At 67.0% G+C, this 113,381-nt stretch carries 107 protein-coding genes, 3 tRNA genes and 2 pseudogenes (1 of these 112 running past the window's edge); 57 read left to right on the top strand and 55 right to left on the bottom strand.

Annotated features, from left to right (window positions below; all coding sequences use genetic code 11):
• A protein-coding gene (locus EV640_RS05175) for a mannose-1-phosphate guanylyltransferase (RefSeq protein WP_243832238.1) crosses the window boundary here: on the bottom strand, positions 1–581 show its 5' portion. It extends 550 nt beyond the left edge of the window; only the first 581 of its 1,131 coding nucleotides appear in the window; its start codon is at positions 579–581; its stop codon lies beyond the left edge, outside the window.
• 442 nt (positions 582–1,023) lie between these two features.
• Between EV640_RS05175 and sdhC the strand changes: the two genes are divergently transcribed.
• From sdhC to EV640_RS05145, 6 genes are all read left to right on the top strand, one after another.
• Complete coding sequence (gene sdhC / locus EV640_RS05170) at positions 1,024–1,410, top strand: succinate dehydrogenase, cytochrome b556 subunit (protein WP_084479674.1); 387 nt, start codon at positions 1,024–1,026, stop codon at positions 1,408–1,410.
• A 2-nt stretch (positions 1,411–1,412) separates the two neighbouring features.
• A complete protein-coding gene (locus tag EV640_RS05165) occupies positions 1,413–1,919 on the top strand; it encodes a succinate dehydrogenase hydrophobic membrane anchor subunit (RefSeq protein WP_051501354.1) in 507 nt (168 codons plus the stop codon).
• A 76-nt stretch (positions 1,920–1,995) separates the two neighbouring features.
• Complete coding sequence (gene sdhA / locus EV640_RS05160) at positions 1,996–3,783, top strand: succinate dehydrogenase flavoprotein subunit (RefSeq protein WP_036476791.1); 1,788 nt, start codon at positions 1,996–1,998, stop codon at positions 3,781–3,783.
• The gene (locus EV640_RS05155) at positions 3,783–4,571 is read left to right on the top strand and encodes a succinate dehydrogenase iron-sulfur subunit (protein ID WP_133725999.1); all 789 of its coding nucleotides are present in this window, start codon (positions 3,783–3,785) and stop codon (positions 4,569–4,571) included. Before sdhA ends, EV640_RS05155 begins: the two co-directional genes overlap by 1 nt.
• Positions 4,572–4,737: 166 nt before the next feature.
• A complete protein-coding gene (locus tag EV640_RS05150; protein ID WP_133725998.1) occupies positions 4,738–5,373 on the top strand; it encodes a hypothetical protein in 636 nt (211 codons plus the stop codon).
• Between the two features lie 40 nt (positions 5,374–5,413).
• The gene (locus tag EV640_RS05145; protein ID WP_133725997.1) at positions 5,414–5,668 is read left to right on the top strand and encodes a hypothetical protein; all 255 of its coding nucleotides are present in this window, start codon (positions 5,414–5,416) and stop codon (positions 5,666–5,668) included.
• Positions 5,669–5,696: 28 nt separating this feature from the next.
• On the opposite strand, the gene EV640_RS05140 is transcribed toward EV640_RS05145, so the two are convergent.
• The 4 genes from EV640_RS05140 to EV640_RS05125 all read right to left on the bottom strand — a co-directional run bounded on the left by EV640_RS05140 (position 5,697) and on the right by EV640_RS05125 (position 9,514).
• Complete coding sequence (locus EV640_RS05140) at positions 5,697–6,806, bottom strand: YihY/virulence factor BrkB family protein (protein WP_036476785.1); 1,110 nt, start codon at positions 6,804–6,806, stop codon at positions 5,697–5,699.
• A 31-nt stretch (positions 6,807–6,837) separates the two neighbouring features.
• Positions 6,838–7,884, bottom strand: a complete 1,047-nt coding sequence (gene trpS / locus EV640_RS05135) for a tryptophan--tRNA ligase (protein ID WP_051501352.1) — start codon at positions 7,882–7,884, stop codon at positions 6,838–6,840.
• A gap of 35 nt (positions 7,885–7,919) precedes the next feature.
• Entirely contained in the window at positions 7,920–8,762 is an 843-nt protein-coding gene (locus tag EV640_RS05130) for an exodeoxyribonuclease III (protein ID WP_036476928.1), read from the bottom strand.
• A 116-nt stretch (positions 8,763–8,878) separates the two neighbouring features.
• Entirely contained in the window at positions 8,879–9,514 is a 636-nt protein-coding gene (locus EV640_RS05125) for a hypothetical protein (RefSeq protein ID WP_200869331.1), read from the bottom strand.
• Between the two features lie 165 nt (positions 9,515–9,679).
• Between EV640_RS05125 and EV640_RS05120 the strand changes: the two genes are divergently transcribed.
• Positions 9,680–10,021 (top strand): hypothetical protein, encoded by a 342-nt coding sequence (locus EV640_RS05120; protein ID WP_133725995.1) that lies wholly within the window; start codon positions 9,680–9,682, stop codon positions 10,019–10,021.
• On the opposite strand, the gene EV640_RS05115 is transcribed toward EV640_RS05120, so the two are convergent.
• The 4 genes from EV640_RS05115 to EV640_RS05100 all read right to left on the bottom strand — a co-directional run bounded on the left by EV640_RS05115 (position 10,005) and on the right by EV640_RS05100 (position 14,409).
• Positions 10,005–11,498: an MFS transporter gene (locus EV640_RS05115; protein WP_133725994.1), complete on the bottom strand. Its 1,494-nt coding sequence runs from the start codon at positions 11,496–11,498 to the stop codon at positions 10,005–10,007. The genes EV640_RS05120 and EV640_RS05115 overlap by 17 nt on opposite strands.
• A 196-nt stretch (positions 11,499–11,694) precedes the next feature.
• Positions 11,695–12,351, bottom strand: a complete 657-nt coding sequence (locus tag EV640_RS05110) for a hypothetical protein (protein ID WP_133725993.1) — start codon at positions 12,349–12,351, stop codon at positions 11,695–11,697.
• A 58-nt stretch (positions 12,352–12,409) separates the two neighbouring features.
• Complete coding sequence (locus tag EV640_RS05105) at positions 12,410–13,705, bottom strand: ABC transporter permease (RefSeq protein WP_133725992.1); 1,296 nt, start codon at positions 13,703–13,705, stop codon at positions 12,410–12,412.
• Positions 13,702–14,409, bottom strand: a complete 708-nt coding sequence (locus EV640_RS05100) for an ABC transporter ATP-binding protein (RefSeq protein ID WP_036476763.1) — start codon at positions 14,407–14,409, stop codon at positions 13,702–13,704. Before EV640_RS05100 ends, EV640_RS05105 begins: the two co-directional genes overlap by 4 nt.
• Before the next feature lie 207 nt (positions 14,410–14,616).
• Here EV640_RS05100 and EV640_RS05095 point away from each other — a divergent pair, with 207 nt between their 5' ends.
• From EV640_RS05095 to EV640_RS05050, 11 genes and pseudogenes are all read left to right on the top strand, one after another.
• Positions 14,617–15,621, top strand: coding sequence for an ABC transporter ATP-binding protein (locus tag EV640_RS05095; RefSeq protein WP_133725991.1), 1,005 nt, complete (start codon positions 14,617–14,619; stop codon positions 15,619–15,621).
• Entirely contained in the window at positions 15,611–17,422 is a 1,812-nt protein-coding gene (locus EV640_RS05090; RefSeq protein WP_243832237.1) for an ABC transporter permease, read from the top strand. The genes EV640_RS05095 and EV640_RS05090 overlap by 11 nt, the downstream gene beginning before the upstream one ends.
• A gap of 217 nt (positions 17,423–17,639) precedes the next feature.
• Positions 17,640–18,425: an ATP-binding cassette domain-containing protein gene (locus EV640_RS05085; RefSeq protein WP_166645874.1), complete on the top strand. Its 786-nt coding sequence runs from the start codon at positions 17,640–17,642 to the stop codon at positions 18,423–18,425.
• Positions 18,422–19,267, top strand: coding sequence for an ATP-binding cassette domain-containing protein (locus EV640_RS05080; protein ID WP_235181082.1), 846 nt, complete (start codon positions 18,422–18,424; stop codon positions 19,265–19,267). Before EV640_RS05085 ends, EV640_RS05080 begins: the two co-directional genes overlap by 4 nt.
• Positions 19,264–19,887, top strand: a pseudogene (locus EV640_RS14030) (MFS transporter); the annotation flags it as partial. The gene EV640_RS05080 and the pseudogene EV640_RS14030, both read left to right, overlap by 4 nt.
• 111 nt (positions 19,888–19,998) lie before the next feature.
• The gene (locus tag EV640_RS13830) at positions 19,999–20,625 is read left to right on the top strand and encodes an MFS transporter (RefSeq protein WP_243832236.1); all 627 of its coding nucleotides are present in this window, start codon (positions 19,999–20,001) and stop codon (positions 20,623–20,625) included.
• Positions 20,626–20,674: 49 nt separating this feature from the next.
• A complete protein-coding gene (locus EV640_RS05070) occupies positions 20,675–22,192 on the top strand; it encodes an ABC transporter substrate-binding protein (RefSeq protein ID WP_243832235.1) in 1,518 nt (505 codons plus the stop codon).
• Positions 22,193–22,271: 79 nt separating this feature from the next.
• The gene (locus EV640_RS05065) at positions 22,272–24,005 is read left to right on the top strand and encodes an ABC transporter permease subunit (RefSeq protein WP_341802706.1); all 1,734 of its coding nucleotides are present in this window, start codon (positions 22,272–22,274) and stop codon (positions 24,003–24,005) included.
• 226 nt (positions 24,006–24,231) lie between these two features.
• Complete coding sequence (locus tag EV640_RS05060) at positions 24,232–25,281, top strand: ABC transporter permease (protein ID WP_084479669.1); 1,050 nt, start codon at positions 24,232–24,234, stop codon at positions 25,279–25,281.
• Positions 25,278–26,051 carry an ABC transporter permease gene (locus EV640_RS05055; protein ID WP_133725987.1) on the top strand — a complete coding sequence of 258 codons (774 nt, stop codon included), beginning with the start codon at positions 25,278–25,280 and terminating at the stop codon, positions 26,049–26,051. The genes EV640_RS05060 and EV640_RS05055 overlap by 4 nt, the downstream gene beginning before the upstream one ends.
• A gap of 202 nt (positions 26,052–26,253) precedes the next feature.
• Positions 26,254–27,051, top strand: coding sequence for an ABC transporter ATP-binding protein (locus tag EV640_RS05050; RefSeq protein ID WP_051501370.1), 798 nt, complete (start codon positions 26,254–26,256; stop codon positions 27,049–27,051).
• A gap of 39 nt (positions 27,052–27,090) precedes the next feature.
• On the opposite strand, the gene EV640_RS05045 is transcribed toward EV640_RS05050, so the two are convergent.
• On the bottom strand, positions 27,091–27,591 hold the full coding sequence (locus tag EV640_RS05045; protein WP_133725986.1) for a MarR family winged helix-turn-helix transcriptional regulator: 501 nt from the start codon (positions 27,589–27,591) through the stop codon (positions 27,091–27,093).
• Between the two features lie 131 nt (positions 27,592–27,722).
• Between EV640_RS05045 and EV640_RS05040 the strand changes: the two genes are divergently transcribed.
• From EV640_RS05040 to EV640_RS05010, 7 genes are all read left to right on the top strand, one after another.
• Positions 27,723–28,646: an SDR family NAD(P)-dependent oxidoreductase gene (locus EV640_RS05040; protein WP_133725985.1), complete on the top strand. Its 924-nt coding sequence runs from the start codon at positions 27,723–27,725 to the stop codon at positions 28,644–28,646.
• Between the two features lie 71 nt (positions 28,647–28,717).
• Entirely contained in the window at positions 28,718–29,620 is a 903-nt protein-coding gene (locus EV640_RS05035; protein WP_133725984.1) for an amidohydrolase family protein, read from the top strand.
• A 22-nt stretch (positions 29,621–29,642) separates the two neighbouring features.
• Positions 29,643–30,839 carry an acyl-CoA dehydrogenase family protein gene (locus EV640_RS05030; protein ID WP_133726080.1) on the top strand — a complete coding sequence of 399 codons (1,197 nt, stop codon included), beginning with the start codon at positions 29,643–29,645 and terminating at the stop codon, positions 30,837–30,839.
• 138 nt (positions 30,840–30,977) lie between these two features.
• Positions 30,978–31,451 (top strand): MaoC family dehydratase, encoded by a 474-nt coding sequence (locus EV640_RS05025; RefSeq protein WP_036476758.1) that lies wholly within the window; start codon positions 30,978–30,980, stop codon positions 31,449–31,451.
• Positions 31,452–31,548: 97 nt separating this feature from the next.
• Positions 31,549–32,556: an ABC transporter substrate-binding protein gene (locus EV640_RS05020; protein WP_133725983.1), complete on the top strand. Its 1,008-nt coding sequence runs from the start codon at positions 31,549–31,551 to the stop codon at positions 32,554–32,556.
• 159 nt (positions 32,557–32,715) lie between these two features.
• Entirely contained in the window at positions 32,716–33,720 is a 1,005-nt protein-coding gene (locus tag EV640_RS05015; RefSeq protein ID WP_133725982.1) for an ABC transporter substrate-binding protein, read from the top strand.
• Positions 33,717–35,273: an acyl-CoA synthetase gene (locus EV640_RS05010; protein WP_133725981.1), complete on the top strand. Its 1,557-nt coding sequence runs from the start codon at positions 33,717–33,719 to the stop codon at positions 35,271–35,273. Before EV640_RS05015 ends, EV640_RS05010 begins: the two co-directional genes overlap by 4 nt.
• On the opposite strand, the gene EV640_RS05005 is transcribed toward EV640_RS05010, so the two are convergent.
• Entirely contained in the window at positions 35,270–35,863 is a 594-nt protein-coding gene (locus tag EV640_RS05005; RefSeq protein ID WP_133725980.1) for a PadR family transcriptional regulator, read from the bottom strand. The genes EV640_RS05010 and EV640_RS05005 overlap by 4 nt on opposite strands.
• A 157-nt stretch (positions 35,864–36,020) precedes the next feature.
• Between EV640_RS05005 and EV640_RS05000 the strand changes: the two genes are divergently transcribed.
• Together EV640_RS05000 and EV640_RS04995 are read left to right on the top strand one after the other, a co-directional pair.
• Positions 36,021–37,139, top strand: coding sequence for an aromatic ring-hydroxylating dioxygenase subunit alpha (locus EV640_RS05000; protein ID WP_133725979.1), 1,119 nt, complete (start codon positions 36,021–36,023; stop codon positions 37,137–37,139).
• A 6-nt stretch (positions 37,140–37,145) separates the two neighbouring features.
• Positions 37,146–38,180 carry a PDR/VanB family oxidoreductase gene (locus EV640_RS04995; RefSeq protein ID WP_208292187.1) on the top strand — a complete coding sequence of 345 codons (1,035 nt, stop codon included), beginning with the start codon at positions 37,146–37,148 and terminating at the stop codon, positions 38,178–38,180.
• A 106-nt stretch (positions 38,181–38,286) separates the two neighbouring features.
• Here the strand turns inward: EV640_RS04995 and EV640_RS04990 are convergent, their stop codons facing one another.
• From EV640_RS04990 to glyA, 4 genes are all read right to left on the bottom strand, one after another.
• Entirely contained in the window at positions 38,287–38,634 is a 348-nt protein-coding gene (locus tag EV640_RS04990; protein WP_133725977.1) for a TfoX/Sxy family protein, read from the bottom strand.
• Between the two features lie 195 nt (positions 38,635–38,829).
• Positions 38,830–39,852: an LLM class flavin-dependent oxidoreductase gene (locus EV640_RS04985; protein ID WP_133725976.1), complete on the bottom strand. Its 1,023-nt coding sequence runs from the start codon at positions 39,850–39,852 to the stop codon at positions 38,830–38,832.
• A gap of 64 nt (positions 39,853–39,916) precedes the next feature.
• Positions 39,917–40,846, bottom strand: a complete 930-nt coding sequence (locus EV640_RS04980; RefSeq protein ID WP_133725975.1) for a bifunctional methylenetetrahydrofolate dehydrogenase/methenyltetrahydrofolate cyclohydrolase — start codon at positions 40,844–40,846, stop codon at positions 39,917–39,919.
• Positions 40,847–40,854: 8 nt separating this feature from the next.
• Positions 40,855–42,132, bottom strand: a complete 1,278-nt coding sequence (glyA, locus tag EV640_RS04975) for a serine hydroxymethyltransferase (protein WP_133725974.1) — start codon at positions 42,130–42,132, stop codon at positions 40,855–40,857.
• 185 nt (positions 42,133–42,317) lie between these two features.
• On the opposite strand from glyA, the gene EV640_RS04970 reads away from it, so the two are divergent.
• Complete coding sequence (locus tag EV640_RS04970) at positions 42,318–42,782, top strand: Fur family transcriptional regulator (RefSeq protein ID WP_133725973.1); 465 nt, start codon at positions 42,318–42,320, stop codon at positions 42,780–42,782.
• Positions 42,783–42,938: 156 nt separating this feature from the next.
• Here EV640_RS04970 and EV640_RS04965 read toward each other — a convergent pair whose 3' ends face one another.
• From EV640_RS04965 to EV640_RS04910, 12 genes are all read right to left on the bottom strand, one after another.
• Positions 42,939–43,142, bottom strand: coding sequence for a hypothetical protein (locus tag EV640_RS04965; protein WP_133725972.1), 204 nt, complete (start codon positions 43,140–43,142; stop codon positions 42,939–42,941).
• 271 nt (positions 43,143–43,413) lie between these two features.
• On the bottom strand, positions 43,414–44,346 hold the full coding sequence (locus EV640_RS04960; RefSeq protein ID WP_133725971.1) for a hypothetical protein: 933 nt from the start codon (positions 44,344–44,346) through the stop codon (positions 43,414–43,416).
• A gap of 93 nt (positions 44,347–44,439) precedes the next feature.
• Complete coding sequence (locus EV640_RS04955) at positions 44,440–45,285, bottom strand: hypothetical protein (RefSeq protein WP_133725970.1); 846 nt, start codon at positions 45,283–45,285, stop codon at positions 44,440–44,442.
• A gap of 109 nt (positions 45,286–45,394) precedes the next feature.
• The gene (locus EV640_RS04950; RefSeq protein WP_133725969.1) at positions 45,395–47,086 is read right to left on the bottom strand and encodes an alpha-amylase family protein; all 1,692 of its coding nucleotides are present in this window, start codon (positions 47,084–47,086) and stop codon (positions 45,395–45,397) included.
• Entirely contained in the window at positions 47,086–48,051 is a 966-nt protein-coding gene (locus tag EV640_RS04945) for a TIGR03885 family FMN-dependent LLM class oxidoreductase (RefSeq protein WP_133725968.1), read from the bottom strand. Before EV640_RS04945 ends, EV640_RS04950 begins: the two co-directional genes overlap by 1 nt.
• A gap of 112 nt (positions 48,052–48,163) precedes the next feature.
• The gene (locus EV640_RS04940) at positions 48,164–48,697 is read right to left on the bottom strand and encodes a gamma carbonic anhydrase family protein (protein ID WP_036476726.1); all 534 of its coding nucleotides are present in this window, start codon (positions 48,695–48,697) and stop codon (positions 48,164–48,166) included.
• A gap of 70 nt (positions 48,698–48,767) precedes the next feature.
• Positions 48,768–49,682, bottom strand: a complete 915-nt coding sequence (locus EV640_RS04935) for an NAD(P)-dependent oxidoreductase (protein WP_133725967.1) — start codon at positions 49,680–49,682, stop codon at positions 48,768–48,770.
• Between the two features lies 1 nt (position 49,683).
• Positions 49,684–51,909 (bottom strand): NADP-dependent isocitrate dehydrogenase, encoded by a 2,226-nt coding sequence (locus tag EV640_RS04930; RefSeq protein WP_133725966.1) that lies wholly within the window; start codon positions 51,907–51,909, stop codon positions 49,684–49,686.
• A 75-nt stretch (positions 51,910–51,984) separates the two neighbouring features.
• Positions 51,985–53,319 carry a magnesium transporter gene (gene mgtE / locus EV640_RS04925; protein WP_133725965.1) on the bottom strand — a complete coding sequence of 445 codons (1,335 nt, stop codon included), beginning with the start codon at positions 53,317–53,319 and terminating at the stop codon, positions 51,985–51,987.
• Between the two features lie 147 nt (positions 53,320–53,466).
• Positions 53,467–55,158: a bifunctional phosphoribosylaminoimidazolecarboxamide formyltransferase/IMP cyclohydrolase gene (gene purH / locus EV640_RS04920; protein ID WP_084479664.1), complete on the bottom strand. Its 1,692-nt coding sequence runs from the start codon at positions 55,156–55,158 to the stop codon at positions 53,467–53,469.
• Between the two features lie 56 nt (positions 55,159–55,214).
• Positions 55,215–55,895: a response regulator transcription factor gene (locus EV640_RS04915; RefSeq protein WP_036476722.1), complete on the bottom strand. Its 681-nt coding sequence runs from the start codon at positions 55,893–55,895 to the stop codon at positions 55,215–55,217.
• Positions 55,892–57,157, bottom strand: coding sequence for a sensor histidine kinase (locus EV640_RS04910; RefSeq protein ID WP_084479663.1), 1,266 nt, complete (start codon positions 57,155–57,157; stop codon positions 55,892–55,894). Before EV640_RS04910 ends, EV640_RS04915 begins: the two co-directional genes overlap by 4 nt.
• A gap of 170 nt (positions 57,158–57,327) precedes the next feature.
• Here EV640_RS04910 and phoU point away from each other — a divergent pair, with 170 nt between their 5' ends.
• Positions 57,328–57,981, top strand: a complete 654-nt coding sequence (phoU, locus tag EV640_RS04905; protein ID WP_036476883.1) for a phosphate signaling complex protein PhoU — start codon at positions 57,328–57,330, stop codon at positions 57,979–57,981.
• 73 nt (positions 57,982–58,054) lie between these two features.
• Here the strand turns inward: phoU and EV640_RS04900 are convergent, their stop codons facing one another.
• From EV640_RS04900 to EV640_RS04890, 3 genes are all read right to left on the bottom strand, one after another.
• On the bottom strand, positions 58,055–58,801 hold the full coding sequence (locus tag EV640_RS04900) for a phosphoglyceromutase (protein ID WP_036476719.1): 747 nt from the start codon (positions 58,799–58,801) through the stop codon (positions 58,055–58,057).
• A gap of 113 nt (positions 58,802–58,914) precedes the next feature.
• The gene (locus tag EV640_RS04895) at positions 58,915–59,226 is read right to left on the bottom strand and encodes a DUF2516 family protein (protein ID WP_051501343.1); all 312 of its coding nucleotides are present in this window, start codon (positions 59,224–59,226) and stop codon (positions 58,915–58,917) included.
• A gap of 9 nt (positions 59,227–59,235) precedes the next feature.
• The gene (locus EV640_RS04890; RefSeq protein WP_243832234.1) at positions 59,236–60,597 is read right to left on the bottom strand and encodes a trans-sulfuration enzyme family protein; all 1,362 of its coding nucleotides are present in this window, start codon (positions 60,595–60,597) and stop codon (positions 59,236–59,238) included.
• A gap of 128 nt (positions 60,598–60,725) precedes the next feature.
• On the opposite strand from EV640_RS04890, the gene tmk reads away from it, so the two are divergent.
• The 5 genes from tmk (at position 60,726) to EV640_RS04865 (ending at position 65,402) form a co-directional block, all read left to right on the top strand.
• Positions 60,726–61,379, top strand: a complete 654-nt coding sequence (gene tmk, locus EV640_RS04885) for a dTMP kinase (RefSeq protein ID WP_036476714.1) — start codon at positions 60,726–60,728, stop codon at positions 61,377–61,379.
• Entirely contained in the window at positions 61,376–62,533 is a 1,158-nt protein-coding gene (locus EV640_RS04880; RefSeq protein ID WP_036476712.1) for a DNA polymerase III subunit delta', read from the top strand. The genes tmk and EV640_RS04880 overlap by 4 nt, the downstream gene beginning before the upstream one ends.
• A complete protein-coding gene (locus EV640_RS04875; RefSeq protein ID WP_036476709.1) occupies positions 62,526–64,109 on the top strand; it encodes an alpha/beta hydrolase in 1,584 nt (527 codons plus the stop codon). Before EV640_RS04880 ends, EV640_RS04875 begins: the two co-directional genes overlap by 8 nt.
• Before the next feature lie 119 nt (positions 64,110–64,228).
• Positions 64,229–65,263: a universal stress protein gene (locus tag EV640_RS04870; RefSeq protein ID WP_051501342.1), complete on the top strand. Its 1,035-nt coding sequence runs from the start codon at positions 64,229–64,231 to the stop codon at positions 65,261–65,263.
• Between the two features lie 66 nt (positions 65,264–65,329).
• Positions 65,330–65,402: transfer RNA gene (locus EV640_RS04865), tRNA-Thr, on the top strand.
• A 112-nt stretch (positions 65,403–65,514) separates the two neighbouring features.
• On the opposite strand, the gene EV640_RS04860 is transcribed toward EV640_RS04865, so the two are convergent.
• Entirely contained in the window at positions 65,515–66,294 is a 780-nt protein-coding gene (locus EV640_RS04860; protein WP_036473812.1) for a cyclase family protein, read from the bottom strand.
• Positions 66,295–66,344: 50 nt separating this feature from the next.
• The gene (locus EV640_RS04855) at positions 66,345–67,985 is read right to left on the bottom strand and encodes a thiamine pyrophosphate-binding protein (RefSeq protein WP_133725964.1); all 1,641 of its coding nucleotides are present in this window, start codon (positions 67,983–67,985) and stop codon (positions 66,345–66,347) included.
• A 133-nt stretch (positions 67,986–68,118) separates the two neighbouring features.
• Between EV640_RS04855 and EV640_RS04850 the strand changes: the two genes are divergently transcribed.
• Entirely contained in the window at positions 68,119–68,715 is a 597-nt protein-coding gene (locus tag EV640_RS04850; protein WP_133725963.1) for a putative glycolipid-binding domain-containing protein, read from the top strand.
• Positions 68,716–68,718: 3 nt separating this feature from the next.
• Here EV640_RS04850 and EV640_RS04845 read toward each other — a convergent pair whose 3' ends face one another.
• A complete protein-coding gene (locus tag EV640_RS04845) occupies positions 68,719–70,047 on the bottom strand; it encodes an NAD(P)-binding domain-containing protein (protein ID WP_036473811.1) in 1,329 nt (442 codons plus the stop codon).
• 108 nt (positions 70,048–70,155) lie between these two features.
• Between EV640_RS04845 and EV640_RS04840 the strand changes: the two genes are divergently transcribed.
• Entirely contained in the window at positions 70,156–71,283 is a 1,128-nt protein-coding gene (locus EV640_RS04840) for an ArsO family NAD(P)H-dependent flavin-containing monooxygenase (protein ID WP_243832233.1), read from the top strand.
• A gap of 17 nt (positions 71,284–71,300) precedes the next feature.
• On the opposite strand, the gene EV640_RS04835 is transcribed toward EV640_RS04840, so the two are convergent.
• Entirely contained in the window at positions 71,301–71,891 is a 591-nt protein-coding gene (locus tag EV640_RS04835) for a pentapeptide repeat-containing protein (protein WP_051500851.1), read from the bottom strand.
• 140 nt (positions 71,892–72,031) lie between these two features.
• On the opposite strand from EV640_RS04835, the gene EV640_RS04830 reads away from it, so the two are divergent.
• On the top strand, positions 72,032–72,478 hold the full coding sequence (locus EV640_RS04830) for an NUDIX hydrolase (protein ID WP_036473807.1): 447 nt from the start codon (positions 72,032–72,034) through the stop codon (positions 72,476–72,478).
• A gap of 37 nt (positions 72,479–72,515) precedes the next feature.
• Here the strand turns inward: EV640_RS04830 and EV640_RS04825 are convergent, their stop codons facing one another.
• Both EV640_RS04825 and EV640_RS04820 read right to left on the bottom strand, forming a co-directional pair.
• A complete protein-coding gene (locus EV640_RS04825; protein ID WP_341802705.1) occupies positions 72,516–72,944 on the bottom strand; it encodes a hypothetical protein in 429 nt (142 codons plus the stop codon).
• Between the two features lie 119 nt (positions 72,945–73,063).
• A complete protein-coding gene (locus EV640_RS04820) occupies positions 73,064–74,053 on the bottom strand; it encodes an NAD(P)H-quinone oxidoreductase (protein WP_133725961.1) in 990 nt (329 codons plus the stop codon).
• Between the two features lie 102 nt (positions 74,054–74,155).
• Here EV640_RS04820 and EV640_RS04815 point away from each other — a divergent pair.
• From EV640_RS04815 to EV640_RS04800, 4 genes are all read left to right on the top strand, one after another.
• A tRNA-Ser gene (locus tag EV640_RS04815) sits at positions 74,156–74,243 on the top strand.
• A gap of 127 nt (positions 74,244–74,370) precedes the next feature.
• The gene (locus EV640_RS04810) at positions 74,371–75,612 is read left to right on the top strand and encodes an MFS transporter (RefSeq protein WP_133725960.1); all 1,242 of its coding nucleotides are present in this window, start codon (positions 74,371–74,373) and stop codon (positions 75,610–75,612) included.
• 101 nt (positions 75,613–75,713) lie between these two features.
• Positions 75,714–76,037 (top strand): hypothetical protein, encoded by a 324-nt coding sequence (locus EV640_RS04805; protein ID WP_133725959.1) that lies wholly within the window; start codon positions 75,714–75,716, stop codon positions 76,035–76,037.
• Between the two features lie 31 nt (positions 76,038–76,068).
• Positions 76,069–76,272 carry a hypervirulence associated TUDOR domain-containing protein gene (locus EV640_RS04800; protein WP_133725958.1) on the top strand — a complete coding sequence of 68 codons (204 nt, stop codon included), beginning with the start codon at positions 76,069–76,071 and terminating at the stop codon, positions 76,270–76,272.
• 19 nt (positions 76,273–76,291) lie between these two features.
• Here EV640_RS04800 and EV640_RS04795 read toward each other — a convergent pair whose 3' ends face one another.
• Positions 76,292–77,698, bottom strand: a complete 1,407-nt coding sequence (locus EV640_RS04795) for an MDR family MFS transporter (RefSeq protein ID WP_133725957.1) — start codon at positions 77,696–77,698, stop codon at positions 76,292–76,294.
• 174 nt (positions 77,699–77,872) lie between these two features.
• Between EV640_RS04795 and EV640_RS04790 the strand changes: the two genes are divergently transcribed.
• Positions 77,873–78,478, top strand: a complete 606-nt coding sequence (locus tag EV640_RS04790; RefSeq protein ID WP_133725956.1) for a TetR family transcriptional regulator — start codon at positions 77,873–77,875, stop codon at positions 78,476–78,478.
• A 59-nt stretch (positions 78,479–78,537) separates the two neighbouring features.
• Here EV640_RS04790 and EV640_RS04785 read toward each other — a convergent pair whose 3' ends face one another.
• The 3 genes from EV640_RS04785 to EV640_RS04775 all read right to left on the bottom strand — a co-directional run bounded on the left by EV640_RS04785 (position 78,538) and on the right by EV640_RS04775 (position 81,730).
• Positions 78,538–79,347 (bottom strand): DNA-formamidopyrimidine glycosylase family protein, encoded by an 810-nt coding sequence (locus tag EV640_RS04785; protein ID WP_133725955.1) that lies wholly within the window; start codon positions 79,345–79,347, stop codon positions 78,538–78,540.
• A 1-nt stretch (position 79,348) separates the two neighbouring features.
• Positions 79,349–80,710, bottom strand: a complete 1,362-nt coding sequence (locus EV640_RS04780; RefSeq protein WP_243832232.1) for a hypothetical protein — start codon at positions 80,708–80,710, stop codon at positions 79,349–79,351.
• A gap of 117 nt (positions 80,711–80,827) precedes the next feature.
• The gene (locus EV640_RS04775) at positions 80,828–81,730 is read right to left on the bottom strand and encodes a hypothetical protein (RefSeq protein ID WP_133725954.1); all 903 of its coding nucleotides are present in this window, start codon (positions 81,728–81,730) and stop codon (positions 80,828–80,830) included.
• Between the two features lie 67 nt (positions 81,731–81,797).
• On the opposite strand from EV640_RS04775, the gene EV640_RS04770 reads away from it, so the two are divergent.
• Positions 81,798–83,201, top strand: a complete 1,404-nt coding sequence (locus EV640_RS04770) for a phosphomannomutase/phosphoglucomutase (protein WP_243832231.1) — start codon at positions 81,798–81,800, stop codon at positions 83,199–83,201.
• 69 nt (positions 83,202–83,270) lie between these two features.
• On the opposite strand, the gene EV640_RS04765 is transcribed toward EV640_RS04770, so the two are convergent.
• The 4 genes from EV640_RS04765 to EV640_RS04750 form a co-directional block, all read right to left on the bottom strand.
• On the bottom strand, positions 83,271–85,397 hold the full coding sequence (locus EV640_RS04765) for an iron ABC transporter permease (protein WP_243832230.1): 2,127 nt from the start codon (positions 85,395–85,397) through the stop codon (positions 83,271–83,273).
• Positions 85,397–86,401: an ABC transporter substrate-binding protein gene (locus EV640_RS04760; protein ID WP_133725952.1), complete on the bottom strand. Its 1,005-nt coding sequence runs from the start codon at positions 86,399–86,401 to the stop codon at positions 85,397–85,399. The genes EV640_RS04765 and EV640_RS04760 overlap by 1 nt, the downstream gene beginning before the upstream one ends.
• Positions 86,402–86,547: 146 nt before the next feature.
• Entirely contained in the window at positions 86,548–87,396 is an 849-nt protein-coding gene (locus EV640_RS04755; protein WP_235180928.1) for an ABC transporter ATP-binding protein, read from the bottom strand.
• A gap of 44 nt (positions 87,397–87,440) precedes the next feature.
• Positions 87,441–88,400 (bottom strand): SDR family NAD(P)-dependent oxidoreductase, encoded by a 960-nt coding sequence (locus tag EV640_RS04750; protein WP_036473796.1) that lies wholly within the window; start codon positions 88,398–88,400, stop codon positions 87,441–87,443.
• 61 nt (positions 88,401–88,461) lie between these two features.
• Between EV640_RS04750 and EV640_RS04745 the strand changes: the two genes are divergently transcribed.
• Complete coding sequence (locus EV640_RS04745; RefSeq protein ID WP_208292186.1) at positions 88,462–90,180, top strand: flavin monoamine oxidase family protein; 1,719 nt, start codon at positions 88,462–88,464, stop codon at positions 90,178–90,180.
• Positions 90,181–90,263: 83 nt separating this feature from the next.
• Here EV640_RS04745 and EV640_RS04740 read toward each other — a convergent pair whose 3' ends face one another.
• Together EV640_RS04740 and EV640_RS04735 are read right to left on the bottom strand one after the other, a co-directional pair.
• Complete coding sequence (locus tag EV640_RS04740; RefSeq protein ID WP_036473794.1) at positions 90,264–91,055, bottom strand: carbon-nitrogen hydrolase family protein; 792 nt, start codon at positions 91,053–91,055, stop codon at positions 90,264–90,266.
• A gap of 90 nt (positions 91,056–91,145) precedes the next feature.
• Positions 91,146–92,765 carry an SLC13 family permease gene (locus tag EV640_RS04735; RefSeq protein WP_036473792.1) on the bottom strand — a complete coding sequence of 540 codons (1,620 nt, stop codon included), beginning with the start codon at positions 92,763–92,765 and terminating at the stop codon, positions 91,146–91,148.
• Between the two features lie 265 nt (positions 92,766–93,030).
• On the opposite strand from EV640_RS04735, the gene EV640_RS04730 reads away from it, so the two are divergent.
• Both EV640_RS04730 and speB read left to right on the top strand, forming a co-directional pair.
• Positions 93,031–94,644 (top strand): BCCT family transporter, encoded by a 1,614-nt coding sequence (locus EV640_RS04730; protein WP_133726076.1) that lies wholly within the window; start codon positions 93,031–93,033, stop codon positions 94,642–94,644.
• A gap of 39 nt (positions 94,645–94,683) precedes the next feature.
• Positions 94,684–95,682, top strand: a complete 999-nt coding sequence (speB, locus tag EV640_RS04725; RefSeq protein ID WP_133725951.1) for an agmatinase — start codon at positions 94,684–94,686, stop codon at positions 95,680–95,682.
• A 63-nt stretch (positions 95,683–95,745) separates the two neighbouring features.
• Here the strand turns inward: speB and EV640_RS04720 are convergent, their stop codons facing one another.
• A complete protein-coding gene (locus EV640_RS04720; protein ID WP_051500844.1) occupies positions 95,746–97,620 on the bottom strand; it encodes a phosphoenolpyruvate carboxykinase (GTP) in 1,875 nt (624 codons plus the stop codon).
• A 329-nt stretch (positions 97,621–97,949) separates the two neighbouring features.
• On the opposite strand from EV640_RS04720, the gene EV640_RS04715 reads away from it, so the two are divergent.
• The 4 genes from EV640_RS04715 to EV640_RS04700 all read left to right on the top strand — a co-directional run bounded on the left by EV640_RS04715 (position 97,950) and on the right by EV640_RS04700 (position 101,262).
• Positions 97,950–98,026 (top strand) — tRNA-Arg (locus EV640_RS04715).
• Positions 98,027–98,200: 174 nt separating this feature from the next.
• Positions 98,201–98,974 (top strand): hypothetical protein, encoded by a 774-nt coding sequence (locus tag EV640_RS04710; RefSeq protein WP_133725950.1) that lies wholly within the window; start codon positions 98,201–98,203, stop codon positions 98,972–98,974.
• A 79-nt stretch (positions 98,975–99,053) separates the two neighbouring features.
• Positions 99,054–100,253 (top strand): DUF4389 domain-containing protein, encoded by a 1,200-nt coding sequence (locus tag EV640_RS04705; RefSeq protein ID WP_133725949.1) that lies wholly within the window; start codon positions 99,054–99,056, stop codon positions 100,251–100,253.
• A gap of 7 nt (positions 100,254–100,260) precedes the next feature.
• Positions 100,261–101,262: a zinc-dependent alcohol dehydrogenase family protein gene (locus tag EV640_RS04700; protein WP_133725948.1), complete on the top strand. Its 1,002-nt coding sequence runs from the start codon at positions 100,261–100,263 to the stop codon at positions 101,260–101,262.
• Positions 101,263–101,272: 10 nt separating this feature from the next.
• On the opposite strand, the gene EV640_RS04695 is transcribed toward EV640_RS04700, so the two are convergent.
• Positions 101,273–102,337, bottom strand: a complete 1,065-nt coding sequence (locus EV640_RS04695; protein ID WP_133725947.1) for a universal stress protein — start codon at positions 102,335–102,337, stop codon at positions 101,273–101,275.
• A gap of 233 nt (positions 102,338–102,570) precedes the next feature.
• On the opposite strand from EV640_RS04695, the gene EV640_RS04690 reads away from it, so the two are divergent.
• Genes EV640_RS04690 through EV640_RS04675 form a run of 4 tightly spaced genes read left to right on the top strand, consistent with a single transcriptional unit; the run spans position 102,571 to position 106,740 of the window.
• Positions 102,571–103,368: a DeoR/GlpR family DNA-binding transcription regulator gene (locus EV640_RS04690; RefSeq protein ID WP_133725946.1), complete on the top strand. Its 798-nt coding sequence runs from the start codon at positions 102,571–102,573 to the stop codon at positions 103,366–103,368.
• The gene (locus EV640_RS04685) at positions 103,365–104,420 is read left to right on the top strand and encodes a 1-phosphofructokinase family hexose kinase (RefSeq protein WP_133725945.1); all 1,056 of its coding nucleotides are present in this window, start codon (positions 103,365–103,367) and stop codon (positions 104,418–104,420) included. Before EV640_RS04690 ends, EV640_RS04685 begins: the two co-directional genes overlap by 4 nt.
• Entirely contained in the window at positions 104,417–106,477 is a 2,061-nt protein-coding gene (locus EV640_RS04680; RefSeq protein ID WP_133725944.1) for a PTS fructose transporter subunit IIABC, read from the top strand. The genes EV640_RS04685 and EV640_RS04680 overlap by 4 nt, the downstream gene beginning before the upstream one ends.
• Positions 106,474–106,740 (top strand): HPr family phosphocarrier protein, encoded by a 267-nt coding sequence (locus EV640_RS04675; protein WP_133725943.1) that lies wholly within the window; start codon positions 106,474–106,476, stop codon positions 106,738–106,740. The genes EV640_RS04680 and EV640_RS04675 overlap by 4 nt, the downstream gene beginning before the upstream one ends.
• A 337-nt stretch (positions 106,741–107,077) precedes the next feature.
• Here EV640_RS04675 and EV640_RS04670 read toward each other — a convergent pair whose 3' ends face one another.
• From EV640_RS04670 to EV640_RS04645, 6 genes are all read right to left on the bottom strand, one after another.
• Positions 107,078–107,596 carry a GNAT family N-acetyltransferase gene (locus tag EV640_RS04670; protein WP_133725942.1) on the bottom strand — a complete coding sequence of 173 codons (519 nt, stop codon included), beginning with the start codon at positions 107,594–107,596 and terminating at the stop codon, positions 107,078–107,080.
• A gap of 276 nt (positions 107,597–107,872) precedes the next feature.
• Positions 107,873–108,073, bottom strand: a complete 201-nt coding sequence (locus EV640_RS04665; RefSeq protein ID WP_133725941.1) for a helix-turn-helix transcriptional regulator — start codon at positions 108,071–108,073, stop codon at positions 107,873–107,875.
• Position 108,074: 1 nt separating this feature from the next.
• A complete protein-coding gene (locus tag EV640_RS04660; RefSeq protein WP_133725940.1) occupies positions 108,075–108,542 on the bottom strand; it encodes a hypothetical protein in 468 nt (155 codons plus the stop codon).
• 221 nt (positions 108,543–108,763) lie between these two features.
• Entirely contained in the window at positions 108,764–108,967 is a 204-nt protein-coding gene (locus EV640_RS04655; protein WP_133725939.1) for a hypothetical protein, read from the bottom strand.
• Positions 108,968–109,343: 376 nt separating this feature from the next.
• Positions 109,344–109,571 carry a helix-turn-helix domain-containing protein gene (locus tag EV640_RS04650; protein ID WP_036473770.1) on the bottom strand — a complete coding sequence of 76 codons (228 nt, stop codon included), beginning with the start codon at positions 109,569–109,571 and terminating at the stop codon, positions 109,344–109,346.
• The gene (locus EV640_RS04645; protein ID WP_133725938.1) at positions 109,571–110,047 is read right to left on the bottom strand and encodes a DUF2975 domain-containing protein; all 477 of its coding nucleotides are present in this window, start codon (positions 110,045–110,047) and stop codon (positions 109,571–109,573) included. The genes EV640_RS04650 and EV640_RS04645 overlap by 1 nt, the downstream gene beginning before the upstream one ends.
• A gap of 128 nt (positions 110,048–110,175) precedes the next feature.
• Here EV640_RS04645 and EV640_RS04640 point away from each other — a divergent pair, with 128 nt between their 5' ends.
• From EV640_RS04640 to EV640_RS04630, 3 genes are all read left to right on the top strand, one after another.
• Positions 110,176–110,661, top strand: a complete 486-nt coding sequence (locus EV640_RS04640) for a hypothetical protein (RefSeq protein ID WP_133725937.1) — start codon at positions 110,176–110,178, stop codon at positions 110,659–110,661.
• Between the two features lie 406 nt (positions 110,662–111,067).
• Complete coding sequence (locus EV640_RS04635; protein ID WP_424991611.1) at positions 111,068–112,375, top strand: TrkH family potassium uptake protein; 1,308 nt, start codon at positions 111,068–111,070, stop codon at positions 112,373–112,375.
• On the top strand, positions 112,341–113,066 hold the full coding sequence (locus tag EV640_RS04630; RefSeq protein ID WP_133725936.1) for a potassium channel family protein: 726 nt from the start codon (positions 112,341–112,343) through the stop codon (positions 113,064–113,066). Before EV640_RS04635 ends, EV640_RS04630 begins: the two co-directional genes overlap by 35 nt.
• Before the next feature lie 123 nt (positions 113,067–113,189).
• On the opposite strand, the pseudogene EV640_RS04625 reads toward EV640_RS04630, so the two are convergent.
• Positions 113,190–113,381: pseudogene (locus EV640_RS04625) on the bottom strand (potassium transporter TrkG); the annotation flags it as partial.

Genomic DNA, 113,381 nt, shown 5'->3' with positions numbered 1-113,381 from the left:
TCCTGGCCCGGCTTCTCGACGAACTCTGCAACCTCCCGCGCATTCGGGGCGCCCTCGATCGGTGCGCCATCGACCTGCAGCGGAGCGCCGCGGCGGATGTAGCCGAAGCCCATGGAGGGGTGGGTCGGCGCGATCCCGATGGTGACGATCTTGCCGGTCGCGGCCGTGGCCACGGCCTCGCGCACCGCCTGCTGGAAGATCTCCACCGGGGCGATGACCTGGTCCGCAGCGAAGGAGCCCATGATGATCTCGGGGTCACGTCGGTGCAGGATGGCTGCGGCCAGGCCGATGGCGGCCGCTGAATCCTTGGGCTCGGACTCCAGCACGAGGTCGCTCGCATCGAGCTCGGGGATCTGAACCCGCACAGCCTCGCGGTGGGACTCGCCGGTGACCACCATCACGCGTCGGCCGGTCAGCGGGGCGAGCCGCTCGTAGGTGCCGCGGATCAGGGTGGTGCCGGAGCCGGTGAGGTCGTGGAGGAATTTGGGGGCGCTGGCTCGGGAGAGCGGCCAGAGCCGCGTGCCCACCCCGCCGGCGGGGATCACGGTATAGAACTTGTCCAAGGCTGCCTGAGAAGTCACTTCACCAGGGTAGACCCATCCGCCACCGGGCTCGATCAGCCGCGCAGCGCGCGCGGCGCAGGGCCCGCCCAGCGGCGCAGGGTTCAGGCCAGCGGCGCAGGCTCCGCAGGCCTCTCCAGGAGGGCAGCAGAGTCCGCTCCGGGGGACCGGCCGGGCCATTTCGGAATTGCGTCCCCACATTGCGACTTTTCTACACGCTGTAGAAGTCATTTGGTGCGGACTGTCATTTCGCCTCCGAGCCTGGATCAGGTCTCTGCTCGGCGGCGCAACAATGCCTCCCGGCAGGCACCACGAGCCGCATCGGCCCCCGCGGTGCTCTAGTCTGGTAACTGACAACAGACTCGCGCCGGCGTCACGGATTCCGCACCGCCGCAGCGAAGTAGAAACGTACGTAACTGTGCGGCGCGGAACGCCATGCAACGATGCAGGGAGGTAACAACAGGTGACGCAGACAAAAGGCACCCTCTATAAGGGCCGGGAAGGTATGTGGTCCTGGGTAGGACACCGAATCACGGGTGTCGGGATCTTCTTCTTCCTCCTGGTCCACGTACTCGACACATCTCTCGTGCGTGTCTCGCCAGAGGCCTATGACGCGGTGATCGGCGCGTATAAGAACCCGATCATGATCGTCGGTGAGATCGGCCTGGTCGGTGCGATCGTCTTCCACGCATTCAACGGACTGCGGATCATCCTGGTGGACTTCTGGTCCCAGGGCACCCGCTACCACCGTCAGATGCTGTGGACCGTGATGGGCCTCTGGGTCATCACCATGATCGGCTTCACCGTCCGCCACTTGATGCTGTTCCTTGACGGCTGGGGAGGGTTCTGAAAATGACCACCACAAAATCTGACGCCCTCCTGCCCGCCCAGGGCATCGAGGCCCCCCGCTCCGGGCGGATCGATCCCAAGTACCTGCGCAGCGGCTCCTCGAAGTCCGGCAGCTTCGAGATGGCGGCCTGGGTCTTCATGCGCGTCTCCGGCGCCGCCCTGGTGGTCCTGATCTTCGTTCACCTCACGGTGAACCTGCTGGTCGGCGAGGGCATCCACCAGATCGACTTCGGCTTCGTGGCCGGCAAGTGGGCGAACCCGGTCTGGCAGTTCTGGGACCTGGCGATGCTCTGGCTGGCGATGCTGCACGGCGGCAACGGCATGCGCACGATCATCAACGACTACGCGGAGAAGGACTCCACGCGGATGTGGCTGAAGTCCATCCTGTATCTCTCGGTGATCGTGATCATCGTGCTCGGCACCATGGTCATCTTCACCTTCGAGCCCTGCCTGCTCGACAGCTCCGGCCAGCTGCTCGAGTCCTCCCCCTCCTTCTGCCAGAACGTCTGATGCACCCCGGGGATGACCCGGTGCGCACATCTGCGCGTTCTCATGCTTCCGAACAAGAAAAGAGAGCCACAAGCTGATGCAGGTTCACAAGTACGACGTCGTCATCGTCGGCGCGGGCGGCGCGGGAATGCGCGCGGCCATCGAGTCCGGCCAGCGCGCACACACCGCGGTGCTGACCAAGCTCTACCCCACCCGGTCCCACACCGGCGCGGCCCAGGGCGGCATGTGCGCCGCACTGGCCAACGTCGAAGAGGACAACTGGGAGTGGCACACCTTTGACACGGTCAAGGGCGGGGACTACCTGGTGGACCAGGACGCAGCTGAGGTCATGGCCAAGGAGGCCATCGACGCCGTGCTGGACCTGGAGAAGATGGGTCTGCCCTTCAACCGCACCCCCGAGGGCAAGATCGACCAGCGTCGCTTCGGCGGGCACACTCGCGATCACGGCAAGGCCGCCGTGCGCCGCGCCTGCTACGCCGCTGACCGCACCGGTCACATGATCCTGCAGACGCTGTATCAGAACTGCGTGAAGCACAACGTCGAGTTCTACAACGAGTACTACGTGCTGGATCTGCTCACCGTGGACGAAGAGGTGACCCGTGAAGACGGCACCACCTACATGCAGAAGAAGACCGCCGGCGTCGTCTCCTATGACCTGGCCAACGGCGAGATCCACGTCTTCCAGGCCAAGTCCGTGGTCTTCGCCACCGGCGGTCTGGGCAAGATCTTCAAGACCACCTCCAACGCACACACCCTGACCGCCGACGGCATGGCGCTGGCCTACCGGGCCGGCATCCCGCTGGAGGACATGGAGTTCGTGCAGTTCCACCCCACCGGTCTGGCGGGTCTGGGGATCCTGCTCTCCGAGGCCGCTCGCGGCGAGGGCGCGATCCTGCGCAACTCCGAGGGCGAACGCTTCATGGAGCGCTATGCCCCCACGATCAAGGACCTCGCCCCGCGTGACATCGTCGCCCGGTCGATGGCCAACGAGGTCCGTGAGGGCCGTGGCGCGGGTCCGAACAAGGACTATGTGCTGCTGGACCTGACCCACCTGGAGCCCGCGCACATCGATGCGAAGCTTCCCGATATCACCGAGTTCGCCCGCACCTACCTCGGTGTGGAGCCCTACACCGAGCCGGTGCCGGTGTTCCCGACCTGTCACTACGCCATGGGCGGGGTGCCGACCAACGTCAATGCCGAGGTCCTGCAGGACAACGACACCGTCGTTCCTGGTCTCTACGCCGCCGGAGAGGTCGCCTGCGTCTCGGTGCACGGCTCCAACCGCTTGGGCACCAACTCTCTGCTGGACATCAACGTGTTCGGCAAGCGCGCCGGCCTGGCCGCCGCCGAATATGCCGCCACAGCAGAGTTCGTCGATATCCCCGAGAACCCGACGGCCTTCACCGAGAACCAGCTCAATGCGATGCGCGCCTCCACCGGTGGTGAGCGCACGTCGACGCTGCGCACCGAGCTGCAGGAGACCATGGACGCGAACATGCAGGTGTTCCGCTCCGAGGAGACCATCAAGGAAGCCCTCGCGGTGATCGCTGATCTGCGCCTCCGCTATAAGAACGTGCAGATCCAGGACAAGGGCAAGCGCTTCAACCTCGATCTGCTCGAGGCAGTGGAGCTCGGCTTCCTGCTCGACATGGCCGAGGTCATGACCGTGGCAGCCCTGCACCGCAAGGAGTCCCGCGGCGGACACTACCGCGAGGACTTCCCGGAGCGTGACGATGAGAACTTCATGCTCCACTCGATGATGTACCTGGACCCCGAGTCCTCGACCGACGGCACCAACGGCATCCGCGCCGACACCAAACCGGTCGTCTTCACCCGTTACGAGCCGATGGAGCGTAAGTACTGATGAGCACTCCCACCAAAGAAGCCGCAGAGCCCGCCTCCAAGATCGACATGAAGGAGAGCGGGGGCGGAGGCGAGATCCCCAGCTTCGACGTGACCCTCCAGGTGCGCCGCTACGACCCGGAGTTCTCCGACGAGGCGCGCTGGGATGAATGGACCGTCACCATGTACGGCACCGACCGTGTGCTCGACGCGCTGCACAAGGTCAAGTGGGAGATCGACGGCTCACTCACGTTCCGCCGCTCCTGCGCCCACGGCGTCTGCGGCTCGGATGCCATGCGCATCAACGGTCGCAACCGCCTGGCCTGCAAGGTGCTGCTCAAAGACCTGGACACCTCCAAGCCGGTCCTGGTCGAGCCGATCAAGGGTCTGCCTGTGGAGAAGGACCTGATCGTGGACATGGAGCCGTTCTTCCAGTCCTATCGCGAGATCATGCCCTTCATGGTGAACAACTCCCCGGCACCGACCGGTGAGCGGATCCAGTCCCCCGAGGAGCGTGAGCGCTTCGACGACACCACCAAATGCATCCTCTGCGCCGCCTGCACCTCCTCCTGCCCGGTCTTCTGGACCGATGGGCAGTACTTCGGTCCCGCAGCGATCGTCAATGCGCACCGGTTCATCTTCGACTCCCGCGACGACGCCGGCGATATGCGCCTGGAGATCCTCAACGACAAAGAGGGCGTGTGGCGCTGCCGCACCACCTTCAACTGCACCGACGCCTGCCCGCGCGGCATCGAGGTCACCAAGGCCATCCAAGAGGTCAAGCGTGCGGTGCTGACCCGCAGCATGTAGTCCCGCGGGTCACGAGGTGGGGCGGCGGGCGCGATCGATGCGCCCGCCGCCCCACCTCTTTTTCATCCCACTCCTGGAAGCGGTCAGGTCAGGTCATGGACAGATACGACCGGGCGGCCCCACATCTGAGCGACGTCGGGGTGGGGGCAGGAACCTCACGAACATCGTGGTCGCCGCGGAGGCGCTGGAGCGCGGCATCACCGTGCGCAAGGCCGCCACCAGCCGCCGGATGGTGCTTGAGCACCAGGGCCGCTCGCGCACCGGGGCGGTCGGGAGCACGAACCACAACGACGACCTGGTCAAGAAGATCGCCTCCTATAAGGACGTGGCCAGCAGGCTCTTCCGCGACCTCAAGATCAGCGCCCCGGAGAACGCGGTCTTCACCGGCTCCGAATCGGCCCGCGCCTGGGCCTGGGCCTCTCCCTTCAGCCAGAGCGTGGTCAATCCGCACAACGCCAGGCAGGGAGAGAACGTCCATGCCGGCCTCCAGACCGAGGACGAGTTCCACCGCGCCTTCCGTCGCGTCGCCGCAGTGAGCAGCCAGGTCCTGGTGGAGGAGTTCTACACCGGGGTGGAGCATCGTTGCCTGGTCGAGGAGGGAACCCTGGTCGCGGCCACACGGCGCCGGCCGGCCAGCGTGCTGGGCGACGGGAGGACCAGCATCAGTGACCTGGTCGCGGCGAAGAACCGCGACCGCGGCCCGATCCAGAAGGATCTGATCCTCGACGCGGTCGCTCGGGAGTATCTTCAGCGACACGGCTACCGGCCCGACTCGGTCCCGGACGCGGAGCAGCGCATCTAACCTGCTGAGCACCTCGAATCTGCACACCGGAGGCGATGCGGTGGATGCCACCGAGGAGATCCGAGACGAGGAGCGAGAACTCGTGGAACGGGCCTCCCGGGCGCTGCTCGGTCTGAGGATCGTCGGATTCGATGTGCTCCTGCCCCGCGGCGAGAGCGACGTCCACGCCCCCTCGGTGCTGGAGATCAACGCCAGCCCGATGGTCTCGATGCACCACTTCCCCTGGTCGGGCCAGCCCCGGGATGCGGCTCGCCACGTGGTCGATTCGCTCTTCCCCCGCACTGTCCGGCGCTGACACGCCCCAGTACCTGCCCAGTGCCGGATCAGCGGGCGGCTGCCACGGGTCCCAGTCGGCGGCTGCGGGCGTCGGTGGCCAGCGCGGCCCAGGACGCGCAGAGCAGGTAGATCAGGCTGAGCAGGAAGAAGTAGATGAAGAAGCCCAGCACCGTGGCGAAGGAGGACACGATCAGGTTCCCGCCCTCGACCCCGCTGAGCAGGAAGGTGGAGAGGTGACGCAGCACCGAGGAGCCGACGGCGGCGAGCAGCGCCGCACGCCACAGCACCGAGACCGGCATCACCACGCGTGAGGCCACCCGGAAGATCAGGACCGCGACCAGCACATCCAGGATCAGCGGGACGGCGAGCGTGATCACGGTGCCGACCAGTCCCTGAAGCACGTTCAGGTTCCAGCCCAGCACGCCTTCGCTGAAGTCCAGCACGGACTCCGAGATCAGGCTGGTCGCCGTGGCGGCCAGCAGCATCGTGCCCAGCAGCAGCATCACACCGAGGTCCCGGGTCTTGACCACCACCACGTTCTCGTCCATGAGCGGACGGTCAAAGATGCTCCTGATACCGGAGCGCAGGCCGTTGATCCAGCTCAGCGAGGCCACGGCAGCGACCAGCAGCGAGACCACGAGCGTGAGCCCGAAGCCTTCGGTGTCGAAGAGCTGTTCCTGCGTGGCGAGCCCGTCCTCGCCGATCACCCCGGGCAGCGCGTCGTTGGTCAGCGCCACGATGGTGTCCTGCAGCTCCTGGTCCCCGCCGATGACCAGGCCCGCCACGGAGAATCCCGCCACCAGCGCCGCGGAGACCGAGAAGAACATCATGTAGGCCGCGCCGGCGGCCATCACCGTGCCGTAGTGGAACAGGAAGAGATTCAGGATCCGCATCCCGCGGGTGGTGTCGAGCCGGGTGAGCCCCCAGAAGAGGGTCAGACCGAACATCGATGCCCGTCCGCGTCCCTCCCGGCGGGCGTGGCCCCAGGCGCGCCGCGCCTTGACCTCGCGACGGCGCAGCCCCTCGAGGTCAAGCGGGTTGACCATCCCCGAGACTTCCTCGCGGTCGTTCATCGCCTTCGCGGCAGCTCGCGCGTGACCGGCGATCAGTCCATGCCCGCCGGTCCGCGGGCGCAGCCTGGAGGGGTTCTCACTCACCCGGGGCTCCCCGCGCGGCTCCCGCGCAGGCTCACTGCGGGCTCGCTGGGAGGAAACCGATCCTGTCATAGACCTGTGCGAGGGTCTCCCCCGCCACGGCCCGCGCCTTCGCGGCACCGGTGGCCAGCAGGGCGTCGAGCTGCGCCGGATCCTGGAGCAGCTCCTCGGTGCGGTCGCGGATCGGGCCGAGCTTCGCCACCACCACCTCGGCCAGCTCCACCTTCAGGTGGCCATACATCCGGCCCTGATACTCCTCGACGATCTGCTGCACCGGGCGGTCGGTGAGCGCGGAGTAGATGCTCAGCAGGTTCGAGACCCCTGGCTTCTCGGCCTGGTCGAAACGGATCTCGGCGCCGTCGTCGGTCACGGCAGACTTGATCTTCTTCGCGATCTGCTTATCGGTGTCCATCAGGTTCAGCAGCCCGGCCGGGGAGGTGGCGGACTTGGACATCTTCGCGGTGGGATTCTGCAGGTCATAGATCCGGGCCCCGGTCTCCGGGATCAGCGGCTCCGGGACTCGGAAGGTCTCCCCGTAGCGGTGGTTGAAGCGCTGAGCCAGGTTGCGGGAGAGCTCCACATGCTGCTTCTGGTCATGCCCCACCGGCACCCCGTGCGGCTGGTACAGCAGGATGTCAGCCGCCTGCAGCATCGGGTAGGTGAAAAGTCCGACGCCGGCCGCGTCGGCGCCCTGCCGGGCGGACTTGTCCTTGAACTGGGTCATCCGCGCGGCCTCGCCCATCCCGGTCAGGCAGGTCATGATCCATCCCAGCTGCGCGTGTTCCGGCACGTGGGACTGCACGAACACCGTGGAGCGTTCGACGTCGAGGCCCCCCGCGAGGTACTGGGCGGCGGTGCGGCGCACCCGGGTGCGCAGCTCGGCCGGGTCCTGAGGGACGGTGATCGCGTGCATGTCTGGGATGAAGAAGAACGCGTCGTAGCGTTCCTGCATCTTCACCCAGTTGACCAGCGCTCCCAGGTAGTTGCCCAGGTGCAGGGAGTCAGCCGAGGGCTGCATCCCGGAGAGTACGCGCTCAGTCACAGCAGTTCCTTCGTGTCGTCGGGCAGAGTTCAGGGTCACGCGCCAAGCGTCAAGCGCCAGGCGTGAAGCCGGGGTCAAGGCAGCTGGTAGTCCACGACCAGCGGGGCGTGATCAGACCAGCGCAGCGAATAGTCCTGCGCCCGGTCCACGCGCAGGTTTCCGGCCAGCTCGGCCAGGCCCGCGGTCGCCATGTGGTAGTCGATCCGCCAGCCGGTGTCGTTGTCGAAGGCCTTCCCGCGGTAGGACCACCAGGTGTAGGGCCCCTCGACCTCGCCGGCCAGGGAACGCGCGACGTCCACGTAGCCGAGGTCCTGGAAGTACTGGTCGAAGTAGGCGCGCTCTTCGGGCAGGAAGCCGGAGTTCTTCACATTGCCCTTCCAGTTCTTGATGTCGAGCTCACGGTGACCCACGTTCAGATCACCCATGACCAGCAGATGATCGGTGCGCCCGGCCAGAGTCGGGAGGTACTCGCTCATGTACTGCAGGAACCGCATCTTGTGCTCCTGCTTGGCCGTTCCCACCTCGCCGGAGTGCACGTAGACGCTGACCACGGTCAGCGTGGAGCCGTCCCCTAGGGCGTAGTCGGCTTCGATCCAGCGGCCCTCGTCCTCGGGGTGGCCTTCGCCGATCCCGTTGCGGGTGGCGATGGGGGCGCTGCGCGAAATGATCGCGACGCCGGCCCGGCCCTTGTCGGCGGCCTCGTACTCGTGGACGTGCCAGGCCTCACCCATGGGTTCGGTCATATCGGTGACCAGCTTGGTGAGGATCTCCTCGTTGGCGCGGACCTCTTGGAGCGCGAGGATGTCGATCTCGCGCTCGGCCAGCCATTCGCCCATGCCCTTGCGGTGCGCGGCGCGGATCCCGTTGACATTGACCGAGGCGATCCGGGTCTTCCCGGCAGGCTTGGGGTCGATGATGCGGTGCGGGTGCTCACCGAAGTCTGGTGCCTCCGCGGAGCTCACTGCGCCGTGTGAAGTCGCTGCACCGGTGGTCGTGGCTGTCCCTGTGGAAGTCTCGGTCACGTCGGGTCCTCTCAGTTGACGATCTCGCCGGTGATCGGCTCGTCGTCGTTGTTGTTGCGCTTCTTCGCGCGGCGCGTCTGGTCGCCACGCTGCTCGCCGGGCTCGCCGCCGGACTCCTGCCCGGCATCACGGCTGCCGCGGCCGACGTGCTCGGCGAGCATGTCGCGACCGTTGCCGGCGGTCATCTCGATGGTGTCCAGCGCCCGCTCCACCATGGCCAGGTCCGCCTCTTCGGCTTTGCCGAGCTCCTGGGTGATCACCCGTTTCTGCACCTGGACGATCTTGAAGGAGTGGTCGAGCTTCAGGTTCCGTGCGTGGGTGTCCTCGTCGACCACCGCGGTGCCCCCGAGCGTGTCGGCACGCCGGGAGGCGGCGTCGGCGCGCGCGGAGTCCAGGGTCTGGCCGAACTTCTTGGCCCCGGAGCGCACCGAGATCACCAGAACGGTGGCCAGCAGCAGCCAGCCGCCGGCGATGACGGCGATGATCCAGCCGATCACGTCGTTCTGGTTGGCGGCGAAGATCAGCGCCACCAGCAGCACGGTGATCATCACCGCGAAGCTGATGCCGGAGGTCCTCCGGCCGAAGTTCCTGAGGGTTTCCTGCGCACCAGATGCGCCACCTGTGGGCAGTGACTGCTGAGAACTCATGCGCCTGATTATCCCTGTGATCACGCTCCGATGGCGAATCGCGCCCTGTGCCGCGCAGGTCGGCTGCCCGAGACCGTGCGAAACCTGCTCCACCAGGTGCAGGCCGGGTCTCCTAGGATGGCAGAGAACGTGTCCCGAGCTGTCCCAACGATCCAGGAGGACCTGATGGCCGCACTACCCGAGACTCCCCGCCCCGCGGATGCACCCGAGCGCACCACTTTCATGCGGCGCTACACGCTGGACCCGGCGCTGGCGGATGAGTTCGTCAGCTTCCTGACCAAGCGGGTCATCCCGGCCCGGGAGGAGCGTGGATTCACGGTGGAGTCGATCTGGCTCTCCGACGGCAAGGACGAGCTGACCTGGTTCGTCAGCCGTTTCGGCGACCGTGAGGAGTTCGCGGAGGCGGAGCGGGCCTGGGAAGACTCCCCCGAGCGCGCCGAGATCTTCACTGACGCCCCCGCGTATGTGACCGGCAAGGATCTTCGGGCGGTCACTCGCCTGAGCTGACCTGAGATTGAACCGCCTGCCGAGCGCGTCGGGCGGCGAAGAGCGCCGCCGCCACGGAGGTCAGCATCAGTCCGGCGATCACCAGCGAGCTGGTCACGATCGCTGCCTGGTGGCCCGCCTCGGCGCTGATCGAGAAGTAGATCCCGGTGACCACGGCGATCCCGATCGCGGTGAACACTCGCTGGGCCGTCTGCGCCACTCCCCCGGCGGCGCCCGCCATCACCTCGGGGACCTCACGCATCGAGAGCGTCTGTGCGCTGGGAATGATCAACGCCTGGGAGAGCCCGACGACGGCCAGCGCGGCCCCGATCAGCCACAGCGACCCGTAGTCGGTCACCATCAGTGCGGCGGCGCCGGCCAGGGAGAGCATCGCGACGACGCCGGCGATGGTCCCGCTGACCAGCATCCGGGGGCCCTTGCACTCCACCGCGCGGCCTACCCGTGAGGAGAGCAGCATGACCATCACGGCGCTGGGCAGCGTGACCAGCCCCGCGATCAGCGCACCCTCGCCGCGGCCCTGCTGCACGTAGACCGCCACCACCGCCCAGGTCGCCGGCATGCCGGCGAAGTAGAGGCCCAGCACCAGCGAATTCAGCGTGTAGCTGGGCAGCGTGAACAGCTCCAGGTTGACCATCGGGGCAGCTGCATCGCGGCGCCCGAGCCGGCGCTCCCAGAGCGCCCAGAGCACCAGAACGCCCAGCCCGGCGACGGCCAGAAGCCCGCCGAGCGGGCTGCGGAACGCGATGAAGGGCAGCATCAGCAGCAGCACCGCGATGCTGAGCAGCACCACACCCAGCGGGTCCAGCCGGGCGAGGCCACGGGCCGGCGCTGCCGATGCGGTGACCTCGGGCAGGCGCTCGAGGTCCGCCTGACCGGCCGGCTCGGCGTCGTCCAAGTTCTTCGGCAGCCACCGCACGATGGCGATCAGCGCGACGGTCGTGACTGGGACGTTGATCAGGAAGGTCATCCGCCAGCCGAGGTCTGACCCGGTGGTGTCGATGATCAGCCCGCCCAGCGCCGGCCCGGCAGCCACGGCGACCCCGATGATGGTGCCCATCATCCCGTAGGCCCGCCCGCGGGCGGGTCCGGCGAACAGCCGCTGGATCATGCCGATGATCTGCGGGGTCAGCACGCCGGCGGCGAATCCCATGAAGACCCGCGCGATGTTGAGCACCAGCGGGTTCATCGCCAGCGCGGCCCCCAGGGAGGCGACCCCGAAGAGCGCCACCCCGAACATGAAGAGACCGCGTCGGCCCCAGAGGTCTCCTGCGCGGCCGGCAGGGACCAGTGCCATGCCGAAGGCCAGCGCGTAGCCGGAGAGCACCCACTGGAGATCCGCTGAGGTGGCGCTGAGGCTCTCCTCGATGGCGGGAAGAGCGACGTTGACGATGCTGATGCTCAGCAGCGCCGCGAACAGCGGCAGGAACATCGCCGTCATCATCCGTCGCGAGCTGCCCGTGGGTGAGGTCTGGTTCACCAGCTCACCTTATCCCCGTCGCCCCACCCCGGCGCGTCCTGTGACCGGCCGCATGACGCCGCCGCGAGGCTGCCATGACGGGCCCCTGTCGCACAACGGGGGGCGCCCCGTGAAGGAGCGCCCCCGTAGGACCAGGCGATGACTACCGCCCGAACTGTGACTCGCGGCCGCGCTGTAACTGACGGCCGAACTGTGACTACCGGCGGAACTGGGCCAGGTAGCTCTTGACCTCGGTGCTGAACGCCAGCACCAGCCAATAGGCGGCGACGCCCACGTGGGCCAGCACGAGCACCAGGGTCAGCGGGTCGGCGCCGATGACGCCGATCAGCGTGAACACGATGCCCAGGATCGCGAAGACGATGCCGGTGATCCGCGCCCAGTTCTTGTTCTTCTTGAGTCCGAAGAAGACCAGCAGGTACAGCCCGATGCCCACGATGAGGCTGACCCAGATGAAGCCGGTCAGCAGCCCTCCGAACAGGTCCGCAGCCTCGGCCGCCTCGGCCGCGGTCATCCCCTGCTGCTCCATGCCGGTGATCATCTCTTGTCGGGTTGCGTCATCGCTGAGGAACAGGCCAGGCAGCGCGCTCACCACGTAGATCGCCAGCGAGACCAGAGTCAGCGTCTTGAGCAGGCTGTACTTCTTGGGCTCTGCGACCGGTCCGCCGTAGCTGCCCGGCGCGTACGGATCGGTGCCGTACTTCGACGCGGCCTCGCCGTAGCCGCCGGGCTGGCCGGGCTGGCCGGGCTGGCCGCCGTAACCGCCGGAGGGGTTGCCGCCGTAGCCGCCGGACGGGTTGTTCCCGTAACCGCCGGGCTGGCCGCCGGGCTGGTCTCCGTAGGGAGGATTGCTCATGTCGACTCCTTGTTCATTGCTTGTGTTCACGAATCACTCTAGGCCCGGTTGGCCGGTCTCACTCGTAGCGAAGCGCCTCGATCGGGTCCTTCTTCGCCGCTCGCGCCGCCGGCAGCGTGCCGGCGAGGAAGGCGATGAACACGATCAGCGCGGTGATCCCGGCGATCGCCAACGGATCCACCGCGAAGAGCGTCAGTCCGGCCACCGCGCCCAGCGGGCCGCCTTCACCGGTGAGCCAGGCGTTGCCGACGAGTCCGGCTCCGAGTCCGAGCACCACACCGATGACCGAGCCCAGGATGCCGATGACCACGGCCTCCATGGAGAAGAGTCCGAAGACCTTCCCGCTGGACATGCCCAGCGCCTTCATCAGGCCGATCTCTCGGGTGCGTTCCTGCACCGACATCAGCAACGTGTTCACGATGCCGAAGCTTGCCGCGAGCAGCGCGATCAGGCCGAAGCCGGAGAGCACCCAGGAGACCGCGTCGATGACGCCCTGGACGGCACCGATCTGGTCCTCCACGGTCAGTCCGAGGAGGTCCTGATCGATCAGGGCGTCCTTGACGCCCTGCTCGCTGGCCTCGATGTTCTCCACATCGACCACCGCCATGGTGTAGGCGTTCTGCGCCTGGCCCTCGTAGCCCTCCATGGAGAGCTCGTTGAGCTGCTGGTTCAGCTCACGGGAGGGCATGGGGGTGGCGCCGATGCCGGAGAGCGCCTCCTCGGAGACGCCGACGATCTCGGCCTCCACCGTGGACTGTTCCCCGGTCACGTTGCTGATGCCGATCTCGACGGTCTCCCCGATGACCTGCTCGGCATCTTCGGTGTCGAAGATGGTGAGCCAGTCCTCCGGGATGCTGAGCTCCATGCCGTCTTCGCCGGGGGCCTCTCCGGCCGCAAGCTCGAGTCCCAGCGCATTGGCCGGCACGTCGAGCTCCATGTCATAGCGCTCCCCGTCGGGGGTCTCGATGAAGTCCGGTGAGACGAAGACCATCGGGTCCACGGAGGAGACGTTCTCGATCTGCTCGATCTCCTCGATGTCCGAGTCGGTGAGCACCCCGCCGCCGGAGCCGGGTCCGAACATCCCACCGGTGCTCGCTGCGGCCTCGGGGTCGTATTCGGCCGGACCATCGGTGGGCTCTGCGTCAGAGGCTCCGGTACTCATCACGAACATCTGCGAGGAGCCGCCGAAGCCGGCGACGACGGTGTCGACATACTTGTTGACACCGGCGCCGAGACCCGAGGTCAGGGTCAGCGTGAAGGAACCGATGACGATGGCGACCACCGTCAGGGCGGTGCGCAGCTTGGAGCGGAAGGTGTTGCCCAGCGCGGTGCGCGCGACGTCGACTGACCTCATGCGTGCACCCCCGTGGCGCCGTGCTCTTCGGTGACGATCTCGCCGTCCTGCATCATCAGCCGGCGCTGGCATTTCGCGGCCAGGTCCTCATCATGGGTGACGACCACCAGGGTGATGCCATGATCCCGGTGCAGCCCGAAGAGGATGTCCTCGACGATCTCTGAGGTGACCGTGTCGAGGTTGCCGGTGGGCTCATCGGCGAAGAGCACCGTGGGCTTGTTGACCAGCGCGCGGGCGATGCAGGCGCGCTGCTTCTGACCGCCGGAGAGGTTGGTCGCCTTGTTCTTGGCCTTGTCGGCCATGTCCAGCTGCTCCAGGACCTCCATGCCGCGGCGGTTGCGCTCGGACTTGCCCATCCCCGCGATCTTCAGCGGCAGGGTGATGTTCTCCAGCACCGTCTGGTTGGGGTTGAGGAAGAACTGCTGGAAGACGAAACCGAAGGTGTCATTGCGCAGCTGGGAGACCTTCTTGGGCTTCAGCGCGGTCACCGGCTCACCACCCAGCGCGACGACGCCGGAGGTCGGCTCATCGAGAAGCGCCAGCAGATGCATGAGGGTGGACTTGCCGGAACCTGATTTCCCCACGATGGCGACGGATTCACCCTCGTGGATCTCGAAGGTCAGGCCCTTGAGCGCGTCGAAACGGGTGGCGCCCTTGCCATAGACCTTGACCAGGTTCTCGGTCTCGAGAACAGGAGTGGACATTGATGACCTTTCATCGTGCTCGGAGGTGCTGCGGAGACCTGCTGCGAGGCCGCCTGGCAGCCAAAAGTTGAACTACCAGCTCATTCTCGCGGATGACGGCTCCGAGGGCATCGACCCAAAGGATGAACTCGCCCGATGCCCCGACTCTGCGAGAATGCGTCGATCCCGCTCTCACCAGGGGACATCACCGCGAGTACACTGCCACTCATGCCCGTTGAACATGCGATCCGCGCCACAGGTCTGACCAAGCGCTATGGAGATTTCACTGCCGTGGACGGCATCGACTTCACGGTGAACCGAGGCGAGTCCTTCGGCCTGCTCGGACCCAACGGTGCGGGCAAGTCCACCACCATGCGGATGATCGCCGCCGTGGCCTCGCGCAGCGCCGGCACGATGTCGGTGGCCGGACTCGACCCGGAGCAGAACGGCCCCGAGGTCCGAGCCCGGCTGGGGGTGATCCCGCAGCAGGACAACCTGGACGAGGAGCTCAGCGTCCGGGAGAACATCATCATGTATGGCCGCTACTTCGGGCTGCCGCGCCGCTGGCTCAACGCCAAGACCGAAGAGCTGCTGGAGTTCGCCCAGCTCAGCCACAAGGCGACGGCCCGGGTGGAGGACCTCTCCGGGGGCATGAAGCGTCGGCTGACCATCGCCCGCGCGCTGGTCAACGAGCCGGAGATCCTGCTGCTCGATGAGCCCACCACCGGGCTGGACCCGCAGGCCCGACACATCCTCTGGGACCGGCTGTTCCGGCTGCGTGAATCCGGGACCACACTGGTGCTCACCACCCATCATATGGACGAGGCCGAGCAGCTCTGCGAGCGCCTGATCGTGGTCGATGAGGGCCGGATCATGGCGGAGGGCTCCCCTGCCGGACTCATCCGCGACCATTCGACCCGGGAGGTGCTGGAGCTGCGCTTCGGGATGGACCGCAACCAGGAGCAGGCCCAGCAGCTGACCGCGCTGCTCTCCTCCGGCGCCGCGAGTGCCAACGGCGCCGCAGCCGCCGACGTCGGGGTCGGCGTCGGCGTCGGCGTCGGCTTCAGCCACGTGGAGGTGCTGCCCGACCGGCTGCTGGTCTACGCGGGCTCCGCAGAGTCCGCGCTGGAGCAGATCCACGCCGCCGGACTTCGTCCGATGACCTCCCTGGTGCGCCGGTCCTCCCTGGAGGACGTCTTCCTGCGACTGACCGGGAGAACCCTTGTCGACTGATCGACTCACCGCGGATCCCGAGCTGCAGCAGCCGGTCAGCCAGGCCGCGGACAAGCAGACCATGGCCGGCCGGGCCCGACGCTTCGGCGCGCTGCACCAGGCCGAGCGCACGCTGCGCAGCATGCGGGCCTACGGCACCGTGATCCTGTTCTCCTCGGTGAGCCAGCCGATCATGTACATCCTGGCCATGGGCCTGGGGCTGGGCGTCCTGGTGGGCGAGGGCGGCGACTTCGCCGAGTACGGCGCGAGCAGCTACCTGATGTACATCGCGCCGGCGATCCTGGCCTCCACCGTGGCCATGGCCGCAGGCATCGAGTTCACCTTCCCGGTGATGGAGGGGTTCAAGTGGCGCCGACTCTACTACGGCGCCCAGGCCTCGCCGTTGAGTCCGGGCCAGATCGCCTCCGGGCACATCCTCGCGGTCAGCGTGCGCTTCGGCATCCATGCGGCCATCTTCACCGTGGTGCTCTACCTCTTCGGCGCCATCAGCTCTCCGCTGGGCGTGCTGATGATCGCCAGCGCGATGCTGGGCGGGCTGGCGATCGGGCTGCCGATCATGGCGTATGTGTCCACGCTGCGCGATGAGAAGGGGCAGATGTCGTTGATCCAGCGCTTCGTCATCATGCCGCTGTTCCTGTTCTCCGGCACGTTCTATCCGCTCACCAACCTTCCCGGGTTCCTGCAGGTGCTGGGCTGGTTCTCCCCCATCTGGCATGCCAACGAGCTGGGCCGGGTGCTCGCCTTCGGCCAGCCCAGCCCCGCCTGGTTGATCCTGCTCCACGTGCTCTACCTGCTGGGGATCACGGTCGCGGCCTGGCTGGCCACGGTGCGGATCTTCACCCGCCGGCTCGGACTCGAAGAATGGCGGGGCCGGACACCGGGCGCCAAGGCTGACGCCAAGCGCCAAGAGCGGCTCGCGGTGAAGGACGCGGCCGACAGCACTGCACCCGGTGGCGCTGCGCCCGACAGCACCGCGCTGCCCCGGATCGCCTTCCGCCGTGGGTTCGGCGCGAACTACTACTCCGGCAACATTCGTGCGGTGTTCGGCCGCGGCCTGACCGCGATCCGGAACAACCGCGGGGTCATCTTCCTCTCCGGTCTGCTCGAGCCGGTGCTGTTCCTGACCTCCTTCGGGCTGGGCATCTCCCCGATGATCGCCGGGGTCGACGCCGAACAGGTGGGCCTGCGCGGCGGCGGGACGATCAGCTACGCCGCATTCATCGCCCCGGCGCTGCTTGCGGTCTCGGCGATGAACGGCGCGATCTTCGACTCCACCTGGAACGTGTTCTTCAAGCTCAAGATCACCAAGCTCTACCGGACCATGATGTCCACCTCACTGGGCCCGGTGGACGTGGCGGTCGGCGAGATCTGCCTGGCACTCTTCCGCGGCGGGATCTACGCGCTGGGCTTCATCGGCGTGCTGCTGGTCGGCGGCCTGATCGACCCGCTGGCCGCGGTGCTGATGTGGTTCACCGCGCTCTTCGTCGCCCTGGGCTTCGCCTCGGTCGGGATGGCGGTGACCTCGTTCATGACCCGGTTCCAGCAGATGGACTGGATGATGATGGTGCTGATGCCGATGTTCCTGTTCTCGGCCACGCTGTTCCCGATCAGCGTCTATCCCGCCGGAGTCCAGGCGTTCATCCAGGCGCTGCCGCTGTGGCACGCCGTGGAGCTCATGCGCGATATCGCGTTCTGGGACTTCAGCGGCCTGACCCTGGTGCACATCGGCTACTACCTGGTGATGATCGTCGTCGGGCTCGCGCTGACCACCTACCGGATGAAGAAGCTCTTCCTCCGCTGATCCCACCCCATCCCCACCCGTTGAGGGGCGGATTCTCCGAGCATTTAAGGCCATCTGGCCCTTGAGATGTGCGTAGAATCCGCCCCTCAACGGGTCTGGAGTGACTCTTCTCTCGATTGACCCTGCTGTTTCGTTAATGCAACTCATTAGCGATAGTCTCTGGATGCCCGGACAGGCCCGTCACCTCGGCCCGTCCCAGATCCGGAGGTCCCTGCAAGTGCGCACCATCATCCAGACCCACGAGCTCAGCGTGCGGTCCGAGACCGGGGAACCTCTGCTCCGCGACATCAGCCTGCACGTGGAGCAAGGAGAACGGATTGCTCTGCTGGGGCGTTCAGGGTCCGGCAAGTCCCTGATCTCCTCCTGCCTCGCCGGAGGCCTCTCCCCCACGCTGGCGCGCACGGGCGAGATTGAGATCTGCGGCCGCCGCATCCGTGACTCTCACTCGGTGAGCGTGCGCGACGTGGCCGCGGTGCGCCAAGACAGCTCGGATGCACTGAATCCGCTGGTGCGCATCGGCGCGCAGCTGATGCTGCCGCTCAAGCGTGGTCGGTCCAGGGTTGATCGCAAGGCATCAGGCGGCGCGTGTGACGCGCACGTCCTGGACCTGCTCGACGCCGTCGGGCTCCATGACGGGCATCGCATCGCTCGTTCGTTCCCCGCTCAGCTCTCGGGGGGACAGCGTCAACGAGTGTGCATCGCACTTGCGCTGGCGTGCGGGCCCCAGGTGCTGGTCGCGGATGAGCCGACCACCGCCCTCGACGTGGTCTCACAGGCCACAGTCCTGAGCGCCCTGAGCTCGAATCTCTCTCCGGCGACAGCTGTCGTCTTTGTGACCCATGACCTCTCAGTGGCATCAGGTCTGTGCCAACGCGCCGTCGTCTTGGAGGCGGGCCGGATCGTGGAGGATTCGGCGATGCGAGATCTCATCGCGTCTCCGGCACATCCCACCTCGGCCGCTCTGGTCACGGAGGCGATGCGTCGCTCGGAGCCGGTCTCATGAGCCAAACACGACACCTCGACCAGGGTGCACCCGAAGGCCTGCTCGAAGCCGTGGGGGTTGCACGGGTCTTCCCCGCTGGCCGCGGAGGAAGTCCAGTGGTGGCGGTCCGCGATGCGAACATCAGCATCCAGTCGGGGCAGCGCAGAGCGTTGATCGGCTCTTCCGGCTCCGGGAAATCAACCCTGCTCTCTCTGCTCCTCGCCGCAGATCGACCGACGCGAGGCTTCGTGCGATTCGAGGGGACCGCCGTCCATCCTCGGAGGACCTCCCAGATGCGCGCCTTCCGACGACAGGTGCAGTTCATCCCCCAGGACTGCGCGGCCAGTCTGGATCCGCGGATGAGCGTCGAACAGCTCGTCACCGATCCCTTACGCAGGCTGAAGCTCCCCGGTGACCACCAGCTGAGAGCACGTGACGCTCTCGAGCAGGTGCATCTCCCGGCATCTCTGATGGCAAAGAAGCGCGCCGAGATCTCCGGAGGCCAGGCTCAGAGGGTTGCGATCGCGCGGGCCATCGCCATCGGGCCCAAGACCCTGCTCGCTGATGAACCGGTCAGCGGCCTGGACCTCCCGCTCCGAGACCAGGTGCTCTCGCTTCTGCGTGAGCTCTCCTCAGTTCGCGGTCTCGGCGTGCTTTTGGTGACCCATGATCTCGATGCCGCACGAGCCCTCTGCCACGACGCGGTCGTGATGGACCACGGGTCACTCGTGGAGCGGGGAGAGATCAGTCGCCTGATGGACCACCCGGAGCATGCCGCCACCGCACGGCTGGTGCATTCCATGCCGCGCATCGCTCCCGAGCTCAGGGACGCGCACCGAGAGCACCGAGGCCGGCACTCTTGAGACGCCGATCCCGCAGGAACCCCCCGGAGGCCTCGACGTTGCTGGGAGCGCAAGGGGTCTTCAATCTCGGTTTCTACGCCGTCGTCCCGTTCATCGCCATCGTCTTGGCCGAAGATTTCGCCCTGGGCGGGGCTGCGGTAGGACTCGTGCTCGGCGTCCGGACCGCAGCCCAACAGGGCATGTTTCTTCTCGGAGGGATCCTGGCGGACCGTTATGGAGCTCGATCGCTGATACTCACCGGATGCGCCGTTCGCGCCGCAGGTTTCGGCACTCTCGCGGCATCTGTGAGCTGGCAGCACTCCCTGACGATATTCATCCTCGGCACCGTCCTCACTGGTCTCGGAGGCGCCCTCTTCTCTCCGGCACTGAACACTCTGGTGGCGCGGACGCAGGCGCAGCGAGAAGACCGTGATCTCTCCACCACCGCGAAACCCACCCTCTTTGCAGCTCTCTCGGTCGTTGGAGAGACTGGCGCCGCCATAGGACCCTTCCTCGGAGCTGCTCTGCTGGGGTGGGGATTCGGTGCGGCGGCGGGCGCGGGGGCGGCTCTCTTCGTTCTCGTCGGGCTGCTTCTTGGATGGCTTCTCCCCCGGCCTCCGCACAGGGCACATGCCGTCCCTCAGCCAGCTGGGAGGGGGAAGCTCGTCCGGGGATCTGGCGGGATTCCCCCGCGACGGCGCTGCGCGAGTCTGCGTCACCGTGGATTCATCGCCTTCACCGCACTCCATGCGGTGGATCTGCTGAGCTACAACCAGCTCTACCTGAGCCTGCCCGCGGAGATCCGCCGATCGGGCGCCGACGTCGAGACGCTGGCGTGGCTGTTCGCGATGGTCTCACTGATCACCGTGACGCTTCAGCTTCCGATCTCACGTCTGGCTCGGCGCCTCGGTCCTCAGCGCGCCCTGCCGCTGGGATACCTCACCACCGCTGCGGGGTTCCTTCTCCTGGCCGCCTGCTCCACCACGGCGATACCTGTCGGGCTCGAACTCGCCCCCGCGACGACCGCCGTCGCTCTTTGGATCCTGGGGCACCTGATGGCAGCCCCAGTGGCCCTGGATCTTGTCCCACGCTTCGCGGGCACGGCCCAGTGGGGCTCCTACTACGGACTGCTCGCGACCGCCGGCGGCATCGCCGTGCTGCTCGGCAATGCAGCCGCGGGCTCGCTTCTGCACTTCGCCGCATTCTCAGAAGCACTCTCATGGGCGCCCTGGCTGCTGCTTGGAACGCTCCCCCTGATCAGCGCCACCTTGATCGGCCGAACCCTCCCAACCCCACCTCAACTCGCCTCCACCTCCAAGACCCCCGAACCATCCGCAGAAAACACCGAGAAAGCACCCGATGACACCTTCACCTCGTAACGCCACACGTCCCCTCGTGGGATCCCGAACCCCGACAATGCCCCGCCTGATGACGACGATTCCGCTGGCCGGCGTCTTTGCGCTCACCGGGTGCTTCAGCTCCTCCGGAGAGGAACAGAGCACCTCAGAGTCGGCTGACACCGATGCCCGCATCAGCGTTGCCATGCTGCAGCCACCCCGCAGTGGTCTGTCACCGCTCAGTGACGATGCCTTCAAGCTCTCGCGATGGAGCACCGCGGAGACCCTGATCGCGCTCGACGCCGAGGGCGAGGCTCAGCCAGGTCTGGCTACCGAGTGGAGCCAGGACGACGCTGATCCATCGTTGTGGCGGTTCACGATCCGAGACGGCGTGACCTTCCACGACGGCTCGGAGCTCACGGCCGCAGCCGTGATGGAGTCCCTGCAAGCAGCGATCGACGCCTCCCCTCAGCCCCGCATCCTGGATGGCGTCGATCTCGAGCTCTCCGTCGAGGACGACGACGTTCTGGTGCGCACAGCAGATGAGGACCCCCTGGTGCCTCAACGACTCTCCAGCCCGCAACTCTCGATCCTTGCCGAAGAGGCCTACGAAGGTGCTCAGGTGGTGGATCCGATCGGTCACGGCACCGGTCCTTTCGAACTCATCTCCGTGGACGGCACCTCCTCGGCCACCCTTGACCGCTATGAGGACTACTGGGGAGACCCCGCGCGGGCCAGCGGCATGGACGTGGAGTTCGTCCCTGATGGCACCGCACGCGCCGCGGCGCTTCGCACAGGAGACGCCGATGTCGTTGAAGCCGTGCCCGTGGGGCAAGCCGGACAGATCGATGAAGATCTCATCTACGAAGTCGCCATGCCACGGACCAATACGCTCTACCTGAACACCGAGGAGGGACCGTTCTCCGACCCGGAAGTGAGGGCGGCTGCTCGTGAGGCCATCGACCGTGCCGCCTTGATAGAAGGGGCCTATGAAAGTCGTGCCGACGTCGCGGAAGGCCTGCTCGGGCCCGCCCTGCCGTGGGCCGCGGACCTCCGTGACGAAGCCTCCTACCAAGAGATCATCGGACAGCGTGCCGAGCCCGCGGCCGTGGACGGGGTTGAGATCTCGCTGGGCACGTTCACCGACCGTTCTGAGCTTCCTGAGGTCGCGGTGCTGCTCGAGCAGCAGCTCGAACAGGCGGGGTTCGTCGTGACCCAAGACGTGCGTGAATACCAGTACATCGAAGCAGACGCGGTGGACGGGGTGTTCGACGCCTTCATCCTCTCCCGAGCCACCGTGTTGGATTCAGGCGACCCGGTGGCCTACATGTATAGCGACTTCGCCTGCGAGGGCTCCTTCAACATCTCTCAGTTCTGCGCGGATTCCGTCGATACCGCGCTGCAGTTCGCCTCGGAGCAATACCCGGCTGATGGCCGAGAGCTCGCCATCATGGAGGCAGAAGCCCAGATCCTCGCCGAGGATGCGGCAATCCCACTGCTGCACGAACGTGTGATCCAAGGAGAAGCAGCCTCTGTCTCGGGGGCGGAACAGGACCCTCGGGAGCGACTTCTGATCACTGGCGAGACCGCACTCGGCGAAAGCGATTGAGTTGACGACCAAAGGCCTGCGGTCTCCGGGATGGGCCGCTCCAGGCGTGTGGGTGAGCTCAGCGTCGCGTCTGTTGTCCGTGACTGCCGTGGTCCTCGTGGTCGGGATGCTCCCGTGGCTGTCCGGGAGCTCCGCCGAGTACACGATTCTGCGCGCCCGCTATGCGGACCTCCCGGCCACTCCGGAGAATCTGGCGCGAGTCAGTGCCGAACTCGGACTGGACCGGGGCCCGTTGGTGATCTTCTGGGAATGGGCGACCGCGATGATGCGCGGTGACGCCGGTGAATCCTGGATCAGCGGACGCCCGGTTCTTCCCGGAGTCCTGGACGCACTCGCCGTGTCTCTGACTCTGATGGGTTTCGCGATCGTCGTCGCGCTGCTTCTGGCCGCTGCGCTGAGCGTACCGGCCCTGTACGCAGGCCTGCGCGGGCGATCGGCGCGGGGTTCAGGTGCTGCGGCAGCGACTCTGACGGCCTTGCCGGAGTTCCTGCTCGCAGCCTGTCTTCTGGTGCTCGGTGCGGTATGGCTGGGATGGTTTCCGCCATACGGCTGGAGGGGCCCGGAATACGCCGTCCTGCCGGCCCTCGCCATGGGCATACCAGGGGGAGGGCTGATCGGCAGGCTGATGGTCGAAGCGATCACGCGGACCTTCGCGGAACGCTGGACGGCAACCTGGCAGATGGCCGGGGTGAGCCGAACGGTTCTGGCGGCGGCGGTCCTGCGCCGCTCTCTGCCGGCGGTGCTGGGACAGGTAGGGCTGGTCTTGATCGGCCTCACCGGCGGCGCCGTAGCTGTGGAACAGATCTTCGCGATCCCAGGGTTGGGCAGATTGACGCTGGGAGCTGCCAGCTCTCAGGACATCCCGGCGCTGCAGGCCGGGGTGCTGGCACTGGTGATCATCGCGATCCTCATCGGAAGTACGACGAGTCTCGCTCGACGAGCGCTCCTGGGCCCGGCCCTGAGATACGACGCGGTGCCGGTTCAGATGCCGCAGCGGTCCCGTCGGCGTCGTGATCTGGTCGTGCCCGGGGTTGCGGGGGCAGCGCTCCTGCTTCTCACCGTCGCAGGTAGCTTGCGCGACGCCTACAGCGCGGTCAACGGCCGCCTCACGTCCCCTTCGTCGGCGCTTCCATTGGGTGCCGATGCAACCGGCAGAGACATCCTCGCAAGGGTGGGACAGGGCACCTGGACCACGCTGGGCACAGCTCTGGCAGTCGTCTTCGCGTGCCTGCTGATCGGCCTGTTCCTGGGGTGCCTTCCCCGGCTCTCCTCCGGACCGGCCGAGGTGACCAATGCAGCACCTCCCATCATCGCCGGACTTCTCGTCGCCTCCGTCTTTGGTCCCAGCGTCCTAGGGGCCGCGGTGGCGATCACCGCCGTGAGCTGGGCGCCGCTGGCCGTCTATACCGCAGGACTGGTGACTGAGATGAGCTCGCGCACATACATCAAGATGTTGCCGCTGCTCGGCGTCGGTCGGGCGCGCATCATGTTCCGCCACGTGCTTCCGGCCCTGATCGGTCCGGTCACGCGGCATGCCATGCTGCGCCTCCCCGGGATTGCCCTGGCGCTGGCCGCTCTGAGCTTCCTGGGGCTCGGCGCACAGCCGCCGGCGCCGGAATGGGGCTTGGTGCTCGCGGAGGGAATGGGCTACGTCGAACGCGCTCCTTGGACGGTCATGGGTCCGGCCTCGGCCTTGATCCTGGCCTCCGTACTCGCCGTCTCACTCTCCTCGCTGCCGCCGAGACCCTCCCGGAGGATCCGCCCGGAAGCTGCGCCGCTGCGGGAGGGGACCTCGGTCTTAACCCTTCAGTAGCGCAGGACCACCACCTGTAATGGGTCGGCGGACCCGGGCACCTCGGTGCCGGCTCTGCCCCTGAGGTTAAGATCCAGCCTCCAGACACCCCACCCCTTGACTATCTCAATCATTGACTTCTTGAACTATTGGCCCCAGGGCCCTATCCTGACGGTGATGTGTTCTGCATCACAGTGTGCACGGCTTCGCTGTGATGATCCGAGCAACCTTGCACAAGGAGTCATAGATGACTGATGAGAGTTCGAGCCCGGGGCTGGATCCTCGCGGCGACGCCCCACGCAACCGCGAGGAGGAGGTCCACCGGCTGCACCGCTGGGAGTCCTCCGCCGCCGCGGACCGCCGAGGCGGTGACATCCGCCGGCACACCGATGTCTCCACCTCGGCAGGCCTGGACATCGCCACGCGACCGGACCCGGCGGCCCCGCTGACTTCGGTGGCGCAGAGCGGGGCCACCGGTCGCGCCACGACCTCCGGGCCAGGCCGAGCCCGACGACGGCGACGACGCGGCTGGAGCACCCGGCTGCTCGGTGCCGCCGGCGTCCTCGGCCTGCTGCTGACCTGGGAGATCGTCCCGCGGGTCGGACTGGTCAATGAACGGTTCATGCCCCCGGCCTCCGAGGCGATCGGCGGACTGATCACGAACTTCGGACTGACCGATTTCTGGGTCGCGGTGTTCGACACCATGCACGCCTGGGCCCTGGGCATGGTCATCGCCGTCACGATGGCCACGGCACTGGGCTTCATCATCGGCTCCTCGACGTTCCTGCGCCGCTTCACGAACTCCACGATCGAGTTCCTGCGCCCGGTGCCCTCGGTCGCGCTGATCCCTCTGGCCGTGCTGCTCTTCGGGGTGGGCATCGAGTCTTCGCTGATGCTCATCGTCTACGCCTGCTTCTGGCAGGTGCTGATCCAGGTGCTCTACGGGGTGGCGGATGTGGACTCGGTGGCGATGAACACCGCGCGGTCCTATGGGCTGGGGCCGGTGGCACGGATGCGCCACGTCACCTTCCCGACCGCGCTGCCATACATCATGACCGGTGTGCGCCTGGCCGCCGCCGTGGCGCTGATCCTGGCGGTCACCGCGCAGCTGATCATCGGCACCCCCGGACTGGGGGCCGAGATCAGCCGAGCCCAGTCGGGAGGCAACTATGTCTCTATGTACGCCCTCGTGCTGGCAACCGGCCTGCTCGGGGTTCTGATCAACCTGGTCATGCGGATGATCGAGCGCAAGGTCCTCTCCTGGCACTCCTCGGTCCGCACGGAGGTGGCGGCATGACGTATATCCGGAGTTTCCTCAACATCGTGGCCCTGCCGCTGATCCTGCTCTTCATCTGGTTCCTCGCCACCCTCGGCGAAGCGAGCTTCTTCGTCCCCACCCCGCAGCTGCTGGTGGAGACCTTCATCAACACCTGGACCGCGGACCGCTTCGTCGGCGACGTCTTCCCCTCGCTGGGACGGCTCATCGCAGGCATCGCACTCTCCATCCTGATCGGGATCGTCGGCGGTCTGCTGATCGGCTCCTTCCGCTGGCTGCGCGCCCTGCTGGAGCCCACCCTGGAGTTCTTCCGCGCCATCCCGCCCACGGTGCTGATTCCGGTGCTGATGCTGCTGATCGGCATCGGCGACGAGATGAAAGTCTCGGTGATCGTGCTCGGCGCCGTCTGGCCGATCCTGCTCAACACCATCGAGGGCGTGCGCTCCATGGACGAGGTGCTCGCCGACACCAGTCGGACCTATGGGATGACCAAGATCAACAGCATCCGCTATCTGATCCTGCCCTCGGCCATGCCGCAGATCATGGCGGGCATCCGGCAGTCGCTCTCGATCGCGCTGATCCTGATGGTGATCTCCGAGATGTTCGCCTCCACCGAAGGCCTGGGCTTCGCCATCGTGCAGTTCCAGCGCTCCTTCGCCATTCCGGAGATGTGGTCCGGGATCGTCCTGCTGGGACTCATCGGCGTGGTGCTCTCGTTCATCTTCCAGCTCGCCGAGCGCTGGATCCTGGGCTGGTACCACGGGCTGCGCGAGATCGAGCAGTCGGCATGAGCCGGCCACACCCACCACGCCATACCCCCGTGCATCACCATTGCACACGCCTCACTGCCAGAGACTTCACTTCCAGAGAAGGGACCCCGAGATGACCTCCGCGCACTCACAGCCCACGAATCCCGTGATCAGCCAGTCCAGCGTCCAGGACACCCCGGACGGCAGGATCCCGGTGGGCAGGACCATGCCGGATGAGCAGCCGATGCTCTCGGTGCGGAATCTGAAGAAGGTCTACCACACCGACGGCGGCGACATCGAGGCGGTGCGGAACCTGACCTTCGATCTGCCCAAGGGCCAGCTGGCCTGCTTGGTGGGACCGTCCGGCTCCGGCAAGACCACGCTGCTCAAGTGCATCTCGGGGCTGATGGCCCCCAGCGCCGGTGAGGTCACCCTGCACGGGCAGAAGGTCACCGGCCCGCCGAAGTCGATGGCCGTGGTGTTCCAGGAATACGGCCGGTCTCTCTTCCCCTGGCTGCGGGTGGCCGAGAACGTCGAGCTGCCGCTGAAGAACCAGGGGATGGAGAAGTCCGCTCGGAAGGAGGCGGTGGAGCAGGCACTGGAGGCCGTGGGGCTGGCCCATGTCCCGAAGTCCTATCCCTGGCAGCTCTCCGGCGGCATGCAGCAGCGCGTGGCGATCGCCCGCGCGGTGGCGTATCAGCCGGAGGTGCTGCTGATGGATGAGCCCTTCGCGGCAGTGGATGCGCAGACCCGCGCGGACCTCGAGGACCTGGTCCGCGGCATCTGGAAGAAGCTGGGCGTCTCGGTGCTCTTCGTGACCCACGACATCGACGAGTCGGTCTATCTGGGCGAACGGGTCATCATCCTGTCCTCATCGCCGACCATCATTCAGGAGGACGTGCTGGTGGACCTTCCAGCCGAGCGCGATCAGCTCGAGACCAGATCCTCGCAGCGCTTCGCCGAGCTGCGCCACCACGTCTACGAACAGATCCAGCTGGCGAAGAAGGGCTTCCGGCCCGAGGATGCGGCCGCGATGAGATAGGCCGGACGGCCTGGAGCTGCCGCCCCCGAGTCGAGCGGTTCAGAACACGACCTTGGCGAGCAGCTCGCGCAGCTGATCCCGCTCTGCGGGGCTCAGCGCATGCAGGGTCTGCTCCTCGGCCTCGCGGGTGCGCTGCACCGCCTGGGCGTAGAGCTCAAGGCCGGCCTCGGTGGCGACCAGGATCTTGGAGCGCCGATCCCGCGGGTCGGTCTCCCGGCGGATCGCGCCGCGCGCCTCGAGCATGTCCACCAGCGCGACCACCTGACTGGGGTCGAGGTCCAGGAAGCCGCTCAGCTCACGCTGAGAGGGGTTGGTCCCAGAACACGCCATGGCCAGCACAGCGAACGGTCGCACCTTCAGACCCAGGTCGGACAGCAGACGATTGGCCAGGGCGTTGCCCCGGCCTCGGGCACGCGCGGTGAGGAAGGCGACCTCCTGGGCCAGGTCGGAGCGCTGGAAACGCTCCTCGCCTCCGGGACCGGCCGTCGGCTGGGTCAGAGGCGATGCGTGCGCCGCGTCGGCAGGGATCGAGGGGGGCATGGTTTCTCCTAGCAGCGGTTCCCGGGGCGGGATTGAACGGGTGAGAAGACAAATCATTGACTTTCTCAATATTATCAAGTGAGATGTATCACAGTAAGCAGCGGCCGCGAGGCCTGACAGAAGGAGAGACTATGTCGTTAGCAGGCAAGGTAGCCATCGTGACCGGGTCCGGAGCCGGACTGGGACTCGCATACGCCCAGGAACTCGCCGCCCAGGGTGCCGCCGTCGTGATCAACGACGTGGATCAGGCCACTGCTGACGCCGCCGTGGCGAGGATCGAATCCGCCGGCGGTCGCGCCATTGCCGTGGTGGCCCCGGTGGGCTCCACCGAGACCGCCGAAGCGCTGGTCGACGCCGCGGTGACCAGCTTCGGCGGCCTCGACATCCTGGTCACCAACGCCGGGATCCTGCGCGACAAGTCGTTGCTGAAGATGTCCGACGATGACTTCGACGCCGTGATCAACGTCCACCTCAAGGGCACCTTCACCTGTGTCCGGGCGGCATTCAAGCACTTCAAGACCGAGGGCGTGGCCGGCCGGGTCGTGTGCATCGGCTCCCCCACCGGTCAGCGCGGAAACTTCGGACAGACCAACTACGCCGCCGCCAAGGCCGGCATCGTCGGCATGGTGCGCACCTGGGCGCTGGAGTTCAAGCGTGCCGGAGTCAGCGTCAATGCCGTGATTCCGGTGGCCGCCACCGCGATGACCAAGACCGTGCCGTACTTCCAGAAGGCCGTGGAGGCCGATGAGCAGGGCCAACCCATGCCCGACTTCTTCCGCAAGGGCCTCGGCTTCGGCACGGCGCAGGACGCGGCCGGCGTCGTCGCCTTCCTGGCCTCCGACGCCGTGGAGGGCATCACCGGACAGGTCATCGGTGCCGGCGGCGACCGCCTGCAGGTCTGGAGCCACCCGGAGCCCGTGGTCGAGGAGTTCCACGACGGCGGCTGGGACTACGCGACGCTGCAGACCCAGGGCCGCGAGATCCTCGGCGCCCACCTGCAGTCCGTGGGCGAGTCCATGCCGGAGCTCCCCGCCGAGCTGCAGCCCACCAGCTAGTCCGCACCCGAGGTCACATGCCAAGACCAGTCCGCACACCCGCCGCGGCCCGAACAGGAGAGGAACCCCCGATGCGCTACCGATCTGCCATCGACGTGCAGGCCATCGAGGCGGTGGACACCCATGTCCACCTGGAGATGGACGCCGAGGGGCATCGCGCCCTCCCCGAGCTGTTCTTCGAAGCCTCGGCGAAGTACTTCAAGACCGCCGAGCGCACGCCTTCGATCGATCGCATCGCGGAGGTGTATCGGGCACACCGGATGGCGGCGGTGGTCTTCACCGTGGACGCCCGGACCCAGATGCAGCACGCGCCGAACTCCATCGACGATCTGGTGACAGGGTGTCTGCGCAACAACGACGTGCTGCTGCCCTTCGGCTCGGTGGACCCGCGCACAGGCCCCGCGGCCCTCGCGGAGGCGCGGCGGCAGGCCGAGGAGCTGGGCGTGCGCGGGTTCAAGTTCCACCCCACGGTGCAGGGATTCGACCCCTCGGATCCTGAGTTCTACCCGCTGTGGGAGACGCTGCAGGAGATCGGCCTGCCGCTGATCTTCCACACCGGGCAGAACGGCATGGGCGCCGGCACTCCCGGCGGGGCGGGGCTGAAGCTGAAATACTCCAACCCGCTGCTGCTCGACGACGTCGCCGCGGACTTCCCCGGGCTGCCGATCATCATGGCGCACCCCTCGGTGCCCTGGCAGGACGAGGCGATCTCGATCGCCACGCATAAGTCCAACGTCTACATCGATCTCTCCGGCTGGTCCCCGAAGTACTTCCCTTCCGCTCTGGTCCGCAGCGCGAACAACATCCTCTCCGACAAGCTGCTCTTCGGCACCGACTACCCGTTGATCACCCCGGAGAAGTGGCTCGGCGCCTTCGCTGATCTGCCGATCAAGGACGAGGTCCGGCCCAAGATCCTGAAAGACAATGCGGTCGCGCTGCTGGGACTCGACGCGGCGGGAGTCCGCGATGCGTGAACCAGCCATGCGAAAGCCAGCCATGCGTGAGCCAGCCACCGGCACGGTGATCCCTTCGGACCTCTATGGCTTCGCCGAACGGCTGACCACCGCGGAGCGCCGCGTGATCACCGATCTGCGGCAGGTGCTCACTGAACAGGTCCATCCACACCTGAACGCGGCATGGGATGAGGCACGCTTCCCTGAGGAGATCATCGCCCCGCTGCGCAGCCTGGAGCTGATGGACCCGCCCGCCCTGCGAGAGGCCGGAGAACCGATCCGCGACATCTTCCTGGGCTTCCGAAACTTCGAGCTCACCCGATGCGACATCAATGTGGCCACCTACTACAACGCCCAGGCCAGTCTGTTCCGCACGGTCTGCACCATGGGCGGCTCCGCGCAGCAGGCCCGGGAGCTCGATGCCAAGATCGTCTCCCATGAACTGACCGGGGTCTTCGGACTCACCGAACCAGACCACGGCTCCGATGTCGCGGGCGGTCTCGCCACCAGCGCCGCCCAGGAACCGGAGACCGGGGACTGGATCATCGACGGTGCCAAACGCTGGATCGGCGGAGCGACCGCCGCCGACGTCGTCGCCACCTTCGCCCGCGACGCCGCGGACGGCCAGGTGAAGTGCTTCCTGGTGCCCACCTCAGCGCCAGGTGTCTCCATGGAGGTCATCCCGCGCAAGGCCTCGCTGCGGATCATGCAGAACGCCGACATCAGCTACCGGCAGGTCCGGGTCCCGGACAGCGCTCGACTGCAGCAGATCAACAGCTTCACCGACGTCGCCGGATGCCTGCGCCGGATGCGTTCCGACGTCGCCTGGATGGCCACCGGGGCCATGGCCGGGGCCTACGAGGCCGCCCTGGCCTACGTCACGCACCGGGAGCAGTTCGGCCGGCCCATCGCTGGATTTCAGCTGATCCAGGAGAAGCTCGCGATGATGCTGGGCAACCTGACCGCCGCGCTGGGCATGGTCGTCCAGCTCACCGAGCAGCAGGCGGCCGGGATCTACCGCGACGAGAACTCCGCCCTGGCCAAGATGTACACCTCGCTGAGGCTGCGCGAGACCGTGGCACTGGCCCGCGAGGTCTGCGGCGGCAACGGGATCACCCTCGACACCGACGTCGCCCGGTTCCACGCCGACGCCGAGGCGATCTACTCCTACGAAGGCACCCACGAGATCAACGCACTGATCGTGGGCCGCGCCGTGACCGGGGTGGGCGCCTTCACCTAGCCGGGACCACCCGGGGCTTCTCGCCCGGGCCGAAGCCTATCCGAAAACAAATGTGACCCAGGCCACACCTCCAGAACCGCACTCACAGTCCCACCCCTGCTCACAGTCAACCAACCACCCGCCACCTCAAGGAGCAGCATGACCGACACCCCCTCCGCCCGCACCGTCGTCTCGTTCGAGGACGCCCGCGCCATGGCCGGCACCGACCTGGGAGAGACCGCCTGGCGCGAGATCACCCAGGAGATGGTCAACACCTTCGCCGACGCCACCGATGATCACCAGTGGATCCACGTGGACCCTGAGCGCGCCAAGGACGGCCCGTTCGGCGCGCCCATCGCCCACGGCTTCCTCACCCTGTCCCTGATCATCCCCTTCTGGGGCGAGCTCTTCGACGTCACCGACGTCAGCACCAAGCTCAACTACGGACTGGACAAGGTCCGCTTCACCGCGCCGGTGAAGGTCGGCTCCAAGGTGCGGATGCGCGGCACCATCAGCGCCGTCGAAGAGGTCAAGGGCGGAGGCCTCCACCTGGTCGTGGACGCGACCTTCGAGGTCGAAGGTCAGGAGCGCCCCGCCGTCGTAGCGACCTTCCTGGCGCGCTTCTACCCCTGATCCGCACCTGAGCACCCCTGTTGCGCCCACTCCTCTAGACGACACGTCACACCCATCGAGGGCCGCCGTTCTGCGACCCGCACCTCAAGGAGCAGTCATGAAGAAGAACATCGCATCCATCACCGGACTCGCGGCAGTCAGCATCCTGGCATTGAGCGCCTGCGGCTCGGGGTCCCCGGCCGGGGACGAAGAGGAGGACGGCAATGGCGCCGAGACCGCGAGTGAGAACGGCGAGATGACCGAGATCACCGTGGGCGTGCTGCCCATCGCCCCCTCTGTGGGGATCTACTACGGCATCGAGAACGGCATCTTCGAGGAGCACGGGCTCGACGTCGAGCTCTCTGACTCCAACGCCGGTGCCGCGATGCTGCCGGCCGTGAGCAACCAGCAGCTGCAGTTCGGCGTCGGCAACCCCAACTCGGTGCTCAACGCCAACAGCCGTGGACTGGACATGAAGATCGTCACGGGTTACTCGAACTCGTTGGCCGAGGGCGATGACATCGCTGGCGTGGTCACCACCGTGGAGAGCGGAATCGAGGACTGGGACGATCTCGAGGGCAACACCGTCTCGGTCAACGCGCTGCAGACCCAGGGTGATCTGACCATCATGGAATCCGTGGAGAAGGCCGGCGGCGACCCGTCGGCCGTCGAGTTCTCCGAGATGCCGTTCCCGGATATGCAGGCCCAGTTGGAACAGGGCAACACCGACGCCATCTGGGTGCCCGAGCCCTTCCTGAGCAACGCGCTGGCCGACGATGCCCATCAGCTGGTCGGCTACTCCTTCCAGGACTCGATCCCGGGCATGCCCACCATGGTGAGCTTCAGCTCCGGGGAGTACATCGAGGAGAACCCCGAGGTCGCCCAGGCCTTCAGCGATGCGATGACCGAATCGTTGCAGGCCGCGGAGGCCGACGAGGAGGGCGTGCGCGCACTGCTTCCGGAGTTCATCGACCTGCCCGAGGAGGCCGCGGAGAACCTGCGCACGGAGGAGCTCGACGGCGAGATCCGCAGAGAGCAGATCGAGGAGGCCGGGGCGCTCATGGTGAAGTTCGACTTCATCGGAGAGGAGCCGGACACCTCCACGCTGTACTTCGAAGGCGAGTGAGCCCCATCGCCTGACGGCGCTGGTGGGCGCCAGGGCCACCCCTGACGCCCACCGGCGCTGACCTCCCGATCTCCCCCGCAACGGCCTTCACGCGCCGACCTCTCATACCCGCACCTCTGACCTCACCCCTTCCACCTCTGCCCGCATCGGAGAACCATCATGAAACACCTGTCTCGCGGGGCCTTTGCCCTCTGCGCCGTCCTTGCCCTCTCAGCCTGCGGCAGCGGGTCCCCCTCCGGTGATGCCGACGGTGAGGCCGCCGAGGGTGACGCTCAAACCGAGGACGGCGAGCTCACCGAGGTGGAGGTCGGTCTGATCCCGATCGTCGACGTCGCCTCCATCTACCTGGGTCAGCAGGAGGGCATCTTCGAAGACCACGGGTTGAACCTGACACTCACCCTGGCCCAGGGCGGCGCGGCCATCATCCCCGCCGTATCCACGGGTGACTTCGACTTCGGCTTCTCCAACGTGACCTCCCTGCTCGTCGCCGCCGACAACGGCCTACCGCTGCAGACCGTGGCGGCCGGGCCGCAGACCACGGGAGACTCCGAGAATGACTTCTCAGCGATCCTGGTCAAGCCGGACTCCGGCATCGAATCCGTCGCCGACCTTGAAGGCCAGCGGGTGGCGGTCAACACGCTCAACAACATCTCGGACTCGATGATCTCCGAAGGCGTGCTCGAAGCAGGCGGGGAGGCGTCGAACGTCGACTTCGTCGAGGTCGCCTTCCCCGACATGCTCGCCCAGCTCGAAGCCGACAACGTCGACGCCATCTTCGCAGTGGACCCCTTCGCGAGCATCGCCGACAATGAAGGCTATGACCGGGTCTTCGCACCCTTCGCCGACGTGGTCGAGGAGCTGGGTGTAGGCACCTACTTCGCCTCCCAGCAGCTGGTCGACGAGGACCCGGAGCTGGTGGAGAGCTTCCACGCCGCGGTCCAGGAATCTCAGGCCTACGCCGAGGAGAATCCGGAGGCGGTGCGAGAGGTGCTGCTCGAGTACACGACCATCGATGAGTCCCTGCTGAGTGAGATCACGATTCCCGCGTTCCCGGAGGAGGTCAACATGGATTCCCTCCAGCAGGTCGCGGAGATCTCGGAACGCCACGGACTCATCGGCGAGGTCCCGAACGTCGATGAACTGGTCTGGGAGGGCGCACGATGAAGAACCACGGACTCGGCGATTGGATCCATCGGCGCAGGGTGCGCTCCCGCGGACAGACAGCGCTGATCAGCGCGGCCGGAGAGCAGACCTACGACCAGCTGGCGCGGCGCATCGACAAGCTCGCCAACGCGCTTGCCGACCGCGGGATCAGGCCCGGGGACCGAGTGGCGTATCTGGGCGAGAACTCCGCGGCGTTTCTCGAGACGCTCTTCGCCACCGGAAGCATCGGAGCGGTCTTCGTGCCGCTGAACACCCGCCTGGCCCCGCCGGAGGTGCAGTTTGCGCTGCAGGACTCAGGCGCCCGAGTGCTGGTCACCTCGACCCCGCTGGCACCGCTGGCCGCACCGGCCTGCCGGGACACCGCCGTGGAACTTGTGCTCGCCGTGGCCGAGGGAGCGGCTGCACCCGAAGAATCCGCGGTGTTCCCGGTGACCACGGAGGAGTTCGAGGCAGTGCTGACCTCAGGGGCCGAGCAGCGCCTCGACGTCGCCGTCGGGCTCGAAGACCTCGCGGTGATCCTCTACACCTCGGGCACCACCGGGAGCCCCAAGGGGGCGATGCTCACCCACGGGAACCTGACCTGGAACGCGATCAATGTGCTCACCGACTTCGATCTCTCCAGCAAGGACGTGGCGCTGATGATCGCACCGCTGTTCCACGTTGCGGCCCTGGGTCAGGGGGCGCTGCCGGTGCTGCTCAAGGGCGGCCGCATCATTCTGGAGCAGCGCTTCGAACCGGGCCGGGTGCTGGCGCTGATCGAGGAGCACCATGTCACCAACCTCTCCGGGGTGCCCACCACCTTCCAGCTGATCTGTGAGCATCCGCAGTGGGAGCACACCGACATCTCCTCGTTGCGCAACCTCACCTGTGGCGGCTCGGCGGTGCCGCTGCGGGTGCTCGACGCCTACGAGAGTCGTGGACTCGCGTTCACCATGGGCTACGGGATGACCGAGACCTCCCCGGGAGCCACGACCCTGCCCCCGGCGCACTCCCGACCCAAACAGGGCTCCGGCGGGCTCGCGCACTTCCACACCGATGTCCGGGTGGTGGACCCGATGGATCAGCCCTGCGCGGTGGGCGAGGTGGGTGAGATCCAGGTGCACGGTCCCAACGTGATCGCCGAATACTGGAACCGACCCGAAGCCACCGCCTCCTCCTTTGTGCGCGAGGATGACGGCCTCTGGCTCAAGACCGGAGACATGGGGTACTTCGACGAGGACGGCTTCCTGTTCATCTCCGACCGGCTCAAGGACATGATCATCTCCGGCGGCGAGAACATCTACCCCGCCCAGGTGGAGCAGCAGATCGCCGCGCTGGAGGCGGTGGCCGCCGTGGCCGTCATCGGGGTGGAAGATGCCCACTGGGGCGAGGTCCCGCGGGCGGTGATCGTGGTGCGCGAGGGCCACGAGCTCACCGAAGAACAGGTGCTGCACCATCTGGACGGCAAGCTGGCCCGCTATAAGATCCCGAAGTCGGTGGTCTTCGTGGAGTCCATGCCCCGCACGGCCTCGGGCAAGATCCGCAAGCCTGACCTCCGCCGGCAGTACGCCTAGGCCGGCGCGTCGCCGTCGAGCTGCTCCAGCAGCTCCAGTCCGCTGCGCGCCCAGTCCACCTCGGCCTGGGCCAGCCGGATCAGTCCCTCATAGGCGAAGGCCTTGAACGCGACGATGCGCTCGTGCTGCTCCGCCGGATAACGCTCCAGCCGGGCGGCGATCATCGGGTGTTCATGAGATCGGATCGCTTCGATCTGACTGCTCCACTGCGCGATCTGTTCGGTGTAGTGCGCGGCGTGCTGCTTCAGGTGCATGCGCACGCTCGCGGGCTCTGCCCATTCGAAGTACGCCGCCTGCATATGGGCCACATCGCGCCAGGGAGCGTACTTCAGCGGAGTCGCCATCCAGCTGCGGAACGCGGCCTCCCCGGCCTCGGTGATGTAGTAGCGCGTCTTGGTGCCCTTGGGGCCCCAGCGCTCCTCGCGGCCCTCGACCAGGGCTTCGGCCTCCATCCGTCGCAGCTCGGGATAGATCTGCGAGTCCGGGGCATGCCAGACGTGCCCGACCGAACCCTCAAAGCGCTTCGCGGTCTCATACCCGGTCAGCGGAGCTGCGGTGAGGATCGCCAGGATGGCGTAGCGCAGACTCACGGCGTCGGAACCTCTCGAAAAGGGGCGGGTGCTTGCCCTCCACTATATCCAGAGCTATTCTGTGACCCAGAGCACAAATACCTATGTTGATAGCTAGTGGCGTTGCTGAGCGGACCGCGATCGGCCCCGCGGCGTCCTCGAGTCCCAGGAGGCGGACATGACCGATCTCAGCCCAAGCGGTGCCACCGCGAAGAACATGGCCTACCCGCTCAACGCCTGGTACGTGGCCGGATGGGATCACGAGGTCAACCGCAAGAAGATCCTCTCTCGGAAGATCGCCGACCGCCCGATGGCGCTCTACCGGACCGAAGAAGGCCGCCCGGTCGCATTGACCGACGCCTGCTGGCACCGGCTCGCGCCGCTGTCCATGGGCTCGCTGGTGGGTCCGGACGGGGTCCAGTGCCCGTATCACGGCCTGCAGTACAACTCCGCCGGTCGCTGCACCTTCATGCCGGCGCAGAAGACGATCAATCCCTCGGCGATGGTGAACTCCTTCCCGGTGGTCGAACGGCACCGCTTCATCTGGGTCTGGCCCGGCGATCCGATGCTCGCTGACGCGGCGCTGATCCCGGACATGCACCAGATGGGCTCCGACGAGTGGGCCGGCGACGGCAAGACCATCGAGGTGCGCGCGAACTACCAGCTGGTGCTGGACAACCTGATGGACCTCACCCACGAGGAGTTCCTGCACTCCTCCTCGATCGGGCAGAAGGAGCTCAGCGAGTCCGATATCGAGGTCACTCACGATGAGCGCACGGTGACGGTCAGCCGATTCATGGAGAACATCGACGCTCCGCCGTTCTGGCTGAAGAACATGCGCGACAAGTTCCCGGACTTCGAAGGCAAGGTCGACCGCTGGCAGATCATCGAGTTCCAGATGCCCTCCACCATCTGCATCGACGTGGGCGTGGCCAGGGCGGGCACCGGGGGGCTCACCGGTGATCGCAGCCAGGGCGTCAACGGCTACGTGATGAACACGATCTCTCCGGTGGATCAGGCCAATGCCATGTACTACTGGGCCTTTATGCGCAACTACCGGCTGGAGAGCCAGCGGATCACCACCGAGCTGCGCGACGGCGTGCACGGGGTCTTCGCGGAGGACGAGGAGATGCTCACCGCGCAGCAGCAGGCCATCATGGACAACCCGGACCACGAGTTCTACAACCTCAACATCGACGCGGGAGGCATGTGGGTGCGCCGGCTGATCCAGCGCGCCGTGGAGGCCGAGCGCGCGATGATGGCCTCCGACGCCGACCTCACCGACGCCAAGGGCTGATCCCTGGTGTCACAGGGAACCCAGCTGCACTGGCAGCGCGCCGTGGTGACCTCGCGCCGGGCCGCCGCCGCGGAGATCGCCGAGATCATCCTGTCCGGTGAGCGCCCGCTGTTCACCGAGCCCGGCGCCCATATCGATGTGCGCATCGCGGCGCGGGCCGGCGGACCCGGACTGGTCCGCTCCTATTCGGTGGTCGAAGGCGCGGCGGACGGGAGCTGGGTGAAGGTCGGGGTGCGCCGCTCCCCCACCTCGCGCGGCGGATCCCGGTTCATGCATGCGCTGGAGGTCGGAGATTCCCTGGAGATCACCTCGCCGGTGCAGAACTTCCCGCTGCGGGTGGGCGCGCCGCGTTACGTGCTGCTCGCCGGAGGGGTGGGCATCACGGCGATCCACTCGATGGCCCGGGTGCTCAAACGGCTCGGCGCGGACTACCAGCTGGTCTTCGTGGGACGCTCCCGCCCGGCCATGGCGTTCCTGGATGAGCTGCGCGAGGAGCACGGCCCCCGGCTGCGACTCTCGGTGGATGACGAGGGCGACGTCCTCGACGTCCAGGAGCTGCTCGGGCAGGTGGACGGCTCTACGGAGTTCTACATGTGCGGGCCCATCCGACTGATGGACGCGGTTCGCCGCGCCTGGATCGAACGCGAGCTGCCGCTGCCGAACCTGCGCTACGAGACCTTCGGCAACAGCGGCTGGTTCGATCCCGAGGAGTTCGAGCTGCACATCCGCGGCTCTGAGCGCCACACCGTGGTCTCCCCGGACGAGTCCATCCTGGAGGCGCTGGAGCGGGTCGGAGTCGAGGCGATGTACGACTGCCGCAAGGGCGAATGCGGACTCTGCGTGGTCAAGGCCGAGCAGCTGAACGGGGTCATCGATCACCGGGATGTCTTCTTCAACGAGGCCGAGAAGAGTGCCGACACCAAGCTCTGCGTCTGTGTCTCCCGGGTGGCCTCCTGCGGCGAGGCTGATGCCGACCTCGAGGCAGGTGCCACACCTCCACCAACACACTCACGGCCCTCGCTGACCCTCGACTTCCCCTGACCCCCCGCGTTGAGGGGCGGATTCTACGGGTATCTCATAGGCGAGAAGGCCCCGATTACTCGTGAAATCCGCCCCTCAATGGCGGGGATCCCGAATGGATCAACTCTCAGGGAGCGCCGCCCGTCACCGCCCGGTTTTGCTCAAGCGCCACAGCGATCCAGCCACTCAGAGCTTCGTCGCCGTCGATCGCAGCGGCGGCGACCTGGATCCATCCTGGCCCCATGTCGCGTCCCGACCCCATCTCCGCCTGGGTCGCACCCGGCCGCTCCAGCAGCTCCCGGTGCCGGTCGGCGTCGACGCGCACCAGGAGTCCTCCGTCTTTGGACGCACTGAGGATCATCTTCTCGTTGATCATGATCGATCGTCCGCCGAACATGGAGACCTCTCGGATCACGGGTTCCTCAGCCAGACGGTCTCGAAGCCGTTCGAGGAGGGCGTCCTGCGCGGGGGTCATGCTGCCTCTTCCCTGCCTAGTCCGTGACAGCAGCGTGAGCTGTTCTAGGTCCACGTGGGGTGAGTCTAAGTCTCCGCCCAGGGCACGCATACATTCCAGGGGCCTCACACGCGTTGAGGGGCGGATTCTCCGAGCAGTTGAGGCCTTTCGGCCCATGAAATGCTCGGAGAATCCGCCCCTCAACGCAAAGGTGGGTTACTTCCAGCCCAGTGGCTTGGCCACGTGCTCGACCAGGGATTCCAGGATGTGGGCGTTGTAGTCGACTCCCAGCTGGTTGGGCACGGTCACCAGCACCGTGTCCGCGGCCTGGACGGCCTCGTCCTTGGCAAGCTCCTCGACCAGGGCGTCGGGCTCGGCGGTGAAGCTGCGGCCGAAGATCGCCCGGGTCTTCTCGTCGATCATGCCGATCTGGTCCTTGGAGTCGCGCTGGCCCAGGAAGTAGGCGCGGTCCTGGTCCGAGACGATGGGCAGGATGGAACGCGAGACCGAGACCCGGGGTTCGAAGCCGTGATCATGCTTGGCCCATTCCTCGCGGAAGGCCTGGATCTGTTTGGCCTGCTGGATGTGGAACGGCTCGCCGGTCTCATCATCCTTCAGGGTGGAGCTCATCAGGTTCATCCCGCGCGAGGCCGCCCAGCGGGCGGTGGCGTCGGATCCGGCGCCCCACCAGATCCGCTGGCGCAGACCCTCGGAGTGCGGCTCCAGGCGCAGCAGCCCCGGTGGGTTGGGGAACATCGGGCGCGGGCTGGGCTCGGCGAAGCCCTGCCCGGAGAGCACCTGCAGGGCCACCTCGGTGTGCCGGCGTCCCATGTCGGCGTCGGACTCGCCCTCGGCTGGCGCGTAGCCGAAGTGCCGCCAGCCCTCCACGGCCTGCTCTGGTGAGCCGCGGGAGATGCCGAGCTGGAGCCTGCCCTCGGCGATGAGATCCGCGGCGCCGGCGTCCTCGGCGAAGTAGAGCGGGTTCTCATAGCGCATGTCGATCACGCCGGTGCCGATTTCGATCCGCGAGGTCTTGGCGCCGACGGCGGCGAGCAGCGGGAAGGGCGAGGCCAGCTGTCGGGCGAAGTGGTGCACCCGGTAGTAGGCGCCGTCGACGCCCAGCTCCTCGGCCGCCACGGCGAGGTCGATGGACTGCAGCAGCACCTCAGAGGCAGAGCGGGTCTGCGAATGCGGTGAGGGCGTCCAATGTCCGAAAGAGAGGAATCCGAGGTTTTTCACATTTGAAAGAACGCCCCTGGCGGTGCGGGTATTCCTCGACCATCCAGGGGTGCTCCGTGCGCCGCTACTGCGTGAGCTGCCGCTCAGCGGTGAGCACCACGTTGGCCAGCAGCTCGGCGCGGGTCATCGGTCCGACGCCGCCGGGGTTGGGTGAATACCAGGAGGCCACCGACTCGATGCCCGGGGCGAGGTCGCCGTAGATCTTGGCCTTGCCGGTCTCCGGGTTCACCTCGCGGGTGACGCCCACGTCCAGCGCGATCACGCCGGGCTTCAGGTCAGCCGGGTCGATCATGTGCTTGACCCCTGCGGCGGCGACCACGACATCGGCGCTGCCCAGGTGCGCGGGGAGATCCTTGGTGCCGGTGTGACAGAGGGTCACGGTGGCGTTGACGTCGCGCCGGGTCAGCAGCAGCCCGATCGGCCGGCCGATCGTGACCCCGCGTCCGACGACGACGACGTGCTTGCCGCGCAGGTCCAGGCCGTAGTGGTCCAGAAGGTCCACGCAGCCCTGGGGCGTGCACGGCAGCGGGGTGGTGATCTCCTCGTTGACGTTGGCCACCAGCCGTCCGAGGTTCATCGGATGCAGCCCGTCGGCGTCCTTCTCGGGAGAGATCGCCTCGAGCACCTGCTGGGTGTTCAGCTGCTTGGGCAGCGGCAGCTGCACGATGTAGCCGGTGCAGGCCGGGTCGTTGTTGAGCTTCTCCAGCTCTGCGAGCAGCTCATCCTGGGTGGTGTCGGCGCCGAGCTCCACCTGGATGGAGTTGATCCCCACCTCGGCGCAGTCGCGGTGCTTGCCCGCCACGTAGGACTGGCTGCCCGGATCGGCGCCGACCAGCACCGTGCCCAGGCCCGGGGTGACCCCGCGGGCCTTCAGCTTCGCGACGCGCTCGGCGAGGTCGGCCTTCAGCGCCTTGGCGGTGGCTCTGCCGTCGAGGACCTGCGCCTGCGAAGGAGCCTGAGCCTGCTGGGCGTCTTGCTGAGAGGTCTCGGTCATCGTTCGATTCACCAGTCCTCGAGGCCTTCATACAGCGGAAAGTCCTTGGTCAGCGCGGCGACCCGGGACTTCAGCCCGTGCAGGTCTGAGTCGGGCTTCAGCGCCTCGGCGATGATGTCGGCGACCTCGCTGAACTCCTTGGCGGCGAATCCGCGGGTGGCCAGGGCGGGGGTGCCGATGCGCAGTCCGGAGGTGGTCATCGGCGGACGCGGGTCGTTGGGCACGGCGTTGCGGTTGACCGTGATGCCGACCTCGTGGAGCCGGTCCTCGGCCTGCTTGCCGTCGAGCTCGGAGCCGCGCAGGTCCACCAGGACCAGGTGCACATCGGTGCCGCCGGTGAGCACCGAGACGCCGTGTTCGGTCACATCTGGCGCGATCAGCCGCTTGGCCAGGATCTGGGCGCCCTCGATGGTGCGCTTCTGGCGTTCGGCGAACTCCTCGGAGCCGGCGATCTTGAACGCGATGGCCTTGGCCGCGATGGCGTGCATCAGCGGGCCGCCCTGCTGGCCGGGGAAGACCGCAGAGTTGATCTTCTTCTTGTGCTCTTCCTTGGTCAGGATGATGCCCGAGCGCGGTCCGGCGAGGGTCTTGTGCACCGTGGTGGTCACGACGTCGGCGTAGGGCACCGGGTTCGGGTGCAGTCCGGCGGCCACCAGACCGGCGAAGTGCGCCATGTCCACCCAGAGGATCGCGCCGACCTCGTCGGCGATCTCGCGGAACCGGGCGAAGTCGAGCTGGCGAGGGTAGGCGGACCAGCCGGCGACGATCATGTCGGGCTGCTCGGCGATGGCCTGCTCGCGGACCTTGTCCATGTCGATGATGCCGGTCTCGAGGTCGACCTCATAGGCGGCGATCTCATAGAACTTGCCGGAGAAGTTCAGCTTCATGCCATGGGTGAGGTGCCCGCCGTGGGCCAGCGAGAGCCCCATCAGCTTGTCCCCGGGCTTCAGGAAGGCGGTCATCACCGCGACGTTGGCCTGGGCACCGGCATGGGGCTGGACATTGGCGTGATCGGCGCCGAAGAGCGCCTTGGCGCGCTCGATGGCGAGGTTCTCCGCGACGTCGACGAATTCACAGCCGCCGTAATAGCGCCGCCCCGGGTATCCCTCGGCATACTTGTTGGTCAGCACCGATCCCTGGGCCTCGAGGACGGCGCGCGGAACGAAGTTCTCGCTGGCGATCATCTCGAGGGTGTCGCGCTGGCGTCCGAGCTCATCCGAGATCGCCTGAGCGATCTCTGGATCGACCTCGGCCAGTGGGGCGTTGTTGATATCCGATGTGCTCATGCTCTGAAGCTCTCCTTGCGGATGAATACGGGGCAGCGTGAGCCAGTCTATCGCTCAGCTCTGGCTTCCCGCGCCGCGTGGCAGAGGCTTCGCGCACCACGGGGCGGACCTGGGCCGGTCACGCCGGGCTGTGACACGCGCCAAATTTTATTGTGAATGACTCATATGTACGGCACACTGGAGGGATGACCTCCTCCGACTGGCCTGCCCGGCTGCGCGAACGTGGACTCCGCATGACGCGCCAGCGCCTGGCGGTGCTGGAGGCGGTCTCCGCCGCGCCACACAGACCAGCCGAGGCGGTTCACGCCGCGGTCCGCGCGCAGCTGCCGGAGATCACGGTGCAGTCGGTCTATACGGTGCTGCATGATCTCACCGCACGCGAGCTGCTGCGCAGGTTCGACCCTCCAGGTTCGCCCGCCTGCTATGAGACCCGCACCCATGACAACCATCATCACGCGATCTGCACCCGCTGCGGTCGGATCGAAGATGTGGAATGCGTCCACGGAGAGGCACCCTGCCTGCAGGCGCCGCCCAGTCTGCAGATGCAGATCCAGATCGCCGACGTCGTCTTCCGCGGCATCTGCCGCACCTGTACGGACACCGAGCAAGGCTCCGAGGAGCTGGTCGGTTCCGGCTCCGCCGAAGCCTGACCGCCTTCCTCTGCCTGTGCCTGTGACGGTGACTCAGCCCGCGAACCTCGCGGGCAGTCCGGCCATGGGCCACTGGCAGTGCAAGCCTGCAGACACAAAGATCCCCCACGGGGAGCCGGAGCTCCCCGCAGGGGATCTTTGAGAGAAAGACACTGATCACATGTCTTCGTCGTCCTCCGTGGGCTCTTCTTCCATGGGCTCTTCTTCCATGGGCTCTTCTTCAGTCGCTGGATCCTCGACTGCCGGATCCTCGGTCTCGGTCCCGCCATCGTCGCAGGCGGTGGCACCGAAGAGTGCCAGTGAGCCGATGCCGACGACGCCGGCCAGAGTGCGAAGCTTGCTTGTTTCGGTGGTAGCCATAATTCGTTTACCTCCGTCATTTGCATCATGAGATGCTGCGCGGTCTTTCCGCGGTCTGTCATCATTGAGCGACCGTGTGAGATCACCTTGACGACCTGTGTTCATTCTGCACAGAGGAAGAGCACGAGCGAAAGCTCATTCGGCCGTTCTCAGCCGATTCAGGGAGAGCTCCAACCAGATATGGAGCCGGCGTTGCACTGAGACCCATTTCCTGGATGCCAGCTGGGAGAAACCCGGGGTTTGTGGTCCTGGATCGGCATCGACAGAGACATCAGATCAGCTCGTTGAGGATCCTCTGGAGCTGCTCGTCCTCGATGATCGTCTCGTCCTCGGGCTCCTCCGGGGTGTCTGCCTCGTCCCATCCTGTGACCGTGACCTCGAGGTCTGCATCCTCTCCGGGCAGGCGCAGACCCATCAGCTGCGGGGAGCTCTCATCGGCGAGCACCGCGAGCTCGACCTCCTCGTTGGAATAGACCCAGACGTTCTGCCCGTCTCGGGTGTCCAGTGCGGAATCCAGTTCAAGCTCGGCCAACGAGTCCACGTCCAGGGTCTCTGTGACCTCGCCGCGCAGCATCTCCAGCACGGCCGCAGGCGTGCGCGGCACCGAAGGTTCCGCGTTGCTGACATCGACCCACTCGCCCTCTGAGCTCAGCGCTGCGCTCAGCTCCTCGGCGTCGACCTCTGGCTCCACCTCGGGCGGGATCTGTGCCTGGTAGTCGAAGGCGAAGGCCTCCACCGACTGGTAGGTGTCCTCGCCGAAGGTCAGCACCTGGAAATCGGGGCTGTAGTCCACCTCGGTGGCAGAGTCCCCTTCGAGTTCCCCGGTGACCGAGAGCTCGAAGCTCTCGCCCTCGCCTTCGAAGAACTCGGGTGCGTATCCGAAGAGCGCCTGGCCGCGCTCAAGCCCGGCCATCATGGTGATGGTGACGCTCTCCCGGTCGAGGGAAGACTCCCAGACGTCTTCTTCGATCTCTGCGAGGTCCGCGGCCTGCTGGTCCTCCTCGCTCTCGGCGATCTCATCCGATGTCACGCCCTGGTCCTCTGCGCCTGAGGGGTCGATCTCCTCCTGGGGGTTCTCATCCACCCGCGGGTCCTCGTCCGCGTCACCGCAGCTCGCGAGGGTCAGTGCCGCGATGCTCAGCACCGCCGTCGTGCGCAACGCCCGGGTGACCGCCTTCGGAGATCTCTTCGTTCCGTTGTTCATGGTGTTTCCCTTCAGATGTGTTCCAGAGACCCTGAACTCAGCTTCAGACGTCCCGTCTCCCACAACCCCCCGTTGTGCTGGTCTTGGTGCTGCTCAGGCCTCGTCCTCGGGCTCTCCCGCCCCATCATCCGGCGCCTGGTCCTCGTCTCCGGTGGACCAGCCGTGCTCGGCGGCGATGGCCTCGAAGATCTCATCCAGGGTCATGACGTTCTCCGGAGCCTCGGGGCGCTGGGTCTGGTTCCAGTCGCTGAAGTCGTAGCGGGAGTCCTCATCGCGCATCTGGAGCAGGTAGGGCGCCCCGGCTGCGGCGACCACGAGCTCGGTGGATCCGTCCTGGGTGGCGTAGACGTAGACCTCCGCGCCGTCGCGGGTCTCCGCCGCACCCTCCAGGGCGGCGAGCTCCTCGCCGTCGAGCTCGCGCTGCCAGGTGCTGATGAAGTCCTGGGCGGAGAAGACCGCGCCGGCGCCGTCGGTGCTGAACTGGACCCACTGCTCGACGACCACCGAGGTGATGAAGTCCTCCTCGATGAGGTCGGTGATCTCCTGATCCATCTCGCTCATCAGCAGTGCGGCGAAATCCTCGCCGCGGAAGTACTCCACACCCTCTATCGCGCGCTGGGTGAAGCTGACATCCCCGGCGGTGAAGGTCATCTCGGAGGCGCTGCCGTCGACGGCGCCGGTGATCAGCAGGTCCCCGGTGTCCTCCTCGTCGATGTCTTCGAACATCTGATCGACGTCGGCCTCAGCGGCTTCGATCTCACCTTCGATGCTCACGGTGTCTGCAGTCAGCATCGCCTCCCACATCCGGTCCTGGATCTGCCCGAAGCTCGGGACCTGCGGCTCCGCGTCCTGGGCGTCGCCCTGGAAGGGGTTTCCGCCACAGCCGGTGAGCAGGACGACGGCGGCAAGACCGCTGCCGACCAGAGCCGGACGCTTCATAGGGCCTCCTCGAAGGACGTGCAGAGTGCAGGTCAGGAGCACCGCGGGGACCACGGTGCCGGTGGGACTCCTCAGCGTAGCGCCTCGCGCACCACCGGCACCCTTCTGGTCAGAGCAGGCGAGGGTCACCCGGGCGCTTCACGCGCAGCCACCGGTAGCCATAGCCCTCCAGCATCACTTCTGTGCGATGCTCCGCGTCGATCGCGCAGACTCCGTCCTGCAGCAGGTCGATCAGCTCCGTCTCGCGATCCTCGTCCTCCAGCGTCAGCGGCACCACCAGGGACTTCGGTGAGAGGTTGTGCACCAGGATCATGGATTGTCCGCTGCTGGACATTCGATGGGCCAGCACCTCGTGATGCGGCTGGTCCAGGATCTCCAGCGCCCCCCAGCCCAGCTCAGGGCAGTCACGATAACGCCGGGCGAGGCGGCTGACGTGGTGCAGCAGCGAATCATCGTCCCGGCGCGCCTGCGCCGCGTTGACGTGCTCCGGGCCGAACGGTCCCTCCACGACCTTGCGGGCGAGCTTCGAGGGGCGGGCGGAGGAGAATCCGCCGTTCTTGTCCTGGCTCCACTGCATGGGCGTGCGGACGGCCTCGCGTCCTGGGACCTCGAGGTTCTCCCCCATGCCGATCTCCTCGCCATAGAAGAGCACCGGGGTGCCGGGCAGCGAGAACAGCAGCGAGTAGGCCATCTTGATCCGGCGTGGGTCACCGTCGAACATCGCGGGCAGGCGGCGGCGCAGCCCGCGTCCGGCGAAGCGCATGTCCTCATCCGGGGCGAAGGTGTCGAGCACCTCCTCGCGCTCCTGGGCGGAGAGCAGATCCAGGGTGAGCTCGTCGTGGTTGCGCAGGAAGTTCGCGTACTGGGTCTCGGTGGAGAGGTTCTTCGGGCGTCCGGCGAGGGCTTCGGCGAGGGGCCGGGCGTCCTCACGGGCGAAGGAGAGGAAGGTCTTCTGGTTCACCGTGAAGTCGAACTGCATGGTCAGCTGGTCGCCGTCCGCGCCGCCGAAGAACGCCAGCTGCTCCTGATGCGGCAGGTTCACCTCTCCCAGCACCATGGCTGAGCTGGTGCCGCTGGAGCGGCGCTGCAGGAAGGCCCGCAGTGTGCGCAGGTAGTCATGGGGCTCCATGAAGTCGTCCTGCGCGGTGCCGCTGAGCGTGGTCTGGTTGATCGCGAAGGGAACCGCGTCCACCCGGAATCCGTCCACGCCGAGCTGGAGCCAGAAGCCCATGGTCTTCGCGATCGCGTCGCGGACCTGCGGGTTGCCGGTGTTCAGGTCCGGCTGGGTGTGCAGGAAGTGATGCAGATACCACTCCTCGGTCTTCTCCTCATAGGTCCAGATCCCGTTCTCCGCGCCGGGGAACATCGCCTCCTCGGAGGTGTCCGGCGGGGTGTCGCTGCGCCAGACATAGAAGTCCCGGTAGGGGCTGTCCTTGGACGCGCGAGCCTTGCGGAACCAGGGATGCTGATCCGAGGTGTGGTTGATCACGAGGTCCACGATGACCCGGATCCCGCGGTCGTGGGCCACCCGGACCAGCTCGACGAAGTCCCCGTGATCTCCGTAGCGCGGATCGACGCCGAACATGTCAGAGATGTCGTAGCCGTTGTCCCGGCGGGGCGAGGGGTAGAAGGGCATCAGCCACAGGCAGCTGACGCCGATGTCGGCCAGGTAGTCGATGCGCTGGGTCAGGCCCGGCAGGTCACCGATCCCGTCGCCGTTGGAGTCCAGGTAGGTCTCCAGGTCCACGCAATAGATGACGGCGTTCTTGTACCAGAGGTCTGCGGTGTCGGCGATGCGCATCAGGCACCTTTCAGGTCGGGAAGGATCGCCTCACCGGCGAGGTCGAGCCAGGGCCGCTGTTCCTGACCCACGTGGTGCAGGTAGATCTGATCGAATCCGGGCTCGGCGGCGGCGCCCAGCCATTCGGTGAGCTGGCCGGGCTCCGCGGAGATCCAGACGGCCTTCGCCACGGTCTGAAGGCTGACCTCTGCGGCGGCGGAGTCGAAGTGCTCCGGGGTGGGAAGATCCTGGTCCAGCGGTGCGCCGAAGACATTGGTCCGCCATTGGTCGTGGGCGATGACCTCCGCCTCCTCCCGGGTCTGGGCCCAGCTGAGGTGGACCTGGAGCAGCGCGGGTCCTTCACCACCCGCCTCGCGATAGGCGGTGAGCACCTCGTTCTGCGCATCCTCAGGCTGGTTCAGGGTGATCATCCCCTGCGCCCAGGTGGCCGCGAGACGCGCAGCCTCGGGCGTGATGCAGGTCGCGTAGAGCGGTATCGGCTGCTCGGGACGGTCATAGAGGTAGGCGTCGTCCACGCTGACGAATCCGCGGTGGCTGATGATGCGTTCCCCACGATGCAGCCGGGAGATGATGTCGGCGCATTCGAGAAGCCGGCGTCGTCGGGTCTCCTTGTCCATCCAGAGCTCTCCGGTGACATGTTCGTTCATCGCCTGACCCGCACCCAGAGCGGCCCAGTACCGGCCGGGGAACATCTCCCCGAGCGTGGCGGTGGCCTGGGCCACTATGGCGGGGTGGTAGCGCTGGCCGGGAGCGATCACCGAGCCGACGGGGAAGGTCGTGGTGGCGAGAGCGGCGCCGAGCCAGGAGAGGGTGAACCCCGAATGGCCCTGCCGGTGCGACCAGGGCATGAAGTGGTCCGAGCTCATCGCCGCCTGGAAGCCGACCGTCTCGGCGTGCTGGACATCGCGCAGCAGCTGGGAGGGGGCGATCTGTTCCTGTGATGCATGGAACCCATAGATGGTCATGTGTGACTGCCTCTCGTCTCGTGTCCTTGAATAAAGGCTACTGAGAGTGCCCTGGTGCTCACCTGGACACGGGCGGCGTGTCACCTCGGGGCGGTGCTGACCTTCGGCGCTGCTAGGACGCGGCGTCGGTCTCCTGGGCTGCTCGGTGCGCGTCCTTATGCCCCAGGTAGACCTCGGCGTTGCTGCGCAGCCCGGTGATCTCCTCCTCGGTCAGCTCGCGCCGGACCTTCGCGGGCACCCCGGCCACCAGCGATCGCGGCGGAACCTGCATACCCTCCAGGACCACGGCCCCGGCGGCGATGAGGCTCTGCTCGCCGATCACCGCGCCGTTCATGATGGTCGCGCTCATCCCGACCAGAGAGCCGTCGCCCACGGTGCAGCCGTGCACCACGGCCGAGTGACCCACCGAGATCCCGGCACCCAGCGTGCACGGGTGACCGGGGTCGGCGTGGAGCACCGCATTGTCCTGCAGGTTGGTGCCCTCCCCCACGGTGATCGGGGCCGAGTCACCACGAACCGATACGCCATAGAAGGCGGAGGAGTCTCGGGCCATGGTGACCTCCCCGGTGATCGCTGCGGTTGGGGCCAGGAACACGCCCTCACCGATCTGGGGCGTGTGTCCGCGGACGGTGAGCACATAGACCATGAGGTGACTCCTGGGTTCCGATAGGTGCGGTGGGTGGTCAACTGCAGTCGGGCAGCCGGTGCAGGTGAGGTCAGTATCCCTGCGCGGGGTCCACCAGGCCCAGCATCGACTCCCCGGCGCTGAAGCGTCGGTGGTTCGCCAGGATCCGCTCGCGCAGCAGCGGCACCACCATCTCGGTGGTGTCCGCCGTGTGCGGGGTGATCAGGCAGTTCTCCAGGGACCAGAGCGGATCGGTCTCGGGAAGCGGCTCCGGTTCGGTGACGTCCAGACCGGCGCCGCGCAGCGTGCCGGTGCTCAGCGCCTCGACGAGCGCCGACTGGTCCAGCAGGCTGCCGCGGCCCACGTTGGCGACCACCGCACCCTCGGCCAGCAGCGCCAGCCGATCGGCGTTGAGCAGGTGCCGGGTGGTCGGGGTGGCCGCAGCGGCGAGCGCCACCACCTCGGCGTCCTTCAACGCCTCATCGAGACCCTCGAAGGCCACGGTGACATCGGCGTGCTCCACCGGTTCGGCGGTGCGCCGGACCACGGTGACGTGGGTGTCGAAGGCCTTATAGAGCCGGACGATCTCGGAGGCGACCCCGCCGCCGCCGACGACGACGCAGCGCAGCCCGTTCAGCGAGATCCCGCCCTCGGTGCCCCAGCTGTTCGCCAGGGCCCGGGCCTTGAGCCCGCGCAGCGCCGCAAGGGTCAGCGCCAGCGCGTGCTCCCCCACCGGTTTGGCATAGGAGCCCTTCGCGGAGGTCCAGGTCAGTTCCGGGAACCGAGCGAGGACCTCCGCGTAGAGCTCGATGCCGGCGCTGGGCAGCTGCACCCAGCGCACCTGCGGATTGGCCTCGAGCACCTCGGCCAGGTTCAGCGTCTTGAACATGCCGGTGACGATGATGCCCTCGGGCTGTTCATCCTCCCCGACCAGCTCGGCGCCCTGCTCTCGCAGTCCCTCGCGCAGCGCGGCATCGGCCTCGGGCCTGACGTGGAGCCGGGTCATCTCAGGCCTTGAGGCCGTCGATGATGGCGTTCAGGGTCGCCGAGGGGCGCATCGCGGCGAAAGCCTTGGCCTCATCGGGACGGTAATAGCCGCCCAGATCCACCGGTTCACCCTGGACCCCGTTGAGCTCGCTCAGGATCTGGTCCTCGTTCGAGGTCAGGGCTTCGGCCACCGAGCTGAAGCGCTGCGCCAGCTCGGCGTCCTCGGTCTGCGCAGCCAGCTCCTGGGCCCAGTACATCGCCAGGTAGAAGTGCGAGCCCCGGTTGTCGATGGTGCCGATCTTGCGTCCCGGGGAGCGGTTCTCCATCAGGAAGGTGGCCGTGGCGCGGTCCAGTGCGGAGGCCAGCACCTTGGCCTTGGGTGCCTCTGCCTGCTCGGCGTACTTCTCCAGCGAGGGCACCAGGGCGAAGAACTCACCGAGGGAGTCCCAGCGCAGGTAGTTCTGCTCAGCCAGCTGCTGGACGTGCTTGGGTGCGGAGCCTCCGGCTCCGGTCTCGAAGAGTCCGCCGCCGGCCATCAGCGGCACGATGGAGAGCATCTTCGCGGAGGTGCCCAGCTCCAGGATCGGGAACAGGTCGGTGAGGTAGTCGCGCAGCACGTTGCCGGTGACCGAGATGGTGTCCTCGCCGCGGCGCAGACGCTCCACGGTGTACTTCGTGGCTGCCACCGGGTCGAGGATCTTGATCTCGAGCCCGTCGGTGTCCAGCGCGGCCAGGGCGTGATCGACCTTCTCGATCATGGTGCGGTCGTGGGAGCGCTTCTCATCGAGCCAGAACACCGCGGGGGTGCCGAACTCGCGGGCGCGGGTCACGGCCAGCTTCACCCAGTCCTGGATGGGGGCGTCCTTGGTCTGGCAGGCGCGCCAGATGTCCCAGGCGGAGACCTCATGCTCCAGGAGCACGTCGCCGGCGGCGTTGGTGACCTGCACGGTGCCGGCGGTCTCGATCTCGAAGGTCTTGTCGTGGGAGCCGTACTCCTCGGCCTTCTGCGCCATCAGCCCGATGTTGGGCACGGTGCCGATGGTGGTGGGGTCATAGGCGCCGTGGGCGCGGCAGTCCTCGATGACCGCCTGGTAGACCCCGGCGTAGGAGGAGTCGGGGATGACCGCGAGGGTGTCGTCGGTCTCTCCGGTGGGGCCCCAGGCCTTGCCGCCGTTGCGGATCATCGCGGGCATCGAGGCGTCCACGATCACGTCGGAGGGCACGTGCAGGTTGGTGATGCCCTTGGAGTCATCGACCATCGACATCCGCGGACCATCGGCCAGGCCCTGGGTGATCTCGGCCTTGATGGCATCACCGGCCTCGCCGAGCTTCTCGGCGCCGGCCAGGATGGAGGCCAGTCCGTCGTTGGCGGAGAGCCCTGCCTCGGCGAGGGTCGTGCCGTGCTTCTCGAAGAGGCTCGGGAAGAAGGCGCGCACGATATGTCCGAAGATGATCGGGTCCGAGACCTTCATCATGGTGGCCTTGAGGTGGGCCGAGAAGAGCACGTTCTCCTGCTTGGCACGGGTCACCTGGGCTGCGAGGAACGCGTCGAGCTCGGCGGCGCGCATCACGGTGGCGTCGACGACCTCTCCGACCTTGACCGGGAGGGACTCCTTGAGCACCGTGGAGGTGCCCTCGGTGGAGACGTGGGTGATGGTCAGCGTGTCTTCGGAGTCCAGCACCACCGACTGCTCGTTCGCAGCGAAGTCGCCGGAGTCCATGGTGGCCACGTTGGTCTTGGACTCGGCACTCCAGTCACCCATGGAGTGCGGGTTGGCGCGCACGTAGTTCTTCACCGAGGCAGGGGCGCGGCGGTCCGAGTTGCCCTCGCGCAGCACCGGGTTCACGGCGGAGCCCTGGACCTTGCCGTAGCGGGCGCGCACCTCGCGCTCCTCCTCGGTGGAGGGGGACTCGGGGTAGTCGGGCAGGGCGTAGCCGGCGGACTGCAGCTCGGCGATGGCGGCCTTCAGCTGCGGACCGGAGGCGGAGATGTTCGGCAGCTTCACGATATTGGCTTCGGGCGTCTTCGCCAGGGCGCCGAGCTCAGCCAGGGCGTCGCTCTCACGCTGGTCCTCGCGCAGGTACTCCGGGAAGGCTGAGATGATGCGCCCGGCGAGGGAGATGTCGCGGGTCTCGACCTCAACCCCGGCGGGGGCGGCGAAACCCTCCACGATGGGCTTCAGGGAGAAGGTGGCCAGCATCGGCGCTTCGTCGGTGTTGGTATAGATGATCTTTGCCTGCGGCATGGATCTCCTCAAGTTCGGTTTTATGTGTTTCCCTGGTCACAAATCTACCCCAGATGGCCCTGCCGGCCTGGGCACTCAGATTCCCAGCACGGCGCGGGCGATCATGAAGTACACGATGAGCCCGGTGGCGTCCACGAAGGTGGAGATGAACGGGTTGGCGAAGACCGCCGGGTCTGCGCCGAGCTTCTTGCCCAGCAGCGGCATCAGTCCGCCCACCGATGCGGCGAGGGTGCAGATCGAGAGCAGGGTCAGTCCGATCACCATGCCGATGTCCCAGCCGTAGAACAGGCCGGCGACCAGGAAGCCCAGCACGCCGAGGGTGGCGCCGAGCGTCATGCCGACGCGGACCTCGCGCCAGAGCACCTTGAACACGTCGCGGGTGCCCACGTCGCCCAGCGCCAGCGCGCGCACGACCGTGGTCGCGGCCTGGTTTCCGGTGTTGCCTCCGGTGCCGATCAGCAGCGGAACGAACAGGCTGAGCACCACCATCGCCTCGATGGTCTCCTCGAAGACGTCGAGCACCTGCACGGTCAGCGCGGCCCCCAGGGCCAGCACCAGCAGCCACACCACGCGCGAGCGCATGATCTGCAGCACCGGAGTCGAGAGGTAGGGCCGGTTCAGCGGCTCGGAGCCACCGTGGCGGGCGGCGTCCTCCGATTCGGCGCGCTCCAGGATGTCCAGCGCGTCGTCGACCGTGAAGATGCCGACCACCCGGTGCTCGGAGTCGGTGACCGGCACGGCCAGGTGCTTGCGGTCCGCGCACATGCGGGCCGCGTCCTCGGCGTCGTGATCGGCGTCCACCGAATCCGCCTCGCGCATCAGGTCCACGACGAGCACCTCCCCGCTGCTGCTGACCAGGTCGCGCAGCGAGACCACGCCCTTGAGCAGCCGTCCCGCGTCCACCACGGGCAGGGTATAGAGCGTCTCGGCGTCCTCCCCGGCCTTGCTGACCTTCTCCATCGCCTCCGCGACGGTCCAGTGCTCCGGGATCGCGACGAACTCCGGGCTCATCTGGCGACCGATCGTACCGCTGGGGTAGCCGAGCACGATGCTGGTCAGGCTGCGCTCCCGGGGATCCAGGTGACGCATCATCCTCCGGGCCACCGAGGCCGGCATCTCATCCATCAGCCGGACCCGGTCGTCGGGGTCCAGCGACTCGAAGTAGTGCGCGACCTCGGCGTCCTTGAGGCCTTCGATGATCTCACCCTGCAGCGACTGGTCCAGCAGGTCGAACGCCTCCACCGCGACACCCTTGGAGAGCAGCCGGAAGACCACCGCACGGTCCTTCACGCCCAGGCGTTCCAGGAAGTCCACGACGTCACCGACGTTGAGCTCGTCCAGTGCGCGGCGCAGCTCCGTGAGGCGCTCGTCGCGGATCATGTCTTCCAGCTCGTCTAGCAGTTCGTTCACAGGTTCCACCCTTTCGAGGGTGCCGAGCAGGCATAGGGCGATCAGGTCCGGGGCCGACGGCGTGGTGCTCCGCGGCTGCGGATCAGATCAACGGTGGTGGTGGTCGATCCGTGGATCGGTGGATCAGCAGATCGGTGGATCAGCAGATCAGTGGAAGAAGTGTCGGGTCCCGGTGAGGTACATGGTCAGGCCGGCGTCGCGGGCTGCCGAGATGACCTCCTCGTCGCGCTGGGACCCGCCGGGCTGCACGACGGCGCGCACGCCCGCGGTGATCAGGCTCTGCAGCCCGTCGGCGAACGGGAAGAACGCGTCGGAGGCCGCGACGGATCCGCGGGCGCGCTCCACACCGTCACCGGCGAGCGTGTTCGCCCGCTGGACGGCGAGTCGGCAGGAGTCCAGCCGGTTCACCTGGCCCATGCCGATCCCGACGGTGGCCTGGTTCTTCGCCAGCAGGATCGCGTTGGACTTCACCGAGCGGATCGCACGCCAGGCGAAGTCGAGATCGGCGAGCATCTCAGGCTCGGCGGCCTCGCCCGAGACCAGCTTCCAGCCGGAGGTGGTGTCACCCTCGGCGTCCACGGCGTCCGAGGCCTGCAGCAGCATGCCCCCGGAGATCTGCTTATATTCCACCCGATCGCGCCGGTGACCCTCGGGCAGGCGCAGCAGCCGGATGTTCTTCTTCTTGGTCAGGATCGCCAGCGCCTCCTCCTCGAAGGCCGGAGCGACGACGACCTCGGTGAAGATCTCCGAGACGGTCTTGGCCATCTCGGCGGTGATGGTGCGGTTGGCGGCGATCACGCCGCCGAAGGCCGAGAGCGGGTCGCAGGCGTGAGCGCTGCGGTGGGCCTCGGCCACGGTGGCGCCCACGGCCACGCCGCAGGGGTTGGCGTGCTTGATGATCGCCACGGCGGGCTGGGCGAAGTCGAAGGCCGTGCGCACCGCCGCGTCGGCGTCGACATAGTTGTTGTAGCTCATCGCCTTCCCGTGCAGGGTCTTGGCCTGCGCCAGGCCCGGTCCGGCGCTGGAGTCGGCATAGAGCGCGGCGGGCTGGTGGGCGTTCTCGCCGTAGCGCAGCGTGTCCAGGCGCTGCAGCGCGAGCCCGGCGTAGGGCGGGAAGTTCAACTTCTTCTCGGTGCGGCTCAGCGGCGAGGCGGGCACCGAGGCGGCGTCGAAGTCGTCGTCGAACTGCTGGGAGGTCCAGCGCGCCACCGCGGTGTCGTAGGCGGCGGTGTGCGCGAAGGCCAGGGCTGCCAGGCGCTGCCGGGCGGCGAGGCTGAAGCCGCCGGCACCGGCTGCGGTGACGACGTCGTGGTAGCGCAGCGGGTCCACCACCACTGCGACGGAGGCGTGGTTCTTGGCGGCGGCGCGGACCATGGAGGGACCGCCGATGTCGATCTGTTCGACGATCTGGTCCTCGGCGGCGCCGGAGGCGACGGTGTCGGCGAAGGGGTAGAGGTTCACCACGACCAGGTCGAAGGGCTCGATCTGGAGCTCCTGGAGCTGCGCGCGGTGGTCTTCGCGGCGGCGGTCGGCCAGGATCCCGGCGTGCACCCTCGGGTGCAGGGTCTTGACCCGGCCGTCGAGGCATTCGGCGAAGCCGGTGACCTCGGAGACCTCGATCACCGGGACGCCCGCGGCGGCGATGCGCTTGGCGGTGGAGCCGGTGGAGACGATCTCGACGCCGGCGGCGTGCAGCCCTGCGGCGAGGTCCTCGAGCCCGGTCTTGTCATAGACCGAGATCAGAGCGCGTCGGATCGGCTGGCGCGATGGGCCTCCGGAGGTGGGTGAGGGTGCAGCCGCGGTGTTGTTCTGCGCTGCGGAATCGCTGACGATGCTCATGCACACTCCTGTGAGGGGACGACGCTTGGGGACCTGGACCAGTCTACCGACCCGGTTCAGGACTCAAACTTGTAGCCCAGCCCGCGCACGGTGATCAGGAACTCCGGCCGGGACGGGTCGGGTTCGATCTTGGCCCGGAGCCGCTTGACGTGGACGTCGAGGGTCTTGGTGTCACCGACGTAGTCCGAGCCCCAGACCCGGTCGATGAGCTGGCCGCGGGTGAGCACCCGTCCGGCGTTGCGCAGCAGCATCTCGAGCAGCTCGAACTCCTTCAGCGGCAGGCTCAGCGCGGCGCCCTGGACCTCCACGGTGTGGCGTTCGATGTCCATGCTGACCGGTCCCGCGGTGACCATCGAGCCGTCGTCGATCTCAGTCTCGACCCGGCGGCGCAGCACCGCACGGACCCGGGCGAGCAGCTCGCGGGAGGAATAGGGCTTGGTGACGTAGTCATCGGCCCCGAGCTCCAGACCCACGACCTTGTCGATCTCGGAGTCCTTCGCGGTGAGCATGATCACCGGAACATTGGACTGCAGCCGGATCTGGCGGCACACCTCGGTGCCGGACTGGCCGGGCAGCATCAGATCCAGCAGGACCAGGTCGGCCCCCTCGCGGGTGAAGATCTCGACCGCGTCGAAGCCATTCTCGGCGACGACGACGTCGTAGCCCTCCTTCTCCAGGGTGTAGGACAGGGCTTCCGAGAATGAGGGCTCATCCTCCACGAGCAGAATTCTGGTCACGCGTTTCCTCCTTCGCCGGCCCGTGTGGGGGCCGGATTCGCTGCACTGTGACGCGATGCAGGACCATATGGGGCGGTGCGATCGGATGCTTCGGCGAGCCCTGCCGCGCCGCGGCCGAGCCCTTCTAGGGTGTCGAGGCTTTCATCCAGCTCGGGCAGCCGCACGGTGAACGTGGAGCCCCTCCCCTGCTGGGACCACAGCGCCACTTCGCCCCCGTGGTTGGTGATCACGTGCTTGACGATGCTCAGGCCCAGGCCGGTGCCGCCGGTCTGCCGGGACCGCGCGGCGTCGACCCGGTAGAAGCGCTCGAAGATCCGCTCCTGGTCCTCCTTCGCGATGCCGATCCCCTGATCGGTGACGGTGACCTGGGCGATCCCGTCGCGACTGGAGAGCCCGATGCCGACCCGGGTGGACTCCGGGGAATAGCGCACCGCGTTGTCGATCAGGTTCCGGAAGGCCATCGCGAGCTGATCGGCGTCGCCGTGGACCCGGTGCGGCAGCGTGCCGCCGATCTTGAGCTCGATGTTCTTGGACTCCGCCGGCAGCCGGGAGCGGTCCGCGGCGTCGGCGATGACGTCTTCGAGGTCCACCGGCCGTCCGGCGTGGACCACGTTCTTGCCCTGGACCCGGGAGAGCTCGATGATGTCCTGGACCAGCGCCGCGAGCCGGCGGGACTCCTTGTGCAGGCGCTGGGTGAACCGGCGGACCGCGACGTCGTCGTCGGCAGCGTCTTCGATGGTCTCGGCCAGCAACGAGATCGCCCCGACCGGGGTCTTCAGCTCGTGGGAGACGTTGGCGACGAAGTCGTTGCGCACCGCCTCGATCCGGGAGAACTCGGTGCGGTCATCGGCGAGGACCAGGATGTACTCGTCGCCCAGCGGTGCCACGCGCAGGTGCACCACCAGGGAGGTCTCCCCCTGCAGGCCGCGCGCCAGCTCATGCTCCTGGTCGATGATCACCCCGTCGCCGCGGACCCGGGCGGTGAGGTTCAGCAGCTGCTGGTGGACCACGGTATGCCCGCGGACCAGGCCGAAGGCGTAGGCGGCGGGATTCGCGCGCACCACCCCGTCCACGGTGTCCACGACGATGTACGCCAGGCCCAGCGAGGCGAGCACCTCGGTGGCACCGGCGGGCATCAAAGGTTCGTCCACGTCGATGCCGGCGCCGCGCTGCTTCTCACTGACACGGAAGGCATACATGCCGACGACGCCCAGTGCCAGGCCGACGACGCCGGAGAGTGCGGCGATGAGCAGGGGATCCACGTCCTACAGCTTAGGCCCGGCGCCGGGCGGGCGGGGCCAAATGGCGACAACGGCTCCCAGGGTTCAACCAGCGTTCACCTGCGCGTCGACTGCTGACTTCGCTGGTGTTCATCTGCACCGGCAAGGATTCACTGTCGGGATACTCCACGGCGGGAAAGGAACGCGAAGACGTGCGAAAGCTCTTTCAGGCAGACCTCATCAACCTTGGTGAGCAGCTGATCCAGATCACAACATTGGTCCACACCGCGATGGAGAAGGCCTACACCGCCTTCGACACCACCGATCTCCAGCTGGCGGAGGAGGTCATCGCCGCCGACGCGCAGATCGACCGGCTGCAGGTGGAGCTCGACGAGAAGGCCATCGAGCTGCTCGCGCTGCAGGGCCCGGTGGCCTCGGACCTGCGCATGATCGTCGGGGCGCTGCGGATGAGCACCTCGCTGGAGCGCATGGGCGATCTCGCGCGGCACATCGCCCAGCTCGCCCGGATGCGCTACCCGGACCGGGTGGCCCCGGACGCGCTGCACCCGGTCTTTGAGAAGATGGCGAAGCTCTCCACGCAGATCTCCTCGCGGCTGATCACGCTGTTGGAGACCCGCGAGCTGCACCTGGTCGCGGAGATCCATGCACTCAACGAACAGCTCAATGATCTGCACGCCTCGGTGTTCACCACCGTGGCCGCCGAGGACTGGCAGCAGAGCGCCGCCACCAGCGTGGACTCCACCTTGGTGAGCCGGTTCTTCGAACGCTTTGGAGACCATGGGGTCTCGGTGGCGAACAAGGTGGACTACCTGGTCACCGGCGCCTGGGACTCCCGCGAACGGTGAACCACGAAAGATCCCCTCAGACATCTTTCGATGTCTGAGGGGATCTTCTGCTGTGCAGGCTGTTTCCTGCCCGCTACTTCTTGCCCTGGTTCGCTACGGCGTGGATCGCGTCCTTCGCGGCCTCGGGGTCGAGGTAGGTGCCGCCGGGGTTCAGCGGCTTCAGATCCTCGTCCAGCCGGTAGTGCAGCGGGATCCCGGTGGGGATGTTCAGCCCGGCGATGTCCTCGTCGGAGATGCCGTCGAGGTACTTCACCAGCGCGCGCAGCGAGTTGCCGTGGGCTGCGAGCAGCACGGTCTTGTTCTCGCGCAGATCCGGGATCACGGCGGACTCCCAGTAGGGCATCATCCGGTCCACGACGTCCTTGAGGCACTCGGTGCGCGGCGCGGCGTCACCGAGATCGGCGTAGCGCGGATCCCCCAGCTGGGAGAACTCGTCGTCGGCGGCGATCTCCGGCGGCGGGGTGTCATAAGAGCGGCGCCACAGCATGAACTGCTCCTCGCCGTACTGCGCCAGCGTCTCGGCCTTGTCCTTGCCCTGGAGCGCGCCGTAGTGGCGCTCGTTGAGCCGCCAGTCTCGCTTCACTGGAATCCAGAGCCGGTCCGCGGTCTCCAGCGCCAGGTGTGAGGTGGTGATGGCGCGCTGCAGCAGCGAGGTATGCACCACGTCGGGCAGCAGCTGGTGCTCCTTGAGCAGCTCTCCGCCGCGCGCGGCCTCTTCACGGCCCAGCGCGGTCAGCGGCACATCCACCCAGCCGGTGAAGAGGTTCTTCTCGTTCCAGTCGCTCTGCCCGTGGCGGAGCAGGATCAGGTCATAGGCCATAGGAGTGTGTCTCCCTTTCGGAGTCGAACATGGAAATCGGCGCGGGGGTGCGGTCAGCGGTCCCGGTCAGGACGACCGGTTCAGGACGACCGGTTCAGGTCGAACGGAACACGTCAGTCGGAGACTTCGGGGTTGACGTCGGTCAGGTAGACCATCGCCATGCAGGCCGCGGCCACCGGGAAGATCAGGCCGAAGGGACCGGCTCCGGCAGCGCCGAGCAGCGCGAGGACCACGGCACCGCCGGTCATACCCAGCCAGAACCCCTTGGTCCGCTTGAAGGCGATGTCGAAGCGCTGCGCGTTCTTCGGGATGCACTTGACCAGCGCGACGATGGCCAGGCCGAGGCAGACCAGGGCGAAGGCCAGGTGCATCCAGGCTTCGGTCTGCAGGACGAAGATCCAGATATCAGAGAGGGGAGACTGCATACCCCGATGTTATCGGATGGGCTCCCCGGTTGCGGCGGTGCGCAACGCGTTGAGCAGATCTGCGAAGAGATCCTCCACATCTTCGATGCCCACCGAGAGGCGGATCAGCCCGTCAGGGACCGAGGAGGGCTCACCGGGATGACGACGACGGCGCTCGGCCAGGGACTCCACGCCGCCCAGGCTGGTGGCCGGGGTCCAGAGCGTGAGCGCGCTGAGCACGGCGTCGGCCACCTCGGCCTCGCTGCGCTGATTGGAGATCCGCCGCCCAGTCTCCGGTGCGCCGGCGGGGCCGAGATCTCCGGCGGGACCGGGCTGGTCGGCAGTTCTGGCTTCCTCGGCGGGATCGGGCTGGTCGGCGTCGAGCTCCATGGTCAGGATCGCGCCGAAGCCGCCGAGCTGCTCGGCGGCGCGCTGGTGCTGCGGGTGTGCCGCGAGTCCCGGGTAGTTGACCTTGCGCAGCGGCAGTCCGGCGTCCTGGCTGAGCTCATCCAGCCGGCGGGCCAGCTCACCCGCGCTGGACTCCGAGGCGTCGAGGCGCACCGCGAGGGTGCGCACGCCGCGCAGCGCGAGGAAGACCTCCATGGGGCCGGGGATCGCGCCGTGCAGGGTGCGGTGCTGGTGCAGCCGGGCGTGGATCTCCGGGTCGCCGGTGATCGCGACGCCCATGATCAAATCCGAGTGCCCGGAGAGGAACTTGGTGACCGAGTGGACCACCACATCGGCCCCGTGCTTCAGTGGGCGCTGGCGCAGCGGAGTCGCGAAGGTGTTGTCCACCGCGGTGAGCACCCCGCGCTTCTTCGCGGCGGTCAGCACCGCGGGGAGGTCGGCGATCTCCAGCATCGGGTTGGTCGGGGATTCGACCCAGAGCATCACCATGTCGTCCTGGGCGCTGGCCAGGGTGGAGACGTCGTGCAGCGTGCTGGTGACCTGCTCGGTGTCGGCGATGTCCACCCGGTGCAGCGTGAGCAGACCCTGGTCTGCCATCTGCTGGGCCAGCGCGGAGAAGCCCATATAGCTGTGTCGCGGCATGATCAGGTGGCCTCCGAGGGGAAGCAGCTGCACCACGGCGGAGATGGCCGCCATCCCGGAGGAGAACAGCAGGCCGGGCAGCACCTGGACCGGGTGCTCCTCGGCGGTGGTGACCAGCCCTTGGGACTGCGAGGTCGTGCGGGTGCCGGCCTCGAGCTGCGCCAGCAGCTCTTCCAGCGGCTCCCAGGAGGGCATCCCCTCCCGGGCGTAGTCCTGCGCGGCGTGCACGCCGGGCCGGTAGGAGTACGTGGAGGTGAAGTCCACGGGCATGTTGACGGGCTGGTTCGGTCCATGAGGGCCGCGGCCCGCGTTGACCACGAAGGTGCGTTCATGCTGGTTCACACCGTTACGGTACCCCAGCGCCGGTGACGGCCCGGGTGGCGCGCACGGTGGTGGACGCCCGGTGGTGCGGGCTGCGCGTGAGAACTGCGTGTCACCTCCGTGTCCCTGGGGCTGGGTAGGCTGGACGTGTGACCCATCTCAGACGCGGAGGATTCGTCGCCTTCGAAGGCGGCGACGGCGCCGGCAAGACCACCCAGCTGGACCTGCTCGAGTCCTGGTTCCAGGAGCAGGCGGTGCCCTATGAGCGGACCCGCGAGCCCGGCGGCACCGCGATCGGCGAGCGCATCCGTTCGCTGGTGCTGGAGCACGATCAGGGCGAGATCGATCCGCGCACCGAGGCGCTGCTCTTCGCCGCCTCACGCGCCGCCCACGTGGTCCAGCGGATCGAGCCGGCGCTGGAGGCCGGGCGCTTCGTGCTCTGCGACCGCTACGTGGACTCCTCGGTCGCCTACCAGGGTGAGGGCCGCGAGCTCGGGACCGAGGCGGTGGCGGCGATCAACGGCTTCGCCACCGGAGGACTGCAGCCCGACCTGACCGTGCTGCTGGACCTGGACCCGGCCGCCGCCCGAGCTCGCCGGGAAGGCCGTGCGGGGCGCTCGGATCGGATCGAATCCGCCGAGGACGCCTTTCATGACCGGCTCCGCCATGCCTTCCTCACCCGCGCCGAGGCTGCCCCCGGTCGCTATCTGGTGCTTGAGGCCTCCGGCCCCGCACAGGAGCTGCACACCCAGATCCGGGCCCGAGTCCAGGAGCTGCTGGGTCAGGAGCTGCTGAACTCATGAGCGTCTACACCGAGCTGGTCGGGCAGGACGCCGTGGTCGAACAGCTGCGTCGCGCGGCCGGATCCGGCACCCCTGCCCATGCCTGGCTGTTCACCGGTCCCCCGGGCTCGGGGCGCTCCAACGCCGCGCGCGCCTTCGCGGCGGCGCTGAACTGTGAGCAGCCGGAGCCGGCGGCCCGCGGCTGTGGCGAGTGCCGGTCCTGCCGGCTGGTCGCCGCGCAGAGCCACCCCTCGGTCAAGTTGGTCTCCACCGAGAACGTGACCTACAAGATCGAGGATGTGCGTGCGCTGATCACCACTGCGCAGGAGAAGCCGCAGGGCGCTCGCTGGCGGGTGATCGTGGTCGAGGACGCGGACCGGATGACCGAACGCGCCACCAATGTGCTGCTCAAGGCCATCGAGGAGCCGCCGCCGCATACGCTCTGGGTGCTCTGCGCGCCGAGCCCGGCCGACGTGCTGGTCACCATCCGTTCGCGCTGCCGGCTGGTGAGCCTGAGGATCCCGCCCACCGCTGCGGTGGCCCAGCTGCTGAGCACCCGGGACGGCCTCAACGAGGAGCAGGCGCATTTCGCCGCCCGGGTCTCGCAGAACCACATCGGGGTGGCGCGCCGGTTGGCGCGGGACCCGGAGGCGCGTCGTCGTCGTGAGCAGGTGGTCACGCTGCCGCTGCGGCTGACCTCGTCCTCGGCCGCTATCAAGGCTGCGGGCTCGCTGGTGGAGATGACACAGGCGGATGCTGCCAGCACCGCCGCGGCGCGGCTGGAGGCCGAGCAGGCCTCGCTGCGTCGGTCGCTGGGTCTCGACGCCGAAGAGAAGATCCCGCCCAAGCTGCGCAGCCAGTTCAAGAAGCTGGAGGAGGAGAACACCCGGCGGGCCAAGCGCGCCGTCGCGGACTCCCTGGATCGCGCACTGATCGATCTCACCGCGGTGTTCCGGGATGTGCTGAGCCTGAAGCTGGGCACCGGTGCGGAGCTGATCAATGAACACCTGCGTGAGGAGCTGCAACGCTATGCGGAGTCGCTCAGCGCCGAGCAGACCCTCGCCGGGCTCGACGCGATCAACGCCGCCCGGGTCCGGATCACCCAGAATGTGCCCCCGCTCCTGGCCATGGAGGCCCTGATGATGCAGTTCCTACCCGGGAGGTCCCGTGCCTGAGAATGTGCTCTCTCCTCGCGGGCTGCGGCTGGTCGGCCTCACCGCCGCGGCCGCGCTGCTGCTCTCGGGTTGCGTGAACTCAGGTGAGGAGTCCGACTCCGGCGCGGCGGAGGCGCAGGCGCAGCCGATCACCGCCACCTCGGTGCCCGCAGAGGAGCTCCCCAGCGCGGCCGAGGACTACACCGCGTACTACGACCAGGACATCGAGTGGACCTCCTGCGAGGAGACCATGATGTGCGCAGATGTCACGGTGCCGATGGACTGGGCCGAGCCGGGGGCGCAGGAGGACCTGGAGATCCGGATCATCAGCTCCCAGACCGGCGGGGACGACGCCGAGCATCTGCTCACCAACCCCGGCGGACCCGGCTCCTCCGGCTATGACGCCGTGGCGGACTCGCTCTCGGTCGCGTTCAGCGAGGAGCTCATCGAGCACTACAACATCATCGGCTTCGACCCGCGCGGGGTGCACCGGTCGGCACCGGTGACCTGCCTGGACGACGCCGAGATGGACGAGTACCGGGAACAGGTCTCCGAGGAGCAGCTCGACGATGCGTCCTCCTATGCCGAGGCCCGCGAGTCGGCGGCCGAGCTGGCCGCCCAGTGCGAGTCCGAGAGCGGCGCCCTGCTCGGGCACGTGGACTCCCTCTCGGCGGTCCGGGACATGGACGTGATCCGGGCCGTGTTGGATCAGGATGAGCTGAACTATCTGGGCTTCTCCTACGGCACCAAGCTGGGCATGACCTATGCCGAGCACTACGGCGACCGGGTCGGGCGCTTCGTCCTGGATGGGATGCTCGATGTCTCGATCGATGCCCATGAGCTGAACAAGGGTCAGGCGCTCGGCTTCGAGGTGGCGCTGGAGAACTACGCGCAGTGGTGCATCGAGCAGGAGACCTGCCCCGCGGGTGACACCGTGGAGGAGGTCATCGAGGGTGTGCAGGAGCTCTTCGCCGGCGTCGCGGAGACCCCGGTACAGGGCGCGGACGGGCGCACCGTCAACGTCTCCACCCTGGTGAGCGGATTCATCACCCCGATGTACAGCCGCGAGGCCTGGCCGGTGCTCTCTGAGGCGATGTCCGTGGCCCTGGGCCAGGAGGACTTCACCATGTTCCAGTACTTCGCGGACCTGCAGGCCGGCCGGAGCCCCGACGGCAGCTACGAGTGGATCAACAGCTTCGCCTTCAACGCCGTGATGTGCCTGGACTACCCGATGCCGCAGGACCAGGAGCAGATCGACGCCGAGTTCGAGGAGGTCTCCGAGCAGGCGCCCACCTTCGGGCCCTACCTCGGGCACCGCGCGGTCATCTGCGGAGAATGGCCCGCGGAGAACGTGTCCGAGCCCTGGAACCCGGACCTCGGCGAGGTGGACGAGCTGCTGATGATCGGCACCACCGGTGACCCGGCCACCCCGGTGGAATGGGCGGAGAACATGCACGAACAGGTGCCGCAGTCCTCGTTGATCATCCGCGAGGGCGAGGGACACCTCGCCTACCGGGCGGGCAACGGCTGTGTGGATGAGGCCGTGGACCGGTACCTGATCGGCGGGGAGCTCACCGAAGGCCGGACGGACTGCTGAACTTTTTCTACCGCTTGTAGAAATCGCCTTGTAGACTCTTCAGTACCGGTGACGACGACGTCCACGCGGCAGTTCTGAATCATCGGCCATATTCAGCTGATCTGCGTTAGGACGCTGCCATGAACTCAGAAGCTCCACTCGCCCCCGAAGCGACCTCACCCGACTCCACCCCGAAGCACGATGCTCACACCACCCTCGCGGCGGAGCCGACGGCGGCCGATGAACAGGCCCGGGCCCCGCGCCCGCTCGGGGTCCTGGTCGGGTTCGACGGTTCACCCAACGCCACCTCGGCCCTGCGCTGGGCGGCACGGGAGGCGCACTTCCGCGGCCTCCCGCTGACCGTGGTGAGCTCCTTCACCATTCCCCCGGCGGTGAGCGGGTACCTCGAGAGCTTTCCGGACGCCGGCGGCCAGACTCTGGCCCGGCAGGCGACCGAGAAGACGCTGAACGTGGCGAGGGAACGACTGGCCGGACACCCCGGACAGGTCACCTACCGGCTGGAGCACGGTGATGCAGCCGGGGTGATGGTCCACCTCTCAGGCTCCGCGGAGCTGTGCGTGGTCGGAAGCCGCGGCCGCGGCGGGTTCACCGGGCGGATCCTGGGATCGGTGGCCGCGGCCCTGCCAGGCCACGCGCACTCCCCCACCGTGGTGGTCCCGCACACCGATGAGGCCAGCGTGGGCGAGGGCGCAGAGGCGATCAGCACCGCCGACACCCGGCCTGTGGTGGTCGGCATCGACGCCTCCCCGCACTCCCGGCGAGCCGCTGTGGAGGGCGCCAGGACCGCCATCAGCCACGGCACCCGGCTGCATCTGGTGATGGCCCTGCCACCGCTGACCACGGCCGCGATGTGGTACCCGGAGCTCGCGGCCCGCGAGCAGGCGATGGTCCAGACCCGGGTGGATGACTTGAACAAGGAGCTCGACGTGGAGGTCGGGTGGATCCAGGCACAGTTCCCGGAGCTCTCGGTCATCGGGACCGTGGAGGAGGGCTTCCCGGTCAACGTGCTCCAAGAGATGAGCGGCCGGGCACAGCTGACCGTGGTCGGCACCCGGGGCTACGGAGGCATGCGCAGTGCGCTGCTTGGCTCGGTCTCCCGGGAGCTGCTGCACCACGCGACGACCCCGGTGATGGTGGTCCCCGCCCACGACTGAGCGAGCTTTGACCGCGGTGGGGTGCCACAGTAAAGTAGACCCTCGTGCGCCCCACCGCGGTGCCACGCCGCCTTAGCTCAGTCGGTAGAGCGATTCACTCGTAATGAATAGGTCGCCGGTTCGATTCCGGCAGGCGGCTCCGATTGACCCTCTGATCTGGATGCATATTCAGGGTGGAGGGTTTTTCTCGTCTCAGGACACCAGAGCGGCACCGCAGGAGCAGCCGGGTTCTCAGACCGGGCCAGCCGCAGCTAGGCCGGGTCCTGGACCAGCGCGTAGACCCGGGACGGGCTCGCGGTCCCATCCACGATGGGCAGCGGAGCCACCACCAGCATCGCCCCCACGCTGGGGAGCTTGTCCAAGTTCTGCAGCGAGGTGATCCCGTACTTGTCATTGCCCAGCAGGTGATAGTGCACCGGGAACGGCGGGTCCAGTTCGGCGCCGCGGCCGGCGTCGATCCCAACCGTCTCCACCCCGATGCCCGAGAGCGAGGTCTGCTCCGCGATCCACAGGGCCGCCTCTGCCGAGATGCCGGGGGTGTGTGAGCCGGTGTCGTCGGCGTTGAGGAACGACTCCTGGTCCTGGGAGAACCGGTCCCATCCGGTGCGCAGGAGCAGCCAGCCGTTCTCGGGCAAGGGACCGTTCGCGGTCTCCCAGGCACGGATGTCCTCGATCTGCAGCAGGAAGTCAGGATCCTTTTCCACCTGCTCCCTGACATCCAGCACCGCGGCCGGGCCGATGAGTCGCTCGGGCGGGATGGAGGCCACGTCATGGCCCTCTCGGCCTGATACCCAGTGCACCGGAGCATCGATGTGGGTACCGACGTGCTCACCGGTGTGGATGTTGTGGTGCTTCCAGAACGGCCCCGGTTCGTCATACTCCGAGACCTTGTCCAGGCTGAAATCGATCAGGTTGGCGAAGGGCTCGGGCAGCTTCAAGGTCGGTGTTGAGGCGGACAGCGGATTCGTGAGATCGACGATGCGCACGGAGCTGTCGGCCAGGCCGGCGAGCAATGCATTCACTGCGGTCATGTGGTGACACCCTCTTCTCGAGATGGATCTCAGCTGAGGCTATCGGAGTTTCAGTGCCCCTTGAAAGCCTCCGCCAGCCACCAGGAGCCTCCGTCGTCGGCGACCTTCGCATCGATCACCAGGGGACGCCTGGGGTCTGACCCGACCCATTCCCGCAGCGGTGCAAGGTCCTCGGTGGAGCGCACGGTGATGCCGTCGGCACCGAATCCTCGAGCGATCGCGGCGATATCCGTGTCGGGGAACCTCACCGTTGCCAGGTCATGCCCCTCACCGAAGTGGTGGACTTCGGCCGAGTAGGCGGCGTCGTTGTAGACCACCACGACCAAGGGCAGCTCCAGGCGCACCGCGGTCTCCAGTTCCTGAACGGCCATCAGGAACCCGCCGTCACCGGTTCCCAGCACCGGCATCCGACGGGGCTGCGCCAGGGCCGACCCGATGGCGGTGTACAGGCCCAGCCCGATCGATTGGAACGCCTGGGTGAAGCAGAAGCCGAACTCATCGGGCACGTCGAAGTACTGGCTGGGGTAACCCATGAAGTTGCCGGAGTCGACACTGACGATCCGCTCGGCCGGAAGGATCCGGTTGATCTCCTTGGAGAGCTCACGCGGATCGATGTTCTCTCCGGGAGTGCCCAGGTCCTCGGTCGGGGTCTGGTCCCAGCGCGACTGGGTCGCAATGCGCTCTTGCACCCCAGGTGTGCGGTAGCCGGTGCGCTCCCGGCCATCGAAAGCCCCCAGGAGTGCCTGGGCGACGCCGCGTGAACCGCCGAGGATCGGGAGGTCGACGCCGCGATGGGCACCGAGTGCGGAATCCTCGACGTCGACCTGGGCGACCACGGTGTCGGGACCGATGAGCCTGCCGTGGCGGGTGGTCCACATGTTCAGGCCGCAGCCGAAGGCCACGACCAGGTCGGCGTCGCTGATCAGCTCTGCGCTCAGGGGCGAGGAGAAGCCGCCGGAGATGCCCAGGTCGAAGTCGTTGCTGTGGAACAGTCCCTTCGCCACGGCGCTGGTCGCCAGCAGGGCCCCGGTCGCCTGCGCCAGCGCTGCGATTTCATGCTTCGCTCCGCGCCCACCACGCCCCGCCAGGAACACCGGCCGCTCGCTGCGAGCCAACGCCTCGATCAGTGGCTCGAGCTCGCCCTGGGACGGCGTGATCTCGGGTCGCGGCTCGACGCCGAGCTGCGGGATCTCTCCGAGAGCCTCCGCGGCCTGGACGTCCAGAGGAAGATTCAACACCACGGTGCGGCGGTCCCGGACTGCCGTGCGATAGGCCCTGAAGGTGTCTGTGAGCGCAGATGCCGCGGAGTGGACGCGTTCCGGCTGTGCCGAGAGCGCGCGGGCGAAGCCTGTCTGGTCCATGGCGAAGTTGGAATGGACCTGGTGAGCCGCACTCTCCGCGGCCAGCACGATCATCGGGGTGCGGGACTTCGCGGCTTCGGTGATTCCGGTGCCGGCGTTGGTCAGGCCGCACCCCTGGTGCAGGCTCAGCACGCTGACCTCCCCACTCATCCGAGAGTAGGCATCCGCCATGGTCGCCGCGCCGCCCTCGTGCCTGGAGGCGATGAAGGGCACTCTCGCTGCGCGCAGGGCATTGGTCACGATGAAGTTTCCGCTGCCCACGACGCCGAAGGCGTGGCCGACACCGAGGCGGGCGAGGTAGGTGCCGACCTGTTCTGCGACGGTGATCATCTGCTCTCCTCCGGCTCGTTGAATGGCTGGCATGACCTATTCGACCATGCCGAGCCTGATCGGCGATGCCGGACCCGAAGCTCCTCGGTGCGCGCACCTTGTCGCGGAGCCTCGGCGAGACGAGACTGATCCCATGACGAGTCATCTGCTCTCCTGGTCCGGCCTCGACGACCCTGACCGCTCCGACCACGCATGCATCGAACTGAGCGAGTCCTCCATGCACGCCATCGGCAGCACCCAGACCCGACATTTCAGCTCGGCCTGGGAGCTCGACGTCGCCAGCGGGTGGATGACGCAGGCGCTGCGCGTGAGCACACGCGGGTTCGGCTGGTCCCGCTGGTTGGAGCTCACCCGATCAGAGTCAGGTCGGTGGTCTGCCGAAGCTGGGGCACAGGGCGACACCAAGCTGCCGCCACCCGGTCTGGACGAGCCGGCGACCCTGGACGACGCGATCGACTGTGATCTCGGCCTGTGTCCGGTCACCAACACGATGCCGATCCGCCGGCTCGGACTCCTGGACCGGGACGTGCCCGCAACACAGCTGGCCACCGCGTGGGTGGAGATGCCGTCGTTGCGCGTGCTGCGCAGTGAGCAGGTCTACGCCTCGCAGTGGGAAGGTGAGCGCAGGCTCGTCAGGTATAGCAGCCTGCGCGGCGACTTCAGCGCTGACCTGACCGTAGACTCCCATGGCCTGGTGATCGACTACCCGTCCCTGGCCCGCCGCGCCTGAAGCTCAGGTGCCGGCAGCGGTTCGGCCGATCGAGATGAGCTGCGGCTCCTTGGCGGGCGCCGGAGTGCAGCAGCCTCCACCGCTGCTCTCAGGGGCGTCGAAATCGCCTGCGCCGCCGCAGACGCCGGTGTCGGGCAGCTCCAGCTCGACCCGGGCCGCGGCAGCGTGGTCCCCGGCAAGCTCGGCGACCACGCTGCGCACCTGCTCGTAGCCGGTGAGGGCCAGGAAGGTCGGGGCTCGGCCATAGGACTTCATACCCACGAGGTACAGATCCGATTCCGGCTGGGCCAGATCGGCGGCCCCGGTGGCCTGCACGGATCCACAGGAGTGCACGTTGGGGTCGATCTCCGCCGCCACACGACGCGGCGCCTCCAGAATCGGATCGAGATCGAGACGCATCTCGGCGAGGAAGGACAGGTCCGGCCGGAAGCCGGTGAGCGCCACCACCGCGTCTGCAGCGGGCAGTTCCCGGCCATCCTCATCGATCAGCACCACCTGTTCGCCGCTGCGTCGAACCTCGGCGGTCCGGAAGCCGGTGACCAGCTGCACGGCACCGGATTCCACCGCCCGCTGTGCGCGCTGGCCCAGGGCGCCGCGCTGCGGGAGCTCATCGGCTGCGCCTCCTCCGAAGGTTCCCTCGCTGACGACTCGGCGGATCGCCCAGGTGATTCGGGTGCCGGGATGCTTCTCGGCGATCTGGGTCAGCTCGTGGAGAGCATTGAAGGCGGAGTCCCCGGAACCGATGACCACCACATGCTTACCGGCGTACCGGGCGGGCTCCGCCCGATCAGGCACCTGGTAGCGGATCAGGTCTGCGGCCGCGCGTTCGCCCAGGGCGGGCACACCATCTGCGCCCGCCGGGTTCGGGACCCGCCAGTTCCCGGATGCGTCGATGACCGCACGCGCCTGTACGCGGGACTCCACACCGGCGGAGTCGATGATGTGCACGGTGAACGGCTGGCCCGCCCGGTCCGCGTCGACCAGACGGTCTCGGCCCTTGCGCGAGACCGCCGTGACCCGCGCGTCGCAGCGGACACGGTCACCCAGCGCCTCTGCCAACGGGGAGAGATAGTCCTGCACCCATTCGGCTCCGGTGGGGTATCCCGCCTGGGGTGCGGTCCATCCAGTGGGCCCGAGCAGTCGCGCCGAGGCCTGATCGATCAGCTCGGGCCATGCCGAGAACAAGCGCACATGTCCCCATTCGGACACGGCGGCAGCTGGGTTCGATCCGGATTCCAGCACCAGCGGTTCGAGGCCATGCTCGAGCAGGTGGGCTGCGGCCGCCATCCCCTGGGGGCCGGCACCGATGACTACGACGGGGAGACCATTCATGGTTCACTGCTCCTTACATTGATGAACCTCGATACACCCACTCTCGGTCACGCATCGACAACTGTCAATGTATTGGACAGAATGGGGCGTGACCCAGAACGGAGCCCAGTGACTGACCAGGTTGAACCATCCCCTGACACCACCTCCGAACCACCCGCACATGTGCCGATCGCGATCATCGGTGGGGGCCAGTCCGGGCTCGCCACGGGTTTCTATCTCCGCCGAGCCGGCCTCACACCAGGTGAAGACTTCGCGATCCTCGATGCCGCCGAGAGCCCCGGTGGCGCCTGGCCCCGCATGTGGGAAGGGCTGCGCACGTTCTCGCCGTCCTCGTCCTCCTCTCTGCCCGGGTGGATGATGCCGTCCTGGGACGAGTCCGAGCACGGATACCCGCCACGCGCCCACGTCGTGGACTACCTCACCCGATACGAGCAGCGCTACGACCTCAAGGTCTTCCGTCCCCGGCGGGTCACCGCAGTGCGGACCCAGGACCAGGACCCCCAGGGACGGTTGGTCCTGACCGGGGAGAATCTCTCGATGACGGCGCAGACCGTGATCTCCACGACTGGGACCTGGGAACGGCCCTTCTGGCCGGTCTACCCCGGAATGCGGGGCTTCTCCGGGAGGCAGCTGCACGCTGCGGACTATGTGCACCCCCGGGACTTCGAGGGCCGGCGAGTGATCGTCGTCGGCGGAGGCAACTCCGCCGCCCAGATACTGGCCGAGGTGTCCAGCGTGGCGGAGACGACGTGGGTCTGCAGCCGGCCGCCGAGGTTTCTCCCCGACGACGTCGACGGTCGGGCGCTCTTCGCCGCCGCCACAGCCCGCATCCGGGCGCTGGAACAGGGCCGGGAACACGCAGGGGTGGCCGGACTCGGCGACATCGTGATGATCCCCTCGGTGCGCGAGGCGCGCGACCGCGGCGCCCTGCGCGCCAGCCCGATGTTCAACCGCCTGACCCCCTCCGGAGTGGCCTGGGAGAACGGTGACGCTCAGGATGCCGACGTCATCATCTGGTGCACCGGGTTCCGCCCAGCGCTGCATCACCTTCAGCCGCTTGGACTGCGGGATGCCCACGGCCACGTTCCGGTCGGCGGACCCTCCAAGACCCAGGTCATCGGTGACCCGCGGCTCTACCTCCTGGGCTATGGGGACTGGACCGGCACGGCGTCGGCCACCCTGGTCGGGGTGGGCCCCTTCGCCAAGGCCACGGCCAGGGCTGTCACTGGCACCTGAGGCCTGCGGCGTGAGGGTCAGCGGGGCGCGTCGGACACCACCAGGCCCAGGTGATCCGCCAGTGAGGGGGCCAGCTCCACCAGCTGTTCCTCACTGATCACCGCTCCCTTGAGTCCGGCGAGCCCGACGATCCGACTCAGCGCGGCGCCGCGCAGGTCGACGTCTTTCAGTCGGGCGTCTCGCACCTCCAGCGTACCCACGGTGCAGTCGGAGAACTTCACCCGAGTGGCGCGGGCGCCGGAGATGTCCAGCTCAGCGATGGTGCAGTGTTCGAACAAGACATCCGCCAGGACAGCATTGCGCAGATTCACCAGGTCCAGCTTGCAGCCGCGCAGCACCAGCCCGCTGATCCCGGCATCGTAGAGTTCTGCGACCCCGAAGCGGCTGCCCTCTACCGAGACGTCCCGCCAGGTGGATCGGGGGGCCTTCAGATGTGGGGCGTTCACCCGCTCCCAGCTCGATTCCAACACCGAGGCCGCGGAGAAGTCTGTGTCGGCGAGCGCCACGGATCGCAGCAGGCATTCGGTGAGTCTGCCGCCGGAGAGATCCATCCCGGAGAGGTCCGCATCCTCTAAGCGGATGCGGTCCGCCTGCCCGGTGCGCTCCAACGCCTCGACGCTGCCTGCCTCTAGGTCACCCCCTCGGAACGAACGGAGTTTGGGGCCTTGAATCGGTCGCATCTGCCTGCCTCTCAGTCGGGCTCAGCCTAGCCCCGCGGGCGGACATCGCCCGGTGTTACAGTGCCAAGATGGACCTTCGAGTAGCTGCCTATGCCGTCATCACGGACCACGATGGGCGGATGCTGCTGCCGCATTGGCATGTCAGCGGCACCGCCAAGGGCTGGACTCTTCCCGGTGGCGGGCTGGACCCGGGTGAGGACCCGGCCGACGGCGTCGTCCGAGAGGTCTTCGAGGAATCAGGCTACGAGGCCGAGGTCCAGGAGCTGCTGGGCATCGATAACTTCATCATCCCGGGGAATCGTCGGATCCATGAGAGCGAACGCGGGACCGCGCTGCAGAATCTGCGCATCATCTACCGGGCGCGGGTCACCGGCGGCTCCCTGACCGTGGAGCCGGACGGATCCACCGACGCCGTGCGCTGGTTCAGCCACGCGGAGATCGACGGTCTGCACCGGGTCTCGCTGGTCGACGTCGGCCGCCGCTTCGCGGGACTGCTGAGCAGCGCCTCGCACTGACCCACCGCACTGACCCGCGGCTGATCCGACCTCCCGCTCAGACCGCCGCGTCTGCGGCGTCCCGGAGCGCCTCCCTGACCTGGTCGGCCCGGCGGCGCACCGCCACCAGCTCCCCGTGGCCCAGCCGCACCATTGCGGCGGCTTCGGCGGTGGTGGCCAGGTGATTGGCCGCCCGGGAGAGCGAGGAATGCAGCTTGGTGGCTCCGCCGGGCACCTGGAGGCCATCGCTGAAGTGGCTGACCTGCGCCTTCCGGCAGAGCTCGTAGACGGTGTCCAGCGCCTCGGCCAGCTCGTCGCCGATCAGCACCAGCTGGCTGTAGGTCGCATCGTCGGCCACCCCGTCGATGACCTGGTGATACCGGTCCAGACCCCGGACGTAGCGGTCATGGGCCTGACGCCACAGTCCCTTGCCCAGCTCTTTGTCGAGGCGACGGGCGCGGCGGCGGCGGGGAAAGAGCTTCATCATGATGCGCAAAAGTCTATCGAATCGCGCCCTCCCCCTATCTTGAGGGGCGGATTCTCCGACTTGTTGGGCCCGAAAACCGCCCCAACTACTCGGAGATTCCGCCCCTCAACGCAGGGGGGTCACTTCATGGTGAGCAGGATCTTGCCGGTGTGGGTGCCGGAGTCGAAGTACTCATGCGCCGCGGCGGCCTGTTCCAGCGGGAAGGTCTTGTCCGTCTGGATCGTGATCTGCCCGGATTCGATCAGCGGCCAGATCTCCTCCCCCACGGCTTGGACGATCTCGGCCTTGGCTTCGGCCTCGCGGGCGCGCAGCGTGGTGGCGATGATGCGCAGCCGCTTGGCCAACATCAGGCCCAGGTCCAGCTCGGCGGTGCGCCCGCCCTGCAGCCCGATGATCACCAGCCGCCCGGCGGTGGCCAGTGAGCGCAGGTTCGTCTCGAGGTACTTCGCCCCGACGACGTCGAAGATCACATCCACCCCGCGACCCTCGGTGAGCTCCTGGACCCGCCCACCGAGGTCCTCCTCGCGGTAGTTGATCACGTGATCTGCCCCGAGTTCAACGGCGAGGCTCGCCTTCTGCGCGGAACCGACCGTGGTCAGCACCTTGGCCCCGAGCCCGTGCAGGTACTGCAGCGCGAAGGATCCGATGCCTCCGGTGCCGCCATGGACCAACACGCTGTCCCCGGGCTGCACCTGAGCCTCCCCGCGCAGATTCGAATGCACGGTGGCCGCCACCTCGATGAGACCGGCGGCATCGGTCAGGCTGACCCCTGCCGGGATCGGCAGCACGTGGCGGGCATCGACGACCACCTTCTCGGCGTAGCCACCTCCGGCCAGCAGCGCCACGACCTCCTTGCCGATCAGCTCCTGCACGGCCACGTCCGCACCGGGACCTGCCGCGAGGACTCGGCCTGAGACTTCCAGCCCGGGAATCTCCGAGGCGCCCATCGGCGGCGGATACGCCCCGAGGCGCTGCATCACATCGGCACGGTTCAGTCCTGCGGCGGCGACCTCGATCAGCACCTGCCCCTCTGCGGGTGTGGGGTCTGCCTGGTCCGCGAGGGCGATGACCTCCGGTCCTCCGGCCTCGGTGTAGTGCACTGCTCTCATGCTCGCGCTCCTCAACTCGATCCGTCTCTGCGACTCACGTATAGTCTGTGTCTGGAGTTTTCCACGAAACACCGGAGAGCTCCACGCCGGCTGAAAAGCCCAGGAGCGCTGTCCGAGCGGCCGAAGGAGCTGGTCTTGAAAACCAGTGTGCGGCAACCCCGCACCGTGGGTTCGAATCCCACGCGCTCCGCTCTATGAGATGTGGGGTCCCGCAGCCGGGGCCCCACATCGGTCACTGTGGCGGGTGGCTGCAGCAGTTCAGAACGGTCTTCTTCCGCCCCGACCACGCGGACACCGGTGGTGAAGCGGAGGTGTGGATGCGCAAGGAATCGGCGGGGCCTGGACTGCTGAGCATCCTGCTCGGCGCCGTGGCTGCAGGCCCGCTGCTGCTCTACGGGCTCAGCGCCACCAGCGAAGCGATCATCACCGACCTCGGGATCAGCGAGGCGCAGTTCGGACTGCTGGCCACCGTCTGTTTCGCCTGCGCCGCGGTCGGCAACGCCACGTTGGGCCGACTCGCCGATCGGCGCTCCGATCTCACGCTCATGACAGCTGTCTTTCTGATCGCCGCCCTTGCCCTGGGCCTCGCCGGGGTCCCCGGCGGATATCTGGTGCTCCTCATCGCCGCCGGCCTCTCCGGTGTCGCCCAGTCCTTCACCAACGGGGTCACCAACCGGATCCTGCTCGAACGGGTCCCGGCGAGCAAGCGCATCGGCTGGGTCGGGGTCAAGCAGTCCGGAGTCCAGGTCAGCCAGCTGGTGGCCAGCCTGAGCTTTCCGCTGCTCGCGGTGCTGGTCGGCTGGCGCGGCACAGCCCTGCTCACGGCCCTGCTGCCGCTGCTGCTGCTGCTCCTCACCTGGCGCATTCTGCGCACCGTCCCGCTGCTGCACCCCACCCGCGAGGCCAGGCCAAGCTCAGAGGGTTCGACCTCCGGCAGCTCCGACGCCTCCGCAGAGTCCCCCGCCGCACCCCGCGGGCACTCGGCCGCCGTCTGGGCGCTGGCCGCGTTCGGCTGCCTCAACGGGATCGGCGTGCAGGCCACCAACGTCTATCTGCCGCTCTTCGCGGTCCGCGAGCTCGATTTCTCACTGATCCTCGGCGGCGCCACGGCCGCCGTCGCCGGCGTGGTCGGGGTGACCGCTCGGATCGGCTGGGCTCGGGTGATGGCCCGAGGCACCTCCGGGCCGCTGCTTCTGCTGATCCTGGCGCTGACCGCGTTGGCCGGCGTGGGCGCCTTCCTCGGCGCCGACGCCACCGGCTGGGCTGCGCTGCTCTGGACCGCGGTGGTGCTCCACGGCGCCTCGGCGCTCGGGGTCTCGGTGGTGCTGATGAGCGTGCTGCTGCGCAGCATCCCCTCGGCGAAGATGGCCTCCTCTTCCGGGGTGGTCACCGCCGGGATGTTCGCCGGGTTCGCGATCGGCCCGCTGGGCATGGGTCTGCTGATCAGCTCCGGCGGCGGCTTCACGCTGGGCTGGATGGCGGTCGGAGTGGTCTACCTGCTCTCCACGCTGCTGGCCGTGATCCTGGTCAGCCGCCGCCGTCGGCCTGGCAGCGCCTGACCGGGGAACCTGCTCTCGGGGCAGGGCACCCGGAGGTTGTTGAGCAGGTTCGCCAGACCAGTACAGTGACACCAGAACAGACCCTACCCAGGAGGTTCCCCATGACCGGCCACACTCCCCCGCAGGACGTCGCGCACGCCGCCCAGCGCGCCCTGAGCTGGATCGACGAGGGCAAGGCCGGCAAGGGCTTCACCGACACCGGACGCCACCGGGCCGAAGAGCTCGCCGAGCGCTCCGAGGTGCCGCTGGAGCACATCCACAAGATGCGCCAGTACTTCGCCCGGCATACCGTGGACCGCGAAGCCGAGGGCTTCCACCACGGACAGGACGGCTACCCCAGCCCCGGCCGGGTCGCCTGGGACGCCTGGGGTGGGGACCCCGGTGAGACCTGGGCCAACCGGGAGAAGTTCGACGACGCCGACTGATCCTCCACCGCAGCAGAGAGCAGGCACCACCATGGCATTCAGCAAGGGCGATAAGGTCTCCTGGAACACCCCGCAGGGCAAGACCCACGGGACCGTGACGAGCAAGCACAGCAAGGACCTGGAGTTCCAGGGGCAGACCTTCCGGGCCTCCGCGGAGGACCCGGTCTACCTGGTGGAGTCCGAGAAGACCGGCGCCGAGGCCGCGCACCATGAGAAGGCGCTGGATAAACGCTGACCGTGACGCCCTGCCTGTATCAGCGCTGCTGCTGCGCGATACGCGACGGAGACCGCACGAAGAACGCACCGACCACGGCCGCCAGCGACACGATCCCGGCGATCATGAACGCCGACTGCGCACCGGAGGCCTGCGCCGCGATCTCCCCGAGCGAGCCCGATTCCTGAGCCGCGACTCGGGACATCGTGGTGATCAGCAATGCCACGCCGACGGCGCCACCCACCTGTTGCAGAGTGTTCAGCACCGCGGAGCCGTGGGAGTACAGGCTGGGCCGCAGCGAGCTCAGCGAGGCTGAGAACAGCGGGGTGAAGGACATCGCCAGGCCGATGGACATCGCGATCTGGATGCTGGCCAGCAGCGCGACCGGGGTGTTCTCACCCACCAGGCTGTAGGACCAGAGCCCGGCCGAGACCAGCATGGTGCCCGGAATCAGCAGCGGCCGTGGGCCGCGGGCGTCGTAGATGCGTCCCACGATGGGGCCCAGGATGCCCATCACCACGGAGCCCGGCAGAACGATCAGTCCCGCCTGGGTGGCCGAGAGGCCGACAACGTTCTGCAGGTAGAGCGGCAGCAGCGTGAGGCTGCCGAACATCGCCAGCGCGAGGATCGTCATCACCACGACCGCCATCGTGAAGTTCACCGAGCGGAACACCCGCAGGTCCAGCAGCGCCTGCTCGCGGCGCTGCAGCCGAAGCTGGCGCCACACGAACAGCGCGAGGGACACCACGGCGGCGACGAGCATCAGCGCAATCACGCTGGTCGGGGTGTCTGCGGACTCGGTGCCGTGTGCGCTGCCGAGCTGGCTCAGCGCGAAGACCGCGCCGCCGAAGCCCAGGGCGGAGAGAATGACCGAGGCCACGTCGATGCGCTTGTACTGCGACTCCCCCAGGTTCAGCATCCACTTCGCGCCGATCAGCAGCGCGATCACTGCAATGGGCAGAATCAGCCCGAAGATCCAGCGCCAGTTCAACGAGTCTAGGATCAGACCCGAGACGGTGGGACCGATGGCGGGGGCCAGCGCCATCACGATGCCGGCCCGGCCCATGATCCGGCCGCGAGAGTGCTCGGGAACCACGTTCATCACGGTGGTCATCAGCAGCGGCATCATGATCGCGGTGCCTGAGGCCTGCACGATCCGTCCCAGCAGCAGCACGCTGAATCCGGGGGCGAGGAGGCATATCAGCGTCCCAAGGGTGAACAGGGTCATCGCCGTCAGGTAGACGCCGCGGGTGCTGAATCGCTGCAGGACCAGGCCGGTGACCGGGATGACGACCGCCATGGTCAGCATGAACGCGCTGGTCAGCCACTGCCCCAGCGAGGGATCGATCCCCAGCTCCACGTTGAGCTGCGGGATCGCGATCCCCATGGTTGTTTCGTTGAGGATTGCGACGAATGCAGAGATCAGCAGCAGCCAGATGACTCGCATGCCTCGAGGATCGATCACTTCTGGCCGCGTTTCGGCCGCTGTGCTGAGAGACACTGTTGAACTCCTTGGAAGAAAACCACGCGAGGGACCGGCGCGGAGAGGGGAAGCCCCACGCAGAGACACTATATGACTATCGTGGCAGAGTCTGCCAGAACCGACAGTTAGACTGGACACATGGGTGAATCGATCGGTATCAGGGAGCGGGCGCGCGGGGCCCTGCGCGGAGAGCTGGCGGATGTCGCCCTGCGACTCTTCGAGGAGCGCGGCTACGACGAGACTCCCGTCGATGACATCGCCTCCACCGCGGGCATCTCACCGCGGACCTTCTATCGCTACTTCGGCACCAAGGAGGAGGTGCTCTTCGGGGACCTGCCGCCGACCAGCGGCGACCTGCCCGCGCTGCTTCAGGACCACCTCACCCGACTGGGCCCCTGGGAATCGCTGCACCAGACGCTGCGCCACGTCGCGGAGAACATCCGCACCGAGCGCGGCCGCTGGTCCCGACTGCTGCGCGTGGTCAACACCAGTGACTCGCTGCGCGCCGGACACCTCGAACAACAGATGAACCTGGCTCAGTCCTTGATCCCGACGCTGGCCCCGGCGATTCAGGGGCAGGCGGCCTGGCGCGATCTGCGCGCGCGGGTGCTGGTCTACACCGCGCTGACCTGCTTCGACACCGCGTTCTCGCACTGGGCCGAGCACGAGGGTGATATCGAGATGCTCGAAGCTCTGGACATCGCGTTCGCGACTGTGCCGAATGCCGATTCCGCGCAGTCCTGAATCTGGGGCTGTCGGGTTCTAGGGAGCCGGCGTTCTGGGACACGCGGGTCCCAGCGCGATCACCTCTGGCAGGACGGGCAGAAGTAGATCACGCGATCTTCCACGGCGGCTTTGCGCAGCTCGGCCTCGCCGAGCTCACTCTTGCGCAACCGGGTCCCACAGCGCATGCAGGGCTTGCCGCCGCGCCCGTAGACCCAATACGGCGGCCCCGAGGTGGGGTTGGCGGTGGTGCATCGCCGGATCCGCAGCCGATTCACCGTCAGCAGCTTCTCGCTGAGCTCGATCACCCGCGCGAGGTTCGCCACCTCCGCCACGGGACGACTGGGCAGGATCCCTGCCAGGAAACAGATCTCGCTGCGGAAGACGTTGCCCACGCCGGCCAGGTTGCTCTGATCCAGCAGGGCCACTCCGATGCTGCGTTGTGGCACCGACAGCAGCCGACGGGTCGCCTCGGCGGGATCCCAGTCCGGTCCGAGGAGATCAGGGCCCAGGTGGGCGAGCTTCTCCTGCTCCTCGGCCGCGGAGAGGATGTTCAGCTCTCCCAGTGAAAAGCCCACAGCTTCCTGGTCCTGGGTGCGCAGCACACAGCGCGCCGTATGGGCCGGACGACGCCAACGAGGTCGCGCGCCCGCAGCGTCGCGGAGATAGACGTGCCAGGTCCCCTCCATCTTCAGGTGGGAGTGCACCGTGAGATCACCGAACCGCATCACCAGGTGCTTGCCCCGGGCGATCACCTGCTCCACGGTCCGGCCGGAGAGATCGGCCGTGGCATGCTTCGGAACCCGGAAGTCGCTGGCCGTCAGCACCTTGCCGGCGAGGGCGGCGTGCAGCGCGGCCGCCTGCCGGAACACGGTATCTCCCTCAGGCACGTCAGGTCTCCGTCGCGGGCGCCACTGATGCCGTCACGGGTTCGCTGGAATCCATCGAGGAGAGGTCCGTGGAGGCGTACTGGTCATCCTGCATCCGCTCTTCTGGCTTGGCGCGGAGCTTCGGTGCCGGCGGCGTCCACGGCTTCAACCGTTGAAGCACTCGTCCGTAGAAGTCATCAATCGAGGTACCCACGGAATCGATGAACGATGACTTCGCCCGTGTGGACTTTGCGACACCCATTGGGTAGATATGCGTGATCTTGAAGCGGCTGATCTCTTTGTCGGTTTCCGGGGCCAACACCTTCTCATCCGCACGAATCTCACTGATGGGAGCGGCCAGTTTTCGACCTCGACCACTCGCCTCGATAACGACGTTCTCCAGGTCATCGGAGAGCTGCCGCATGAGCCACCGCACTCGGGTCTCACTGCGCGCGTGACCTGAAGCGGGCACGGTCACCGAGATGTGAATCTGTTGACCTCGAAGATCACATTTCACCTCGAGGTCGGCCACCGTGTCCGGGATGCGAATCTTCGCGGCCAGGCAACTGTCCGCCACCAGCTCTTCGACGAGTTCTGCCGTCCGCTCCTTGGGGTTCTGCAACTGTCGCCGGGGAAGCTGCGGGAAGACCTCTGTGCCCAACTTCTGCCCCAGCCTGAGACAGGTGTACCGAATGAGCGCATCAAACTTCGTGGCCACATCCACCACGTCAGGATCAGTCTTGCGCAGCACACCTTTTCTCGCGTCTTCCCGAACCTTGGTCCACGACGAACCCATGTCAGTGAACGCCAGCGCTCCAGAATTATCATGTTCCAAGTACCGAATGAGCTCACCGAGAATCCAGGCTTGATCCGGGTCTTGGACTCCGTGAACTTCTTTCTGCATCAAGGCGATGGAGACAATCCGCACCCATGAAAAGTGGTACACCGGCACGCTCTTGACCTTGCGCTTGTCGAGCACCAGCGGGTGGCTTCCCATCACGGGCGGAATCTCGTTGGAGATGGTGATGACGGCGTCGTAGCCGTTGTCCTTGGCCAGGTCGAGGTAGTTCTCGACCTGCTCCACTTCGAGGTGGTTGGACGAGGTCTTCACCTCGACGAGTGCGGTCCATTCTCGCTTGCCCCGGGACACTCGTATCACCCCATCCGGGCGCAGGGACTTCTTCCCGAGGTCAAAGGGGACTTCCACGTAGGTCTCGACGTGGCCGGCAGGAGCGCCACAGGGCTTCAACAATGCACGGCCGAACTCGTCGACAGCGCTGATGACTGCAAGCAGGGCGGAAGTAGCTCGTCGTTCCTGCTCGATCGGACTGCCGATGCCAGAGGTGGGAATCAGGCGGGCTTCATGCCAAGTCTTCGGAACCATTCGAATACCCCTTCGTACGCGAGAATTCACTCGAGCCTATAGGGATTCACAAATCAGGTGTGGAATCTTTCCGAAACTTTTAACCAAACGAGCTGATCGGGCAGGAACCGCCTGAGATCAGGTCTGGTTCTTGAAGACCACGAGGAACTTGCGGGCTTCCTCTTTGGTCAGCGGGGAGTGCGCCGAGAGCAGCTCTGCCGCCTGGTCCACCCGGTCATCGCGCAGCAACGCGTAGAGCTGATCGTGGACCCAAGGCTCGAGATCGTCGTGGGAGAGCGTGATCTTCTCCTCCCCGCGCTGGACCTCGAGGTGGAAGCCGGCCATCTCTTCTTCCTCGGTATCCCAGTCCTCCGGGATGGTCAGCTCGTCCTCGGGATTGAACCCGGACTCTTGCATCAGTCGCTTGGCCCGGGCATCCACGTCGTGAGGGGCGTCGGCGTCGCGGTGGGGCTTGTCGCCACCGGGGACGTTCGGGATCTGCTGGGAGTTCTCGCCGAGGATCTCGCCGGTATGCGGATCGGCCTCGCCGATGGGCTTGGCTGGATCCTGGGTGGACGCGTCACGCTCGGAGGAGTCTGCGTCCTCGCGGACTCCATCGATGGCGTCCTCCACCAGCTCCCCGTCGAGGACCTCATCCTCGGCTGCGGGGCGATCGCGGCGCTCCGCAGGGTTGGCGCTCGCGCCGCCGTCGGAGCCGGTCATCTCGTCTTCGACGCGCAGCTCTGAGGGCGCCTGCTGGGGGTAGGCATGCAACGCCTGGACCGCGATGATGCAGTCTTTGACCGGCGCGCCGGTGGACTGCTTGAAGATCGCCAGCGCACGCCGGCCATCCTCTGCGCCGATGGCGCGGTAGAGCTCGCGGTGTTGCTCGTCCGAGAGCGCCAGCGCCGCTTTGCGCGCGTTCTCCGGGGTCACAGCCACCTTGATGCCATCGTTGAGCTTCTGGGCCTGCCGCTGCATGAGCATGCGAATACCCAGGAACAGCACGACGCCGATTGCAAGGACCACCAGTATTTCCACACTGCTAGTCTACGTCGGTTCTCCTGGGCGCGGGCTAGATGAACCCTGCTCACGTACGATAATCCACGTGACTATTGATCTTTCAGCCTCATTCAAGGCATATGACGTCCGCGGACTTGTGGACGAGACCATCACCGAAGAGTCCGTGCGAGCCGTGGGTGCCGCCTTCGTCGACGTCCTCGGACTCGCCGGACAGACCGTGCTGGTCGGCGGTGACATGCGGGCCTCCTCCGCTGACTTCGCCGCGGCCTTCACCCAGGGGGCCAATTCCCGCGGAGCGAATGTGACGCAATTGGGGCTGGTCTCCACGGACATGCTCTACTTCGCCTCAGGCACCATGGAGGCCCCCGGCGTGGTCTTCACCGCGAGTCATAACCCGGCGCAGTACAACGGGATGAAGATGACCAAGGCCGGAGCAGTGCCACTCTCCGCCGAGACCGGGCTCGAAGAGATCCGCGACGCCGCCCAGGCCTACCTCGACGCCGAGGAGATCCCCGCCGTCGACGAGCCCGGCTCGGTGAAGCTGATCAACATCCTGGCCCAGTACTCCGAGTACCTGCGCTCCCTGGTGGACCTCTCCGGGATCAGGCCGCTGAAGGTCGTCGTCGACGCCGCCAACGGCATGTCCGGGCTGACCACCGGCGCGGTGCTCGGCGATGACCTGCTGGCAGCACTGCCGCTGGAGATCACCCCGCTGTTCTTCGAGCTCGACGGCAGCTTCCCCAACCACCCGGCCAATCCGCTGGAGTCGGAGAACCTGCGCGACCTGCAGGCCAAGGTCCGCGATACCGGCGCTGACATCGGTCTGGCCTTCGACGGCGACGCGGACCGCTGCTTCGTGATCGATGAGCTGGGCGAGCCCGTCTCTCCCTCCGCGGTGACCGCCCTGGTGGCCCGACGCGAGATCACCCGCGCCCAGGCCGAGGGTGAAGAGACCCCCGTCGTCATCCATAACCTGATCACTTCCCGCGCGGTGCCCGAGGTCGTGGAACAGGCCGGCGGTCGCGCCGTGGAGACCCGCGTGGGCCACTCCTACATCAAGGCCGTCATGGCCGAGGAGCAGGCGATCTTCGGCGGTGAGCACTCCGCGCACTATTACTTCCGCGAGTTCTTCAACGCCGACACCGGCATGCTCGCCGCCATGCACGTGCTCGCCTCCCTGGGTGGCCAGGAGCGGCCCTTGAGCGAGCTGGCCGCGGAGTTCAACCCCTACTCGGCCTCCGGAGAGATCAACTCCGAGGTCGAGGACAAGGCCGGTGCCGCCGAGCGGGTCGAGGCGGCCTTCACCGACCGTGACGCGGAGATCTCGCACATGGACGGACTCACCGTCCGGGCCGTCGATGGCACCTGGTGGTTCAACCTGCGCCCCTCCAACACCGAACCGTTCCTGCGGTTCAACGGGGAGGCGCACAGCTCCGAGCAGATGGAAGCCGTGCGCGACGAGGTCCTGGAACTGGTCACGCAGAGCTGATCTGATCGCACGACCATCAGCTGAGCTCGGCACCTGCTGCCGGGCTCAGCTGCGGGTGAAGCAGCTCAGTCAACTCCGAGTGGAGCGCTTCAGCAGCCACAGCAGGTACGGCGGGCCCAGCACCGCGACCACCAGTCCGGCGGGCAGCTGGTCCGGGGCGATCACGGTGCGCCCGAAGGTGTCCGAGACTGAGACCAGCACCGCGCCCAACATTGCGGCAACCGGCAGGAACCAGCGGTGCTCCCGGCCCACCAGCATCCGCGCCATATGTGGGGCGGCCAGGCCCACGAAGCTGATCACGCCCACGCCGACCACTGCCACCGCAGAGAGCAGCACCGCGATGATCAGCGCGGTGGCGCGCACACCGGAGAGTCGCACCCCGAGGATCCGCGGGGTCAGGTCATCGATGCTGATCAGATCCAGCTCCCGGCGCAGAAAGATCAGCACCGGGATGGAGAGCAGCAGCATCAGCAGGATCGGGGTGAGATCGCTCCAGGTGGTCCCAAAGGTGGAGCCGCCCAGGAACGAGATCGCCATCGCCTGGTTATAGGGGTTCGTGGAGGAGATCAGCAGCTGAGTGATCGCCTGCGCGGCGGTCATGACTCCGATTCCGACCAGCACCACCTTCTCCGGGGAGCTCCCTCGGGACCCCGCGAGCAGGAAGACCACCAGCCCGGCGAGCACCGCGCCCACCGCCGCTCCGGCAGACATGGTCCAGGCGGAGGTGTTGAACAGGATCAGCGCGACCACCGCGCCGGCGCCTCCGGAGGCGGCCACGCCGAGGATGCCAGGGTCCGCCAGCGGGTTCCGGGTCACGGTCTGCACCAGCGCGCCGGCGATCGCGAGCACCGCACCGGCCAACACGGCTGCAGCGACGCGGGGACTGCGGAAGTCTAGGGTGACCTCGATGGCACGAGCGGCCTCCCCGGAGAGCCACAGCTGGACGTCACCGAGGCGCAGCCACCAGTCCCCCAGCAGCATGCCGACCCCGGCGAGCACCATCAGCAGCACCGCGGCGCCGATCGTGAGCGTGACCCGGCGGCTCAGGGTGATCCCATGGGGCAGCGGCATCGTGGAGATCTCCTGATTGCCGCCGGCGCTGCGCATCCGCAGCGCCAGGACCACCAGGAACACCGCACCCACCAGCGAGGTGACCACGCCGGTGGGGATGGCCACGGCCAGGTTCGGACCGGCCACGGCGAAGACCAGGGCGCGGACCGCGACGTCGGCGCCGATCACGATGAGCGCACCCAGCAGAGCGGAGGCGCTCAATGCCCAGGTGAAGCGGCCCAGCCGGCTGACCCGCGTCGCGAGAAGCCGCACGATCGCCGGGGCACAGAGGCCCACGAAGCCCAGCGGGCCCACCATGGTCACCGCGGCCGCCGAGAGCGCCACCGCGCAGAGCAGCAGGCCCGCGCGCAGGAGCGCCACATTGACGCCCATGGACTGCGCGGCGTCTGCACCCAGGGAGAGCACATCGGTGCTGCGCGCGAGCAGCACCAGTCCGATGGTCGCGGCGATCACCACCGGCAGCAGCGGCAGCAGCCCGGAGAGCCCGGCCAGGTTCAACGTGCCGGCGCCCCAGAGGAACAGCCCCTGGGTGGACTGGGCGTAGAGCATCAGCAGCGCCGCGGTCACCGAGGCCAGCCCCATGGCCACCACGGTCCCGGCGAGCACCAGCCGGATCGGGGCATGTTCGGAGAACCCGGCGAGCAGCAGCACGACGCCGGCCGCCACGCCTCCGCCGAGGAAGGCCAGCGCCGCGGAGCTCAGCAGCGGCAGCGAGATCCCGAAAGCTGCGGCCGCTGTGAGCGCCAGATGCGCCCCCGCGTTGACCGCCAGAGTGTCCGGGGAGGCCAGCGGATTCCGCGTCATCGCCTGCAGCGCGCACCCGGCGATGCCGAGTGCGGCGCCCACCACGAGCCCTCCCACCAGTCGTGGCAGCCGCGAATCCAGCGCGAGTGCGCGCAGCTGGGCAGCGGAGGCGCCGTCGTCGGAGCTGAAGAGTGCCGCCAGCAGGTCCCAGGGAGAGGTGGCCGAGGTCCCCTGGGTCAGGTGGATCATCGAGAGCAGCCCCAGCAGCCCGGCGCCGATGACCAGCGCACCCAGGGCGGTGGCGCGCGCCTTCGCCGGGGACCCGGCGGGGCCTCGGGGAAGCGTCCTTGGCGCCTCGGCGGCACTCTTCAGTTCAGTCACTACTCTCCGGCGGTCTCGGCTGCGGTATCGGCCAGGTAGTCGATCCACTGACCGGCCGAGGCGGGGCCGCCATAGATCCAGATCTCCTCCACCGGGTGGGTGGCCTCATTCTCGACGAAGCCCAGTGAGGTCCAGACCGAGTTGTCCTCGAGCGCGGAGAACGGATCCTCGGGCTCGGTCTCGGCGGTCCACCAGTAGAGGATCGTGTCATCCTCGAGCGCGGTCAGACCCTCGATGTCGGACTGGCTGATCGCGAAGGCCTCATCCCCTTCGTCCTGCCAGGCCGATTCCAGGCCGATCTCCTCACCGAGGGTCTGCGCGAGGGCTCCTGGGCCGTGCATCCGGAAGGTCGCGGTGTTGCCCTCCACGGTCGGGTAGACCAGCACAAACGGAGTGCCGGCTGCCCCGGCGGCCTCGATGGCCTCGGCACCGGCGTCGCGGGTCTCCTCGAACTCGGCCCAGACCTCGTCGGCGCGGTCCTCGGCGCCGAGCAGCTCAGCGGTCATCCGGAAGTTGTCCTCCATATTCCCCAGCGGGTCCGAGGCGTCCGCCCCGGGCTGCAGCACCACTGGAGCGATCTCCTCGAGATCCTCCAGCAGGCCCTCCGGGACCGAGACGTCCACGCCGAGGATCAGGTCAGGATCGGCCTGTCCGATGGCCTCCAGGCTCGGCTCGGTGCGCAGCCCGACGTCGGTGGTGTCCTCGTCCAACGGCGCTGCGGAGTTCCACATCCCGTAGCCCTCAAGATCGGCCACGCCGACCTGGTTGCCGCCGAGGATCTCGACGTTCTCCGTCTGCGCCCATTCCAGGGTGACCACGCGTTGCGCCGGGGCGTCCAGGGTGATCTCTTCGCCGCGGTAGTCGGTCACGGTGACCGGGCCGGAGTCCGCGGCCGCGGCGTCCTCCTCGGTGTCTTCGACATCGGTGGTGCCACAGGCGGTCAGCGCCATCAGGACGACGGCGGCGGCCGCAGACGTCCTGCCGAGGCGGGGAGAGAGGTTCATGGTGGAGAGAGTTCCTTTCGGTAAGGGTCAAACAAGGTGTGGAAACTGTGGGTCAGGCAGGGGTGAAACAGGGCAAGGTGTGGCGAGGACGCGACCTGCGCGGATGCGGCGGGGAGGGATTGGCCGGGAGGAAATAGCGCAGAGGGTCAGGCGGAGAGCAGCGCCGGTTCTGCAAGCTCCTCGGCCCGGGCGCTCAGGCGCCTTCCGGAGCGCTGGGCGCGCACCGCGAGTCCGCCGAAAGGAAGCGTGGCCACCTGGATATCCACTCCGAAGGTGGCGCTGAGCCGTTCGGCGGTCATCACCTCGGCGGGGGTTCCGGTGGCGGTGATCCGTCCTTCCGAGACCAGGATGACGCGGTCGGCGATATCGGCGGCCTGCTCGAGATCGTGCAGCACCACCCCGATGGTCAGCCCGTGGGTGTCGGCGAGATCATGGATCAGATCCAGCAGGCTCATCTGGTGCTTGAGATCCAGGAACGTGGTGGGCTCATCGAGCAGCAGCACGTCGGTCTCTTGGGCCAGGCAGGTGGCGAGCCAGACCCGCTGGAGCTGTCCGCCGGAGAGCTCCGCAACCGGACGATGCCGCAGCTCTTCGAGGCCCGTCAGTGCGATGGCTCGTTCCACGGCCTTCTCGCAGGCCTGGTCCGTGCGGCTGAAACGCTTCCGGTGGGGATGTCGGCCGAGTTCGACCACTTCGGACACGGTCAGCCCGCCGGGGGTGGGGCGCTGCTGGGCGAGGATGGTGAGCCGCTTGGCGAAGGCCCTGGGCGAGAGCGCCGCACTGTCTGAGCCGTCCAGGGTCACGCGCCCCGTGGTGTGCGCGAGTCGGCAGATGCCGCGCAGCAGTGTGGACTTGCCGCTGCCATTGGGGCCGATCAGGGCGGTGACCCCGCCGGGGAGCAGCTCGACGCTGGCGTCGTGCACCACCGGGGAGGCTCCGTAGGAGACCGAGACAGACTCTGTCCGCAGCGTGGCGGGCGTTCGATTGATTGGCACATCTGCATGTTAGCAATTTCTGGGAAGGTTCACCTAACTTTGCGTCAAGAGTTCTGGCGGAGCAGTTCTCGGGACACCTCCCAGAGCCTTGCGGCGCTCTCCGGGTCCAGCGCGTAGTCCCTCACACCATGTGTGCCATTGACGATCTCCGGGACCGTCTCCGCCTCCTGGCAGTCCTCCAGATACAGCCCGCCGATCCCCTCGAGCAGGGGCGAGGCTGCGGCGAAGATCGATGTCGCGGCCCCCTGTGCCGGGGACTTCATGGCTATACCGGCGCGCTCGACATAGGACTTGGCTTCGGCGAGCGCCCGAGGCTCCCAGTGGCGCTGCAGGTTGGTCCAGATCCCACCGGGCATGACGGCGTTGGCCGTGATGCGCTCCGGCGCCCATCGGCGGGTGGCCTCCACGGCGAACAGCACATTGGCAGTCTTGGACTGCCCGTAGGCGTGCCCGGGGTCATAGGCTCCACGGTCGAAGAAGAGATCCTCATAGCGGATGTCTGACATGCCATGCCCGCTGGAGCTCACCGAGACGATCCTGCCGCCCCCGGCCGCGCGCAATCGTGGATGCAGCCCCAGCGCGAGCGCGAAGTGGCCCAGGTGGTTGGTGGCGAACTGAAGCTCCCAGCCCTGCGCGGTGCGCAGCTCGGGAGTCATCATGATGCCGGCGTTGTTGATCAGCAGATGCAGCGGACCGGAGAAGTCGCTCGTGAAACGACCTACCGAGTCCAGATCCGCCAGGTCCAGGCCCCGGACGTCGAGAGACGCCGCCGGGTGCGTGCGGAGAATGTCATCGGCGGCTCGGCGCCCGGCTGGCACGTCACGGACCGCGAGCACCACATGAGCACCGGCCCCTGCCAGGGCTCGGGCAGTCTCGATCCCGATCCCTGAGGATGCCCCGGTCACGACCGCTGACTTCCCTCGCAGATCGACCCGCTCCAGCACCTCCTCGGCGGTGCTGGTCGCGGTGAACGCAGAATTCGATGAAGAGATGAAGCGCGCCATGACGAAGGTCCTTCCAGCCCGGGGTCACATGAACCCCATCCTGCACCCATAAGCTGAACCCATGACAGTCTCCAGCCCGCTGCCCGAGACCCCGGACCCGGCGGACGCCGCCCCCGGGGAGCCCACGCTGACCATGCTCAACCCCGACTTCCCGTTCAGCTACGACCACTACCTGGAGCACCCGGCAGGGCTGGGCAGCCTCCCCGAACAGGCCCAGGGCACGGAGGTGGCCGTGATCGGGGCAGGGCTCGCCGGCGTCGTCGCCGCCTATGAGCTGATGAAGCTGGGGTGCAAACCGGTGATCTTCGAGGCCGGGGAGATCGGCGGCCGACTGAAGACCCAGTCCTTCGCCGCGGCCCCGGAGGTGGTGGCCGATCTGGGCGGGATGCGCTTCCCCACCTCGGGCAAGGCGTTCTATCACTACGTGGATCTGCTGGATCTGCCGACCCGGGAGTTCCCGAATCCGCTCACCGGGGCGGCCCCCTCCACGGTGATCGAGCTCAAGGGTCAGGCGTTCTACGCCGAAGATGCCAGCCACCTTCCGCCGTTCTTCGCCGAGGTGGCCCAGGCCTGGCAGCGCGCGCTCACCGAGGAGGCCGAGCTGGAGGCGGTGCAGCAGGCGATCTGCGCCCGCGATGTTCATACGCTGAAGCGGCTGTGGAACCAGCTGGTGGAGCGCTTCGACGATGAGTCCTTCTACGGCTTCCTCTCCTCCAGCCAGGCGTTCCAGGATCTGAGCTTCGAGCACCTGGAGGCCTTCGGACAGGTCGGCTTCGGCAGCGGGGGCTGGGACACCGACTTCACGAATTCGATCCTCGAGGTGCTGCGCGTGGTGTTCACCGGCGCCGATGATCACCACCGCAGCATCGACGGGGGTGCCCAGCGGCTGCCGGTCCAGCTGTGGAAGCACCGCCCCGAGCAGCTTGCCCACTGGTCCCCTGGAACCTCGCTGGAATCTCTGCATGGCGGGGCCCCTCGAGGTGCGGTCTCCGGGATCCATCGTGGCAGCAACCCGGCGCTGCCCGGCGGCGGGGTGCGGGTCACCGAGAAATGGGGCCGCACCCAGGAGTTCGCCGCCGCGGTGGTGACCTGCCAGTCCTGGCTGCTTTCGGCGCGGATCGACACCGATGAGAATCTCTTCGCTCCCTCGATGTGGACCGCGATCGAGAAGAGCCACTACATGCTCTCCTCCAAGACCTTTGTGATGGTGGACCGGCCCTTCTGGCGCGACATCGACCCGGAGACCGGGCGCCCGGTGATGTCCATGACGCTGACCGACCGGCTCCCCCGCGCCACCTACCTGCTGGATGAGGGCCCGGACCGGCCTGCCGCGATCCTGCTCAGCTATACCTGGAACGACGACGCCCTGAAGTGGCTCCCGCTGGACGCCTCCGAGCGGACCCGGCTGATGCTGCATTCACTGGCGAAGATCTACCCCGGGGTGGACATCGGGGCGCATATGGTCGGTGAGCCGATCACGGTCTCCTGGGAGGCCGACCCAAATTTCATGGGCGCCTTCAAGAACAACCTGCCCGGGCACTACCGCTACCAGGAGCGGCTCTTCGGGCACTTCGTCCAGGAGCAGCTGCCGGAGCACCAGCGCGGGGTGTTCCTCGCCGGCGACGACATCTCCTTCACCGCCGGTTGGGCCGACGGCGCGGTGACCACCGCGCTGAACGCGGTCTGGGGGGTGCTGCACCACCTGGGCGGGTCCGCCGCGGCGCAGAACCCCGGGCCGGGTGACGTCTGGGCGGATCTGGCCCCGATCCGGCTGGACTGAACGGCCGGACTGAACGGTTGGACTGGTCGCCCGGACTGGGCGGCCCGACTGGGTGGCCGGAATCGGTGGCCGGCTTGGGACCGCTACAGCCAGTTCCGGTGGAGCTCCGCGCGCCGATCCTGAAGGTAGTCCGCGCTGTCGGAACCTGCGTCCTGGCTCTGGTCCGGCAGGTCCACGACCAGCAAACCCGGTTCCACACCCAGCTCCCCCAGCGGCTGCCCTGCCGGGCCGACGACGACGCTGCCCCCGTCGAAGACCAGCCCGCCCTCCGGGCCGCAGTGGTTGGCATAGGCCAGGGTGATCCCATTCTCCACCGCGCGCGCGGGCAGCAGGATCCCCGGGACCGAGGTCTCGTCCCCGGCCAGAGCGGTGGGCACCAGCACCAGCTGGGCGCCGCGGGCTGCGGCGGCCCGGACCATCTCGGGGAACTCCACGTCGTAGCAGACCAGCAGGCTCAGCTGCCGTCCGCCCCAGCTGAGCACCGGCGGCGGCTGCTCGCCCGGGACGAAGGCGGCCTTCTCCTCGGGTCCGTAGAGCTGGACCTTCTGGTAGCTGGCAAGCACCTCTCCGTGTTCATCGGCGAGCTCGGCAGTGATCCCGCGCCGCTCGGGCCCCTCAGGGCCGGGAAGCGACCACACCAGCGCGATCCCGCGGTCCCGGGCGATACCGCGCAGTCTGGACCTCGCGGCGTCGACCTGTTCCGCGCTGACCTGGGCACGGATCTGAGACGGGACGTAGCCGAAGCCGAAGAGCTCCGGGGTGAGCAGCAGCTGGGCCCCCTGCTCGCTCGCCCGAGCCGCGGCGTCGTCGACCAGGTCCAGGTTGTGCTGCGGCTCCAACGGACGGGCGGTGTGCTGCATCAGCGCGATTCGCATGGGACCAGTATCCCCTGACCGATGCCCAGCTGGGCGGACTCCTTCAGAATCAGCCGGTCAGCACCTCACTCTTCCTGAGGGTCAGGCTGGTCAGAACACCATGCCGAAGGCTATCGGTCCCAGGAGCACGGTGAAGATCGTGATCAGGATGATCCCGACGACGTTGAGCACGACACCGCCGCGCACCATCTCGGTGATCTTCACATAGCCGGTGGCGTAGACGATGGCATTCGGAGGGGTGCCCACCGGGAGCATGAACGCGCAGGTCGCGGCCAGGGCAGCCGGGATCAGCAGTGTGACCGGGTCCACCCCGATGCCCACCGCCACGCCGCCGAGGATCGGGATGAAGGTGGCTGCGGTGGCGGTGTTGCTGGTGATCTCGGTCAGCAGCAGCACGATGGTGACCACCACGGCCAGCAGCAGCACGATCGGCAGCGCGCCGAGGCCGCTGACCTGTTCACCGAACCAGGCATCGAGACCGGTGCTGGCCACGGCCGCGGCGAGTGAGAGGCCGCCGCCGAAGAGCAGCAGCACACCCCAGGGAAGACCTTCCTCGGCGTCCTTCCACTGCAGGGTCATGTTGCCGCGCTTGTCACCGGGGATCAGGAAGAGCAGCACGCCTGCGCCGATGGCGATCACGGTGTCGTCGAAGAGCTCCAGCCAGGGCAGCTGTTCACCGATGTCACCGACGCCGGAGAGCACTCCGGGCACGATCCAGCAGAAGGCGGCGAGGACGAATACGCCGAGCACGACCTTCTCTCCCTGGCTCATCGGCCCCAGGGCGGAGACCTCGTCATTGATCAGCTTCTTGCCGCCGGGGATCTCCGCGAGCTGGAATCGGAACATCACCCGGGTGATCAGCAGCCAGGAGAGTCCGATGAACACGACCACGATCGGCACCCCGAGGATCATCCACTGGGCGAACCCGACGGTCTCACCGAGCTCCTCACTGATGTAGCCGGCCACGATGGCATTGGGCGGGGAGCCCAGCAGGGTGCCGAGCCCGCCGATGGTGGCGGCCCAGGCGATCGCCAGCACCAGGGCGACGCCGAAGATCCGCACCTCACGGTCCTCGATGACGTCGCTGATCGCCTTGCCCGACCGGATCTCCTCGGTCAGGGAGGCGCTCTCGGCCTGGGTGCCGGTGTTGCGGCTGTTCTCCACCACCAGGGTCAGCACGCTCAGGCCGATGGGCAGCATCATCAGGGTGGTCGCGGTGTTGGAGACCCACATGGACAGGAACGCGGTGGCGATCATCATCCCGAGGATGATCTGCCGGGGGTGCGTGCCGACCCGTTGCAGCGTCAGCAGCGCGATCCGGCGGTGCAGGTTCCATTTCTGCATCGCGATGGCGATCAGGAAGCCGCCGAGGAAGAGGAACACGATCGGGTTCGCGTAGGGCGCGGTGACCTCGGCGACCTCCAGCGCGGTGAGCACCGGGAAGAGCACGATCGGCAGCAGCGAGGTGACCGAGAGCGGCATCGATTCGGTCATCCACCACACGGCCATCAGCACCGCGACCCCGGCCACCAGGCGCGCGTCGGCGGACATGTCGGCGGCGCCGAGCAGCGCCCAGACCAGGATGGCCAGCCCGATCCCAAGCGCTCGGAAGGCCCAGGTCTTCGCCGGTGGGCGTGTGGGGCCTCCGGTGTCGATGATGCCTTCGCGTCGGGCCTGATCGGGCGTCGCGTCTCCGGACTGATCGCTCATGGCTGCATCTCCCACCTTGTTCCGAGACCGCCCACCAGGTGGAGTGACGTGTCTCACGTGTGGATCATAACCTAGGGCACTCCAGTGGGACTGACCAGGGCCCCGGACCCGGAATGTCTCGCCGAGCCCCGGGCCCGCTGGGAGTTCCGGTGCAGCTGGGCGGGAGAGGTTGCGTATGCTTGTCCCCGATGTTCTGGCGGCCGCCTGTGCATTCGTCGCGGCGGGCTGTTGGCTCTGTTCGCTGAGCCAAGGACGCGTGACACAGATGAACAGCCAGGACAAGGCACCCCGAACGGTGCCAGACGCCGAACGAAACGGCGTGAGCCGGACCCCGGGCCGCTCGCGCCCCAGCGGTGTCTTCATCATCTCGATGGCGGCGCTGCTGAGCTTCGTGCTCTGGGCGGCGCTCGCGCCGGAGAATCTGAACCTGGTGATGACGGCGGCGTCGACCTGGTCCTCGCAGAACATCGGCTGGGCCTACCTGGTGGTCACAGCGGGCTGCATCGCGCTGATGGTCTATCTCGGACTGAGCAGGTTCGGCAAGATCCGGCTGGGCGAGGATCATGACCGCCCGGAGTTCAGCAACTGGTCCTGGATCGCGATGATCTGCGGCACCGTGATGGGCATCGGGCTGATCAGCTACGGCGCGGCCGAACCGATGAGCCACTTCATGGTGCCACCGCACGGCCTCGCAGAGCCTGAGACCCTGGACGCCGCGGTGCGCGCGATGCAGTTCTCCTACTTCAACTGGGGCCCCAATGCCTGGGCGCTGTTCGGCGTCTTCGGGCTGGCCATCGCCTACTCCACCCACAGGCGGCACAACACCGGACTGATCTCCCCGATGCTGCGCCCGGTGCTGGGCAAGAGCATGGACGGCTGGGCGGGCCAGCTCATCGACATCTTCACCATCATCGCCACGCTCTTCGGCACCACCACCTCGCTGGGACTCGGCGCGGCGCAGATCGCCGAGGGGGTCAACAGCCTCACCGGGATCCCCTCGGATCTGTTCGTGCAGGTCATCATCATCGGGGGGATCACCGTGGTCTTCACCCTCTCCGCGATGTCCGGGGTCACCCGCGGCATCAAATGGATCAGCAAGGCCACCATGCTCGCCGCCGCGGCGCTGGGCGTGTTCGTGCTGGCGGTGGGCCCGACCAGCTTCATCAGCAACCTGTACTTCCGTTCCATGGGACAGTTCCTCGCGGAGTTCCCGATGGTCGCGCTGCTGACCCCGGGCACCCCGGAGGACCTGCAGTGGATGCAGTGGTGGACCTACTTCATGATGGCATGGTGGCTGAGCTGGGGCGCCTTCGTCGGCATCTTCCTGGCGAAGATCTCCAAGGGGCGCACCATCCGGGAGTTCGTGGTCGCGGTGCTCGGCGTACCGACCCTGGTCTTCAGCCTCTGGTTCACGATCTTCGGCGGCTCCGCGATCCATCTCGATATGTTCTCCGGCAACAGCATCGGCGAGGCCACCTTGGAGGACACCAACGTGACCTTCTTCGCGCTGCTCGATGCACTGCCACTCGCGGCCATCACCTCGGTGCTCACCGTGGCTATGGTGGTGCTGTTCTTCGTCTCCAGCGCCGACTCGAACACCTTCGTGCTCAGCGTGCTCTCCTCGCGCGGCTCGATGTACCCGAGCCGACCCATGCTGGGCGTCTGGGGCCTGCTCACCGGGCTCTGCGCCATCGTCCTGTTGATCGCCGGCGGCCTGCAGGCGCTGCAGCAGACCGCGCTGCTCTCCGCGGTGCCATTCACCATCATCGCCACCCTGCTCGGGATCTCGCTGGTCAAGGAGCTGCGCCGGGACGCCCGGTTCGTCCGGCGCGCCGAGCCCCGCCGAACGGTCGACGCCGAGCCGCACACCGTGAGCTGATCCCGCGATGTGGACGAGTTCTGCGCAACAATGAGGCGTATGAGCCCCCACGACGCCTCCGCAGAACACCCGCAGGACCCACCCCAGACACCGGTGGGACCCCGGGACAGCTCCCGCACGCCGCGCTTCGCCGGCCCCGCCAGCTTCGCGCTGCTGCCGCTTCTGGAGACGGTGGGCACCGCTGACATCGCGGTGGCCGGGGTGCCCTTCGACTCCGGGGTGAGCTACCGGCCCGGCGCAAGGTTCGGGCCCGCGCATGTGCGCGAGTCCTCCCGGCTGCTGCGCCCGTACAACCCCGCCCAGGACATCTCACCCTTCGCGGTGCAGCAGGTGGCCGACGCCGGGGACATCGTCGCGAACCCCTTCGATCTGGACCAGGCGATGGAGCAGGTCTATCAGGGAGCGAAGGAGCTGCTGACCCGCGCGGGCAGGCTCGCGGTGATCGGCGGCGACCATACGATCGCCTATCCGCTGCTGCGCGCCGCGGCCGAGCAGCACGGCCCGGTGGCGGTGCTGCATGCGGATGCGCATCTGGACACCTGGGACACCTATTTCGGGGTTCCGCTCACCCATGGCACCCCGTTCCGACGAGCCTCGGAGGACGGGTTCATCGATCTCACCGCGAGCGCGCATCTGGGAATCCGCGGACCGCTCTACGGCAAGGGCGATCTCACCGACGACGCGCAGCTCGGGTTCCAGATCACCAGCAGCGAGTACATCGAGGAACACGGGGTCCCCGCAGCGATCACCCGGCTCAAGCAGCGCCTGGCCGGGAAGCCGGTCTACATCTCGGTGGACATCGACGTGCTGGACCCGGCCCACGCCCCCGGCACCGGCACCCCGGAGGCCGGTGGGCTGACCAGCCGCGAGCTGCTGCGGATCATCCGTGCCCTGAGCGATCAGCAGATCGTCGGCGTGGACGTCGTCGAGGTCGCCCCCGCCTATGACCACGCGCAGCTGACCGGGATCGCGGCCGCGCACGTGCTCTACGAGCTGATCTCCGCCATGGGCGCTGAGCGGGTCCGGCCGGCGCGCTGAGCGCGCGGACCGGACCCGCTCAGCGGCCGGACCCGCTCAGGCGCTCGGGGCCGGCAGCTGCGCTCAGGGCGTCAGACGACGGCGCAGCTCTTCGCTCTGGGCCGCGATGGACTCCGGCAGCGAGTCGCCGAACTGAGCGAACCACTCGTCGATTCCGTCGAGCTCGGTGAGCCACTCCTGGCGGTCCACGGTGATCGAGTCCTCCAGCGCCTCCGGGGTGATCTCCAGCCCGGTCAGGTCCAGGCCGTCCATCGTGGGGGTGAAGCCGATCGGGGTCTCCACCGCCTTGCCGCCTCCTTCGAGGCGTTCGGTGACCCACTTGAGCACGCGCGAGTTCTCGGAGAACCCGGGCCAGGAGATCTTCCCGTCGCGCCCCCTGCGGAACCAGTTCACCAGGAAGATCTCGGGCAGCTTGGACTGGTCCGCCTGCCCGGAGACCTCCACCCAGTGCCTGAGGTAATCCCCGGCGTCGTAGCCGATGAACGGCAGCATCGCCATCGGGTCCCGCCGCACATTGCCCACCGCGCCCTCTGCCGCCGCGGTGGTCTCCGAGGAGAGCGTGGCGCCGAAGAAGATCCCGTGGTTCCAGTCCCGGGCCTGGGTGACCAGCGGGACCGTGGTCTTGCGCCGTCCGCCGAAGAGGATCGCGTCCAGCTTGACCCCGTTGGGCTCGGAGTACTCCGGGGCGAGCATGTCGGTCTGATCGATAGGGGTGCAGAACCGGGCGTTAGGGTGGGCGGCCGGCTGTTCTGAGTCCGGCGTCCAGTCCTCACCGCGCCAGTCGGTCAGATGGGTCGGGGTCTCTTCGGTCATGCCCTCCCACCAGACGCCGCCGTCGTCGGTGAGCGCGCAGTTGGTGAACACCGAGTTGCCCTTGGCGATGGCACGCATCGCGTTGGCGTTGGTGTGCCAGCCGGTGCCCGGGGCGACCCCGAAGTAACCGGACTCCGGGTTGACCACCCGGAGCTCGCCGTCGTGACCCGGCCGGATCCAGGTGATGTCATCCCCCAGGGTCTCAGCCTTCCACCCCTGAAGGGTGGGGTCGATCAACGCCAGGTTGGTCTTGCCGCAGGCCGAGGGGAAGGCACCGGAGATGAAGTAGCTGCGGTTGGCGGGGCTGGTGAGCTTGAGGATGAGCATGTGCTCGGCGAGCCAGCCCTCGTCCCGGGCCATGACCGAGGCGATGCGCAGCGCGTAGCACTTCTTGCCCAGCAGCGCGTTGCCGCCGTAGCCGGAGCCGTAGGACCAGATCTCTCGGGTCTCCGGGTAGTGCACGATGTACTTCTCCTCGTTGCACGGCCAGGGGACGTCCTGCTGGCCCGGCTCCAAGGGTGCGCCCACGGAGTGGACCGCCGGGACGAAGAACGCGTCCAGCTCCTCGATCTTGCGCAGCACATCGGTGCCGATCCGTGCCATGATCCGCATGCTGGTGACCACGTAGGCGGAGTCGGTGATCTCCACGCCGAACTTGGGGTCCTCGGCGTCGAGATGACCCATCACGAAAGGGATCACGTACATGGTGCGCCCGCGCATCGCCCCGTCAAAGACGCCGCGCAGGGTCTCGCGCATCTGCGCGGGCTCGACCCAGTTGTTCGTGAAGCCGGCATCGCGCTCGTTCTCCGAGCAGATGAAGGTGCGGGACTCCACCCTAGCCACATCGGCGGGATCGGAGAACGCGGCGAAGGAGTTGGGGAAGTCTGGGCTGGTGAGCCGTGTGAATGTTCCGGATTCGACCAGTTCGTCGGTGAGTGTGCGGTGCTCGCTCTCGGATCCGTCCACCCAGTGGATCCGGTCGGGCTGAGTCAGGGCTGCGATCTCCTGGACGAAGTTCAGCAGCGGGGCATGTGTCGTGGGAGCCTCGGCCGTGATCGCAGGATCCCTGGTCCCTGATCCATTCGATCCACTCGCACCGGGCGCCGTTGCAACGGTGTTGACCATTGTTTCCCTCCATTGGGTACAGGTTCGTTCTGACCCCCTCCTGGTTGGTGAGACCAGGACCCAAGGACGTGGGACGCCGATCATGTCCCGGTGCGCACAGCACTGTACGCACACATCCCTGCATCCCCGTCAGCACCGATGGGGACCAGCTACATACCACTGTAGCGTTCCCAGATGACAGGGCTGTAAACGACGACGGCGCGGTCCACCTCCGCGCGGCGTCCCGGTCACACCCGGTGCGCCGCGAAGGATTTGTCGGCCCTCCGGTGTGCGTGTATAGTCTTCTAGGTCGCGATCGCTTGGCGGTCAGGCAGTGAAAAAGTAAATATGCGCCTATAGCTCAGCTGGATAGAGCGTCGGTCTACGGAACCGAAGGTCGGGGGTTCGAATCCCTTTGGGCGCACCAAAGACCTTCATGGAACACCCCCTGAATCGCAAGATTCAGGGGGTGTTCTTGTGTGTTCCCAGACCTTGGAGGTCCGACCTTGGAGCCGAGACCTTGAGGCTCAAGGCTCGGCTGGCTAGTCTCAGCCCAGACCGATCAGCGTTGAACACCTCTTTGCGGGAATGAGGCTTCGCCATGACTGCACCAGGACGGGGGTGGCTGGCCAATGGCCTGGCCGGTGTGCGCATCCTGGGCCACCTGGTGACCGGGCCGCTGCTGCGCCGTCGCAGGATGGGTTGGGGAGCTGTTTGTTCCGAGGTCGAGGCCGACTGGCCAGGAAATGAGCTGATCCCGGATCCGGCCTGGACCGCCACCCATGCCGTGACCGTCGCAGCGTCTCCGGAGCAGATCTGGCCCTGGTTGGCTCAGCTGGGACAGGGCCGCGGCGGGTTCTACAGCTTCGAACGGTTGGAGAACCTCCTCGGGTGCCAGATCCGCAACGTCGACCGGGTCCTCCCGGAGCACCAGGACGTCGTCGCCGCCGGAGAGGTTCGACTGGCACCTCAGATGGCGATGCGCGTGGCACGAGCCGAGATCGCCGCCGACCTGGTGCTGGTCGCGGACTTCCGGGCCGCTGACGCAGAGACCACCGACGCGGTGGGTCCCGGCTCAGCGCATGCCGGCTCAGAAGACCCCGGCTCCCGCACCGGCGGTTCGGTTGCGGCGGTGGCTGGCGTCTGGTCCCTGCATCTGAGGCCGAGGCCCGAGGGCGGCACACGCCTGATCGAACGTCTCCGCTACGCCAAGGCTCGTTCCTTTCCGGAGCAGATCTTCGGCTCACGCCACCTGATCGAACCGATCAGTTTCGTGATGAGCAAAGAGATGCTGTGCAACATCAAAGAGCTAGCGGAACGAGGCGCGCTCGCCTCGCGCTCCGGGGCGGATCACATCGAGCCGACATTGGCCTGACTCCAAGGGTTCCCGTGGGGTTTACCCAGTCCTATCCTGAGAACAGGTCCATTGGGAGATCCAGCCGAGGGAGCTCGTCATGGCAGAAGCACCTTCACCGAGGCCATCCGAAGACGCACCCGCTCCCCCCAAGACAAGACCGGGTCAATGGGCCCTGCTGATCGTCGGCGCACTCTTGCATGGCGCTGGCAGCACCCTGCTGCTCACGGCGGCGCTGGCGAGTCTGATCCCAGAGCCGGGCGAATGGAAGTTTTGGCCGTACTACCGAGTCGACTACATGACCGAGTGGGACGCGCAGCAGGCCACGCAGTGGTGGGAACAGCTCCAGGACACCATCCCCACGCTGCTGATCATCGGCGCGGCGGCCCTCGTGGTCGGCGTCGTCGCCCTGCTCTTCGGCGCGGCCGGACTCGGCCGTGACATCGACCCGCAACGCACCGCCCCAGCAGGCGGCGGCGGTACCGCCGGTCTGGACAGCCCCGGTGCAGGTGGTGTCAGTGCGGGCAGTGTCGACACTGCCCAGCGAAGCTCGGTCTATCCGGTCCGGCTCACCGGGCACCTCGATGCACCATCCCGGGCCCTGTGGCTGGTGAAGTGGCTGCTGGCGATCCCGCACTACATCGTGCTGGCCCTGCTCTGGCTCACCGCGTTCGTGACCACCCTTGCGGCGGGGCTGGTCATCCTCTTCACCGGAAGGTACCCCCGCGCCTGGTTCTGCTTCAACGTGGGAGTCCTGCGCTGGTCCTGGCGCGTGGGCTTCTACGGCTATTCGGCGCTGGCAACGGATCGGTATCCTCCCTTCACCCTGGCCTCTGCGGACTATCCAGCAGACCTGAGCATCGCCTATCCCGAGCGGCTCTCGCACTGGATGGTGCTGGTGAAGTCCTGGCTGTTCGCGATCCCTCACCTGTTGCTGATCGGGATCTTCACCACTCCCTCAGGCACCGGCTGGCAGAGCAGCTGGGAGAAGACGGGCAGCGGCACCGGACAGACCACCGGTTCTGGCGGCGGCTTCTCACTGCTGGGCCTGTTGCTGCTGATCACCGTCATCATCCTGCTCTTCACCCGGCGCTACCCGCGGGGGATCTTCGACTTCGTGATGGGCCTGAACCGCTGGGGCAACCGGGTCGCCGCCTATGTGCTGCTGATGCGTGATGAGTACCCGCCCTTCCGGCTCGATCAGGGGCCGGTGGAACCAGGACCGGATCCTCACCCCAACCCGGGCGCCGCTCCGGACCGCACCCGGTCCGCCCCGGCCACCTGGACCGACTGGGTGTAGGCACACCATGAAGGCCTGGCGGAGCAGCTCGATCAGCACCACCCTGGAACGAGCCGAGATGCCGGTGCCCACCCCTGAGCCGGATGAGGTGCTGCTGCGCGTGGAGGCCTGCGGGGTCTGCCGGACCGATCTGCACGTGATCGATCATGAGCTTCCGCCACGTCGGGCAGATGTGGTTCCCGGTCATCAGATCGTCGGGATCGTGGAGGCGCGCGGCGCGGCGGTGCGGCGGATCGAGCTCGGCGACCGGGTCGGCGCGGCCTGGCTTCGCCGCACCTGCGGGCTCTGCGCCTGGTGCAGGACCGGCCGGGAGAATCTCTGTCCCGATTCGCTCTATACCGGGTGGGACGCCGATGGAGGCTTCGCCGATTACGCCACCGTCCCGGCAAGCTACACCTATCCCCTGGGGCCGGAGGCCGATCCGGTCCGGACCGCTCCGTTGCTCTGCGCGGGGATCATCGGCTACCGAGCGTTCATGCGGAGCAGGCTTCCCCCGGGCGGCCGGCTGGGCCTCTACGGATTCGGCTCCAGCGGGCATCTGACCGCGCAGCTGGCGATGGCTTTCGGTGCGCAGGTCTGCGTCATGACGCGCGGGCAGACCAACCGCAGGCTCGCCCGGCAGCTCGGCGTGGACTTCGTCAGCGATGCCTTCGCGGAACCTCCGGGCCCTTTGGACGCCGCGATCATCTTCGCCCCCGCTGGAGAGCTGGTCCCGGCAGCGTTGCGGGCCACAGCCCGGGGCGGCACCGTGACGATCGCTGGCATCCATATGAGCGACATCCCGCAGATGCCCTATCAACAGACCCTCTTCTATGAACGGGATCTCCGGACGGTCACCGCAAACACCCGCACCGACGGCATCGAGTTCCTGAGACTGGCTCAACACCTCGGCATAGCGGCCGAGGTGACGGTCTACCGCTTCGATGCGCTTCCGACCGCTCTGGAGGACCTGCGGGCCAGCCGCGTCTCCGGGTCCCTGGTGCTTTCCGACCGACCAGGGACCGTTTGAACGCAGCGGGTCAGTGCCTGCGCAGCCGGTGCGGCTTGTGCGTGGGAATCACCAGCACCGGGCTGACGGCCCGGTTCAGCACGGCCTGACTGACCGATCCCAGCAGAAGCCCGGCGAATCCGCCGTGACCCCGGGTGCCGATCACCAGCAGCGCGGCGGTGCGCGAGGCCTCAGAGAGCACCCCGGCGGGTGAGCCGTCGAAGAACTGCCAGCGCACCGGCACCCCGGCGGACTTCGCCGCCACCTCCTGGGTCAGCGCTTCCAGGTGATCGGTGTAGCGCCGGCGCAGATTGGGCAGCTCGAGGTTGTGCTCCACGGTGTTGGGATACCAGTGGCCCTGCGCGTTCAACGGTGCCGCGGAGACCAGGGTGAGCGGACTGTCGACGAGCTCCGCAGCCTCAGCGGCCAGGTGCACCACATCAGCGGCGCGATCGCCGACGTCGACGCCGACCACGATCTCGGAGTCAAAGTTGAGCGCGTCGGTGACGTTCGCGAAGGACCGGCGCGAATGTTCTCGGGCGCCCGACTCCTCCATCAGCGTCACCGGCTCCTCATGGGCCGCCTCGGCGTCTGGGCGGTCCTGATGCTGCGCCAGCAGCTCGGTCTCGGAACCGGACTCCCAGCGTTCCGGCACCACCAGTGTGGGGCAGTGCGCGTGTGCGGTCAGCTTCGCGGAGACGCTGCCGAGGAACCGGCCGGCGAACCGGTTGCGGCCGCGTTTGCCGACCACGGCGATGCGGGCGTCACTGCTCTCATCCACCAGGGTGGCGCCGGCGTCGCCCTCCGCGGTGCGGGTCGTGACCTCGACTCCAGCCTCGACCGCACGGGCGGAGTAGCTGTCAAGGAGGTCCTGCACGGAGCTCGCGGCCTCGGAGCGGTACTGGTCCAGCTGGCGGACATAGTAGTCGTCGGTCACGACTGGTCGGATGAATGTTCCGATAAGACGCAGCGGCCATTCGCGCTGCCGAGCGATCATCAGTCCCACCTTGAAGGCGCGCTCGCTGCCCGCCGACCCGTCGATACCGACCAGCACGCCTGGGACGCGGCTGCTGGAGGCTTCGTGTGCATGTGACATACCACGAGCTTACGGGCAGTTTCAGCATTTCTGTAGGGATTATTTTCATATTCAGATCACTGTTTCGCCGCAGTTCGAATCAGCGAGCGCCCGGCCGTCCTGAGCTCGCGGCACCGCGCGTGCCTCGAGCCGGCGGTGAGCAGGACGAAACCTGTTGCATACACAGGCAAACACAGATAAAGTGTGTCTAAACCCACACGAAAGTGGTCTGGGTCACTGAAATGGAGCTCTGAATGACACTGCTTGCCCCCGAACGGCACGAGCGGATCCTGGACCGATTGCGCCGCACCGGCACGATCACGGTCCAAGAGATCGCCCGCGACCTGAAGGTGACCAAGGAGACCGTCCGCCGCGACCTGGACCAGCTCGAGACGGCCGGCTCGCTGCAGCGCGTCCACGGCGGCGCCGTCGTGAGTTCTGCCCCGTCCCGGCGGGAGACCTCGCTGCGCCAGCGGCAGAGCGAGCACTCCGCGCAGAAGCGCGCGATCGCCCGTGAGGCGATGAGCTTCGTGCCCTCCTCCCCCGATGCCTCTGTGCTGCTCGACGCCGGCACCACCACCGAGGCGCTCGCCGAGCTGCTCGGCGCCGAGGAGCAGCAGCAGCACACCCGGTTCGTCACCACCAGCTCGGTCCCGATCGCCCAGAAGCTGGCCGAGATCAGCTCCCTGGACGTGGAGGTGCTCGGCGGGAAGGTCCGAGGGATCACCGGCGCCGTGGTGGGCGCGCAGGCCGTGGCCACCTTGGCGCACCGTCAGGCTGACGTCGCGTTCATCGGCACCAACGGGGTCGACGCCGGCTTCGGCCTGTCCACTCCCGATACCGCTGAGGCCGCAGTGAAGTCCGGCCTGGTCCACGCCGCCCGCCAGGTCGTCCTGCTGGCTGATTCCAGCAAGCTCGGCCAACGCACCCTTGTACAGTTCGCAACCCTGGAGGAGATCGATGTGCTGATCACCGATGCCGCACCGCAGTCCGAGCTGGCCCACGCGCTGGACGCCGCCGATGTCCGAGTCATCGTGGCGGTCACCTCATGATCGTCACCTTCACGCCCAATCCGAGCCTTGACAAGACCCTCGAGCTCGACGCCCCGCTGCGTCCGGGGGCTGTGCAGCGCGCGATCAGTCACACCACCGACCCCGGCGGCAAGGGGGTCAACATCTCCCGAGCGCTCACCGCCGCCGGCACCCCCTCGCTGGCAGTGCTCCCCGGAGACCCCGGAGATCCGGTGCTGCTTGCCCTGCAGGAGCTCGGCGTTTCCGCTCGGGCGCTGCCGCTGGGCGCGCCGCTGCGCACCAACACCGCGATCACCGACCCGCAGGGGATCACCACCAAGATCAACGAGCCGGGACCGACGTTCGACGCCGCGCTCACCAGCTCGCTGCTGGAGCTGCTGCTTCAGGCCTCCGAGGGCGCCTCCTGGGTGGCGCTGGCGGGGTCGCTTCCGCCCGGAGTCCCGGTGGACTTCTACGCCCAGGCGATCACCGCGCTGCGCAGGAGCTTCGGGGATCAGGCGCCGAAGATCGCGCTGGACACCTCCGGGGAGCCGATGGCCGCCGCGCTGCCTGCCGGGCCGGACCTGATCAAGCCCAATGCCGAGGAGCTGCTCGAGCTCCATGCTGCCTTCACCGGCTCGATCTCCACCGACCTTGACACTGCTCAGCGACTGGCCGATGCACTCGAGACCGACCCCGCCCGTGCCGTGCAGCTCGCCACCGAGCTCCAGCACCACGGAGCACGCGCCGCCCTGGTCACCCTGGGCGCCCATGGTGCCGTGCTCATCCCCCACCTGGAGACCACGCCGAGCGTCGACGCGCCCACCGCGCTGCGCGCCTGGGGACCGGCGATCGTGCCGCGTTCCACCGTGGGGGCCGGTGATGCCTCGCTCGCGGGCTTCATCGCCGCCGCCCAGTCCGGAGCCTCAGAGACCGATTCACTCAAGCACGCCATGGCCATGGGACGAGCCGCGGCAGAACTGCCCGGCTCCATCATGCCGACACCGCAGGACCTCAGCACCGAAGAGATCAGCACCGAACACCTCATCCTCAACCCGAGAATGACCACTACCGTGAATGTGGAGACATCATGAACACGATCATCACGCCGGACCTGGTGAGCCTGGACAGGCTCACCGTCGGCAGCAAGCGCGAGGTCATCGATGCCCTCGCCGCACTCGTCGGCTCCGCCGGACGCAGCGCCGCCGTGTCAGAACTCGCCGCCGATGTCTGGGCGCGCGAGGAGACCTCCGAGACCGGCATGCCCGGCGGGATCGCCATCCCGCACTGCCGCACCGGTGCCGTCACCGAGGCCACGCTGGCGTTCGCCCGGCTGGCCCAGCCGGTGGACTTCGGCTCCACCGACGGCCCGGCGGACCTGGTCTTCATGATCGCCGCCCCCGACGGCGCGGACCAGGCGCATCTGAAGATCCTCTCCGCCCTGGCGTCCTCGCTGATCAACGAGGAGTTCCTCGCTGATCTGCGCAGCGCCGACTCCGAACAGCGCGTGGTCGACCTGGTTGCCGAGGCGGTCCAGCCGGCACCGGTCACCGCCAACGCCGGGGGCCGCGGGGCCTCCAGCGGCGCTGCGGCGTCCACCGCCGGCACCGCACAGGGTGCAGGCCAGACCGCGACGACGGTCGGTCGCCTCGTCGCTGTGACCGCATGCCCCACCGGCATCGCTCACACCTATATGGCAGCAGACTCGCTGAAGAAGGCCGCGAAGGAAGCCGGCGTGGAGCTCCACGTGGAGACCCAGGGCTCATCGGGTGCAACACCGCTCGGTGCCGACACCATCGCCGCCGCCGACGCCGTCATCTTCGCCACCGACGTCGACGTCCGCGATCGCCACCGCTTCGCCGGCAAGCCCGTCATCGCCTCGCGGGTCAAGCGCGGCATCGATGAGCCGGCCAAGATGATCGCCGAGGCCCTCGCCGCGGCGAAGGACCCGAACGCCGCCGTCGTCGCCTCGGGCGGATCCGGGGACTCCGACGGTAGCTCCGCTGCCAGCGGGGAACGTGAAGGCTTCGGCCGCGCGACCCAGCGGGTCCTGATGACCGGTGTCAGCTACATGATCCCGTTCGTCGCCGCGGGTGGTCTGCTGATCGCGCTGGGCTTCCTGCTCGGCGGCTACAACATCACCGAGGTCGCCAACGACGTGGCCCTGGGGAACTCGCTGTGGAACCTTCCCACCCCTGATCAGCTGCCGGAGGAGTTCCTCGGCTTCGGCGCCCTCGGTGGGTATCTGGGCGCGGTCTTCTTCACCCTCGGTGGAGCGGCGATGGGCTTCCTGGTCCCCGCCCTGGCCGGTTACATCGCGTTCGGCATGGCTGATCGTCCCGGCATCGCCCCCGGCTTCACCGCCGGTGCGATCGCGCTGACCATGGACGCCGGCTTCATCGGCGGCATCGTCGGCGGTGTCCTCGCCGGTGCGGTGGCCCTGTGGTTCCGCAAGCTCAGCGTGCCGCGCTGGCTGGCCGGGCTGATGCCCGTGGTGATCATCCCGCTGCTGGCGACCCTTGTCGCCGGTGGACTCATGCTCCTGGTGCTCGGCGGCCCGATCGCCGCGCTGACCGCAGCCCTGGAGGGCTGGCTCAACGGCATGACCGGCTCCGCCGCGATCCTGCTGGGCATCATCCTGGGTCTGATGATGTGCTTCGACCTCGGTGGACCGGTCAACAAGGTGGCCTACTCCTTCGCTGTGGCAGGGCTCTCGGCAGCCGTCGCTGATGGCAACACCGGACCGCTGATGATCATGGCCACGGTCATGGCCGCCGGCATGGTGCCCCCGCTGGGCATGGCGTTCGCGACCTTCATCGACTCTCGCCTGTTCAGCCCGGCCGAGCGGGAGAACGGCAAGACCGCCGTGCTCCTGGGTGCGGCATTCATCTCCGAAGGCGCCATCCCCTTCGCCGCAGCCGACCCGCTGCGCGTACTCCCGGCATCCATGATCGGTGGCGCCGTCACCGGTGCGATGACCATGGCTTTCGGCATCACCTCCTACGCCCCCCACGGCGGCATCTTCGTGCCGTTCGCCATCGAGAACTTCTGGCTCTTCCTGGTGGCCGTGCTGGTGGGCTCCCTGGTCACGGCGTTCTCCGTGATCGCCCTGAAGCGCTGGGCACGTAAGGGTGTAACCTCTGCTGCATGATTGAACGCACTGCGGTGATCGCCGCGGCGGCCGGGCTCCACGCCCGGCCTGCCGCGGCTTTCGCGTATGCGGCGGCAGAGCAGCCGGTCCCGGTCGAGATCGCGAAGGCGGCCGCGCCCGAGCTTTCCGTGCAGGCGGACAGCCTGCTGGGCGTTATGAGCCTGGACGTCGCGCAGGGCGACCGGGTGGTGCTGCGCGCCACCGGAGCAGGTGCCGAACAGGCCCTGGAGACGCTGGTCCAGCTGCTGGAGGCCTCGCAGTGAAACTCCACTCGACGATTACCCGGACGGGGCGAGGCGGCCGGCCCCCTGCTCACGCTGAAGTGAAGCGTTCTGCGGCTACTCGGGATTGCGCCCAGACCATCCCTGTGTGAGATTGCGCCGAATCCGACGCAGTGCCCCACGTCCGCTCGCCGTCATGACTGTGGCCGCGATGGCGGCCAGGGCCGCGCTGAAGTAGAGCACAAAGGCCAGATTGTCCGAGCCCGTGAACATCGCGCCCGTCACCAGTAGGGCGAAGATCAGTACAAATAGTCCGGCCCGCATATCAGCGCCTCCTGTTAACAGTCCCGAGCTCGGAGGCCGGGAATCTCGCGCGGAATCAGTCCACCCTCACGAACAACAGGGAGTCTTCCCGTCGTCCACGGATGAGCATATGTGAGCGCAAGAGGGCTTCTTGCTGCATTCCGATCCGTCTCAGGACTCGCTGCGACGCGATGTTGCCCGGCCGGCACGTCGCCTCTACCCGCTGCAGTCCCAGTTCTTCGTGCGCGAAGCCCAGCACGGCGTCCGCGGCCTCGGTGGCGTACCCCTGACCCCAGAATCGGCGGGCCAACACGTAGCCCAGCTCTCCACGATGGTGCTCGGCACTTGTGATCGTGACCGAGCAAGCCCCCAGGACCTCTCCCCCAGCGGTGACTGCCCAGGTGAAGGACTCGCGCGCGGAGCGTGAAGCGGCGGCCATCGTGTCCTCGATGAACACACGAGTCTGCTCCAGCGTGTTCGGACCCCAGTCCATATAGCGACACACCTCCGCATCAGCGGCGTAAGCGTGGACACCCGGGACGTCCGCGGAGATGAAGTCGCGCAGCAGGAGACGATCAGTCGTCAGGTCGGGCATGAGGGACCTCTACGGGACCGCCTCTCGCGGACTCCAGTGATGTGGCAGGTCAGAGCTAGATTCCACCCTCGCGATGCCGTCGAGTGTGCACGGCCTGATTCTCGTGTGCCACGAATGCTCCACACCTGGTGCAGGTGAGCTGCGCACCACGCTCGGCCCTCTGGTACTGCTCGTGGACCGGCATCGACTCGAGTCCCAGGTACCGCTGAAGTCTTGTTGCCAAACCCATTCCAGGAGTACGCCATCTGTAAGTGAAGGCACCCGAGACGGGCCTTGTCACGACTGATCCTCGGGAAGGAAAATATCTTCGATGGTGCAGTCGAAGACAGCTGCAATTCGAAATGCCAAGGGCAGAGATGGATCGAAGCGCCCGCGCTCGATTGAGATGATCGTCTGGCGCGAGACCCCGAGTTCATCGGCAAGTTTCTGCTGAGACCACGCCAGGCGTCGTCGTGATTCGTGGACCAGGTTCTTCACGTCACCCTTTCCGTCGCAGCAGCAGGTATCGGATGCCGGTAGAAACGAAACAGAGTGCGAGCACCGCTGGGAGGACAAGTTTCAGGTCAACCTGGAAGTCGCGAGGGATGAAGGCAAGGACGAGGGAGGTGACTCCGAGGACGACGATGATGTCGTGAAAAGTGCCCGAGGTGGCTCTGTCGTACCACCCGGATTCGACCGAGTCGTCAGGATGCTGGGCTGCTCCTTTGAGGGTTTCGCGGTCGACGACGACAGCGAAGACCAAAGCTACGCCAGGAAATGTGAGAAAGGCGGCGAAGCTCAGGAAGCCCACGAGGGGTTGCGCGCCAGCGACACCGAAGACCACAGCGAGCAGACCTCCAGCTATCCCGATGAGGATCCCGAGAGGAACCGCGATTGCCATCGCCGGTGTGCGGCCGGTCCCGAATCTGGTGCGGCCCCACGTCGTGGGTGGTTGCTCGATGGTCACTTTGAGTCCCCCTAAATGAACAGTTCACTTGACGTACAGCTTCTTTTACATCCTCGGCTGTGTCAAGTGGACTATGCACCGCCAGAAGCAGACCCTGCGTCAGCCTGCGAGCCAATCGCTCACCGGACACTCCCCCACGTCAGGCCGGTCCGCTCGATTGCTGACTGTGGATCGCGACCGTAAGCGGCGGGGGCGCTATATGCCCCAGGTGGCAGTGTTGATCACGTGGCTTGCGAGACAGGTTCGCGGATAGTCGTCGGGAGAGAACGCAATGCCCAGCTTCTGAGTATCAGCGCCGCGGCGAGTGCGGCGAGACAGGCGAGCAGCCCGAACAACATGAGCGGACCGCCGACATTCTCCTCCCACCCCGCATGGAAGAACACTCCTGCCAGTAACAGCGCCATGATGCCCAGCGACACCGTCATGCCGTTCGCCCACCGCCGCACGCGGCCCGCCGAACCGTTCTTCCGCCACGGCCCCCGTGAGCAGCACCCAGCCGGCCAGCAGTGCAGCCTCGAATCCCAGGATTGCCACCGTCACGGCAGCCAGATAAGGGAATCCCAGATGTGCCACCTGCGGGTAGTCCTCGGCAAGCCCCGCGGCGACAAATGGGACCACGAGGAGTTGCGTGATGAGGGCTCCTAAAGCCAACGCTCCGAGAGTGATTCGGATGCCGAGGAACTCCGACGTGGTCACGCGTGGACCCTTCCCCTAGTGCTGCTCCCTGGCAGGAGCAAGGTTCTCTGGTGCATCCGCCGGAGACTCGTCATGAGAGCCCTTACCCCTCACCGAAGATGTTCTTCATGCGTCTTCGGCGGTGGGGTCGCGGTTCTCCCGACGCAGCAGGTCCCCGGGTTCACAGTCGAGAGCTTGGCAGAGTGCTTCCAAGGTGGAGAACCTGATGGCCCGTGCATGATTGTTCTTCAGTATCGAAATGTTGGCCGGAGTGATTCCGACCTTCTCGGCCAACTCGCCCACCGACATCTGGCGTTCAGCGAGCATGACATCGATGGCAACCCTGATGGCCATCAGACGACCCCTGCCAGTTCGCTTCTGTAGTCGATCGCCTGGACCAACAGGCCACGCATGACTGCCAGAAGCAGCAAGAGCGAGAGCCCCAGTGTCACGGCGCCACCCAGCCCTACGAGGGCTGGAGGCCCACCGACCTGGACGATGAATATCAGGTGCACGAAAACCGCTGCGGCCAATCCGGTGGTGATGATCAGCGCGACGAGGATGACATCCACCCATTTCAACGCCGACGCATCAAAGATTCGATCCTTCGACACCATCGACGCCAGTCGCCACGTAGCGACCAACCCGACCTGCACTCCCACGATGGCGGCGATCGCGAGAGTCGCGTAGGGCGCCGTCAGCGGCTCGATCTCAGGAAACACCTCGCCGGCGCTTCTTGCATTCACAGGGATCGCCACCTGGACGATGAGACTTCCCAACATCAGAAGGCTCAGGGCAACTCGGAGCCCGGTCGAGTACACAGTAGACATGTATTGATTATCAGGTGATTACTATTGTTAGTCAATATGCTGGATCTAACGTTGGCGGCATCCTGGTTGCGATTTCTGGTTCCGGGGAGATCGTGCGGACTTCCGGTTCGCCCCGCTAGGGTGAAGAGATGAGTGCGTCACGGACCCGGCACAGCGCAATGATCGCGGTCGCTGCGGCAGGTGGCTTGTTGATCACTGCGTGCGGCAGTGAAGAGCCGACGCCTCAGCCTTCTACCTCCCCGACCCACGACGACATCGACTGGGCAGAGGCTTACCAGCAGAGCGCACAACAAACGCCGGAAGATGATTGGCCTCGTGGCGACGTGCAGGAACCTGTGGAAGCACTTTTCTCCCGGCACTATGTGGAGTGGGGAGACTACGAGGAAGTCGACGACGAGGTCTCACGGTTCTTCGTTGTCATGGGCAACTTCGATTGTCACGGCTTGCAGTACAGGGTGGAGGAGACCCAGGACGAAGTGGCCGTCGCCGTGATCACCGGCACGCGTGAGGGGGTGAACGAGTGCACAGAGGAGGCCGTCCTGGGAGCCATCGATGTGGAGCTCGAGAACCCCGTAGGTGTCCGCGACGTCGTGGACCTCAGCCAGCGCCTCTAGCAACCCTGGCACTCACCACCTGAACTCGCCTTCTGTGCTCGTCGTGAGTTAGGAGACATCTCCGCATGAGATGGCGAGTGAAGAACGCCCGTAAGCCGATGGTCTAGCGGGCGCTGGAACGTCGTCGCCGCGGTGTTGCGGCAGCGACACCGTCACCAGATTGACCGAAGGCCCCAAGGACAGACTGAATCGCCGTGCCTCTGAGGGGCGCATCGATCCGTGGATCGTCATGGCGCTTCGAAAGACGATTGCTCCATCCACCACCGGTGTCCCGCGGAATATGGGAGTCCGCGGTGATGCCGAGGTGTCGCAGGATTGAAGCGGCCCGTGGGTAGGTCTATGCTCTCGGCTTGTGAATCACTCGAATCCCGCTGGTCAGCGGGCGATGCTTCGCCGAGTACGCCCGGTGCAGCTCATCTTTCTAGGTTTCCTTCTCACCGCTGCTGTGGGAACGGGATTGCTTTTGTTACCGGCTGCCACGGCCCCGGGGGAACAGACTGATTTCATACACGCACTCTTCACCGCCACCTCGGCGCTGTGCGTGACTGGCCTTGTCGTAGTCGACACGGCGACTCACTGGTCCCCACTGGGGCAAGCGGTGATACTGGTGCTCATCCAACTGGGTGGTTTCGGGGTCATGACGTTTGCCACCGTGATCGGTCTGATCGTCCTGGGGCGTCTCTCGCTGAGGTCAAAACTGGTCGCTGCCACCGAAGCTAAGAGTCTGGGCCTGGCTGATCTTCGATCCTTGATCCTGGGGATCGTGAAGATCTCGTTGAGCATCGAGGGGGTCTTAGCCGTGGTGTTGGTGCTGCGGTTCTACCTGAGCTATCAGATGGGTTTTGGCGAAGCACTGTGGCAAGGGGTCTTCCATTCCGTTTCGGCTTTCAATAATGCAGGCTTCTCCCTCTTCAGTGACTCGATGATGGGATTCGTCGCTGACCCGGTGGTCTGTCTTTCCATGGCGGCAGCGATCATCTTGGGTGGTCTGGGTTTCCCTGTGATCATCCAGCTGCGGCGACATTTCCGGACCCCCAGATTATGGTCGATGCACACCCGGATAGTGGTGTGGGCGACCACGCTGCTACTGGTGCTAGGTACAGCACTGATCACTGTGTTGGAATGGTCGAACCCCCGGACCTTAGGGCCGCTGCATTGGTCTGAGAAGCTCTTGGCGGGATTCTTTCAGTCGGTGCAGACTCGCACTGCCGGGTTCAACAGTGTCGATATCTCCGCGATGGAACCGACGACATGGCTGGGGATCGATGTGTTGATGCTGATCGGCGGGGCACCGGCGGGAACGGCGGGAGGTATCAAGGTCACGACATTCGCAGTGTTGCTGTTCATCTTGATCACTGAACTCCGCGGAGACGCCGCGGTGAACATCTTCGGCAAAAGGCTCTCTCGTTCCGTGCACCGTCAAGCTATCGCCGTGGTCTTGCTGGCGCTGGCTCTGATCACCGTGGTGACCGGGGTGCTGATGCACATCTCTGGTCTTCCTCTCGATCAGGTCCTCTTCGAGACAGTCTCGGCGTTCTCCACGGTCGGGCTATCGACCGGGATCACCGCGGATCTTCCGGTCCTGGGACGGCTTCTCTTGGTGATGTTGATGTTCATCGGCCGGATCGGTCCCATCACGTTTGCTTCCGCTTTGGCACTGCGGGAGCGGCGAACCAAGTATGAACTTCCTAAGGAAAGGCCGATCATTGGCTAATTTCAAACTCTTCGGCGGCACTGACCCCTCTGATGTTGCGCGCCCGGATGCTGTGGCGGTCATCGGCTTGGGACGCTTCGGCAGAGCCCTTGCCCTGGAGCTGATGGCTCACGGAACAGACGTGCTCGGAATCGATATCGATGAAGCGGTGGTGCAATCACTCAACGGCAAGCTCACCCACGTAGTCGCCGCCGATGTGCGAAGCGAAGACGCGATGCGGCAGCTCTCGGTGGATGAGTTTGATCATGTGGTGGTCTCGATCGCTTCGAATCTGGAATCCAGCATCCTCGCGACTTCTCTGATGCTCCAGTTCGAGATCAAGGAACTATGGGCCAAAGCGGTCAGTGAGGCTCACCGGGCGATTCTTGAACAGCTCGGGGTCCCCCACATCATCTTCCCTGAGCATGACATGGGCCGACGGGTCGCACATATGGTCAGAGGAAGCTTGGAGGACTACATCTTGATTGATGAGGACTTCGCGATCGCGAAGACGACCCCTCACCAGAAGATCCTCGGCCGGCCTCTCGGTGAGATTGATGTTCGGACTCTCCATGGGGTGAGCATCACCGCGGTCAAGCGCCTCAATGAGAAGTGGCAGCCCGCGACCCCACAGACGGTGCTTGGCGCTGAGGACATCATCCTCGTCTCTGGGCCTGCCCGAGCAGCAGAGGGGTTCAAACGTCTGCGCTGAAGACCCTCCCCAACCAACACAGGAACACGTCCTCGACCCACAACAACCGTCGAACTCTGAGCTCCTCACAGAAGACTGTTGGTTTAGAGGGAAACCTACTCCCGGGGGGGAGACAGCTGGGGGTCAGCCGATCATGGGGCGTGCTTCGGGGTAGCGGTACCGGACCCGGCTGCGCTGGCGCACGGTCAGCGAGGCGGCGAAGGTGATGATCCCGACTCGTCCGGCGAACATCAGCGCCGCGAGCACGTAGAGCCCCTCGGGCGGGAGGTCCTCGGTGAGCCCACTGGTGAGCCCGACGGTCGCGAAGGCGGAGAT

It is taken from the genome of Nesterenkonia aurantiaca (assembly GCF_004364585.1).
GTDB classification, from domain to species: Bacteria; Actinomycetota; Actinomycetes; order Actinomycetales; family Micrococcaceae; genus Nesterenkonia; species Nesterenkonia aurantiaca.
This window is presented reverse-complemented; position numbering and strand designations above follow the sequence as displayed.

What these genes read in the sequence shown, in the direction of transcription:
- EV640_RS04870 (WP_051501342.1), top strand. Translation starts at nt 64,229, where the DNA reads ATGAACTCAGAAGCTCCACTCGCCCCCGAAGCGACCTCACCCGACTCC.
- EV640_RS04685 (WP_133725945.1), top strand. Translation starts at nt 103,365, where the DNA reads ATGATCGTCACCTTCACGCCCAATCCGAGCCTTGACAAGACCCTCGAG.
- EV640_RS04965 (WP_133725972.1), bottom strand. Translation starts at nt 43,142, where the DNA reads ATGGCTACCACCGAAACAAGCAAGCTTCGCACTCTGGCCGGCGTCGTC.
- EV640_RS05040 (WP_133725985.1), top strand. Translation starts at nt 27,723, where the DNA reads ATGTCGTTAGCAGGCAAGGTAGCCATCGTGACCGGGTCCGGAGCCGGA.
- EV640_RS04810 (WP_133725960.1), top strand. Translation starts at nt 74,371, where the DNA reads ATGCGCAAGGAATCGGCGGGGCCTGGACTGCTGAGCATCCTGCTCGGC.
- EV640_RS04930 (WP_133725966.1), bottom strand. Translation starts at nt 51,909, where the DNA reads ATGCCGCAGGCAAAGATCATCTATACCAACACCGACGAAGCGCCGATG.
- EV640_RS05015 (WP_133725982.1), top strand. Translation starts at nt 32,716, where the DNA reads ATGAAACACCTGTCTCGCGGGGCCTTTGCCCTCTGCGCCGTCCTTGCC.
- EV640_RS04950 (WP_133725969.1), bottom strand. Translation starts at nt 47,086, where the DNA reads ATGCGCATCGCCGACACCGCAGACCTCTGGTACAAGAACGCCGTCATC.
- EV640_RS04705 (WP_133725949.1), top strand. Translation starts at nt 99,054, where the DNA reads ATGGCAGAAGCACCTTCACCGAGGCCATCCGAAGACGCACCCGCTCCC.
- EV640_RS04735 (WP_036473792.1), bottom strand. Translation starts at nt 92,765, where the DNA reads ATGAGCGATCAGTCCGGAGACGCGACGCCCGATCAGGCCCGACGCGAA.
- EV640_RS04790 (WP_133725956.1), top strand. Translation starts at nt 77,873, where the DNA reads ATGGGTGAATCGATCGGTATCAGGGAGCGGGCGCGCGGGGCCCTGCGC.
- EV640_RS05000 (WP_133725979.1), top strand. Translation starts at nt 36,021, where the DNA reads ATGACCGATCTCAGCCCAAGCGGTGCCACCGCGAAGAACATGGCCTAC.
- EV640_RS05105 (WP_133725992.1), bottom strand. Translation starts at nt 13,705, where the DNA reads ATGAGGTCAGTCGACGTCGCGCGCACCGCGCTGGGCAACACCTTCCGC.
- EV640_RS05025 (WP_036476758.1), top strand. Translation starts at nt 30,978, where the DNA reads ATGACCGACACCCCCTCCGCCCGCACCGTCGTCTCGTTCGAGGACGCC.
- EV640_RS05120 (WP_133725995.1), top strand. Translation starts at nt 9,680, where the DNA reads ATGGCCGCACTACCCGAGACTCCCCGCCCCGCGGATGCACCCGAGCGC.
- speB (WP_133725951.1), top strand. Translation starts at nt 94,684, where the DNA reads ATGAGCCCCCACGACGCCTCCGCAGAACACCCGCAGGACCCACCCCAG.
- EV640_RS04830 (WP_036473807.1), top strand. Translation starts at nt 72,032, where the DNA reads ATGGACCTTCGAGTAGCTGCCTATGCCGTCATCACGGACCACGATGGG.
- EV640_RS04640 (WP_133725937.1), top strand. Translation starts at nt 110,176, where the DNA reads ATGAGTGCGTCACGGACCCGGCACAGCGCAATGATCGCGGTCGCTGCG.
- EV640_RS04800 (WP_133725958.1), top strand. Translation starts at nt 76,069, where the DNA reads ATGGCATTCAGCAAGGGCGATAAGGTCTCCTGGAACACCCCGCAGGGC.
- EV640_RS05155 (WP_133725999.1), top strand. Translation starts at nt 3,783, where the DNA reads ATGAGCACTCCCACCAAAGAAGCCGCAGAGCCCGCCTCCAAGATCGAC.
- EV640_RS04720 (WP_051500844.1), bottom strand. Translation starts at nt 97,620, where the DNA reads ATGGTCAACACCGTTGCAACGGCGCCCGGTGCGAGTGGATCGAATGGA.
- EV640_RS05055 (WP_133725987.1), top strand. Translation starts at nt 25,278, where the DNA reads ATGACGTATATCCGGAGTTTCCTCAACATCGTGGCCCTGCCGCTGATC.
- EV640_RS04895 (WP_051501343.1), bottom strand. Translation starts at nt 59,226, where the DNA reads ATGCAGTCTCCCCTCTCTGATATCTGGATCTTCGTCCTGCAGACCGAA.
- EV640_RS05070 (WP_243832235.1), top strand. Translation starts at nt 20,675, where the DNA reads ATGACGACGATTCCGCTGGCCGGCGTCTTTGCGCTCACCGGGTGCTTC.
- EV640_RS04825 (WP_341802705.1), bottom strand. Translation starts at nt 72,944, where the DNA reads ATGATGAAGCTCTTTCCCCGCCGCCGCCGCGCCCGTCGCCTCGACAAA.
- EV640_RS05020 (WP_133725983.1), top strand. Translation starts at nt 31,549, where the DNA reads ATGAAGAAGAACATCGCATCCATCACCGGACTCGCGGCAGTCAGCATC.
- EV640_RS05035 (WP_133725984.1), top strand. Translation starts at nt 28,718, where the DNA reads ATGCGCTACCGATCTGCCATCGACGTGCAGGCCATCGAGGCGGTGGAC.
- EV640_RS04700 (WP_133725948.1), top strand. Translation starts at nt 100,261, where the DNA reads ATGAAGGCCTGGCGGAGCAGCTCGATCAGCACCACCCTGGAACGAGCC.
- EV640_RS04805 (WP_133725959.1), top strand. Translation starts at nt 75,714, where the DNA reads ATGACCGGCCACACTCCCCCGCAGGACGTCGCGCACGCCGCCCAGCGC.
- EV640_RS04675 (WP_133725943.1), top strand. Translation starts at nt 106,474, where the DNA reads ATGATTGAACGCACTGCGGTGATCGCCGCGGCGGCCGGGCTCCACGCC.
- EV640_RS05080 (WP_235181082.1), top strand. Translation starts at nt 18,422, where the DNA reads ATGAGCCAAACACGACACCTCGACCAGGGTGCACCCGAAGGCCTGCTC.
- EV640_RS04880 (WP_036476712.1), top strand. Translation starts at nt 61,376, where the DNA reads ATGAGCGTCTACACCGAGCTGGTCGGGCAGGACGCCGTGGTCGAACAG.
- EV640_RS04980 (WP_133725975.1), bottom strand. Translation starts at nt 40,846, where the DNA reads ATGACCGAGACCTCTCAGCAAGACGCCCAGCAGGCTCAGGCTCCTTCG.
- EV640_RS04935 (WP_133725967.1), bottom strand. Translation starts at nt 49,682, where the DNA reads ATGACCCGGCTCCACGTCAGGCCCGAGGCCGATGCCGCGCTGCGCGAG.
- EV640_RS04820 (WP_133725961.1), bottom strand. Translation starts at nt 74,053, where the DNA reads ATGAGAGCAGTGCACTACACCGAGGCCGGAGGACCGGAGGTCATCGCC.
- EV640_RS04750 (WP_036473796.1), bottom strand. Translation starts at nt 88,400, where the DNA reads ATGGCGCGCTTCATCTCTTCATCGAATTCTGCGTTCACCGCGACCAGC.
- EV640_RS04900 (WP_036476719.1), bottom strand. Translation starts at nt 58,801, where the DNA reads ATGGCCTATGACCTGATCCTGCTCCGCCACGGGCAGAGCGACTGGAAC.
- EV640_RS04945 (WP_133725968.1), bottom strand. Translation starts at nt 48,051, where the DNA reads ATGACCATCTATGGGTTCCATGCATCACAGGAACAGATCGCCCCCTCC.
- EV640_RS05045 (WP_133725986.1), bottom strand. Translation starts at nt 27,591, where the DNA reads ATGCCCCCCTCGATCCCTGCCGACGCGGCGCACGCATCGCCTCTGACC.
- EV640_RS04710 (WP_133725950.1), top strand. Translation starts at nt 98,201, where the DNA reads ATGACTGCACCAGGACGGGGGTGGCTGGCCAATGGCCTGGCCGGTGTG.
- EV640_RS04690 (WP_133725946.1), top strand. Translation starts at nt 102,571, where the DNA reads ATGACACTGCTTGCCCCCGAACGGCACGAGCGGATCCTGGACCGATTG.
- EV640_RS04990 (WP_133725977.1), bottom strand. Translation starts at nt 38,634, where the DNA reads ATGACCCCCGCGCAGGACGCCCTCCTCGAACGGCTTCGAGACCGTCTG.
- EV640_RS04745 (WP_208292186.1), top strand. Translation starts at nt 88,462, where the DNA reads ATGACAGTCTCCAGCCCGCTGCCCGAGACCCCGGACCCGGCGGACGCC.
- EV640_RS04940 (WP_036476726.1), bottom strand. Translation starts at nt 48,697, where the DNA reads ATGGTCTATGTGCTCACCGTCCGCGGACACACGCCCCAGATCGGTGAG.
- EV640_RS05030 (WP_133726080.1), top strand. Translation starts at nt 29,643, where the DNA reads ATGCGTGAGCCAGCCACCGGCACGGTGATCCCTTCGGACCTCTATGGC.
- EV640_RS05095 (WP_133725991.1), top strand. Translation starts at nt 14,617, where the DNA reads ATGCCCGTTGAACATGCGATCCGCGCCACAGGTCTGACCAAGCGCTAT.
- EV640_RS05165 (WP_051501354.1), top strand. Translation starts at nt 1,413, where the DNA reads ATGACCACCACAAAATCTGACGCCCTCCTGCCCGCCCAGGGCATCGAG.
- glyA (WP_133725974.1), bottom strand. Translation starts at nt 42,132, where the DNA reads ATGAGCACATCGGATATCAACAACGCCCCACTGGCCGAGGTCGATCCA.
- EV640_RS04850 (WP_133725963.1), top strand. Translation starts at nt 68,119, where the DNA reads ATGACGAGTCATCTGCTCTCCTGGTCCGGCCTCGACGACCCTGACCGC.
- EV640_RS05010 (WP_133725981.1), top strand. Translation starts at nt 33,717, where the DNA reads ATGAAGAACCACGGACTCGGCGATTGGATCCATCGGCGCAGGGTGCGC.
- EV640_RS04645 (WP_133725938.1), bottom strand. Translation starts at nt 110,047, where the DNA reads ATGTCTACTGTGTACTCGACCGGGCTCCGAGTTGCCCTGAGCCTTCTG.
- EV640_RS05060 (WP_084479669.1), top strand. Translation starts at nt 24,232, where the DNA reads ATGACTGATGAGAGTTCGAGCCCGGGGCTGGATCCTCGCGGCGACGCC.
- EV640_RS04955 (WP_133725970.1), bottom strand. Translation starts at nt 45,285, where the DNA reads ATGAAGCGTCCGGCTCTGGTCGGCAGCGGTCTTGCCGCCGTCGTCCTG.
- sdhA (WP_036476791.1), top strand. Translation starts at nt 1,996, where the DNA reads ATGCAGGTTCACAAGTACGACGTCGTCATCGTCGGCGCGGGCGGCGCG.
- EV640_RS04650 (WP_036473770.1), bottom strand. Translation starts at nt 109,571, where the DNA reads ATGGCCATCAGGGTTGCCATCGATGTCATGCTCGCTGAACGCCAGATG.
- EV640_RS04780 (WP_243832232.1), bottom strand. Translation starts at nt 80,710, where the DNA reads ATGGTTCCGAAGACTTGGCATGAAGCCCGCCTGATTCCCACCTCTGGC.
- EV640_RS04655 (WP_133725939.1), bottom strand. Translation starts at nt 108,967, where the DNA reads ATGACGGTGTCGCTGGGCATCATGGCGCTGTTACTGGCAGGAGTGTTC.
- EV640_RS04740 (WP_036473794.1), bottom strand. Translation starts at nt 91,055, where the DNA reads ATGCGAATCGCGCTGATGCAGCACACCGCCCGTCCGTTGGAGCCGCAG.
- EV640_RS04760 (WP_133725952.1), bottom strand. Translation starts at nt 86,401, where the DNA reads ATGAACCTCTCTCCCCGCCTCGGCAGGACGTCTGCGGCCGCCGCCGTC.
- EV640_RS04630 (WP_133725936.1), top strand. Translation starts at nt 112,341, where the DNA reads ATGAACTTCCTAAGGAAAGGCCGATCATTGGCTAATTTCAAACTCTTC.
- EV640_RS04695 (WP_133725947.1), bottom strand. Translation starts at nt 102,337, where the DNA reads ATGTCACATGCACACGAAGCCTCCAGCAGCCGCGTCCCAGGCGTGCTG.
- EV640_RS04795 (WP_133725957.1), bottom strand. Translation starts at nt 77,698, where the DNA reads ATGCGAGTCATCTGGCTGCTGCTGATCTCTGCATTCGTCGCAATCCTC.
- EV640_RS05100 (WP_036476763.1), bottom strand. Translation starts at nt 14,409, where the DNA reads ATGTCCACTCCTGTTCTCGAGACCGAGAACCTGGTCAAGGTCTATGGC.
- EV640_RS05050 (WP_051501370.1), top strand. Translation starts at nt 26,254, where the DNA reads ATGCTCTCGGTGCGGAATCTGAAGAAGGTCTACCACACCGACGGCGGC.
- EV640_RS04670 (WP_133725942.1), bottom strand. Translation starts at nt 107,596, where the DNA reads ATGCCCGACCTGACGACTGATCGTCTCCTGCTGCGCGACTTCATCTCC.
- EV640_RS04960 (WP_133725971.1), bottom strand. Translation starts at nt 44,346, where the DNA reads ATGAACAACGGAACGAAGAGATCTCCGAAGGCGGTCACCCGGGCGTTG.
- EV640_RS04970 (WP_133725973.1), top strand. Translation starts at nt 42,318, where the DNA reads ATGACCTCCTCCGACTGGCCTGCCCGGCTGCGCGAACGTGGACTCCGC.
- EV640_RS04845 (WP_036473811.1), bottom strand. Translation starts at nt 70,047, where the DNA reads ATGAATGGTCTCCCCGTCGTAGTCATCGGTGCCGGCCCCCAGGGGATG.
- purH (WP_084479664.1), bottom strand. Translation starts at nt 55,158, where the DNA reads ATGAGCATCGTCAGCGATTCCGCAGCGCAGAACAACACCGCGGCTGCA.
- EV640_RS05110 (WP_133725993.1), bottom strand. Translation starts at nt 12,351, where the DNA reads ATGAGCAATCCTCCCTACGGAGACCAGCCCGGCGGCCAGCCCGGCGGT.
- EV640_RS05125 (WP_200869331.1), bottom strand. Translation starts at nt 9,514, where the DNA reads ATGAGTTCTCAGCAGTCACTGCCCACAGGTGGCGCATCTGGTGCGCAG.
- EV640_RS04855 (WP_133725964.1), bottom strand. Translation starts at nt 67,985, where the DNA reads ATGATCACCGTCGCAGAACAGGTCGGCACCTACCTCGCCCGCCTCGGT.
- EV640_RS04730 (WP_133726076.1), top strand. Translation starts at nt 93,031, where the DNA reads ATGAACAGCCAGGACAAGGCACCCCGAACGGTGCCAGACGCCGAACGA.
- EV640_RS04680 (WP_133725944.1), top strand. Translation starts at nt 104,417, where the DNA reads ATGAACACGATCATCACGCCGGACCTGGTGAGCCTGGACAGGCTCACC.
- EV640_RS04860 (WP_036473812.1), bottom strand. Translation starts at nt 66,294, where the DNA reads ATGACCGCAGTGAATGCATTGCTCGCCGGCCTGGCCGACAGCTCCGTG.